This is a genomic window from Nocardioides gansuensis, from assembly GCF_003076135.1.
Taxonomy (GTDB): domain Bacteria; phylum Actinomycetota; class Actinomycetes; order Propionibacteriales; family Nocardioidaceae; genus Nocardioides; species Nocardioides gansuensis.
On record NZ_QDGZ01000002.1, the window covers coordinates 225,011 to 340,353 of the forward strand.

Genomic DNA, 115,343 nt, shown 5'->3' on the forward strand with positions numbered 1-115,343 from the left:
GCCGCCGCGCAGTGGGCAATCGTTCGCGACCGCATGGAGGAGGTGATGGGCCGATGAGGGTCATCCGTATCGATCGAGACGAGTTCGTGGCGAAGGTTCAGGCGAACCGCGACAACCACCGAGCGGTCTTCGAGGCAGCACTTGAGGGCTATCGCGACCGGTGGATCCAGGAACTGGAGCGACGCCTCCGCGACGTCCGGCGCGGCCGGGAGATCAATCAGTACATCGGCCTGCCGGAGCCCGAAGACCACACCGACGACTACGACCGCATCCTGATGATGGCCCGGATGCAGATTGACAACGTCATCGAGCTGACGGAGGACGAGTTCGGGATGTACGTCATGGATCAGTGGTCGTGGAAGCCTCACTTCGCGAGCACCACGTCGCGCTACGTCCGGGGACGCTCATGAGCCCGCGTGCCGGTAGCAGCGGCATCCTGCGATGGGCCAACGGCAGTCACGTCGATGAGGGCCTCTGGATCGGCGGCGATCTCGAGATCAGCGACCCGGAGCTCGCAGCCATCCAGCTCGAAGAACTCGAAGCAGCCGGCATCACGGACATCGTCGATCTCAGGCTCGAGTGGAACGACGCAGACTGGGTGACGGTGGCCAAGCCGTCGATCCGGTATCGGTGGTTCGGGGTCGACGACGCTGGGCAGCGGATGCCTGATGAGTGGTTCGACATCAGCACGTCGTACGTGCTCACACAACTGAACAGCGGAGGGCGCGTGCTCGTGCACTGCCACATGGGCATCAACCGCGGGCCCTCGATGGGTTTCGCCGTGATGCTGGTCCAGGGATGGGACCCGATCGAGGCCCTGGACCGGATCAGGGAGCGGCGCGAGATCGCCTACGTCGGTTACGCCGAGGACGCGCTCGACTGGTGGCTCCGCAAGAACGGCGCGACTCGGACGGAGTTGGCGCTCGGCAGGCAGCGGATCCGGCAGTGGCGGCGCAACAACTTCCTCGACGTCGCCGCGGTTATCCGCAAGGTCCGGACCTGTGGAGGCGCACCGTGAGAGCAGGGAGTTGCGTCGGGGGGACGTGGTCCCATGGGGTTACGCGAACGAGGGGGAGTCGATGACGGACAACGCGTTTTGGGGGACCTGGCTGTGGACGCTCCAGCAGCTCAACCGGGGCATTGAGCAGGCCATCACCGGGATGTCGACGATCACGATGGACTGGGTCACCGAGGAAGAGGTTCCGCATGCACTGACGTGGACCAACGTCGAGCGACGGGAGATCGCAATCCTGCAGGGCGTGGCCGAGGGATGGTTCGAAGCCCATGGGCCCGGGGAGGCGACTCTGCGGCTGCTGGGGCTGAACTTCCACGAGGTGGCCCGAGTGCTGTTCTCCGTCGCCAAGCCGAGAGTCCGGGAAGCGGCCGGCGGTGCAGAGGAGTTCACCGATGACCTCCACTGGGCCTGGATGGTCCTCGAGGACCAGCGCATCGAGGCCTTGCTCGTCGACTGGTATCCAGAGGCGATCCCGGCGCTTCAGAGGGTGGGCGCCACGCTCGTTACCGAGTACGACGGCTGGTTCCCCGCGGGCCAGGCCCTGCTCGTGCGAGGCCTCCGGCACCTGCCTGAGGACGTGCGTGACGAGGTAGCCGACATGTTCCGTGCCACCTTCGATGACGAGACGTACGACGAGCTGTGCGCCATCGTCGACAGGTACCTCGAGCTCCGGGCGCCGGACGACCTGGACGAGATGCTCGATCTGGCTCGGCAGGTGGTGCAGCTGTGGACTCGCCTCGGGATCATCGACACTCCTGAGCCAGAGGCTCCGGAAGATGACGCCATCCACCCCGTGATGCTGTCGTTGCTGCAACTCGACGCCGAGCAGCCGGGTTCCATCCGGCCGAAGGTCGCGGCGCGGCTCTGCGGCCATGACCCCCATCTGCTTCTCGAGCTGATCGGCTGGAACGAGGAGCAGGGGATCGCCTGGCGGGCGGCTCGGGACGAGGCCCGCGCGGCAGGCGAGTACGAGGAGGCGGAGGTGTGCGAGGGCGAGCGCGAGCACGCTCAGCGCACCACGAAGGTGCTGAGGAAGGCCCTCCGCCGGGTCCTCCTTAAGGAAGCGCCGGAGGGCATCGCGTCATGATGCTGCCGCCCAGCGACGATCACGAGGCTTCGTCGTACGACCAACCGCGAGGGACCTGTCCCGTGTGCGGGGATCATCAGGTCCGGCATCTTGTCATCGGTTACCTGGCCGGCCCTCCGGCCGCGGCCAGTCCCGACTGGGTGAGCTGGGTCGGATGTGTCCATCCCGGCTACAACAGATGTTGCGACGCGTGCGGTCATACGTGGACGGCGTCCGCCCACGGCGAAGGATGAGTGAGGGCGCGCCTCGCAGACCATCAGGCGATAGCTGTGTCACCCAGGTTCAGCCTGTACGGCGAGGGCGACGTCCATGACCAGCCCAGTCCTTCTGATCGACGATCTGAGCGGTGCGCTGCGGGAGGTCGATCGGCGCGAGTTCATCGTCGCGACGGTTGAAGACCTTGTCGTTCAGCTCCCGGGCTGCCTTTGCATCATCACCAGCGGCCTTCTCGGCCTGGACGATGTCGAGTTGGGCAACCTCGTCGTACGGCGCCGCGGCGTAGGCCACCTGAGCCGCCCAGAGCGCGAGGTCGTGGTCGCCTGCGGTGAGAGCGTGGGTGGTGACAACGTGCCCTACGTCGACGATGGCGCTGGTCATGATGTGGTCCCAGCGGTCGCCGTCGAGGAGCCAGTTCCAGTGACCCTCGCGGAGCTCGGTGAACGGCTCGCCGATGACCAGTCGCAGTGCCGCGATCAGATCTTCGATGCCGCTGACACCGCGACTCTGTCCACGGGCCCTGAGACGTCGGAACAGGTCGAGGTCGCACAGCACGCCGTCGAGCCTGTAGAGGGCCGGTGAGTCCGGGTCTGGCCCAGGTTGTGCCTTTGGCAGGTAGGGCTTCCCTGTGCGGGGATCGTTGCCCAGCCATCGACGCAGTTGGCTCATGTCGACGCGAACGCGCTCCGGGCGGATCCCGAACGCGTCAGCCACGTCGTGTCCGGAGACCCCGCGGGGATGGAGTGCGAGGTAGGCCAGCAGTTCGACGTAGAACGGCCGCCGGTGCGCAGTTGCCTTCGTGTCGCCCGTCGTGCGGGCGCCGACCGGCCCGAGGAGGGTCAGCTTCGCTGCGGACAGCGTTGGCGACTCCCAGCGAGCGAGGTCCTCGTCGAGCGTCGGGTCCGCGGCGTCGACGGCGGGGCGGGCCTCGGGCGCCGCCCGCGGCGCGAGCACCTCGACGTCTTCGGTGGTCGTCGCGGCGGCGTCTGCGTACACGACCGCGTCGAGCGGGAGTAGGGATTCCTCTCCGGCCGCGCCGACCTCCGGCCGCGGTTCGGTGAGCCGTTCCGATAGTGCACCCGCCAAGTCGGTGACCGCAGTGTCGCCGTCGGGTTGCGGGACGGGAACGAGCTGCTCATCCAGAGTGAGGTCGAGGAGCAGAGCGCAAGCGCGGGCCTCATCGGCGCTCAACTCTGCCGGTTGGACGTCGACCCCGAGGCTCGGCGCTCGGAGGCGCGCACGTCATCGGTCAGTTCCAGTTGAGTGCCCGAGGGTCGAGGCTCGCCCTGGAGATCGAGGAGCACCGCCGACGAACGACCAGGGATCCGTTCGATCACGTCAGCGAGCGCATCGAGATCCGAGGTAGGACGGTCCGCCGAGGCGATGATCACCACGTGGAAGTCGTCGGGATCGAACGGCTCGGTGATCGAAGACAGGTCGCGGGCCAGCTCGCCGATGAATCCGGTGTCTCCAGCAGGGTGGGTGCGCACGCGGCCGAGGTTGAAGGACGAGAGGTCGGACCCGAGACCGAGGACCTCCACCGTCGTCACGACCGACCACGGGTTGACGGCCAGTTCAGCCGCCACGTGGCGTGCGAAGGAGGCCTTCCGATCGCTGGCTCCGGTGACCGTAAGCGTGCGGAGCTCCTCCAGGTTGAGGAACAGGAAGGAGCCGTCGTCGTCTTGGCCGACGCTCACCAGGAGTGGATACGGCGGGAACGAGTCCTCGGGGTGCTCGGGCACCGAGGCCAGATCGATCCGCCATTCGGTGCCTGCCCCGGACCATGGCTCCGGCAGTTGGGCTGGCTCGCCGAGCGCGAGGGAGATCTCGTCCGCTGAGAGCGTTGCCGTGACCAGGCGCAGCGGTGGCAGAGATCGCAGTGCGGAGTCGAGGGCGTAGATCCGGGGCGCGATCGCGGATGCGGTGGCCCGTGCCGTCTTCTCGACTGGAACGAGCTCGGCGGGCGGGGGAGGGATGACCGTTCCGGGACGCCGATGGCGCAGTTGCGTTCGTCGCTGTGAGCGGAGTGCGATCCAGAGCGCGCCGCCGAGGACCGCTCCCGCCCCGGCGAGTCCGGGAACGAGCCAGCTCGGAACGACGCTGTCGTCCGAACTCTGGCCAGACTCGTCGGAATCAGGGTCCACTTCGCCGACCGGTTCAGTAGGCGTGACGTCGGTCGGAGGTGGGGTCGTATCGGGTACCTCTTCCGGCGGCTTCGCGTGCTTGGGTTCCCGTGAGTCCGGCGGCGGCTTCTGCCCGGGGATGGTCAGCTTCCAACCGGGCAGGATCAGGTCGGGATCGGTGAGATGGTCACCGGTGGGCTGGACGGTGTCCCGGGAGGCCTCGTAGATGGCGGGGTAGGCGTCTGCGTCGCCGAGCTCGTCCTCTGCGATCTCCGAGAGGGTGTCGCCGGGCCGCACGACGTAGGCGTCCGCCGGAGCGGTCTCGGCGACCGGCACTCGCAGGATGGTGCCCGGCAGGAGGAAGTCGGGACGCCCGTCGAGGACGGCCTCGTTAAGCGCCACGAGCTCGACGTACCGCGTGCCGTCACCGAGTCGTTCTTCGGCGATCTTCCAGAGGCTGTCGCCGCGCTTGACCGTGTACTGCTCGACCTCTGGCTCCTTCTCCTTCTCCTTCTCATGCTCGACCGTTGGCGCAAGGGCAGTGGCGGATGCAGGCTCCACCGTGAGTCGGGAGTGGTCGGGCAGGGGTGCGGCCGTCGCAGCGGCCTCGGCCCTCGGCTGGGGCAGGAACGGGGTCGCCGTCGGCAAGGCGACGAACAGCAAGGCGGCTGCGGCGACGAGTCGATCTGCCGCGACTTGCGGCACACCCAGTCCCGGCAACCGTGGGCTGCGGATGCCCCGAACCTGGGACACGATGGATGCGATGACCTGGCAGGTGAACACTGCCCACGCGATCCAGCCGACTGCGGCGATCAGTTCGACCACCAGCGTGCCGTCGTCCGGTGCGGTGAGTCGCGACCACGCGAACTTCGCAAGGTCCGGAACCGCGTCGATCGCGACCAGGACAGTCGGTACGCCGAGCACGAAAGCGACAAGGGCCAGCGTGGCTGCCAGGCCACGCAGGTGGGAGTTGAGGGTGCTCATCGCTGGTTACCTCCGAGGGTGCGGATGAGACGAGCCGTCGCGGTGCCCGACACGTCCAGCCGGTGGATGCCGATCAAGCCCAGGAACTGCGGGTTGTACGAGTCGTGCACGGTGACCGTGATCGTGTCGCCGTTGGTGATCTCGACGGTGCCGGTGACGCCCGCGGAGTCGAGGTAGCGCTGAGCCGCGGCACGCGCCGCAGCTGGGCTGATGGTGAGTTCGCGCCCTTGGATGGCCGCGCTGCCCTCGACCTCTTCGCCGCCGGCGCGAGCCGCTTGGGCTGCCACATCGTGGGCTCGCTCGTGGGCGTGCACCTGGCCGCCGAGGTCGACGGCCAGTCCGACGAGGAACATCATCACGAAGCTGGCCAGGGCCAGCCACACGGTGATCGAGCCGCGCTCGTCGCGCCGCCGGGTCATCGTTCCCGCCAGGTGTCGATCGGGCTGGACATGGTCGCCTGCATCACCCGCGAGCCGGGGACGCCCGGGACCGCCAGGTCGGAGAGGTTCAGGCGGCAGGAGACGGTGACCTCGACCGAGCCGGGCACACCGGGCTGCTTGTTGAAGTCGTTGGTGTCGACGGTGACGTCGACGTCGGAGCAGCCGATCTTCTGGTTCGAGATGCTCGCTACGGCAGCCGCGCGAGCGTCGGCGCGTGCCCCCTGCGCGTCCCGCGCCAGGGAGGCCGACCTGGCGCCGTCCGCGGCAGCCGACTGCAGCGCCTCGTGGGTGGTCGCCGTGCGGCCGCCGAAGATGATCAGGCCGACAAACAGCGCGAACGCAGGTACCCCGATCGCCGCCTCAATCGCCGCCGACCCGCGCTCGTCTCTCCGCTTCACGGTGTTCCCGCCGCGTTCGGAGCAGTCAGCCGCTCAACGGGGACCGACGCGCTCTGGGTGATCCGGACGTTCCATCCGGGGATCACGCTCAGGCTGAAGCCCGTGACCGTGACCGTCGCGGTCGTGGTTGTGCGATTGGCGGTGGTCGAGGTCCCGGTGATCACGTCGTCGCCACCAGCTTCAGCGAGGAAGTCGTTGGCCGCTCCGACGCCGTCGGCCTCGCGGCCGTGTTCAGCGCCGGCCGCTCGTGCGCCCTCCTGCGCCGCGGCGATGGCCACCGTCCGCGCGTGATAGAAGAGCGCGGCCTGCATCCCAAGGAACATGACCGCGAAGAGAGCGGGCAGCAGGATGACGAGCTCGATCGAGACCGAGCCCCGGTCGTCGCGCCGCCGGCGGCGGCTACTTGATGTTGCCGGCCTGACTTTTGACATAGGTCGTCACGGCCGCGACCACGATCCCGACGATGGCGATCACGGCGACGGCCCAGAGGACGTGCTCCGTGGTCACCGAGCCACACTCGTCCCGCCGGGCGGCTCGCAGGTCGTCGTAAGCGGTCAGGACCGCCAGTTGAAGCAGGATCAGGACTTTCAACATGAGTTCCTCCTTGGATCTGTCCTTCCGTGTCACGCGGTCGTGAACATGCGAAGCAATGAGGGGGCAACGAGCAGGGCCATGAAGATGACGCCCAGCAGCGAGCCGGGGATGGTCATCCGCTCGCCGACGGCGTTCGCCTGGGCGATCTCTTCGTTGAGCATCGCCGTGCGCATGGCGGCGGACCGGGCACGCAGGGTGGCGTACACGCTCGCTCCCTCCTCGCCGGAGAGCCGCATGATGTCGGCGAAGTCGTCGAGCTCGGGCAGTCCGAGCTCCTCTGCCAAGGTGTGCAATGCGTCCCAAGGCGGGAGGCCCGACCACCGCGACCGCGTCAGCTCCTCCGAGAGCCGGGTGAAGACCCAGGAGTCGCCGACCTCCGCCGCCGCTTCCATGGCCTGTCGGACACCGATGCCGTTGTGCCTCTCGAGTGCGACCAGGTCGATGTAGGCGCCGAGGGCGCGGGCGAACTCGACGCGCGCCTTCCGCGCCTCGTCGAGCGCGTTGTAGTTCGGGATGAAGAACATGACGGCCGCGAGGCCGATCGACGCGAGCGCCGGGATCTGAAGTGGAAGGCCGAGGCCGAGAGAGTTGAAGAGCAGGGTGAGCCCAGGCGGGATGAGGAGCCCGAGGCCGGCGAAAGTCAGCTTCTCGCCGTAGAACTGCGCGACGGATATCCGGAGCAGGGCAAGCTCGCGGGTCGGCGTCCGTACCCACACTCCCGGAGGCAGCACCCGCATGCCCCACAGCCCGAGCCGTTCCTTGCCAGTCCGCGCCGCCGCAGCATTGGTGTTTGCGCGGTTGCGCGTCGAGGAGACCCTTTCCAACGCGTCCGCGAGGTCCGGCTCCGCGGGCAGGAGTCGCGCGACGACCAGAGCGAGTCCGAGGCCGATGAGGCCGCCGGACAGGACCGCCAATTGGAGACCCGTGATCATGGCGTCGCCACCGCATCGGGTCGGGCTTCGAGGAAGCGCGGCAGCGGCTTTCCGGTGGCCATGCGCCGCATCCAGATCAGGGTGCCGACGTATGCCGAGAGAAGCACGACGAGGATCACCTGGCCGATGGCGGTCGCGTACGGCTCGACGTACTGGCCAGAGAGCGCAAGAACGACCAGCACGCTGGCGCTGATGAGTGTCACCCATCGAGCGGTCGCGCGAGGCTTGGCTCGATCGGCCTCCACCTGACGGCGGGCCCGTACGTCGGCCGCGACCGACTCCGCGAGACCTTCGAGAACGCTCGCGAGCCCGGCGCCGCGGCGGCGTGCTCCGAGGATGAGGTTCGCGGCGATCAGGTCGCCTGTCGCATCGTCGAGTTCGTCCGCGAAGGCCCTGAGCGCCGTCTCGGTGTCCCATCGTGCGCGAAGGCGACCGACGAGCCGGCTGACCTCAGGACTGATCGGCGCTGGAGTGGAGCGCAGCGTTGCGACCAGCGCCTGCTCGAGGCCGATCCCGACGGTGAGGACGCCCGAGAGTGACCGCGTCCATTCCTCCATCGCTTCCAGCCGGCTGATCTGGGTGGCGGCAGGCGGAGCGCCCAGCAGGGCGGGCAGTCCGATGACCGCCACCGGCGCAATGACCAGCGCAAGTACCCACCCGGTGATGACCCAGCCGAGAATGCCCAGCCCGACACCGACCAGAAGAAGCATCCGCGTGCGCGAGGTCACGGCGACGCGGCGGCCTCGGGCCATTCGCCTCTGGCGAGGAGGTTCGGCTGTCTGTCGCAGGCCGAGGACGATCCCGAGGATGCCGATGGCGATCAGTCCACCTGCGAGAGCGGGAAGCACGGGAGTCACGGCTGGCCTCCGTACGGCTGGGTCGAGAGGTACGCCGCGAGGTCGAAGCCGTGGTGGGCCAGTGCGCGGTACTCGTCCGGAAGCACGTCCGGTACGGCGACACCTGATGCATCGGCACGAAAGACATGCGTGGTGGCGTACCCGACCTCCTTCTCACCTGGAGCGAGGGCGATGATCTCGGCGACCCTCCTCGTCCGCTGGGCGCCGCCGGGAACGGACCTGGTCTCCATGCTCAGCTGGACGATGAGATCCACCGTGGCCGCGAGCTTGCTTGTGGCGAGCCCCTGGGTGACGTGAGGACCGGCCTCCATCGCGCACGTGACGAGCTTGCGGACGGCCGAGACGGCGTCAGCCGCGTGGGTCGTCGAGATGGAGCCGGTGCCGGACTCCATCGCCTTGATCATCGCCCAGATCTCCTTGCCTCGGACCTCCCCGACGATCTGGCGCGAGAGGTTGAACCGGAAGGAGTCGACGAGGGCCTCGTCGAGCGTGAACTCGCCGGCCTGGCGGCCATCGGGCCCGCGCTCTCCGGACCCCGGCCGTGCCTCCCAGGCGTGGACGACCTTGTGGCGGCCGAGCTCGTGGAGGTGGAGCTCGTACTCGGTCTCGAACGTGCCGATCGCCTCCATGGCGTCGATCTCGGCGCAGAGCGCGCGGACCAGGGTTGTCTTGCCCGCTCCCTGGGCGCCGGCCACGACGATCGAGCGTCGTGCTCGGACGGCGGCTCGCAGGAACGATGCCGCGGTCGGCGTCATCATCTCTCTGGCGACGAGGTCGTCGAGGGTGACCTGCATCAGCCGGTGCCGTCGGATCACGACCGATGGACGGGGCGTGACCCAGGCCGCGGCGGCCAGGCGGGATCCGCCGTCCAACCGCAGATGCAGCCGCGGCTGGGCCTCGGAGAAGGAGCGAGCGTTGACCTCGCTGCGCGAGGCGAGGAAGACCAGGAAGTCGATGAGCTCCTGGTCGGAGTCCGCGACGGGTGGGCCGTCGATCAGGGTGCCGTCGACCAGTTCGAGGAGGACGTTGTCGTGGCCGACGATCACGATGTTCTCGATGTCATCGTTGTCGACCAGCGGCTGCAGTCGACCCAGGCGGAAGAGCGAGTCGAAGACAGCCTGCGCCGTGGCCTGCTGGCGCGCGGGGCTCCATGCCCTGCGGCCGGCGTCGACATCGTCCGCCATCGCGGACTCGATGAGGTCCAGCACGATCGAACGGCCGAGCTCCTGCTGAGCTGCCTTATCGAGGCGGCTTCGGTCTGAGGCGACGGCCTGGCTCAGCTGCTCGGACGCTCGAGCTCGCAGTTCCGACACGACGGACCAGTCGACATCGGGGCCCGACGGCGGAGGAGCGGTGACCGGAGCGCCCAGCTTGGCGGCTGCCGGCGTCGACCCGTTGGTCGGCTGGCTGAACAGCGGCAGGCGGGACAGGTCGCCGTACTCGCTCAGGTAGCGGGAGGCCTCAGTCATCGCTTGGCCTCCTCGACGATGGCGAACCGACCACGTGCGACGTGCGCCTGGACCGACTGAGCGGCTGCCTGGAGCCCCCGGATGTAGGGGCCCGTCTCGAAGTGGCGGGGCGGGTGCGCGCCGCGGTGGTAGACCGCGGCCGCCGCCGGATCGTCGGGGAGGTCGGCCACCACGGGCATGCCGAGCACCTTGGAGACCTCGCTGTCTCGATAGGGCTGACCTTCGCCGATCAGGAGCAGGCCCGGGTGCCTCCATCCGGTCCCGGGTTCGCGGACGGTCTCGGCCCATGAGCGTGCCGCGGAGATCGCCGGCAGGTTGGCGCGAGTGACCAGCAGGGTTGCGTCAGCTGAGTCCAGGAGTTGCTGCGGCGACCCCGTCAGCCCGAGTCTGCCCGCATCGGCGATGACGTCCTGCCCGCTTGCTTCGAGTTCGCGCAAGGCCGAGCCGAGTGGTTCCCACACGTCGCGTAGTGCCGCCGCCTGAGCGTGTGTCCGCGTTCCCGCGATGAGGGAGACGTTCGGGCTCAGTCGCCGGACGACGTCCCGTAGCGCATCCGCCGTGCTGAGCGGCGAGAGCGCGAGCTCGACGAGTCCGGCGTCGTACGGCGTCGTGCCCTTCATGAACCCGGCGAGGATGGCGGAGCCACCTGTCGGGTCGGCCTCGAGGAGAAGCACGGGACGCGGCCAGCAGAACGCGAGACCCACGGCCGTCGTGGTGACGCCGGGCGAGCCGGATGCAGAGGTCAGGCAGATGACGGCCATCATTCGGCTCCGGAGTCCAGCACCAGGGCGACGTTCCCGGTGGCGGCTCGCGCGGCAAGGACGCCGGCGTCGGCATGGGGCACCAGAACGTTGACAACCGTGTTCCCGGTCGTCTCGTCCAAGTACGTGTCGACGACCTCGGCGACCGTGAACTGCGGGGAGTTGGCGGGTGCCTCTCCGTTGTCGCCCGGCGTGACGATGATGCGGACCGTGTCGCCGCCGTACAGAGGCATTCCGGGGACCTGCGCGGGTGTCAGGGAGATCCCGACGATCGACTGACCCTGCGGAGGTAGCGGCTCGTCGGCCGTCGACTCGATGGTGAGCAGGCCGCCAGCCGCGATGTCGAGCGCTGCTCGCTGCCCGACGACATCGTCGAACGCCGAAGCGGGCAACGGCGACAGCGCCGGGTCGGCGCTGATCCGGATCCGCTGGATGTCCTCGGCCCCGATCACCTCACCGCGGTGGATCGTGTCGCGGGCGGCGAGCACCTCCTGCGTGTTCGTCGTCGCGCTCCAGGCCCACGCGCCGAGCAGGCATCCGAGCGCCGTCACGATGACCGCGGCCACGACCAGCGCAGGGCGTCTCCGCAGCTTGGGCGGCGGAGTGATGGTGGAAGCGGTCTCCGGCGTGGCCGGGCGTGGGCCGGTCCTCCGGTCCTCTCGGGCAGTTGTGGACACTTCGTCGTACCTCCCGCGCAGCTCGTCAGTTCACGAGCACCTGCGCCTCGCCGATCCGGATCTGTGTCGAGCGGTTGAGGCCGTCGAGCCGGATCGTTCCCGTCTGGCCGGCGCCCGACCACGTGATGACCCAGCTCGACGTCGCCGTGACGGTGTAGGCGTCGTCGGCCTCGTGCGCGCTCGACTTCGTGTAGGTGTGGCCGCAGTCGGGGGAGTCCTTCCTCCCGTACGACGGCTTGTACGGCGTGCCCGCCGTGTCGCAGACGACCTCGGTGCCGTCTCCCATGTCCCAGGTGATGTGGAGGACCTTCGCGGTGGCCGTGACTGTGATGCCGCCGGCGGAGGCGCTCTCAGTGATGGGCCCGACGGTGTGGGCGTTCGGATCCTTGGCCCACATCCAGACGGGCATCCCGACCAGGCCTACGCTGTCCGGACCCGGCTCCGGCGCAATGCCGATGTTGATGGCGGACAGATGCATCTCCTCGATCGCGATCTGCGCTACCTCGCGGGGAGTTGGTCCGGTGCCGGAGTTCGCCGGCGGGTCCTGGGACCAGATCGTGATGAGCAGACCCGTCTGCGGCTGGTCGCAGTAATACACAGCGCCGTCGCCGGGCTCATGACCCTGCCAGCTCGGGTCGCCTGCAGGCGGCGGAGGCTCGACCGGGCTGATGTAGCAGTGGTACGTGTTCGACCAGTAGGCGCCGTCCTTCGTGCAGGGAACCGGTCCGGGCGGTGGCTTCGTGACGCCCTGGCTCGTGCCATCCCAGTAGCAGGCGGCTCCGCTTCCGGTGTCCTGTGGTCCGTCGTCGCCCGGCTCACCTGGCGTACCCCGCGTGCCCGGCACCTCGATCCAGATGAGGCACTCGCCCGTCGCGGGGTCGGTCTGCGAGCACACGGTGTCCGCATACGACGGAGTCTGGGCGAGGACGGAGAGGCCGGCGGCGGTCAGCGCAGTCAGGAGGAGGCGAGTCAGGATGCCGCGCATGGCGTCTGCTTGAGGTCCTGGCCCGTCGCCACGCGCCAGCCGCCGGTCGGGTCGGCGGCGTACTTGTAGTTCGCGACGGTGTAGCGCGTCCACCCGGTGTCCGGGCGGTCGGGGGAGACGATCGACTTGCCGCGCTTGTCGAGCACGTCGACCTTACTGACGTCCCAGCAGACGTCGATGACGACCGTCGGGACCTTGCCGGCCTTCGGGTCGGAGTTGTCGAGGTTGACCGACTGAACCTTCAGCTCGTTGATGGCTGTTGTGCCGGTCTGTCGCTGGCCCTCGTCGCGTGATCGGTTGATGAGGGTGGTGACGGCGTTGAGCTGCGCGCTCGTCGCGACGGACTTCAGCTTCCTGAGGTCGGCCGCGGAATCGCTGCGGAGCTGGTCGACCACCGTGAAATAGCTGCGGACCGCGTCGGTGGCCCCGGCGGTCGCGGCGTCGGACGGAGTGCTCGGTGAGGAATTCGTCGCTGATGGGCTTGGCGACGTCGACGACGGCTCGGCGGTCGCCGGGGGATCAGGATCGCTGCCGCCACAGGCGGAGACCGCGGCCAACATCAGTGTGCCGGTCGCCCAGGAGATCAGCCCGAGTCGAATCTTCATGGCGCTCGCTCGCATCCTCTCGCCGTTCGGCTCGAGGCGCAGACGACACCCCGCTGGCGGTGCGTGCATCGTCTGGACCTCATCGTAAGCCCGTTTCTCGGTCTCGGCCCGTGCGTTCTTTGCCTTCCGGGCCACCGCTCAGGTGCTCCCTGCCTCCCAACCCTCCCGACCCACTGCACCTCTCCTTGTCCTTCTCCACCTCCTCATTGCCACCCGCCACCTCTCGCCCTTCGCTCATCCCGACCTTCGCCCTTTCGGCTCTGCCTCGTTCACCCCAGCCCTTCTCGCCTTCACACGATTTGCAGATCGAGGGGTCTGTGGATGGAGAGGCGCACCTGAGGGCTGTGGAAGGGAAACGGTGGTGACGGTCTCGCTGCGTCGTATGTCCGCGGGCAGCGGCTACCAGTACCTGCTGCGCAGCGTCGCCGCGGGCGACGGCAGCAGGTCCCTGTCGACGCCACTCACCCGGTACTACTCCGAGGTCGGTACGCCGCCAGGCCGCTGGCTCGGCTCTGGAGTCCGGACCTTCGGGAGCGGTCAGCTGGCCGCGGGGATGCAGGTGACCGAGGAGCAGCTCGCGCTGCTGATCGGCATGGGGCGGGACCCGATCACGGGGGAGCAGCTCGGGCGTGCGTATCCGACGTACAAGCGCCTGGCGGACCGCATCGACGAGCGAGTGGCGGCTCTCGATCCGGAGATGACGCAGGAGGACTGCGCGGCCGAAACGAGTCGGATCGAAGCCGAGGAGACCGCTGCCGGCATGCGCCAGGCAGTGGCGGGCTTCGATCTCACCTTCAGCGTCCCCAAGTCGGTGTCGGTGCTATGGGCAGTCGCCGATGCGGCCACCCAGGAGCGGATCGCAGAAGCACATCACGCGGCTGTCGCCGACGTCATCGCCTTCTTCGAGCGAGAGGTGGCCGCGACGCGGGCCGGAATCTCCGACAGCGACGGCGCCGTGGCCCAGGTCAGCGTGGCAGGGGTCGCCGCCGTCGCCTACGACCACTTCGACTCCCGCGCCGGAGACCCACAGCTCCACACGCACGTGGTGGTATCCAACAAGGTGCTGACCGTGATGGACGGACGGTGGCGCAGCCTCGACGGCCGCCCGGTGTTCTCCTCCGTCACGGGACTGTCAGCGCACTACAACGCCCTGCTGGCCGACCGACTCAGCCGAGACATCGGCGTCGAGTGGGAGCTCCGCCAACGCAGTGCCGACCGCAACCCGCAATGGGAGATCGCCGGCATCAGCGATGAGCTCATCGCCGAGTTCTCGAGCCGGACCCGCGAGATCGAGCTCAAGAAGGACGAGCTCATCGCCGAGTACGTAGCACGGCACGGTCGGATGCCGTCGGCCAGGACCATCGTGGAGCTGCGCGCCCATGCGACCCTGGCGACTCGGCCACCAAAGGAGCTCCGGTCGCTCGTTGACCTGACAGCCGAGTGGCGACGCCGCGCATCCGAGCGACTGGGCGCGGATGCAACCGCGTGGGCAGCAACGCTCCTTGGTGCTGGTGGGGCACCGCTCACCGTCGACGACGTTCCCTTGGCAGCGATCGAGGCGATCGCCGCTGACGTCGTGGCTGTGGTCGAGGTCAAGAGGGCAGTGTGGACCCACTGGAACCTCATGGCCGAGGCGTCGAAGCAGACGATGGACCGACGGTTCGCGACTACCGCGGACCGCGAGGCCGTCGTCGCCATGGTGGTCGACGCAGCTCAGCGTCAGTCGGTGTCGCTGACTCCGCCGGAGCTCGCGAGCAGTCCGATCAGCTTCCAGCGAGAGGACGGCACCAGCCTCTTCCGGCCGCGGCACTCGGCCAAGTACTCCTCGACCGCGATCATCGATGCAGAAGCACGTCTCCTGGACCGCTCGGAAGCCACGACCGCGCCGACCGTGCGGGGCAGCACGCTGGCGCGGGTGGTGAGGCATTCGAGGGGTCGCCTCAGCACCCAACAGCGGACCGCACTCGAGAGCATCACCTCGTCCGGGCGGAAGCTGGACCTGCTTGTTGGCCCCGCGGGCGCCGGCAAGACGACGACGATGCGCGCCCTTCGCTCCGCGTGGGTCGACGAGCATGGGCAGGGGAGTGTCATCGGGCTGGCGCCATCGGCGACAGCTGCACAGGCGCTGGCCGACGACCTGGGGGTCGCCTGTGACAACACGGCGAAGTGGCTGCATGAGTACGACCAAGGGCGCACGGATCTGCGCGCCGGGCAACTGGTGATCATCGACGAGGCCACACTAGCGGGAACGGCCACGCTCGACCGGATCAGCGGCATCGCAGAGGCCGCAGGAGCCAAGGTCCTGCTCGTCGGTGATCCGTATCAACTTCAGGCCGTCGAGGCCGGGGGCGCCTTCGCGCTCCTGGTCGATCGCCGCACCGATGCCCCGGAGCTGACCGACATCCATCGCTTCGTGAACGAGTGGGAGAAGCACGCTTCCCTCGCCCTTCGCCGGGGTGAGGTCGACGTCATCTCGACGTACGTCCGCCAGAAGCGAATCCGCGAGGGACTGACCGACGAGATGCTCGATCGGGCCTACGAGGCGTGGCGTGCAGACTGCAGCGCCGGGAAGGCCAGCATCCTCGTGACCGAGTCGTCGCATGCCGTACGAACCCTGAACGAGCGGGCCCGCGCCGAACGGCTGCTGCTCGATGGCGCCGTCGACGGTCGCGAGATCCCGCTGGCCGCCGGCAACCGTGCCTCGGTCGGAGACGTGGTCATCACCCGGCGCAACGAGCGCGGCCTGCGGACCTCTCGTGGTGGCTGGGTCAAGAACGGTGACCGCTGGCGGGTGGTCGACATCCGCCGCGACGGCTCGATGCTCGTCGACCGGCTCGATCAACGGCGTCGAGGCAAGACGGTGCTGCCGGCTGAGTACGTCGCCGAGTACGTAGACCTCGGTTACGCCGTCACCGCCCATCGCGCCCAGGGCATCACCGTCGACACGTCCCACGTCGTGGTCACACCGTCGACGACAAGGGAGAACCTCTACGTCTCCATGAGCCGCGGTCGCGAGTCGAACATCGCCTACGTCGCACTCGACCAGCCCGACGACAGCCACACGACACCCGAGCCCGATGACGTCACCGCCCGAACCGTGCTCTTCGGGGTGCTTCGGCACAGCGGCGCCAGCATCTCCGCGCACCAGACGATGGCGGCAGAGTATGCCATCCATGGCGGCATCGACCGCCTCGCCGCCGAGCTCGAGACGATCGCGGCAGACGCCCAGCGCGACCGGTTCGTCGAACTCCTGCGGCGGTCCGGTCTCACGCCTGAACAACACGAAGCGGTCGTCCAGTCGAGCGCCTTCGGGCCGCTCACCGCGTCCCTCCGCCGGACGGAGGCCTACCACCACGACCTCGAGAAGCTGGTTCCGCGCGTGGTTGGGCAGCACGCGCTCGGCGACGCTGACGACATCGCCGCGGTGCTTCGCTGCCGAGTCGAGCAGGCGACCGCGTCCCCGCCCCGAGGCTGCCGACTCCGTCCGCGCCTGATCGCAGGCCTCATTCCGGAGCCGCTGGGGGAGATGTCCGCCGAGGACCGCCAGGCGATCGGCGAACGGACCAAACTCATCGAGGCACGGGCCATCGCACTCGCGACGGCAGCTGTGGACGCCGGCGCATCCTGGGCTCGCCGAATGGGAAGGCCGCCGACCGATCCGAAGCACCAGACGCCCTGGATGCTCGCCGTGGCCACGCTCGCGGCATACCGCGATCGCTACAAGATCGAATCTGATCTGCCCGTCGGGGGCGGAGCCGCGCACGACGCACAGCGGGCCGACCGGCGGCGGGCCCAGTGGGCTGCCCGAGAGGCACAACGCCTGGCAGCCGAGACCAGAACCGACCGCGGGCTCGCGACACCTGCGCATGCCATTTCAGTCCCATAGGTCTGCTCAGTGGTCTCGTTTCCACAACCGGAGATCAGGCCCGGTGGCTCGGCGGCGGCTGGCCTATGACGGATGTGGTCCATCACTCCACTGGAGGTCCCGATGCTCATCCTGCTTGCGATACCGGTCGTCCTGGCGGTCGCCTTCCTGCACCGATGGATCCAGGCGATCGCGCCCTCGAACATGCTTGTACGGCACGTGCGTCGGAGCCGGCCCAAGGTGCGACGTGCGATCGGACTGGCGATGCTTTCATTGGCGCTGATCGCGCTGGCCCATGCGCTTGAACGCATCATCGAAGCAGGTTCTGCGGAATGGCTGAACCTGCTCGTCTTCCTGCTTCTCTGGGACGCCATCAAGATGGGTGTCCTCGTCGTCAGCGACTGTCTGCGGTCACTTGCTCGGTGGGGTCAGGTCCGAGTGTTGGCTCGCTGACGGAACTCAGCCCGAAGCAGTACGAGTGAGGAAGCGGGTGGCGCAGTCCTCGAGCCGGTCAGTCTGTCGGTGTTGCTGTCGCCGTCCGTCGCTTGCGCCCGTACCTCTTCCTGAGCGCGGAGAGCTCAATCCGCAGTGCGTTGCGCGCCACCTTGTCGAGGTTGAGCGGCGGATCCAGTTGCTGCAGCACCTCGGTCTCGACGTCACCCAGGGTGTCGGCGGCGTTGACAGGCACGGCGATGAGACGAAGGTGCTCGTGCATCCAGGCCGTCAGCCCCGGCTCGTCGATCTCCTGGTCTCCTCGTGACTCGGCGAGGACCGACCCGAGGCTGAGTCGGAACGTCGAGAACTCGTGTCGCCCGCCGAGATGCATTGTCTTGATACGACCCCACAGCGTGTTCTTCGACTTCCGGCCGCCCGACCGCGTGGCGCCAGCCAGGCCGGCGTAGATGAGGCCGGGTTCGACTGGGTGACGAAGGCCGGTTTCTAGATCCGCCGCACCCTCCACATCCACCCACCAGCTATACAGCCCGGGGGAGCGGAACAGCGTGGCGCCCGTCGCCAAGAACTCTTCGGGGGAGATCGCCTTGTCCGCTCGCAGGAGTCGGGCGATCAGGTCATCCAGGTCGGGCCGAGGAGCTGACGGTGCCGGGGCGATCGCCCGGTCGCCGTACCACGCGAGTCGCGGCCCGAGACCCAACCCAGCGAGAGGCTCGACGACCGTTGCACCGCCCGATCGCAGCCCTTCACGGATCGCGTCCACGTAAGCCGAGCCCGCATGGACCTCGATGCTCAGCCCGTCGATCGATCCGAGAGCCTCGCGCAGCGCTTCGACGACACGTCCGCCCCATTCGCGTCGGTACTGCTGGGACGTCGCACCCAATCGGAGGTCGTAAGGCTCGAGCTCTTCGTCGGGCGCGACGAGGTCGTGCTGCGCCGACAGGATGAACCACGGGACTCCGGCGTTTTCGGCGTACTCCCTTCCCTTGCGGAAGAGCGGCGACACGTAGAGGTCCTTCGCCGGCGCTGCGGTCGGAAGTTTCCGCTTCACGCACCCGATCAGGATGACGTCTGCCGAGGTCGAGTTGTCGGGACCGGCGACGGTGCGGGGGAGCGGCCTATGTGTTGGCGACGGCCGGGCAGCTCCACTCCGAAGGAACGTCACGGACTCTCCGACCCGCACGTCGACGGTCGAGAACCCCGGCCAGCCGCTACGCGCACCCTTCCAGAACGCAGAGTGGGTGTACGCGGAGGGCGGGAGCCCGCCGACGAGGGCGTCCAGGTCCTCCCAGCTCAGAGTGACCGAGTCGGTGACGGGGGCGAGCAGGGCTCGCAGGAGGCTCCAATCGGCCATGAGACAAAGTCTGTCGGAGTTGTCCGACAGAACCCCAGAAAACCGGCAAGAACCTCCACTAGGCTCGGCCATACCCAGCAAGAACCGGTTTCGCCCACTGGAAGGCCACGTCGCCATGTCCGAGCCTTGGCTGTCTGCCGACGACATCGCCGCCCACCTCGGCGTCACGAAGGACACGGTCTATTCGTGGATCTCCGACAAGGCGATGCCGGCCCACAAGGTGGGGCGCCTCTGGAAGTTCCAGGCGAGCGAGGTCGATGCCTGGGTTCGGAGCGGGGGCGCGGCGGTCGCCGACGACGCAACCCCTTCTGGCTGAAGCACTCTGTCCGACGGTTCTGTCGGACGGTCCCGATATCCTGATCGACTTTGTTCAAGGCAGAGAGGAGGCACACATCATGACCGCAGCCGCGCGCTATGCGCTGTCGTTCACCAGTGGTGCCCTTCTCGTGCGTGAAGCCTTGGTGGCCGCGCCCCTCTACCTGCGAGTGCAGGATTGGGCGAAGGTCCGTGAACTGATCGAGGAGGACAATCTCCTCCAAGCCCGCACGCGCTCGTCTGGCTTCCGGCTCGCCCGTGAGGTCGCTCAGCGACTCTCGGTGCTCACAGATGCCGAACTCGAACTGCTTATCGACGCCACGCCGACCGAGCGCGGCTACCTGATGTGGGCCGCTGCCTGCCGCCGTTACGACCTCATCGGCGAGTTCGCTGAGGAGGTTGTACGCGAGCGGTACCTCGTGCTGGCCCAGACGCTCGACCACGACGACTTCGACAGTTTCATCCGGGTCAAGGCGCTCTGGCATGAAGAAGTGGCCAACCTCAAGGACACCACCTTGCGCAAGCTCCGATCCACCGTCTTCCGCATGCTCGTCGAGGCGGGCCTGATCTCCGACGACGGCCGCATCAATCAGGCCGTCCTCTCCGCACGGCTCAGGGATGCCCTGTCCGACGACCTCCGCTTCTTTCCGACGGGCGGCACCGCATGACGAATGCCGCCGATCTCCACAAGCAGGAGGAGCACCTGTTCGCTGTCCTTGGCGGGAGGCGCTTCCTTCAGATGGAGGGCCTGAGCAATGAGGTCCCGTTCTTCATCTACCCGTACCCACCCGAGGCGTCCCTCGCCGTGGCGCAGGCCAAGAAGCGCATCAAGAGCAAGCTCTCGACGAAGCACGGCATCACCGTGCGCGAGGTCAACCTCTACGACCTGGCCGTCGAGATCCTCAAGGAGCGCGGCGTCTGGGAGCGGGTCCTGCAGGCCGAACCAGAGCAGGACAAGGACGACTTTCGCGAGATGCTCCAAGGGATGCTGGACCCCCAGCTCCACATCGCGCCGGCGATCCGCGCCAAGATCGAGGACGGCGAGTTCGACATCTTCTTCCTCACCGGCATCGGTGAGGTCTTCCCGTACATCCGGTCCCACAACGTGCTCAACAACCTTCAGAGCGTCGTGACCGGCAAGCCCATGCTCATGTTCTTCCCCGGCCGCTACGAGCAGTCCGACACCCTCGGGTCGTCACTCGTGCTCTTCGGGCGCTTAAAGGACGACCAGTACTACCGAGCCAAGAACATCTTGGAACAGGAAGCGTGACCCGATGCAGCTGAACGAAATCTTCGCCAAGGACGTCCAGCGCCCAATCGAGGGCGTCATCAAGGCGGACGACGTCGCACACCTGGGCACCGAGGTTGAGGAGTACGTCCTCACCAACGAGGCCGCCAAGGGCCTCGAGCTTCTTCTTGAGGCTTACACGAACTACACCAACGCCAACGGTGTCTGGATCTCGGGCTTCTTCGGCTCCGGTAAGTCGCACCTGCTCAAGATGCTCGCGCATCTCCTCGGGGACGTCGAGGGTCAGGAGTTCGACCGTGCACAAGTCTCCGAGAGCTTCCGGTCCAAGGCGACGGGCGCATTCCTGCCCGCCCTACTGACCAAGGCTGAGCGCATCCCAGCCAAGAGCCTTCTGTTCAACATCGACCAGAAGGCAACGCTCATCACCAAGGACCAGACCGATGCCTTGCTCAAGGTCTTCGTGAAGGTCTTCGACGAGAGCCGGGGCTACTACGGCAACCAGGGTCATGTCGCGCGCTTCGAGCGGGATCTCGATACGCGGGGTCAGTACGACGCGTTCAAGGAGGCGTTCGAGCGCATCGCCGGCATCCCGTGGTCGCAGGGTCGGGAGCAGAGTGCCCTCGAGGGCGCGAACATCGACGCCGCGTTCGCTGAGGTCAACGGTGAGGCGACCACCGGCATCATCAAGCAGTACCAGGCGTCGTACGCCGTCTCGATCGAAGACTTCGCGGACGAGGTCAAGGCGTGGCTCGACAAGCAGCCCGACGGCTACCGCCTCAACTTCTACGTCGACGAGGTCGGCCAGTTCATCGGCTCCAACACCCACCTGATGCTCAACCTCCAGACCATTGCCGAGAGCCTCAACACCAAGTGCGCCGGGCGCGCCTGGGTGATGGTCACCTCGCAGGAGGACATGGACAAGGTCGTCGGCGACCGCACCCGGCAGCAAGGGAACGACTTCTCCAAGATCCAGGCGCGCTTCAAGACGCGCGTGAAGCTCACCAGCGCGGACGTCGAGGAAGTCATCCGCAAGCGCCTGCTGGAGAAGAACGGCACCGGCGAGACTGCACTCCAGGCGATCTACGCCGTCGAGTCGGCCAACTTCAAGACGCTGTTCGACTTTGTCGACGGCGCGAAGACCTACCGCAACTACACCGACGAGGCACACTTCGTCGGCACCTACCCGTTCGTCAGCTACCAGTTCCCACTGTTTCAGGCGGCGATCGAGGGCATCTCTGACCACAACGTCTTCGAGGGACGCAACAGCTCGGTCGGCGAGCGGTCGATGCTCGGTGTCGTCCAGCAGGTTGCCAAGGACATCGGCGACGTCGAGGTCGGCACGTTGGCCACCTTCGACCACATGTTCGCGGGCATTCGGGCCTCCCTGAAGTCGGCCGCGCAGCGCTCCATCGACGTCGCCGAGCGCAACCTCGACAACCAGCTCGCCATCCGCCTGCTCAAGGCGCTCTTCCTCGTGAAGTATGTCGAGAGCTTTAAAGCCACGCCCCGCAACCTCACCGTGCTCGTCTACGACCGCTTCGGTCTCGACCTGCCCGCCCTCGCGGAGGACGTCAAGGAGGCGCTGACACTGCTGGAGACCCAGACCTACGTCCAGCGCAACGGCAACGTCTACGAATACCTCACCAACGAAGAGCAGGTCATCGAGGAGGAAATCAAGAACGTCGACATCGACTCCTCAGAGGTAAGCGCTCAGCTCTTCAAGATCCTGTCCGGCGATGTCATCAAGACCAACAAGATCCGCTACGCCAAGAACGGCCAGGACTTCCCGTTCGGGTTCAAGCTCGACGATCAGGTCCACGGCCCCCAGCGAGAACTCTCGGTCCACTTCATCACTCCGGAGTACCCGTACACGCCAGACGAGACCCGGATGCACAGTGCTGGCAAGGACGAACTCCGCGTCATCCTCCAACCCGATGATCGAGTTCTCACAGACCTGCGGCTGTTGCTTAAGACCGACAAGTACACCAAGCGCAAGCAGACGACCTCGCTGTCCGCGATCGAGGAACAGATCCTCCGGTCCAAGGCCAGCCAGAATCGTGATCGGGAAAAGGAGATCGTTCAACGGCTTCGGAGTGCCGTCGGTAATGCGTCGCTCGTGCACAACGCTGCTGATGTGCCAGCAACGTCGACTGACGCCATCGGGCGAGTCATTGAGGGCTTCCAAGCGCTGGTCGATCGGACCTATACCCAGCTCAAGTTGCTCGGAGGGATGACCTACAGCGAGCAGCAGGTCTCGGAGGCAGTCAACCCGGAGGGCCCCTACGCCGATCCGCTCCACAAGATCCACCAAGCATCGGAGGACGTGCTCTCGACCATCCTGCGGAAGCATGGACAAGGGGAGCAGGTGACGGTCAAGGCGATCATCGACACCTTCCAGGCGAAGCCATATGGATGGGACCTCGGATCTATCGAGGTAATCGTGGCCGCATTGATTGGCAGGTCCAAGATCACCCTGACGATGGACGGCAATGTCCTCAAGCGCAGCGAACTGCCGAACGCCCTGCGAAACACGCAGAAGCACGGCCACCAGGTCATCGCCCCGCAGAAGACCTACGACGAGCGCAAGGTCGCCGCATTCCGCAAGTTCGTCACCGACTTCTTCGACGAAGGTAACGCCCCGAGGGACCCGCTGGAGCTAGCCCGCCACGGGGCCGACAAGCTCCAGGGCAAGCTCGACGAACTCAAGGCCACCGTTCGCGGGTCCCGCTACCCGTTCGTGGAGCAGCTCAACGGCCCCATCGGTCTCTTGGAGCACACGGTCGGCAAGTCCGACGATTGGTATCTCACGGAGTTCAGCCTCGGTGACGACCTGCTCGAAGCCAAGGACAACGTCATCGACCCTATTCAGTCGTTCATCAACGGTGCTCAGCGGTCGATCTACGACGACGCCTCCACGCTGCTCGCCACGCACGGCAGCAACCTGAGTTACCTGCCGCCCGGCAGTGACGAGACCGTCAAGAACGCGCTCGCAGACCCCAACGCCTTCCGAGGCAACAAGATGGCCCAGCTCAAGACGGCCGCCGACGAGCTGCGCAACCAGATCGACGGCATCGTCGCTGCGAAGCGCTCGGCGGTCACTACGGCCATAGAGGGTCGCAAAGCTGAGCTCCTTGCGAGCGTCTACTACGCGAAGGCCAGCCCCGAAGCGCAGGATCGCGTCACGCAGCGTGTTGATGCCACGCTCGCCCGAGTGACGAGCGAGACCCAGGTCGCGCTCATCCTCCAGATCGGATCGACCTTCGAGTCGAGCGACTACCCGGCCTTGCTCGACCTCCTCGCAGCCTCCCAGCAGGGCAGCGGCGCCGGTGGGGGCCAACAGAAGCAGACCGTCTCGGTCAAGACGATCCCTGTGCCCGGCGCATCAGGCGTCATCGAAACCGAAGACGACGTCGAGAAGTATCTCGCCGCACTGCGCAGCGCCCTCATACAGACCCTGAGTGCCGGAAAGCGAATCACCCTCTGATGGAAACTGCACCACTGAAGAATTTCGCGACGTGGGCGCGCGCTGCGCTCATCCGCGAGGTCAACGCGCGCATCGCTGCGGTCCTCGCACCTGGCTCCTCGGAGCGAGTCGAGCAGACGAGGGCCGTCGCCGACTTGGAGAAGGCAGTGACCGCCTCTGGGGGCGGCGACAAGGGCCGCGCTGCCGTCGCGGACAAGGTCGCCTACACCTGGTTCAACCGGATCATCGCCCTGCGCTTCATGGACGCCAACGGCTACACCGCAATCGGGGTTGTCTCCCCACAGGCGGGCGTCGAGGTCGGCCAGCCCGAGGTTCTTGCCGAAGCCAAGCGCGGAGTGATCGACGCCGAGGTCGTCAGCGACGCAACCCGAAAGACCGTGGTTGGGCTGCTCGACGGCACGCGGACCAGCGTTGACGCCCAAGGTGAGGCGTACGCACTCTTGCTCGCGGACTACTGCCGCTACTGGAACAAGGCCATGCCATTCATGTTCGAGCGGGAAGGTGATTTTACCGAGTTGCTCATCCCGGCAAACCTCCTCGCCGACGTCTCGGTTCTCAACCGCTCCGTCAAGGTGCTGACTGAGGACGTGTGCAAGGACGTCGAGGTGATCGGCTGGCTCTACCAGTTCTACATCTCCGAGCGGAAAGACGAGGTATTCGCAGGGTTCAAGAAGAACAAGAAGGCGGGTGCCGACGAGATCCCCGCCGCCACCCAGCTCTTCACTCCGCACTGGATCGTCCGTTACCTCGTCGAGAACTCCCTCGGCCGCCTATGGATGCTCAACCGCCCGAACTCGGACTTGGCCAGCCAGATGGACTACTACGTCGCCCCGGTAGACGACGAGACTGACTTCCTCAGGATCAGCAAGCCCGAAGAGCTGAAGGTCATCGACCCGGCCTGCGGATCGGGCCACATGCTCACCTACGCCTTCGACGTGCTTTACGCGATCTACGAGGAGGAGGGCTACGGCCCTGCCGAGATTCCCGGACTGATCCTTACCCACAACCTCTACGGCACCGAGATCGACCCGCGGGCAGGTGCGCTAGCGGCATTCGCGCTGACGATGAAGGCCCGTGGCAAGCAGCGGACCTTCTTCAACAGGCAGGTCGAGCCGAACATCTGCGTGATCGAGCCGATCTCGTTCAGCCCGGACGAGCTGGCCTTCCTTGTCACCAAGGACGGCGACAAACACGCAGAGGAAGCGTTCTGGAACCAGTTCGCCGAGGCAGATACTCTCGGGTCTCTCATCAGTCCTGAGCCGGACATGACCGTTCGACTATCGCGCCACCTTCAAACGCTGGACGCCGACGGCGACTTGCTCTTGTCGGAGGAGACGCTCCCGAAAGCCGCGCGCGCCGCGAGGCAAGCGGAGTACCTGCGTCAGCGGTACGGAGTGGTGGTTACCAACCCGCCGTACATGGGCAGTGGGAATATGTCAGAGCGTCTGGCCTCGTACCTCAATGAGCAGTTCCCATACGGCAAGTCGGACTTGATGACGGCCTTCATGCTTAGATCGTCAGCTCTGACCGCCGACGCGGGGTTCTGGGCAATGATCGACCTACCCGCTTGGATGGTGCTCAAGTCTTACGAGAAGCTTCGGCGACAGCTGTTCCGCAACGAGTTTCTTGTCTGCTTGGCGCAGTTTGGTCGCGGAGTCTGGGGATCGGACTTCGGATCTGTTGGGTTCATCTTCCAGAAGGCGTCCCCGAAGGGTCGGCACGGCTCGTACCGGAAGCTGTTCGAGCGGCATGTAGATGTCCGAAGCAACGCGGAGATCGAGGCGCTGTTCCTGGACCGTGACTACAACGCGTTCACAGTCGATCAAGACGATTTTGCTGTCATCCCTGGATCGCCGCTCGTCTACTGGCTCTCAGACTCGATGCGCCGTGCGTTCTCAGTGGGTGTGCCGCTCAGTGCAGTCGCGGAGCCGCGACAGGGGCTGCTCACCGGAGATAGCGAGGTCTTCGTTCGTCAATGGTGGGAGGCATCCGCCAACCGAACCTCGTTTTTCAGCGGTTCGCGGGACGCCGCCAAAGCATCTCGCGCTCGCTGGTTCCCGTACAACAAGGGCGGGGAGTTCCGGAAGTGGTACGGAAATCACGAGCACCTCGTCAACTGGGAGGATGACGGACGCGTGGTTCGGACCTTTGGTTCAGAGGACGGAGGAAAGGTTCGCTCACGGCCCCAGAACGTTGACTACTACTTCAGGTCGTCGGTGTCTTGGTCGAATGTAAGTTCGGGATCGCCAGCCTTTCGCGTGTATCCGCCAGGGTTCATCGCCGCTGGAAGTACCGGGGATGGCGTCTATCCGCAGTCCGAGGAGTTGTCGACGAGCCTGCTGGGGATACTGAACTCGTCAGTGACGCATGAATTGTTGGCCGCGATTGCCCCGACCATCACGTTCAACGTGGGCACGATCGCCAATCTCCCGATTATCCAGCCGGGACCGGAAAGTGACATTGGCGATGTCGTCCGAGAACTGGTCGATATCGCTCGCGCGGACTGGGATCAAGCGGAAACGTCTTGGGGCTTCGACCGCAACCCGTTGGTTGCCAGTGGCTCGACTTCTCTTGAAGAGGCGGTGCGAAATCACCACACGTCGAGCGACGAGACGGCAGAGCGCGTGCGGGACCTTGAAATGCGGAACAACGAGTCGGTCGCCAAACTGTACGGGTTGACGGGCGAAGTTGAAACCTCTGTGGAACTCTCCCGTGTCTCTCTGAGTTGCAACGCTCAGTTTCGCTTTGGCGACGGACTTTCGAGTTCCGAGTACCAGAAGCGGTTCAGGGCTCTGGCCGTACAAGACCTCGTCTCGTATGCCGTGGGCTGCATGTTTGGCCGGTTCAGCCTCGACGAGCCGGGGTTGATCCTTGCCGACCAGGGTGCGACGTTGCAGGACTACCTCGCGAAGGTTCCGTCGCCAACGTTTGCACCCGATGCCGACAACGTCATCCCGATCGTTGACGGTGACTGGTTCGAGGACGACATCGTGGAGCGGTTCCGTCAGTTCCTCCGTGCCGCGTTCGGCGAGCAGCACTTCGAGGAGAACATACGGTTCGTCACTGAGTCCCTTGGCGTGAAGAATCTTCGCGACTACTTCGTGAAGTCCTTCTACAAGGACCACGTGCAGCGGTACAAGAAGCGCCCGATCTACTGGCTCTTCTCCAGCTCGAAGGGCTCCTTCAACGCGCTCATCTACATGCACCGCTACACCCCATCAACGGCCTCCACGGTCCTCAACGAGTACCTCCGCGAGTTCCAGGCCAAGCTCAAGGCCAGCCTTGAGCACGCTGAGCGCTCCAATAACGCGAAGGAAGCCGACCGCCTGCGCAAGATCCTGCTGGAGCTCGACGAGTTCGAGCACGATGTCCTCTATCCGCTGGCCTCTCAGAACATCGCGATCGACCTCGACGACGGGGTGAAGTTCAACTACCCGAAGTTCGGCAGTGCCCTCAAGAAGATCGTGGGTTTGGAGGCGCCTGTATGAGCGAAGTCTCCGCTGTCCGTCCGCACCTGGAGCGCCGATTCGCGGACCAACGGGTCGTGTTCTGGCACGACCCTCATGGCCAGTACGCCGCCGACCTCGATGGCCTCGACTTGCCGGGGGTCACGACCCTGCGTGTCGCCAATGACGAGTACGGCATCAAGCACAAGTTGCTCCACCAGCAGCCTGACGACAAGTTCCTCGTCTACCGCACCGGTCAGCCGCCCGCGGGCACACGCAACTGGCTCCTCGATCTCGAGCTGGCCTACGGCGTATTCACCGCCGACCGAAGCTCGCTTGTGTCGGAGGACCTCGGGCTGAGCGCAGACGGCATCGACGAAGTCGTGCAGGCTCACGAGAAGTTCTTCAACGCGAGCAAACGCGTCCAGAGCCTTAAGGCACTGCTGACACCGGACGATGACGCAGCCCGGCTTCGAGCCAAGATGTCTGCCGTTGTGCTCGGTCAGAAGGAGCACAGTCTTCTTGAGATCACCCGGACACTGCTCGTCGAAAACGCCAAGGGCGGGCGCACCAAGTACGACGCGCTGGTCGACTACGGCCTCGGCGACTTCTACTGGCGGGGCGTGGCCTCGATCTATGGCTACGAGGCAACCTCGCCGAGCATTGACGACTTCATTCTCTGGATCTTCCGCAAGGCCATCGATGGCTTTAGATCAGACCGCCCCGGCGGACTCCAGAACATCCAGCTGGACTTTGCGAGCTTCCGCAACGACCGGCGCAGCCAGCAGGCACTCGCGACGCTGGCGAGGCGCGCGTCCGCCGACCTCAACTACAAGGCAAGTATCGAGGAAGCCGGATTCCGCGAGTTGGTGCCCGTCGACCTGTTCGAGGAGACCGATCGCAAGATCATCGCGGACCTCGCGCGCGCTGTAACGGAGCAGACGGTCACCGCCCGTGAGGTAGCTGAAGTGGTCCGTGCCCGACAGAGCAGCGTGTGGATCGACGGCTATCGCCAGCTCTACACGGCAATCGCAGCCGCAGCAGAGCTGTTGTCGGAGTTGAGCACGATCGACTTCACGTTCTCGACGTTCGACGAGGCGTTGGAGCGCTACCGCAGCGAGTGGTTTCGCATCGACCAGCTCTACCGCCAGTTCACCTATGCCCGCCGAACCTTCGAGGGACCGCACCCACTCGACCCGCTTCGCGAGCAGGTCGAGAAGCGATACACCAACAAGTTCGTGTACGAGCTGGGCAACGCCTGGCAGAAGCAGGTGGACGAGGCCGAGTCCTGGCGCTCCGCCACTGTCAGGTCGCAGAGATCGTTCTATGGCGACTACGTCGAGCAGCTGGTCCGCGAGGACAAGAAGGCGGTCGTCATCGTCTCCGACGCGCTCCGCTACGAGGTCGCCGAGGAGTTGGGCTCGCGCATCCGGCAGGAGGACCGATTCGACGCAGAACTCGAGGCTGTTCTGGGGGTCCTGCCCAGTTACACGCAGTTGGGGATGGCGGCGCTCTTGCCGCACCGGACGCTCAAGCACTCGCCGGACGGCAAGACTGTCCTCGCTGACGACCAGCCGACCAACGGGACCGCATTCCGCAAGAAGATCCTGGAAACGGTCGGCGGGACGGCGATCCAGGCCGAGGACTTCAAGGCGCTGAGCCCGGAGGAGCGGCGTGAGCTCTTCAGGAACAACCGCGTCTTGTACGTCTACCACGACGTCATCGACGCCACCGGTGACAAGCAGGGCACCGAGCGCCGCGTGTTTGAGGCAGCTGAGCAGGCGCTGAGCGAGCTGGTCGACCTGGTGAAGAAGGCGGCGAACGCCAACGCCACCAACATCTTCGTCACCGCCGACCATGGCTTCCTGTTCCAAGACGACGAGCTGCCCCAGCAGTTCTTCCTCTCTGAGGCGCCCCACGGAGACAAGATCCTGGTCAAGAACAAGCGCTACGTGCTTGGGCACGGGCTCAAGGTCGATTTCGCGTTCACCACGTTCAGTGGAATCCAGCTCGAACTCGACAGCGACATCGAAGTGCAGATCCCCAAGTCGATCCACCGGCTCCGCTTGCCCGGCGGGGGTACACGCTTCGTGCACGGGGGAGCGACCTTGCAGGAGGTCGTCGTACCGGTGCTCGCGGTCAACAAGAAGCGCAAGAGCGACACCCGGTTGGTCAATGTCAAGGTGCTGCCCGACGCCGACAAGATCACCACCGGGCAGCTTGTTGTGAAGTTGTTTCAGTCCGAACCGGTCAGCGACAAGGTTCAGGCGCGCGTGCTGCGAGCTGGCCTCTACGTTGGGGAGACCCTGATCTCCAACGATCCTCAGCCGGAGCTGACCTTTGACTCCGCTTCGGGCGAGCAGCGCGACCGGTACCAGAGCATCCAGCTCCTGCTGAACAAGGATGCAAACGACTACAACAACCGCGCCGTCGAGTTCCGGCTCGAGGAGCGCATCCCCAACACGAACCAGTGGCGCGTCTATGAGAAGGCGATCTACACCCTCAAGCGCTCCTTCACCTCGGACTTCGATTTCTAGGGCGGGCTGACATGACTGAAGACACAGACCTCCACGTGATCGATGACGACTTCCCCATCGACCTGGCGGCGGAGGCGACCGAGGACCAGACGCCTGAACAGTCCGAGCTCGACAAGAAGATCAATCAGCACTTCGCCGGCGTCGTGGTTCGCAAGGATCTGGTCAAGGCGGTCAAGGGCAACGCGATCGTCCCGTCGTACGTCCTGGAGTACCTCCTCGGTCAGTACGCCGCGTCCGACGACGAGGCCACGATCCAGGCCGGCATCGGCTCGGTGCGCCAGATCCTGGCCGACCACTACGTCCACCGGAACCAGTCCGAGCTCGTGAAGTCGACCATCCGCGAGCGCGGTCGCTACAAGATCATCGACAAGGTCACGGTCACCCTCAACGACAAGGAAGACCGATACGAGGCCGAATTTTCCAACCTCGGAATCAAGGGCGTCATCGTCGAGGCGGCCACCGTCAACGCCCATCCCAAGCTGCTCGTCGGCGGCGTCTGGTGCATCTGCGACATCGACTACTTCCACTTCGACGATGCCCGTGTCGTTCCGTGGCAACTCGGCTCACTCAAGCCGATCCAGCTGTCCACCTTCGACTTCGACAGCTACACAACTGCGAGGCGCGAGTTCACCACCGATGAGTGGATCGACCTGCTGATCCAGTCCATCGGCTTCAACCCTGAGCTGTTCGGTCGGCGCGCCAAGCTCATCCAGCTCGTGCGGCTGATCCCCTTCGTCGAACGCAACTACAACCTGGTCGAGCTCGGCCCCAAGGGAACGGGCAAGTCGCACATCTTCTCGGAGTTCTCTCCGCACGGCATGCTGATCTCCGGCGGAGAGGTCACCGTCCCCAAGCTCTTCGTCAACAACTCCAACGGCCGTATCGGCCTGGTCGGCTATTGGGATGTCGTGGCCTTCGACGAGTTCGCGGGCAAGAAGAAGCGCGCGGACAAGGCGCTCGTGGACATCATGAAGAACTACATGGCGAACAAGTCGTTCTCGCGCGGTGTCGAGACCTTGGGCGCCGAGGCATCGATGGTCTTCGTAGGCAACACCTCCCACAACGTGCCACACATGCTCAAGCACTCCGACCTGTTCGATGAGTTGCCCGAGAGCTACCACGACTCGGCGTACCTCGACCGCCTGCACTTCTACATCCCGGGCTGGGAAGTCGACACCATCCGCGGCGAGATGTTCTCGGACGGGTATGGGTTCGTCGTCGACTACATCGCAGAAGTGCTCAAGTCGATGCGGAACGCCGACTACTCCGACCGCTACCAGGAGCACTTCACGCTCGGCTCCGACATCTCCACGCGTGACCGCGATGGCATCCACAAGACGTTCTCGGGCCTGATGAAGATCATCTACCCGCACGCTGAGGCCACGAAGGACGAGATCGAGGAGATCCTCCGGTTTGCCGTCGAGGGGCGCAAGCGGGTCAAGGACCAGATCCTGCGCATCGACACCACGATGGCCGACGTGAGGTTCGGCTACCTCGACAAGGGCGGCGAGTGGCACGCAGTCACGACCTTGGAGGAAGACGAGTACCCCGCCTACTACCACCAGAGCCGTCCCGACCATGGCGAGGGCGACACGACGGGCGCCAGCGCACCTGACGGGGGAGAGGAAGCGGTTTCGGCGCCCGGCGAGGACGCCGCCAGCCCCGAGCCACTCTTCGAGGGCCATCGCGAGTTCCAGGAGAACCAGCGCGGCGTCTCCTACGAAACGCTCCTGTTGCCGTACCTCGCCGGGGCCTCCGAGATCACCATCGTCGATCCGTACATCCGCCAGTTCCACCAAGCACGCAACCTGATGGAGCTGATCGAGGCGCTGGCCCTCGTGAAGGATCCAGCAGATGAGTTGAAGGTCTTCCTCGTGACGAGCGAGAACACCGACGGCCCCGAGAAGCTGCAGAAGCAGATGGAGTTTCTGCTTCGCGTCAAGCAGGCCGCTGCGGTCGCCGGAATCACGCTCGACGTGAAGTTCGACGGCACGATCCACGACCGCTCGATCGTCGCCAACTCCGGCTGGCGGATCAATCTCGGGCGGGGTCTCGACATCTTCCAGTACGTCCCGAACGACGCGTTCGACCTCGCGGTGAAGCTCCAGCAGTATCGCCAGGTCAAGGCCTTCGGCGTGACCTACATCCGCGAGGAAGAGAGCGCCTGATGACCACGGACGCGCAGGCGATCGACTCGGAGGAGGAAGGCCCGAAGGGTGTGTTCTTTGTCGGCGGCATCGTCAAGGAGGTCCTCACCACTGCCGAGCCGCCTGGCGTTCGTGATCATCTGAGTTCTCTTCTGCAGGTGAAGAACCTGGTTGTTCTTCTCGGTTCTGGCGCTTCCTTCCACCTAGGGTCGCCACAGACGCGGAATCTCACCAACCAGCAGGTTCTCGAACTCATCAAGGACGCCGGCGGTGAGCCCACCACCGCCGACGGCACACTTCTCGCCACCACCAACCCCACCGACAGCGGAGACCTGGAGCAGTTGCTCAACGGGCTCCAACTGGCTGCATCGCTTGCGACTCAAGCAGGACAGGATTCGGTGATCCTCGGATCAGGATCTGCCGCTACGTCCTATCCAAAGGAGCAGGTCGAGGGCCTTCGGCAGCGGGTCAACCGGGCGCTCGCCGAGGCATGTCGCCTGCCGAAGAATGGCAAGCAACTGGACCCGCCGTTCGATGCTGATCCGCTCCACGCCCACCGGATGTTCTTCTCACGGATCCTACGTAGCCGTCGCTCCAACCTGCCGCGCCCACGGGTCTTCACCACCAACTACGACCTGGTTATCGAGAGTTCTCTCGACGAGTTGGGCTATCCGTACATCGACGGCTTCAGCGGCACGGTGGATCGGCGCCTCAACCTCGCGTTCTACGGTCTCGATTTTCACCGAGTCGAGACGACGACGCAGTCGGTCATCGCTCGCGCTGAGGGTGCGATCTACCTACACAAAGTTCACGGCAGTCTCAACTGGAGGGCGTCAACTGATCCCGATCGGTTGACGGGACTCGAGTCCCTGGAGGTGAAGCAAAGCGACACTGCCGCCGAGAATGACGAGCTGGTGCTCATCTACCCGACGTCGTCGAAGGAGGGTGACACCCTCGCCTACCCGTACTCGGATCTCCTACGACTGCTGGGCGATGCGGTGCAGCAGGAGGACACGGCTGTGCTCGTTGCCGGCTACGGATTCGCTGATCCGCACATCAACCGGCTTCTGCTTCGCAGCCTCGCCACGAATTCTGCTCTCAACATGTTGGTCGCGGATCCCTTCGCCGTCCTCGAAGACGCAGACCTGGCAACGCTGACTGCGGACGCTCAGCAACGCCAGCTCATCGAACTTGGCGTCACGCCGAAGAAGACGGCAATCGCAGCGCTCGCCTCCGCCAGCGACTCTCGGATCGCGGTACTCACTGGCGAGCACGGCAAGTTCACAGAACTCGCCCGCCTCATTCCGGGATCGTCCCTTCAAGGGGAAGCCCCTACTGCCGTCGCGAGCCTGATAGAGGCGCTTGAACAGGCCGCGCGTGGAATTGCTCCGCCGATCCCGGGAAGCGCGCTGCTATGACCGAGGCTAGTGTGATTGGGCGAGTGATCGACGTCCGCAGCACGACGATCAGGGTCGCGCTCGACGTTGGGTCGAAAGGGTTCACCAAGGTTGGACCGGACGGTCTCCAGACTGTTGGTGTCGTCAACTCGTACATCACGGTGCCTGCTGGCGCACACCGCGTCGTCGGCATCGTCAGCGGTGTGTACATCAGCGGTCGGCAGGAGCAGAAGGGGCGAGGCGAGCTTCTCAGTCAGGACGACACAGCTACCTACGAACTGGAAGCCACTGTTGTGGGTCGGTTCGAGGGTGACACCTTCAAGTCGGGTCTGACCGGATACCCACCGCTCCATGCGCCCGTGCAGGCGGCCACGCCAGGGGAAGTGAAGAACATCTTTCTCCCCAAGGGCGGGCCGTCGCTTCGGATCGGCACATCGGCGGTGGCCTCGGAGCAGGCGGTTCATCTCGACGCGAACCTGCTGCTCGGCCACCATTGCGCGGTCGTCGGGTCAACGGGGTCAGGCAAGTCATGCACCGTGACCGCCCTCGTCGATGGGTTGCTTGATCATGAGATCTCCAACGGGCACATCGTCATCTTCGATATCAATGGCGAGTACGCCCAGTCGTTTGCAGTCTCCACGACGCGTGGCAAGAAGACTCGACCGCTCATCCTGGGCCCGAAGCCTGGCCCGGACTCCGGGCTCTTCTTGCCGCACTGGTTCATGAACAACGAGGAGCACATGAACCTCCTCAGGGCCAGTGAGGGCGTCCAGGCTCCTGTCCTTCAGCGCTCCATCGCTGACGCGCGAGTGGCAGGTGCATCCACGAACATCGAGTTGCTTCGGCTCCAGAACCTGCTCAGCTCCATGGGAATCATCGAGGGGGCGTTCGCAAACACCAAGAGTGGGTCGGACACCGCATTCGCCCAATTGGACGGGATGAAAGCGCTGGTTGACGGGCAGGCCAGTCAGACGAGCACCTGCGCCGCTCAGTGGACGCAGATCAAGAAGATCCTCGACACAGGGATTCCGCAAGCCGGTGTTGCCAACGCGGCGTGGACCCCGCTGACAGCGCCTCAACGCGACGTGCTTGCCCGGATGTTCGTGGCGATCCGTCGAGAGGTCTCGACCGCCTTCGGAGCGCTGGGCATGGGTAGTGCCCAAGCTGCACCCGACTTTGATGCGCCAGTCTTCTACTCGCTGCAGGAGCTGTGTGACTTCTTCCTCCCCAATCGCATCCAGATGGAGCAGGCGAACGACAGCAAGATCGCTGGCTACGTCGCGACGCTCCAGATGCGGCTCAGCCGGCTTCTCGCGGACGGCCGCTATGACTTCATCACGAGGATCGAGAAGCACACTGACCCGCTGGGCAGTTACCTGAAGGCACTCATGGGGGTTGACCCGACGGGTGGGGACCCGGCGTCAGATTGGCCGGCGGCAACCCAGTATCAGGCGCAGAGTGCGTCGCACGGCGACGGCCCGTCGGTGACGATCTTTGATCTCAGCCTCGTTGCGAACGATGTCCTGGAGAACGTCACGGCCTTGCTCGGCCGGCTCCTCTTCGATTTCGCTGTTCGGAGTCAGCCCCGTGCCGAGCACCCTGTACTACTCGTCTTGGAGGAGGCGCACCGCTTCATCCCGACGCGGCAGGACCCTGTCGGCGGTGCGAGTCGCTCGGCGGCCGTCTTCGAGCGCATTGCGAAGGAGGGGCGCAAGTTCGGCCTCTCGCTGCTGCTAGCAAGTCAGCGGCCGAGCGAGCTCAGCGAAACGGTGGTAGCCCAATGTGGGACTGTCATCGCACACCGCCTCACCCATGAGGCCGACCAGAGTCTTCTCCGCCACGCGACCGCGCTCAGCTCACGTGCGCTCCTTGATCAGTTGCCCAGCCTGGCACAGCAGCACGCTCTTGTGACGGGCGTCAGCACCGGCGTGCCTGTCGCAGTTCGTGTGCGCGACGTCGAGGACCCGCCGAAGAGCGACGATCCGAACTTCATCGAAACTTGGAGTGACGCAGGCAAACTGGCCGATCTGCCGACCCATATCGACCGGGTAGTCGAGGACTGGCAGGGAGACCTTCCCACTCCGTGATGCCCGAACCGCCTCGGCTGGACGGGGGCTGTTTGCAGCGGCGCATCTTCGGGGCGAACTTCGGCGAGCTCCTCGTCGGCGCGGGTCACGGGTGGCATGACGCCACACTGTGCAACCCGGACCGCTCCTCCTGAGGATGGATTTGTGGGGTGCACCGTACGCACAAGGACAAGAAACGGCGCCCGACGCTGGAAGACATTCAAAGACGTTTTCGCAGGTCAGGCGCCGTTTCAGGCATCTAGCCGCAGGTCACGATAACCCCGAATCAGATGTCGTCGATGGGAAGGAACTGGCTTCCCGGCTGCCAGAACGGACGGTGCCACGTGGCTGTGGTGTTGAAAGCTCCGCGGGGGAGGTTGGCCGGAGCCGGTGTCCGTGAGGTTCCTTCGGCAGAAGCGATGCTTGCTCGTTAGGTCTCCCCTAGCGTTTCCCACGGGTGAAGCGTGAAGGAGGGGGCAGGGTGACTACGTTCAAGAGAATCCTGTGCCTGGCCAACTCCAAGAAGCATGGAGGGACCTGCTTCGCGGGCATCGAGATCCATTCGTCATCGGCGGGGGACTGGATACGTCCCGTCAGCGCGCGTACTGGTCACGAAGTGAACGTCGCTGAACAGACGCTGCCCGACGGCTCGCAACCGCAAGTGCTCGATGTGGTGCTCGTTGGCCTTCGGCACGCGGTCCCCAATGGCTATCAAAGCGAGAACTGGCTCCTCGATCCTGCTCATACGTGGAGACGTGTCGACCGCTGGAACTACGCCCAGGTTGAAGGCGTCATCAACCATCCACCGTCGTTGTGGACGAATGAGTCGTCTTCTACTGGGGGAGTCCATGACCGCGTGGCCGAGAAGGACCTTGCGAGGCACCGGCGTTCCATCGGCTTGATCCGCCCCGAGGGCGCGCAGATCGTAGTCGCGACCAATCGTTGGAGTGGGGCGAACGAAGTACGCGCTCGGTTCACGTACAACGGGGTCCAGTACGAACTGAAGGTCACTGACCCGATCTACCACGACCACTTTCTCGCTCGTGGTGTCGGCCGTTACCCGCTGAGCGATCGAGCGCTTATGACCGTGAGCCTCGCCGAGCCCTACACCGCGCCCCAGCCAGGCGCGCAGGCATACTCGTACAAGATCGTCGCTGCCGTCATCGAGCCAAGTGGGTCACCAGGGGGTGCGTGATGAAGGAACCGGGCACCGTCTTCACCATCGGGCACTCGACCCACGAGATTGAAACCTTCCTCGCGCTCTTGAGCACGCACCGGATCTCGGCAGTCGCCGACGTTCGCTCGACCCCTGCGAGCCGCTTCAACCCGCAGTTCAATCGTGATGCCCTCAAGTCCTTCCTGAGCAAGGCCGGCATCGCGTATGTGTTCCTCGGCAAGGAACTCGGCGCGCGCTCGGACGACCCGAGCTGCTATGTCGACGGCAAGGTGCAGTACGACAGGCTCTCGCAGGCGCCCGGGTATCGCGCCGGTATCGAGCGGCTGAAGTCGGGCAGCGCCGACCATGCGATCGCGATCATGTGCTCTGAGCGCGAGCCGCTGGACTGCCACCGCACGGTGCTTGTCTCGGAGACTCTTGTCGCCGAGGGAGTCAACGTCGTGCACATCCTCGGCGATGGAACGCTCGAGTCCCATGACCAGACGCGGCGTCGCCTTCGAGAACTCCATGGACTCGCGGAAGACGACCTCTTCCACACGGAGGAGGAGTTGGTGGCGCAAGCACTGAGTCGGCAAGAGGACCGGATCGCCTACGTCGATGATGGCGGACGAGAGGCAGTAGGGGACTGAGATTGCGACTCTTCACTATCGGCTTCACGAAGAAGTCGGCACGAACGTTCTTCGGGTTGCTCCAGGAGTCGGGAGCCTCAGAGCTGATCGACGTACGCCTCAACAACGTCTCGCAGCTCGCCGGCTTCGCCAAGCGCGACGACCTGGAGTTCTTCCTCGGGGAGATCTGCGACATGAAGTATCGCCACCTCACTTCGCTGGCCCCAACGCAGCCGATGCTCGACACGTTCAAGAAGCGCGGCGGCGACTGGCGACTCTACGAAGCCGACTTCCTCCAGCTCATGCAGGAGCGCCGGATCGAGGAGAATCTCGATCCGGCTGACATCGACAACACGGTCCTGCTCTGCAGCGAGGAGAAGCCGCACAACTGCCATCGACGGCTTGTGGCTGAGTATCTCCAGGATCGTTGGGGCGACGTAGAGATCGTCCATCTCGGCTAAGTGCTCGGCGCTGCTTCCATTTAGACCCCATCTGTCGGACGGTGCATCTAGCGTCGTCCCGATGGCTGACTACGAACTTATCGATTCGGACTCCGCGGCGATCGCACTAGCGGAGCTCCTCAACGGAAACGATCGCGTCCGTCCCACGGCCGTGGTCACAATCGCAGCTGGCCAGGACGCGCCGTACATCGACGTGCAGCAGGTAGCTCAGGAACTCGACGGCCTGGCGGACGTCTACCTCATCGCCACGGGACCCCACACCTGGACCTTCTCGCACCACATGGGCGAGGGAACGCAGGTCTACGGAGGTGCCGGGCGCGTTTACCCGGTCGGCCACGAATGGGTCCAGCACCTCTCCAAATCGCCCCTCCGATTCGCTTGGGGACGCAGCGAAGGTCCCAAGACCACGGAGCGGCTCATCAAGGACGGCCTGGACATGGCCGCGGCCGCCGGCCTCCTCGGCAAGAGCGTGCCCTCCACTCGTAGCCAGCGTCGCGAGGGCACCGTCAAGCGGGCGGACAATGAACGGGCATGGGTCGACTTCGGCGGAGGTACCTTCGATATGGGTACCGTCCCGCCGCAGCTCGCTGAGCCCGAGCTCCCGATCGAGCGGGTCCTTCGGCCAGGCATGAAGGTCTCTGGGATCCTCGACCTGGACTCCCGCTGGTTCGACATTCGAGCGAGTCGGCTGGCCCCCGCCGAGGCGCTGGCGGACTACCAAATCGGCGACGTGGTCCTCGCCCAGGTTGAGGAAGTGTCTAGTGAGACGGCGCTCGTTCGACTATTGCCGGGTGTTTCCGTCCGGCTCAACCGAGTCGACGTCACGCCGGAGGATGAGGCCGACCTTCGCACGCTCCTGACGCCCGGCGAGGTCATCGCTGCGCGTGTCCTCGGGAAGACGCCGTGGTGGTTGACCCTCCTGGGCGTGGATGAGGACCCCAGACCCGCCGCGAGCATCTACCCGGGCGGACCACCGTGGGTGGTGCAAGGCGAGGACGTCGCCGATGATGAGGAAGAGATCGACGCGGTTCCCGCTCCCTTGGCACCGCCAGTCGTCGTGCCTCCCGCCTCGTCGGTGGCCGCCGACGGTCAGGCGGATCAGGCTGCACCAAGCAGCGGCATCTCACCGGCGCAGTTGCCGGGCGCTCGAGGGCCCATCACACCTGCGCCCGCCGCGGCCCCGTTGGCCCCGGGACCGGCGGTCCGGGATCTGTCCCTCAAAGTCACGCAACTACAGTCGCAAGTCCGCTCGCTCGAGTCGCAGTTGGCGCCGCTCCGCGACGAACTCTTGGCAACACGCTACGAACGCGACCAACTCGCGGCGCTGAAGAACGCCGCGGAACGTCGTGCGGATCGCTTTGAGTCCGAGCTCAAGAAGTCCCGGTCGGCTCTACGCAAGACGGCAGGCGCGCAGGCCACGGTGGCACCGGCATTCGCTGATCCTGAGCGTGGTTTCCGGTACCTCGTCGAGACTGCATGGGCCCGACGCATCCCGGTGGGGGAGCAGCTCGCCAGGGCGTTACCCGAGTTCATCATCGGCGAGCAGTTCCTCTCCAGCGTCGAAGAGCTCCAGGGCGTCACCGCTGAGAAGGTGGCGGACGTCGCGATGGAACTAGTCACGGGGCTCGCTGAGAGCAGCTCGGGGCGGGACATGCACCGACTCCGCATTGGACCCGGAGGGGATGACCCCGTTCGACAGCGGGATGACGGCGCAGTTTGTTGGCGGCTCGCGCTCCAGGTCAACACCCCGTCGGCGCGACGGCTTCACGCCTGGCGCCTACCGAACGGCCTGTGGGATCTCTCGAGTGTCCGGAAGCACGACGACTTCGAGCCGTAGTCGCTGCGCAAGCCAGCTTCTCTTCAGGGCGCGGTTTGGGCGCGCTTTCAAGCGCGGACGGTCGCAAACCGGGACTGGCGACGCCCGAGCGCGCTGCCGACAAAGCCGCAGGTCAGCGGCTAGTTTGCTCTGATGAACGCAGCCGTTGGCAAAGACGTGTGCTCACGCTCAAGCCGTTTCGTGTCTTCCCGATGACTTCTCATGTGGAGTGCGTCGCGCAATTGGTGAAAGCCGACTCTGATGACCTGCGGCGGACCGATTGCGCTGAAGCCCGCCCAGCGGCCTTGCGTCAAGGCGCTGGCTGAAGTTGTTTTCAGCATCACCGTGACCATCGAACCCGTCCAGTACCGGGTGACTCGGCCGACGGCGTGACAGACGTTGTCGAACTCGGACAACCAGTTCCTGTCGACGACCTCCCGTAGGGTTCAATGTGTCAAGCCCGAGCGGGCTTGGCGAGGGCGAAATTGCACAGGTAGCGCTGCCGCTCGCCCTCTCGGTAGTGCGAGGTAGCCAGGTAGAGGCCCTCATCGATGGCGACGAGCTCGTCGTGGAACCGGCGGACGTGGCCAGGGTTGTTCGCGCTGTCGTGGTCGAGGAACACCACTTCTCGGTCGCTGAACAGCGACTGCGCGACGCGGGCGGTGAACTGGAAGCGCTTGACCTCCAGCGGCCCGACCCCCAGCCGGTTGAAGCCCGTGACGGCGTTGTGTTTGTTGTGCTCGAAGACCTTGCCGCGCCAGAGGCGGAGGTCTTGGACGAGGTCATCGCGGCTGGCCAGGTGAACGAGGCGTACGAGCGGGTGCTGGCGTCGGACGTGCGGTACCGGTTCGTGATCGACGTGAGCACGCTGGGCTGAACCTCGCCCCGAGTCCGCGTCGCGGCCGTCCCTCAGACGCCGTACGTCGACACCACCTGGTCCCAGTCGTAGCGGGCGCTGGTGGCCTGGCCGATCGTGGCCGTGCCACCGAGGGCGATGACGTAGTTGGCCAGGCCCTGCAGGAGAGTGAGCCACAGGCTGTGGGCAGCCGTGAACACGATGTCGCTCAGGCCATAGTCCATGGCGCCCGTGGTGCGGTCGGCGCCGCGGGTGCCGAACGTGAAGGTGCCGTCTTCGTTGGCGACGTAGCCGAACCACCTGTTGCCCGAGACTGGGTGGCCCATGTCCAGCGGCGTCCAGATCGTCGAGAAGGTCCAGTGGTCGCCGGTGGCCTCACTGGTGAGCACCGACCCGTCGTCGGGGTTGGCCCACTCCGCGCCCGAGCGCATGTCGATGTGGATGACCGCTCCGGCGGGGGAGCCGGAGCTCCAGAGGCCGGCCTCCTCCTCGTCGTACGGCTCGAAGAACGCCATCCTCTGGTCGATCGTGGAGTTGAAGTCACGCCGCCAGCGGTCGAGGAGCTGCGTGGCGGACATCGAGGGCGGCAGCGAGACCTGCACGGGGTACCAGTCGAGGTTGACCGCGCCGTAGGCGTCGTGGATGCGGTGCACCGAGCCGTCGGGCGTGAACTTGGTGAGTCGCGAGACCAGTGAGGACGACGGGGTCAGCCTCATCAGCGGGACCCACGGGTTCAGTGCAGGCGGTGGCGGGGCCGGCAGCACCGAGAACCCCCTCGCGAGGCGGGACGGTCGACGCCGGCCGCGGTTCACCGACAGGGCACCCGCCACGGTCCCCGCGGGGAAGTGCAGCACCTGGACTCCCGCCCAGTCGGTCGGCGCCAGCTCCTCGTACTTGGCCAGGAAGGTGCCCAGCCACTCGCGGTAGCGCGTGCCGGTCCCCGGGTCCACGATGTCGACGGTCGTGCCCGTGGGCGAGCCGTCGCCGGTGATGCCGACCATCACCCGGGCATGCACGGCCCAGGCGCCCGGGGCCAGGGCCTCGTCGCCGACCACCAGGAGCGGGCCGTGGTCGCGCAGGAGCTCCTCCCACCGGGCGACCGTGAAGCTCGCCGCCGGCTCCGCGCTCAGCGACAGCGCGCCCTTAAGCCGCTGCACCTGGTCGGAGAAGAGTCCGGTGTTGTTCTCGTAGGCGTCCCGGTAGAGGGTCGGCGCACCGACGCGGGCGCCGAGGTCGTCGAGGTAGCTGGGGAGAGAGAGGGACTGGCCCCGGCGCCACTGCTCCATCATCAGCGTGGCGAACGCCCAGCACGCCATCGACTTGTCCTGCTTGAGCACCGCGATGAGCCCGGGCACCGTGTAGTCCACGGCCCTGTTGAAGGCCCGCACCCGGGGGGCCCGTGGCGAGCGCCTAGTCGGACGCGCCGTCGCGTAGGGCGACTCCCGCCACGAGAGGGCGGGGGTGGTGGGCGCGGGCGGTGTGTGGGCAGGCGGTGCCGCCGGCGGCGGGGGCGGTACGACGCCGCGCGAGGGGGCCGGGACCGCGGGCCGGGCCGGCGGCTGGGGCACGCGGCGGCGCTTCGTGGTGCCGTTGCGTTGTGCGGCAGCCAGCCGGGCGAGGTCGGACTCGAGGGCGGAGAAGCGGGATGGCATGACGATCTCCCGTTAGGAGGTGGTGAGGTGGGCAAGGGTCAGCGGGAGTCCGTCGGCCGCGCCCACGCATGAGCGCAGGTCCGACCAGGACTGTTCAAGGGGAGCCGCCTCGGCGGAGCACGGGTCCATCACGTTCACCCGGGTGTCGGTGCCGTCGCTCGTCGCGCTGCTCACGACGACCGCGTGCTCACCCGGCGGAGAGGCGGCGAGCCACAGCGGCCCGTGGGCCTCGAGGGCGTCGAACACGGCTCCCGCGGTCGCGGCGGTGGTGACGGTGAGCCCCCATGCGGCGAGGTCCGCGGCGCTGCGGGCCTGCCGCCCGTCCGCGTACGGCGTCCAGGGGCCGGCGCCGGCGGGCAGCTCGTCGGACGCCGGATCGAGCCGGTCGCGCCACGCGACCAGGGACGCGGCGGCCGCCGCGCCGCAGGTGAGCCCGGGACGGACCTTCGCGATACGGACGTCGTGCGTGACCCGTCGTACCGGCGGAAGGGACGGAGAGACGGGAGGGCGTGTCGCGAGCCTCGCCGCCACCTCGCCGACGTCGAGGAGGTCATCCTGGCGGCGGAGCGTGCCGACGCGGTCCGCTCGGGCGCGGGCAGCCTCGGCTGTGTCGACCTCGGCGGCGATCACCTGGTCCAGCTCGTCGAGCCTGCGCTCGAGGGCCAGCGGGCCGAGGTCGTAGGTCGTCGCCGTGCTCATCTGCTTGCCGAGCCGGTCGAAGACAGCGTGGCTCTGGGCCGCGGACTTCGCGTCGCCGTGGTCCAGGACCGCGTCCTCGGCTGGTGCCGAGGCCGCCGGCGCCGGCGCGGGCTCGGGTACGGGCGGCGAGGCCGGATCGGGCCGGTGGGAGGCCAGGATCGTCATCAGGTCTTCCTTGAACGACTCGTCCTCCTTCGCCGGTGGCCGGGCGACCTTGGTCGGGGCACTCGGCGTCGCGCTCGGAGGCGGTGGTGCGGCGGACGGTGGCGCGCGGTCGCTGGGGGAGTCGGGGGGAAGAGAGCTTCAGCCGGAGATGCGGGACTCGCCGGAGCGTATCTGCTGCTGGTGGCGCGGACGCGCATGGTCTGGAGGTAGTCGTCGATCGCCGCGCTGTCATCGTCGCGCCCGATGGCCGCGACGTAACCGTCGGGTCGGATCAACACCCGACCTGGCAGGCCGTCATCCGGGCCCGCGAGCAAGTGGTTGCCGTCCCGCAGCGCCTCGTTGATTCTGCGGCCGTCCCGCATGCGGATGTTCGGCATCCGCTCGCCCGGCTCCGGCAGGCCCCGCACTCGACCCGGGCGCGTGATTGGACTGTCGGGGTAGGCGATCGCCAGCTGCGCCATCCGATTCGCCAGGTGCCGCCGGATCTTCGGCAGGCGCAGCAGCGGCATCCTGGCCCGCCGCAGCGCGCGCTTGATCCGCGACGGTTCGGTCGCGAAGCGCACCATGTTGTCGGTGAAGGCCATCACCTTCTGGGTCGCCGGGTACCGCTCTGCGCCATAGCTGTCGAGGAGCGAGTCTGGTGCCTGTTCGAGGACCACGTGTGCCACCTTCCAGCCCAAGTTGGCGGCGTCGTTGATGCCCAGGTTCATGCCCTGCGCGCCGGTCGGCGCGTGGATGTGGGCGGCGTCGCCGGCCAAGAACACGCGGCCGCGTCGGTAGACGTCGGTCGAGCGGATCTGGCAGCGGAAGCAGTGGAGCGTCTGAGGGTCGCGGACGACGATCTCGCCCGGGCCGCGAGCGTCGACGAGCCGCTGGATCTCCGCCAGTGTGGGCGGTGCACCCCCGCGGTCCCCGGGCACTGGAGCGGAGACGCGCCAGAGGCGCCCGTCGATCGGGATCAGGCCGAGCGCCTGCCCCCCGGCACCCCAATAGACGTGCACGTTGTCGCTGCTCTCGACACCGTCGAGTTCGGCATCAGCGAGTAGCCAGTCGAACGGATAGGGCTGCCCCACGAACGGGACGTCCAGGATGTGGCGCACCTTGCTGTGCGACCCGTCGCAGCCGGCGAGGAATGCGGTCGTGACCTGCTCCTTGAGGCCCTCAGCGTCCCGCAATGTGGTGGTCACGGCGCCGGCATCCTGAACGAAGCCCAGCAGCTCCACCCCGGACTCGACCTTCCCGCCGAGCTCGGCAAGCCGCGACCGGAGCACCCCCTCCGTTCGGTGCTGCGGCAGGTGCAGCATGAACGCGTAGTCCGAGTCTGCGTAGGTCATGTCGATGCCGACCTGTCGCCGGCCGTCGAAGTAGACGCTGACCCCCGTGGTCCGGTGCCCGTTCGCCAGCAGTTCGCCGGCCAGGCCCATCATGTCAAGGGTCTCCAGGGTGCGGGGTTGGATGCCGATCGCCCGGCTGAGCTTCGGCAGCCCGGGATCCTTGTCGATGACGCGCGTACGCACGCCACGTGAGATCAGCTGGATCGCGAGCGTCAGGCCGGTGGGCCCGGCCCCTACGACCAGCACGTCGAGGTCTGTGGTCTCCATGCACCGACTCTGCGCCGGGGCGAGATCCGAGGGGTCCGTGGGACTACGTAACATCACCACGCAGGTCGGTCATCAGCCCCGCTTCGTGCGCCCACACGGTGAGCTGTCCGCGGGTGTTGAAGCCGAGCTTGGCGAGCACTCGGCTGACGTGCGTCTCGACCGTCCGTACCGACAGGACAGTTGCTCGGCGATCTGGCGATTCGTCAGCCCCCGGGCCGCCAGGGTTGCGATCTCGCGCTCACGCTCCGTGAGCCTTGGCGAGGTGCCGACGTGCCAGGGGTCCTCGGGCCGTGGGTCGAGGCCGGCGGCGATCAGCTCGCTGATCCCCATGGTGCGGCCCTCGGCCTGCAACCGAATGGCTGCCGAGCCAACCTCGGCGAGAACTGGCGCCAGCCAGCCCTCGAGCAGAGTCCGGATGAACTGCGGCCGATTGGTCTGGTCGGCCTGCTCGTGGGCCGAGGCGGCGCCCGCCAGCCGGAGCGCTGTCCGCGGCCGACTTCGCCGCGCGGCAAGACCGGCCAGGATGCTCAACGCGATCGGAATCCCGAATCGGTCCCCCACGTCGACAACGGCCGGAACCGCATGTGCGAGAGCTGCCTCCGCTCCGCTTAGGTCGCCCATGTCCATCCTCACCGCCCCGAGGAGATACCCGGCACGGGCCGACGTGACGGGCTGGCCCAATTCAGCACACCGCTGCGCGCATGCCTCCAGCCGATCCCGCGCAAGCTCCAAGTCCCCGGCGAAGTGAGCCAGGGCGCCGCCGAGCCACAGCGCAATCGCCAAGCCCACGGCGTCCCCCGAGGCCTCGTGAAGTGCGAGCGACTGCTCGACGTCGTCGCGGGCGCCAGCCGGGTCACCGATGACGCCCCGGACACGGCCCCTGGCCAACAACGCGTCGGCCTCCCTGCTGCGGTCCCCTGTGGCGCGAGCCGCCGAGAGGGCCTCATCAAGGAGCGGCAGCGCGACGCCGCGATCGCCCTGGTCGGTCGCGAGCCAGGCCTCGCCGATGAGCGCGTCTGTGAAGTCGGGTTCGCCAACCGTCGCGTGCTGCCGTAGGTCGGCCAGGCGTCGACGCCCCTCGGTGAAATAGCCGCGGATGGTCCAGAAGCCGGTCAGCCGATTGGCCATCCGCAGTGCCACGCCAGGGTCCGACTCGGAGTAGTGATCGAGGGCCGCCCGGAGGTTGTCGTGCTCGCGCTCAACGGTGTTCAGATCCGCACGGTCGGGCGTGGCCGGCGGCCGCGGCATGGGCTCGACACGCCGGAAGAACGCGTGAGCGTGCGCGTCACGGGTTGCCCGCAGCTCCTCGCCTGCGGCAAGTTGCTCGGCTGCGAACTCACGCACGGTTTCCAACATCGCGAATCGCGGAACCCCCCCAGCGTCCGCACGGCGCAGCAGGCTGTGATCGACCAGTTCGGCCACCGCATCGAGAACCGACCCGTCTGAGCCGACGGCTGCACACACCTCAGTGAGCGCGTCGAGATCGATGCCCCCACGAAAGACCGAGCAGACGGCGAACAGTCGCTGCGCCTGATCGCTCAACAGCTCGTGGCTCCACGCGATCGTGGCTCGAAGCGTGCGCTGGCGGTCTGGCACGTCACGGTTGTTGCTCACCAGAAGGGCAAGCGAGTCGCCGAGCCGCTCGAGAATCGCCTCGGGAGGTAGCACACGAACCCGGGCTGCAGCCAACTCGATCGCCAGCGGCAGTCCGTCGAGTCGCTCGGCGATTCCCTCGAGCGTGGATGAGTTCGCCTCCGTCAACACGAATCCGGGATCCGAGGCGGCGGCCCGGGCTGCGAAGAGTTGCGGCGCCTCCGACAACGGCGGCACCGGCAGTTCCTGCTCCCAGGAGACATGAAGGGGCGCGCGACTCGTCGCCACGACCCGCACCCTCTCGGTCGCAGCGAGGAGGTCGGCGACGAACCCGCTCGCCTCAAGTACCTGCTCCATGTTGTCGAGCACCAACAGCAGGTCCCGACCCACCAGGTTGGCCACGATGTGATCGAGCAAAGGGGTTCCGCGAGAGTCCTGGAGCCCGAGCCCCCCGGCGATCTCGACCGGCACCAGCGCGGGGTCCCGGACGGCCGCCAGCGGCACGAAACTCGCGCCATCCGCGAATTCCGCTGCCGACCTGCGCGCCAACTCAATCGCGAGGCGAGTCTTGCCCACGCCACCCGGACCGGTCAGCGTGAGCAGCCGCGACCCGGCCAGCAGGCTTCGCGCCTGTGCCAATTCGGTTTCGCGTCCGACGAAGCTCGTCGGGGGTTGCGGCAACACGCCTCATCGTTACACCCCCGCCGTCGGTGCGACTGCGAATCGGGACGGCCCCGACAAGATTCCCCGTCGTCGACTGCGGTGTTTCACGAGTGAACTCAATTGCTACACACACTGTGTGCTGCCTGCGTCGCCGAACCGGGAGCCGCGCGTGCTGAGAGGTACGTCATTGCGCCGCCTGCCGGCGCGTCGCCAAAGCATCCGGATCTGCTTGTTATGTACGTGATCTCGAAGGAGTGACGCTCAGGAGCTGGCGATCGAGCGCCACTCCTCGAGCTTCGTCGCAATCAACTCGGCGCGGCGCTGTTGGTCACTGCTATCCAGGATGGTCAGGTCCTCGGGGTCGGCACGCAGGTAGACCCCGGACGTGCGCGCCCTTATGGTGGGGTCGGCGTCTGCACGGGTGGTCCAGTAGCCGGCGGCCCGGTCGATGGACTCGAGCCTGATCTCCCCGGTGCCCTCGAGCTGGGGCGCGTCGGGGTGTCGGGGACGTTCGCCGTTCCAGTAGTAGAAGATCCCGGAGGGATCACTCATCTCCTTCGATGCCTCACTCCAGTAGCGCGCCGACAGCGTGCCGTCCTCCTGCCAGCTTCGGCCGTTCACCTCCAACCCGCCATGACGATTCCGCGAGATCCGCAGCAGGCTCACGGCCGAGGGCTCAAGCTCGGTGCGCACGGTCAGGGAGTGCTGCCACCACTCTCCCTCGATGCGCGCGAGCCTGCCCTCGTTCTCGATCGCATGGCGGAGCTTCTGGTTGATCGACTTGATCTCCGTCGAGGTGGTCTTGGCGTACCGCACGCACGTCAGGCCGAGCAGGTCGCTGGGGAGCTTCGCGCCGTTGGCATGGAGGATGAACGTCCGTCGCATGCCGAGTGCGCCACCGAACAGACCCGCCTCGAAGACCACATTGTCGCGCGGGGACGCCTGGCCCAGCGCGTCGGCATGGGAGGTCCAATCGTCCTGGGCGAAGACGAACGCGGCGAAGTCAACCTCGCGGGTGAGTTCGACAAGCCGCTCCAGCGTGGAGGTGCCGGGATTGAACGTCGTGGTCCACGGCTCGACGTCGGCCACCGGCTCGAGGCCGCGGGTCAGCGACTCGAGCAGCTTCGCCTGCTGGCCGGACGAGCCGAGAAAGACGCGTGGCTTCATCGTGAACTCCTGACGAGGCGACGTGCGACGTACGCCGTGGCAGGCATCCTAGTAGCGGGACCGAAGGCCTACTTGACGCTCGCCTCGGATGTGTCCGGTTTGGTCAAAGGAGCCGGGCTTGACCACGGTCACGGTGTGGGCAAGAGACACCGCGGAGCGGTGGGAAGTCCTCTTCCGAGCTCCCTCGCGGCGCGGGTCGTAGGCGCACGCTACTGCCGCGTCGTTCGCTGCTCGGGTCGACGCCGGGTGAATCGGGCGGGAAGCCTCGGCCACCTCGCCCGAGCCCCCGACCTCTGAACATCCGAGCCGTCGGTGGCCGGGTCTAGTGTCGGGACATGGTGACTTGGCAACTCACGATCGACTCGAACGATCCGGCACGGATGGCTCGGTTCTGGGCGCCCCTGTTGGGTTATGTGCCCGAGCCGCCGCCCGACGGCTTCGATTCCTGGCTGGCCTACTACCAGTCCGTCGTGCCCGAGGAGAATCTCGGCGGCGACCCCGACGACTACATCGATCGGCTCGTCGACCCAGCTGGTGAAGGGCCGAAGATCTGGTTCCAGCCGGTGCCGGAGAAGAAGACAGTCAAGACCCGGTTCCACTTCGACATCTACGTCGCCGACCGCTCCGCCCCGATGGAGGAGATTGTCGCGACAGTCGATGCCAAGGTGGCCGCGCTGGTCGACCTCGGCGCCACCATCGATCATCCGAACCGGGTCGACACCGACACCCTGCAGCGGTACTCCGTCGTGATGCACGATCCGGAAGGAAACGAGTTCTGCGTGGCGTGAGGCCCTGGTGTGGAAGAAGCCCACCGTTCTGCCGCGATCCGCACTACTGGTGCGTCTTACCGCTGCCTTGCGCGCTCGTGCCTGAGTACGCCGCAACTGTCCGGGTGTACCGGGCAAGAGGGCGGTGACGCGATGCGCCGCCCTCTGACCTTCCGTCTGAGCCGCTGTCAGGGGGCGACCGGGTAGTGGCTTGCGATGGCGATCCGGTTCCAGGTGTTGATGACGATGGTGAGCAGGATGACGGCTGCAATCTGCTTCTCTTCCAGAACGCCCTCGATGTCGACCTTCGGGGCCGGGGCGGTATGCTCGTCGCCGATCCGGGTGATTCGTTCGGCCAGGGCGAGGGCGGCCTGCTCCTGCGGGGTGAAGTACTCCGACTCCCACCAGGCCGCGACGAGGGCGAGGCGGTCGGTGGTCTCGCCCTTCTCGAGCGCGTCGCGCGTGTGCATGCGCAGGCAGAAGGCGCAACCGTTGAGCTGCGAGGCGCGCACCTTGACCAGCTCGACGAGCAGCGGGTCGAGGCCTGCGGTCACCGCGGCCTCCTCGGCGGCCTTGTCTGCGGCGAGCTGGGCCTCGTAGGCAGCCGGGAAGAGCTTGGTGAGGTTGACGTGCGGCAGCATGATGACTTCCTGTCCTCGATGGCCCGGCGGTTCGCGGGCGTTCTCTGAGATGACGACGCGGCGCCCCGAGGTGTGAGGTCGTGACCTCACATTCGGGCCGTGCGCCTCGTCACCATGGCGTGAGCAGCGAAGGAGCCCCGATGGACGAGCTTGACACCGTGATGGCGGAGCGGCGCCGGCTGATCGCCCTCGCCTACCGCCTGCTCGGCACCCTCGAGGAGGCCGAGGACGCGGTGCAGGAGACCTACCTCCGCTGGTACCGCCTCGCGGGGAAGGAGCGCGCGGCGATCGGCAACCCACAGGGCTGGCTGACCCGGGTCGCGAGCAGGATCTGCCTCGACGTGCTGAAGTCGGCGCGCGCCCGGCGGGAGCAGTACGTCGGCGAGTGGCTGCCCGAGCCGGTGCCGGCGGGTCTCCTCGGCGACGGCGCGACCCCCGACCCGGCCGATCGAGTGACCCTCGACGACACAATCAGCACCGCCCTACTCGTGCTCCTCGACACGATGACGCCCGCCGAGCGGGTGGCATTCGTGCTGCACGACGTGTTCGCACTGCCCTTCCCCGAGATCGCCGAGATCGTCGGCCGCTCCCCGGCGGCGGTACGGCAACTCGCGACCGCCGCCCGGCGACGGATCGCCGACCACCGCAGCATCGTCGCCCCGCCCGCCGAGCACGATGCGGTAGTCCGCGCGTTCCTCGCGGCCGCCGGCGGCGCAAACCTCGACGCGCTCACCAGGCTGCTGGACCCGTCGGTCACGCTCCGCTCCGACGGTGGCGGCGTGGTGAGCGCGGCCCGAAACCCCGTAGTCGGACCCATGCGAGTCGCACGGTTCCTACTCGGCGTCCTCACCAAGAGGCCGACCTGGGCGGTCTCGGAGCGGGTCACCGCCGACGGACTCGGGTTCACCCTGACCGAACGCGGCGAGGTGCGAGCAGTTGTCAACCTGCGAGTCGCCGGCGGACTGGTCACCGACGTGTGGATGGTGGTCAACCCCGGCAAGCTCACCGGCTGGCGCTAGATCGTCTCGGTCGGCCGTTCATCGGCGCCATGGCCAGATGACGATGCCCCTCCACTGCCGTGCGGCGGTGCGTCATACCGGCGCGTCCTACCGCCGCGTGTCGGCTACGCTGATGCGACTGACTCTTTCGAAGTTGGGCACGTCGGGCGAACCCGAGGAAGCCATGGCCGAACTTGAGTGGGCGGGCCGTAGGGGTACCCACTGCAAAGTTCAACGTTCCGCCAAGATGCCCAGGCCGGGTACGCGAACGCCTACGGTCGGCTGAGTGACGTCTGATGACCACGCCGAACGGCCACAGCTCTTGGGTTCGTCAACCGATTGATCTATCACACCGCGCCCGAAGAGGCGTTTCTGCCGGTGAGACCGGGCGCAACGGTTCTCTACGGTCTGAACGGCGCTGCCACCGAGCCCAGGTCGCGCGGCCGGGCGCCGGAGGCGACGACCAGTCCGTCGAACTCGGTCCGCTCTCGGTCGTCGACGACGACAGTCCGGCCGGGGAGATCGACTCGGCTCGCCCGTGCCCCCAGGCGCCAGACGACGTCCGGGACCTCATCCGTGATGTCCAGGTGCCGCCGTTCGGTCGTTCCCGTCATGAATCCCTTGGACAGGGGGAAGCGGTCAAAGGGACGGCGGCGCTCGCCACCACCTACCTCGAAGTCGTCAGCACCCACGGGACCAGGCTCTCGCCCCAGTGCGGACGGCCACCGAGCTCGGAGTCGACTGATTGATGGGCGGCACCTGGATCGAGGCGACCCTCGCCCTTCTGCAGGGCACATCCATCGGAAACCTGCCCTTCCCCGGCGAACCCGTGGGGCACCCCACCTGACTCGCCGGAGACCCCCGACGGCATCGCCGTTGACTGCCGGCTGCGCCGGCGTCGACCTTCTGGCATACCGCGCCACCGATGCCGACCATCTCGACCTCGTCCGTGCCGCCCGCGCAGCCGCGAGCGGCCGCCTGGTCGTCGCCGGCTCCATCACCGGCAACGACCAGATCCAGGCACTTGCCGCAGTTGGGCGGACGCCATCACCATCGGATCCGCCGCGTTCGACGGCTCGCTGCAGCTGCACGCCGGCGCCCTCCGCGCCCAGCTCGCTCCGGTGGTGGCCCTGTAGCGAGCCGGGTCGGTTCGGTCCCTCCCAGAAAGCAGTCAGAAGGCCTTGTCGGGGCATTCTTGGCCCTATTAGGAAAGGCTTTGCTCGGGTCCCTGGCGCCAGCGGGGTCGGTCCTTAGCAGAGCCTTTCCTTCGTTGCGGGCCGCCTGCTATGAAAACTAGAATTTCGGCATGACGCAAGCCACACTTTCTGTTGCTGGTCCTGCCGAGGTAGGACATGTCCATGCCGACGTCTCCGGCGGGTGGCTTCGCGCCTCCGTGTTTGGTGCGATGGATGGTCTGGTGACAAACATCGCGCTGGTCTCAGGCGTCGGGGCGGCTGGCGCCAACCCCCGTTTCATCGTGCTCACCGGCATGGCCGGACTCGTCGCCGGGGCATTTTCAATGGCGATGGGTGAATACGCCTCCGTAAAGACCCAAAATGAGCAGGTCGACCGGGAATGGGCGCGCGAGGTCGAGGAAATCCGGAACAACCCGGAAATGGAAGAGCTCGAGCTCGCCCACATGTTCGCCGAAATGGGGATGGGCGAACAGACCGCACTCGCGGCGGCTCGTGACATTCATGCGGACCCCGAACAGGCGGCGCTCGTCCACGTCACTCACGAGTTGGGGCTGGACCCGGAGGACAAGCCGTCGCCCAAGGTGGCCGCGATCTCGTCCTTCCTCACCTTCTCCTTGGGCGCCCTCGTGCCCCTGATCCCGTTCCTGCTCGGATTCGCCTCGCTCGCGGCCGGGCTGATCGTCGGCGCGATCGGACTCTTCATCGCCGGTGCGATCGCCTCGCTCGCCACCAGCCAGGCCTGGTGGTGGAGCGCCACCCGTCAGCTCCTCTTCGGCGCACTGGCCGCCGGAGCGACATACCTGGTCGGCCTCCTCATCGGCGTGAACGTGAGCTGACGACGAATCGTCGAGAATAGGCCACGCCGGAGGGGCCCCGCGGACAACCGTGGGGCCCCTCTCGGCATGGTGGGTCAGCTCGGCGGCAGGAACGGCTGGACCAGTCGTGCGCGCTTGGCCGGCTTGGCGGTGCGATCCTCATAGTTGTCCGAGGCATCCAGCGTCTTGGCGATGAGCCTGGAGGCGACGAACCGGATGGGCTCGGGCTCCCAGTTGCGGGTGTGGTAGCCCACCCACGGCAGGGACGTCAGGTCGGTGCTGTGGCCCAGGACCAGGTCGCGCATGGTGCGGCCGGAGATGTTGGCAGCGACGACGCCGTGCCCCCCGAACGCCCCCACGAAGCCGAGTCCGGTCTTGCGGTCGAACGTCGTCCTCATGCACCAGTCCCGGGGAACGGCCAGGGAACCGCCCCAGTGGTGGGTGATTCGGGCCTCCGAGGCGGCTGGGAACGCCTGGCGCAGCGTGTCGCAGAGCCGCTGGAAGACGCCGGCGTCCCGCTCGTTGCTGGGGGAGATGGGGTCGGTCAGCCGGTACGGTGCGCCGCGTCCGCCCAGCGCGATCCGGCCGTCGATCGTCCGCTGGGCGTAGTAGTAGAGGTGCCTCATGTCCGCGATCCCGAGGCCATCGCGCCAGCCGAGCTCGTCCCAGATCTCCTGCGAGAGGGGTTCGGTCGCGATCATGAGGGAATAGAGCGGCAGGAACCCGCGGCGCTGGCCCCGCTCGCGAATGGTGAAGGACTCCGTGGCCCGGATGACGACATCGGCCGAGACCCGGCCGCCGCGGCACTGCACCACCTTCGGGCTCACGCGTTCTGCCGGGCTCTGCTCGTAGATCTTGACACCGAGCCGCTCGCAGGCGTCGGCGAGGCCACGAGCGAGCCGCGCGGGATCGACCCGAGCGCAGTGCGGCGTGAAGCACCCTGCGAGGACACCGGCAGCGCCCGGGACGAAGTCGGCGCACTCCTCGGCCGTCAGAAACCGGATGTCCTCGGGGCGCAGCCCGAAGCCGTGCTTTGCCTCCACCTTGGCCCGAACACGCTGTGCTTGTGGCTCGGTGGTGGCCAGGGTCAGCGCGCCCTCCTTGTTGTAGCCGCAGTCGATATGCTCCGCCGAGATCACCCGGCCGATCTCGTCGACCCCGTGGTGGGTCTCGCGCTCGGCGCGCAGGACGCTGTCCCAACCACTGACCCGGGCGTAGCGCGACCCGCTGCCGGCGATGCCGGCCGAGACGAATCCGCCGTTGCGACCGGCGGCACCGAAGCCCGCGATCTCGGCCTCGATCACGGTGACCCGCAGGGAGGGGTCCGCGGCCTTGAGGTAGTAGGCCGTCCACAACCCGCCGAAGCCGGCACCGACGATCGCGACATCACACGTGTGGTCACCCGAGAGCTTCTCTCTCGGCGTGAGATCGCGGACGACCCCCTCGAGCCACAGGCTCCGCGCCCACGGGTTCTCGGGTGCTGGTGGAACCCTGTCGCCGAGTCCTCCGGCGCTGGATCGCCCGGGACTCCCCGGGGCGTGGGTGTCGAGCCGGCGGGACTGGAACTGCATGGTCGTGCTCCTCATGAGTGTGGTGGGGGGTTCAGCGGCCGGCCCGGAAGGGTGGAGCCGACCTTTCGGTCAGCGGTCCCAGAAGTGGCAGGTGGTGGAGTGGTCGTCTCCGGGCCAGGCGAGTGGGGGCGTGGTGGTGTGGCAGAGGTCTTGGGCCAGTGGGCAGCGGGGGTGGAACCGGCAGCCGGGTGGGGGGTCGATGGGGCTGGGTGGTTCGCCCTTGAGGCGTGTGACGAGGTCGGCTTCGGTGTGGTGGGCGGGGTCGTGTTGTTCCTCGGCCAGGGACGCAGCGAGTAGGACCCGGGTGTAGGGGTGGCGGGGGTTGGTGAACAGTTCCTCGCGGGGGGCTTCCTCGACGATCTGGCCGAGGTACATCACCGCGACCCGGTCGCACAGGTAGCGCACCACGCGCAGGTCGTGGGAGATCAGCACCAGGGTGAGGTCGAGCTGGTCCTTGAGGGCGACCAACAGGTTGAGGATCTGGGCTCGGATCGAGGCGTCGAGCGCAGAGGTCGGCTCGTCGCAGATCAGGAACTTCGGCTTCAACAGCAGCGCCCGGGCGATGACGAGCCGTTGCAACTGGCCGCCGGAGCACTCACGCGGGAAGCGCTCGAGCATGTCCTCCTCGAGACCGACCTTCGCCAGCATCTCGGCGATCCGCGCGGCCCGTTCGGCCTGGTCCTTCATGCCGTGGTGCCGCAGCGGGGCGTGCAGGCTGGTGCCCAGCCGCATCTTGGGGTCGAACGCGCCGTAGGGGTCCTGGAAGACGAACTGCATCGTGCGGCGCAGTGCCTTGAGGTCGCGGGCCTTGAGTCCGGTGATCTGCTGGCCGTCGAGGGTGATGTGGCCGGAGTCCGCAGTCACGGCCTGCAGGATGGTGCGGGCCAGCGTGGACTTTCCGCACCCGGACTCGCCCACGAGTCCGAGCACCTCGCCCTTGCCGACTTCCAGGGACACCCCGTCGACGGAGTGCACTCGCTTGCCGCGACCGGCGGGGAAGTGCTTGACCACCCGGTCCAGGGTCAGCAACGGCTGGTAGGTCGCTGGCCGCTTCCCGGGGGCGGCGACCTCGGCGGTGTGGATGGTGACCGGTGTGCTCATCGTGCCTCCGCGTGCTCGGGTGCCGCGTGGCAGCGGCTGTGGTGGTCGTGGTCGCCGCAGATGTGCAGGGTGGGTTCTGCGCCGCTGCACTGGGCGGTGATCCCGAGTTCGGCGGCCTTGGGGCAGCGGGGCAGGAACCGACAGCCGTGCTGCATCGCCCTGGCCTGGGCCACGCTCCCGGGGATGGAGTACAGCTGGCCGCGTTCGGCCTCGAGCAGCGAGGCCTTGAGCAGCGCCTCGGTGTAGGGGTGCTGGGGGTTGGTGAAGATCTCCTGGGTCGTCCCGTTCTCCACGATCCGGCCTGCATACATCACCGCGACGCGGTCGGCCATCGAGGACACGATGCCCAAGTCGTGAGTGATCAGCAGGATCGACAGGCCGAGGGTGTCGCGCTTGGTCTTGAGCAGGTCCAGGATCTGTGCCTGCACGGTGACGTCGAGTGCGGTGGTCGGCTCGTCGGCGATCACCAGTTCGGGGTCCGCGCTGAGTGCCGCGGCGATCATCACCCGCTGGGCCATGCCGCCGGAGAGCTGGTAGGCGAACGAGGAGGCCCGGCGGGCGGGCTCGGGGATACCGACATCGCGCAGCATCTCCACCACCCGCGCCCTGGCTTCGCGGCGGCCGACCTTGCGGTGCCGGCGCAACGCCTCCGAGACCTGGCCACCAACACGTGCGGTGGGGTCCAGCATCACCTTCGGCTGCTGGAACAGCATGGCCACCTTGTTGCCCCGGACCTCGTTGAGGCGCTTCGGGGCCATCGCCAGCACGTCCTCGCCGTCCAGCAGGGCGGTCCCGCCGCTCACCTCCGCCCCCGGCGGCAGGAGACCCATCATGGTCAACGCGGTCAGGCTCTTGCCCGACCCCGACTCACCCACCAGCGCCACGATCTCACCGCGCCCCACGGTCAGGTCCATGCCGTCGATGGCGGGACCCCCGCCGATCTCGGGGAACTCGACGCGGAGATCGCGGATCTCCAACAGGGGTGCGGCGACGTGCCTCGGCATCCCGACATCGACGATCGGCTCCACCATCTCGCTCATGCCGTTCTCCCTTCAAGGATTCGTTCGGTCGGGCTCGTCGCAGGGGATTGGACGGTCACAGGGCCTCTCCCTCGTCGAGCGCCGAGCCGTGAACGGGCGTGGGCGCGCCGGGCGCACCGCTGGCAACGGAGCGGCGGCGACGCGACTTCTTCTTCTTGTCCAGGCCTTGTCCGATCAGGGTCACGCTCAGGGCGGCGAGGAAGATCGCTGCGCCGGGAAGGATCCCGACCCAAGGGGCGCGCTCCATGTAGGGCTGGGCGTCCAAGAGCATGGCGCCCCAGTCCGAGTCCGGTGGCTGCACGCCCAGGCCGAGGTAGGACAAGGCACCCACGGTGATCAGCTTGTGCCCGAACCGCAGGAAGCTCATCGCCGCCACCGGGGGGAGCGCGTTGGGGATCACGTGGCGGAACAGGATGAACCACTTCGGGGAGCCAAGGACCTCCGCGGCCTCGACGTAGTCCTTGGCGTTGATCTCCAGTGCCAGGCCGCGCATCAGGCGGGCGAAAGGAGTCCAGCCGGCGATGGTGAGTGCGGCGATCAAGGTGCCGTAGCCGGTCCCGAACAGGGCGATCAGGAACAGCGCGACCACGACGTCGGGGAAACACACCAGGACGTCCACCGCGCGCATCACCAGCTCGTCTACCCAGCCACCACGGCGGGCCGCGAGGGCACCGAGGATCACCCCGGACACCGCGCAGATGGCCAGCGTGATCCCGGCGATGGTCACCGAGAAGCGCCCTCCCCACATCAGCCTGGAGAGCACGTCGCGACCCATGTGGTCGGTGCCCAGCCAGTGCTCGGCCGAGGGTCCGGCCAGCCTGTTGCCCAGGTCCTGGATGGCTGGGTCGTGCGGCGCGATCCACGGCGTGAGCACGAGGACCAGGAGGAACAGCGCGAGCATGGCGACCCCGAGCGCGAAGGTCCAGTGCCTGCCACCGATGCCGCGCACGAGGGACTCGAAGATGTTCGGCCGATGGGAGGGTGGACCGACACGGCGCCAGGGCTCGCGTGTCGTGGGCGGAGGGGCTGTCAGACTAGGCATTGGTCACCTTGATCGCTGGGTTGAGGACGCTGTAGAGCAGGTCGGTGACCGTGTTGATCAGGACCGCGAGGGTGAGGATCAACATCAGCCCGCCCTGGATGACTGGTACGTCGTTGTTCACGACGGCGGTGTAGAGCAGGCGGCCCATCCCCGGGACGTTGAAGATCACCTCGATCACCACGGCGCCGCCCAGCAGTCCCGCGAACCAGAACGAGAACAGCGTCATCACCGGCAGCATGCTGTTGCGCAGCCCGTGCCGCAGCAGGGTCACGGGGAAGGACAGTCCGCGGCTGCGGGCCGCGGTGATGTACGGCGCGGCCAGCACTTCGCTCATCGCCGCCCGGGTCACCTGGGTGAAGTAGCCCAACGGCCGCAGTGAGAGCGCGACCGCCGGCAAGACGATGAACGCTGGACCGGTCCAGCCCCCTGAAGGCAGCCAGCCCAGGTAGCGGGCGAAGACCAGCACGAGCACCGGACCCACCCAGTACTCCGGTGCGGAGACGGCGCTCTGGGAGATGAAGGTGATCGCGTTGTCGAGCCGCCCACCACGCCTCGTCGCCGCGGCGATGCCCAGCGGCAGCGCGAAGACGAGCGCCAGCAGCAAGGCCGCCAGGGCCAGGGTGATGGAGACGGACAACGCCGGCGTGACCAGCTCGCCCACCGGGGTCCGGCTCGTGTAGGAGAACCCAAAGTCGCCGGTCACGGCTTGCTTCAACCAGTCGAAGTACTGCACGAAGATGGGCCGATCCAGGCCGAGCTCCCGAGTCAGTGCCTCCACCTGTGCCGGCTCCAGACCCGGGTCGTTCACGCGAGCCTGCAGGATCTTTCGGGCGGGGTCGCCCTCCCCGGCGTAGGGGATCAAGAACGCCAGCACCGAGATCACCAGCAGCGTGACCGACAGGACCAACGACCTGCGCAACAAGAACATCAACATCGAGGACACCTCCGGAGTGGCCGTGGTCGGCTACGTGAGCCGTTGGGGACCGAGGGCCGGCTCGGCTGGACGCAGGCGAGCCGGCCCTCTGCGAGCTCGGGTCAGCCGAGTGACAGACCCGCCGTGAGCACGTAGGCGTCGAGGGGGTGCGGCTGGAAGCCCTTGACCCCCGCCTGGGTGCCCCAGACCGCGTTCTCGTGCTGGAGCCAGATGCTGGCCGCCTCGCCGTTCAGCTTTGCCGCGATCTCCCGGTACGCCTCGGCGCGGGCTGCCTCGTCCTCGAGGGCCACGGCCTCCTTGATCATCCGGTCGGTCTCAGGGTCGCAGTACTGAGCCATGTTGTAACTGCCCTTGCAGGTCCAGTCGGAGAGCAGGTAGCCGCCGGGGTCGGCCATGTCAGTCAGGTAGCCCCGCGACACCAGCGTGGCGTCGTAGTCGCCCTCGAGCCAGCTGGGCTCCAGTGCGGCAGCCTCGCCGGACTTGATCTCGACCTTGACCCCGAGCTCGGCCAGCTGGGCCTGGATGACGGTGGCGACGTCGGGAAGCTCTGGCCGATCGATGTAGGCCTGGAGCTCGAACGTCAGCTCTTCAGGGTCGACGCCGGCCTGGTCGAGCAGCGAGCGCGCCTCGTCCAGGTTGGCCGAAATGGCCTCGGCGCCCTCGGGTGCCCATCCGCTGTCCGGACGGAAGGGGCCGACGGCCGGCGTGCCGGCGCCCTCGTACACGCCATCGACGATCGGCTGGGTGTCGATGGCCTTCTGGATCGCCTGCCGCACCAGCGGGTCGTCGAACGGCGGGCGGGAGTTGTTGAGCAGCATCACGGTCGTTCGCGGAAGCCCGATCTGGGGGATCTCGAGGTTGGTGTCCCCCTCGAGCGAGCTCAGGTTGGCGACGGGCACGCTCTTGGCGATCTGGACCTCGCCGGCCTGGAGCTGGGTGGCCCGGGTGCCACCGTCGACCACGAACCGCACTTCGGCAGTGTCGAGGGCGACGTCGCCGCCCCAGTAGTTCTCGTTGGCCTTGAGTGCCAGCGACTGCTGCGGCACCTCCTCGGTCACCGTGAACGGCCCGGTGCAGGTCCCCTGGATGTCGATCTGGGCGCCCTCGAAGGCCTTGGGGGCCAGGATTCCGGTGTTCGGGCTGGCGAGCCGGAGCGGGAGCAGGGCGTCCGGCTCGGGGGTGCTGATCTGCACCGTCGACTCGTCGGTCGCCGTCACCTTCGAGATGATGTCGGGATTGAACGACCGCGCGGGGGTCTTCACCTCGAGCAGGTGGTTCAGGGAACCTGCGACGGCTTCAGCGTCCATCGGCGTGCCGTCCTGGAAGGTCACGCCCTCGCGGAGGGTGATCTCCCACGTCGTCGGCTCGACCTGGTTCCACTCGGTCGCGAGCATCGGCTCGAGCTCACCGTCGTACCCGATGCCCAGGAGCGTCTCCAAGCAGCCCGCTCGGCGCAGCCGGTGCGCGTCATCGGTCTCAGGAGCCCACGCAGCAGCGGGCGCGAGCTGCTCGGCATAGACAAGGTGGCCGCCGCCCCCTGCCGCGGCAGCACCGCCGGTGCCGGTGTTCATGCCGCACGCGCTCAGTGTCGTGGCGAGGAGGGCGACACCGGTCGCCCATAGGATTCGAGTCATGTCCTGTGATTCCTTTGCACCATGCCGGAGTTCCGGGGTGAGTCGGGGGGTTGTGTGCGCGGGTGGTCGCGGCCGGGGGCACGGCTAACAGGCCATCCAGATCGACCGGCGATCCGCGAGGCGTCACGCTAGGGTCGGTTCTGTCGGGGCGTCCAGACCGATCGGCACACTTCCAGACGATCTGGCTTCGGTGACGCAGGTCACTTGCCTAACGAATCCGATTGCCGGGGCTCTAGGCAGCCAATCGTCTGACGGGGGCGGGGGTGGTGCGGGCCGGTTTTCCCGATTCCGCCCCTGTCGACTGCCGATGCGGCTCCTTCGGGTTCGCGCTTCCGCGATGCATGACCGGGTGGCTCTGGGCCGAGGGGCCGTCTCAGACAGAAAGCTCCATGGTGTGGGTGTTGCGAGTCAGCGTGCTGCTATTTGGCAGTCTGATCATCAGATCGTCGCAATTCTGCCGCTGAAGATGGACTCACGCGTAAGGGCGCTCCTAGCCTCTCGGTGTCCGAGGCGCCCCGTCATGTGGGCGTACGTGCCTCGGCGCGCCCACCCCAAGAGGAGACGTAACAGATGGCTGAGATTCCCACCCGCAGCAGCTCCGCCCTGGAGCGGCTCGACGCGCTCGACATGGAGCTCCCGTCCGTCGCAGAGAGCACGAAGTACGCGTGAACCATCGGAAGGTCGACTCGAGCATCTACGTCGCGGGTCAGCTGCCCTACAAGGGCGGGGAGCTGCTGGGCCACGGCATCCTCGGTCGGGACGTCGACCTCGAGACTGCTCGCGAGCTTGCCCGCCAGGCGGTGGTGAACTGCTTGGCTGTCGCCGCGGAGGCGGTCGGGGGGCTGGACGACGTTCGGATCGTGCAGATGCTGGTCTTCGTCGCCAGCACACCCGAGTTCGGTCAGCAGTCGATGGTGGCCGACGCGGCCAGCGAGCTGCTCATCGACGTGCTGGGCGAGAACGGTCGGCACGCGCGCACCGCCATCGGCGTGGCGAGCCTGCCGCGCAACAGCCCCGTCGAGATCCAGATGATCTGCACGGCTGCGTAGGACACCACCGACTCCGTCGACCTCCCCCTTCGACCGATCCCTTCGACACCGAGGAGTGCACGTGCACCGGCTCCAACACGTTCTCGACCGCCTGGCCGACCGGGTGGACACGCCCTTCCCGATCGTCCTGGCGGACGTCATGCAGTGCAACATCGACCGCATGCAGGCCTTCGCTGCCGAGCGTGGCCTGGACGTGCGTCCGCACGTGAAGACCCACAAGTGCATCGAGATCGGCCGACGCCAGCTCGAGGCGGGTGCGGTGGGCATCACCGCGGGCAACGTCGGCGAGGCCGAGGTGTTCGCCGGCGCCGGGTTCGACGACATCTTCCTGGCCTACCCGGTGTGGCCCTCGGGCACCAAGGGTGGGCGGATCCGCGAGCTGGCGCGGACCACGAGCCTGCGGGTCGGCGTCGACAACGCCGCGGCTATCGATGCCCTGGTCGACGCGATGGGGGACGAGCCCGAGCGGCTCCAGGTCGTGGTCGAGATCGACTGCGGTGCCCGCCGCTCCGGCGCCCCGCCGGAGGCCGCGGGTGAGCTGGCGCGGGCCGTGCGCAACCGCGGGCTGGTGCCGATCGGGGTCTACACCTACCCCGGCCACGGCAGTGCCGGTCCGGGTTCGCGGGAACCGGCCGCGCAGGACCAGGAGGCCGCGCTGACCACCGCAGTACGCAGCCTGAAGAGCGTGGGGATCACCCCGCAGGTGGTCTCCGCCGGCTCCACCCCCACGTACGCGTACTCCACCGGCAGCGTGATCACCGAGATCCGACCCGGGGAGTACGTGTTCTGCGACCTGAACAACACCCGGCTCGGCGCGTGCGAGGAGGACCAGATCGCGTTGTTCGTGGCCGCGACCGTGGTCAGCGACTGGGTGCCGGATCAGGCAATCCTCGACGTCGGCACCAAGGCGATGGGCCGCGAGGGCACCCCAGAGATCGGCTACGGCGGAGTCGCCGGGAGCAAGGCCGTGTTGTGGAAGCTCAACGAGTACCACGGGTTCCTCGCGGTGCCCGGCGGCGAAGGGCGCCCGACCGTGGGCACCGTGGTCCCGGTGGTGCCCAACCACGTGTGCCCGGTGGTGGCCAGCTTCGAGGAGCTGCTAGTGACCGACTCCGAGGGCACGACGCTGGAGCGGTGGGAGGTCGCCGCCCGGGGCCGCCTCGGCTGAGCTGCTCACGACCGCCCTCTTGACCCCCTCAACCCCCGAACCCCACCTAGGAGAACCTGAGATGAAACTCGAGAAGGCCACGGCGCTGGTCACCGGCGCGACCAGCGGGATCGGCGAGGCGGTGAGCTCGCACTTCCGCCGCGAGGGCGCGCGGCTGCTGCTGACCGGTCGCCGCGAGCAGCTCGACACCGCCCGGCCCGAGGACGTGTACGTCCCCGGAGACCTCAACGACGAGGCCTTCGTCGCCTCCCTGGCCAAGGAGGCCGCGGAGTCCTTCGGCACCGTCGACGTGGTCGTGCTCAACCACGGCCTGCAGGCCAACGCCCCGCTGACCGAGATGTCCTACGAGGACGCCAAGAACGTGCTGCACAGCAACCTGCTCAGCTCGTTCCTGGTGATGAAGCACTTCGCCCCGCTGATGCCGGCGAGCGGGGGGTCGATCGTCCTCATCGGCTCGCGGCTCGGCATGGTCGGCATGCCGGACCAGGTGCTCTACTCCGCGGCCAAGGGCGGCCTGATCATGCTCGCCAAGGGCGCCGCGATCGAGTGGGCCCCGCGCAACATCCGGGTCAACGTCGCCGCGCCCGGCCTGACCGCCACCCCGGTCATCGAGTCGAACATCCAGCGCCGGCCCGACCCCGACGCCTACCGCCGCCAACGCGAGTCCCAGATCCCGCTGCAGCGCCTCGCCACCCCCGAGGAGGTCGCCGACGCCGTGCTCTTCCTGGCCTCCCCGGAGTCCTCCTACATCACCGGAGCCGTCCTCCCCATCGACGGCGGCTACACCGCCTTCTAGACCGCCCGACGGCTGTCCTGCCCGACGAGACGTTGCAGCTCAGCCCGCCCTACATCGTCACCAACCAGGAAGTCGGCGACTTCGTCGCCGCCATCGAACAGTCCGTCGCCGAGGAGGCACACCGATGAGCATCATCACCAACAACGACGCCCTCGTCGGCGCGGACCCCACCGCCGTCGCACACGCGGATCGCGTCACCGCTGGTCTCGGTCTGCCGATCGACGGCATCGAGGTCGCCGACCCGGCCACTGGCGAGCCCATCGCCCACATCGAGGACATCGACCTCGAGGGGGCCCTGCAGGCTGTCGCGACGGCGTACGAGGCTGGTCGCTCCTGGGCTCGCACGGCCCCGCGCCAGCGCGCCGACGTGCTGCACGAGTGGCACGCGCTGCTCGTCGCGTACGCCGAGGACCTCGCCCATCTCATCAGCCGGGAGATGGGCAAGCCCCTGGCCGAGGCACGTGGTGAGGTCAAGTACGGCACCGACTTCGTGCGCTGGTACGCCGAGGAGGCGGTGCGTCCGGCCGGCAACTTCCGCGAGGCCCCCGATGGTGGCGCGAGCATCATCACCCGCCGCGCCCCCGTTGGTCTTGCGGTGCTCATCACGCCGTGGAACTTCCCACTCGCGATGGCCACCCGCAAGATCGCGCCCGCACTGGCCGCCGGCTGCGCGGCAGTGATCAAGCCCGCCAACCTCACGCCGCTGACCACGATCTTCGCCGTGGAGCTCGCCCGCCAGGCGGGCGTGCCCGCCGAGCTGGTGCAGGTGGTGACCACCGCCAACGCCTCGCAGTTCAGCGAGGCCGTGCTGCGGGACGAGCGCGTGCGCAAGGTGTCCTTCACCGGCTCCACCGAGGTCGGCCGCACGCTGCTGCGACTCGCCTCCGACTCGGTGCTGCGCACCTCCATGGAGCTGGGTGGCAACGCTCCGCTGATCGTCTTCGACGACGCGGACCTGGACCGGGCGATCGAGGGCACGCTGGCGGCGAAGCTACGCAACGGCGGTCAGTCCTGCATCGGGGCCAACCGGATCTACGTGCAGAACGGCATCGCCGACGCCTTCGCCGAGGGACTGGCCCAACGCATGGGTGGCGTCGCAGTGGGAGCGGGTCTGGGCACGGGCACCGCGTTGGGGCCGCTCATCGACGACCGGGCCGTTCGCCGGATGCGCGCGCTCACCGACGACGCCGTGACGCGGGGCGCCGAGCTGCTCACCGGCGGCACCGAGCTGGGGTCGGTCGGTCACTTCTTCGCTCCGACGGTCCTCGACCGGGTGCCGGCGGATGCCGCGGTGGCCTGCACCGAGATCTTCGGGCCGATCGCCGCGATCCAGCGCTTCGACTCCGAGGCCGAGGTCGTCGCCCGCGCGAACGCCACCGAGTTCGGCCTCGCCGGATACGTGTTCAGCGAGAGCATCGACCGGGCACTCAACGTCGCCGACCGGCTCGAGACCGGCCTGGTCGGCATCAACCAGGGAGTGCCGTCCAACGCTGCGGCTCCGTTCGGGGGCGTCAAGCAGTCCGGCCTAGGCCGCGAGGGCAGCGCCGAGGGCCTGGAGGAGTATCAGTCGGTGCGCTTCTACAACATCGCGCGGCGCGAGACGCACTGAGGCATGCGCGCCACCACCATCCACGCCCCGGGGGACATCCGCCTCAGCGACGTACCCGATCCCGTGTTGTCGGCCCCCACGGACGCGATCGTGAGGGTGGTCGCGGGGGCGATCTGCGGCTCGGACCTCTGGCCCTACCGGGGCCAGAAGGCCATCACCCCGGGGGCGACCATCGGCCACGAGTGCGTCGGCGTGGTCGAGGAGACCGGGGAAGGGGTGCGGGACTTCCGCCCCGGCGATTTCGTCATCGTGCCGTTCGTGCACTGCGACAACACCTGCGCCCACTGCCGGGCCGGCGTCCAGTCCGCTTGTGTCAACGCCGCCTCCACGCGCAGCGGTCAGGGGGAGTACGCCGTGGTCACGCAGGCGGACGGCAGCCTGGTGAAGACCCACGGCGTGCCGGCCGCCGACCTGCTGCCGTCGCTGCTGACGCTCACCGACGTGATGGCCACGGGCTGGCACGCCGCGGTGTCTGCGGGCGTGCGTCCGGGCAGCACTGTTGTTGTAGTCGGCGACGGCGCGGTGGGTCTGTGCGGGGTGATCGCCGCGGCACGCCTGGGTGCGGAGCAGGTCGTGGCGCTCTCGCGCCACGAGCCGCGCCAGCAGCTGGCCCGCGCATTCGGCGCCACCCACGTGGTCGCCGACCGCGGCGACGGCGCCATCGCCACCGTCGAGGAGATCACCGACGGGATCGGCGCGGACGCGGTCCTGGAATGCGTCGGCACGATCGAGGCGTTGACCACCGCCCGCCGTGCCGCCCGTCCCGGGGCAACCGTCGGGTACGTCGGGGCGGGCCACGGGGTCGAGCTGCCGGTCCGGCCGATGTTCGAGAAGAACGTCGGACTTGCGGGCGGGATGGCACCGGTGCGCCGGTACCTCCCCGACCTCCTCGACCTCGTCCTCGACGGCGCCATCGACCCCGGGCGGGTCTTCGACCTGACCCTCCCGCTCGACCAGGTGGCCGAGGGCTACCGCGCCATGCACGAACGCCGTGCCATCAAGGTCCTGCTGCAGCCCTGAGCCGATCCACCTCCAGCACCGCTGGGACGAGCGGAGGCCAGCGGCACCGCTGGGCTCACCCGCTCGGCAGCACGAGCGATCGCTCGGGCGTCTGGTTGAGCACCAGCATCGTGCGCACGCTGCCGATCCCGGGGATCCGGGTGCGCAGTTCTTCGGTGACGAAGCGCTGCAGGTGCTCGACGTCGCGCAGTCTCACGAGCAGGAGGAGGTCGATGTCGCCGGCCAGGTCTGCGGCGTACTCGACCTCGTCCATCGCCTCGATCAGCGGCACCATGGACGACCAAGTCTTCCAGTTGTCCGGGGTGGACCGGATCAGCACCACGGCGCTGACGCCGAGCCCCACTCGCTTGGGGTGGACAGTGACCGTGAGCGCGTCGATGATGCCCTCCTCGCGGAGGCGGGCCAGGCGGGCGTAGGCCGTCGCGCGCGAGACGCCGGCCGCATCGCTCAGGGTGCCGATCGGCGCGCGGGCGTCCACCTGTAGGGCTCGCAGCAGGGCGAGGTCGATCTCGTCGATCGGACGAGGTGTCGGTGCGGACGGCTGGTTCTCCATGTGGCGACCACCTTGGGGTTCAGTGTTGGACGATCTTGTGCTTTTGGTGCGGGATTGCGCTAGATCGTATCGATCAACTGACATGAGAAGCCAGTTTGACTCGGCTGGGCGCCTGAGCCTAGACCGTGGATCACGTGCTTTCTAACCTGTGGGAACCGAGATCGCGCCTTTTGAGGAGCTGGCTGTGACCGCACGATCGACCGAACGCCTGGTGTCGCCGCATGGAGCGCATTCGACGGTTGCGCACAGGAACCCCCGATGACCGCAGCCGCGATTGAACCGGCCCGCCCCGCCGATGACCAGCTCGCGGTGCTGCGCGACGTGCAGGACCGGGTCCTGTGGCTGTCCACGGCACTCGTCCACCACGCGAACCGCGTCCGTGCCAATCCATCGGGAGTGAAGGTCGGTGGCCATCAGTCGTCGTCGGCGTCGATGGTCTCGATCATGACGACGCTGTGGTTCCGTCACCTGCGAGCCGAGGACCGGGTTTCCGTCAAGCCGCACGCGGCTCCTGTGCTGCATGCAGTGAACTACCTGCTGGGGGAGTTGGACGCCTCCTACCTCGAACGGTTGCGTGACTTCGGTGGCCTCCAGAGCTACCCAAGTCGAGTGAAGGATCCGGACCCAGTGGACTACTCGACGGGGTCCGTCGGGATCGGGGCGACGGCGCCGATCTGGGGTGCCATGGCCCGGCGCTACGTCGGCACGGCCGGCTCGGGCCGCCACTACTCGCTCGTCGGTGACGCCGAGCTCGACGAGGGAGCGGTCTGGGAGGCCGTCCTCGATCCCAACGTGGGCGAGCTGGGGGAGATCGTCTGGGTCGTCGACCTCAACCGGCAGTCCCTGGATCGTGTGGTGCCTGACATCGCCGCCGACAAGCTCAACGCGCTGTTCGCCGCCGCCGGGTGGCAGGTGATCACCGTCAAGTACGGCCGACGGCTGCAGCAGCTTTTCGCTCGTCCGGGGGGCGCTGAGCTTCGCGCACGGATCGACGCGATGAGCAATCCGGAGTACCAGCGACTCCTGCGCTGCGACGGAGCGGAACTTCGCCGTCGGATTCCCGGTTCAGGAGCCGACGGCCAACGGATCCGCGGCTTGCTGGCCGAGCTGGACGACCACGAGCTCCTCGACGCCATCGGCAACCTCGGCGGGCACGACCTGGGTGCCCTCGACGAGGCCTTCACGACGATCGACGACACCAGGCCGACCGTGATCTTCGCCTACACCGTCAAGGGATTCGGGCTGCCGACCAGGGGGCACCCGCAGAATCACTCCGCCCTCCTGACCGATGCCCAGATGCGACAGCTGGCCGAGCAGCTCCGCGCAGATCTCGAGGACCCGTGGCGCGGCTTCGAGGACGACGCCCCCGCGGCGACGCTGTGCCGGCAGACTGCCGCCAAGCTCCGTCGCCCTCCGACCCCTGAGATCCCACCCCTCTCGGTGCCGACAGACACCGGCAGGACGCCGGGCGGCATCGCCACGACCCAGGCCGCGCTGGGACGAACACTGCTCGACCTCACCCGTCAGGCGCCCGAGATCGCTCGGAGGATCGTCACCGTCAGTCCCGACGTCAGCTCCTCAACCAACCTCGGCGGCTGGGTCAACAAGGTCGGCGTGTGGTCGGTCCGTGAGCGCCAGGACTGGTTCGCCGACGACGGCGAGACAATCCTGCACTGGAGAGAGATACCGACCGGGCAGCACATCGAGCTGGGAATCGCCGAGGTGAACCTCGTCGGACTGCTGGGCGAGCTCGGCGCCACCTGGAGCCGCTGGGGCGAGCCGCTCCTACCGATCGGCGTCGTGTACGACCCCTTCGTCGAACGAGCCCTGGAACCCTGGTCGTTCGGGATGTACGCAGGAGGGCAGTCGATCCTCGTCGGCACGCCGTCCGGAGTGTCGCTCGCACCCGAAGGTGGCGCCCACCAGTCGATCAAGACCCCCTCCATCGGGCTGGAGCAGCCCGGATGCATCACCTACGAGCCGGCCTTCGCGATCGACACCGAGTGGGCCCTGCTGACCAGCCTGGCGCGACTCGGGCGGCCCGACGGCTGCTCGGCGTACCTGAGGCTCTCCACCAGACCGGTGGACCAGTCGCTGGCCGACGTCCCCCGCGACCCCACCGCCCGAGAGCGGCGGCGACGACAAGTCGTCGCAGGCGCGTACCGGATCCGTCGCCATCCATCACCTGCCGTGACCATCGCCGCAATGGGAGCGGTGGTGCCCGAAGCGCTCGCAGCAGCCGACCGTCTTGCGGCACAGGACGTCGCGGCCGAGGTCGTGTGCGTGACCAGCCCTGACCTGCTCTACCGGGCGCTGCGCGCCCGCCAGGGCCACGAGACGGCGGAGACGTGGGTGCTCGACCAGGTGTTCCCCGCAGACAAGGCGGCACCGATGGTCACCGTGCTCGACGGCCACCCCCACACCCTCTCGTTCCTGGCGACCGTCAACCGGGTGAAGCACTCCGCGCTCGGGGTCACCGAGTTCGGGCAGTCGGGAGCGCTGGACGACATCTACCGCCTCCACGGCATCGACGCCGACTCGATCACCGCCGCCTCGCTGGACCTCGTCGATTGAAGGTGAGCACCATGCCTCCCACATGCCTCCTCCTCGACCTCGACGGGACCCTGGTCGACTCCGCCCCCGGCATCACTGCCAGTGTCACCGCCGCGCTCACGGAGATCGGCCATCCGGTGCCCTCAGCGGACGCACTGCGCAGCTTCGTGGGACCGCCGATGCGGGAGACCTTCCGCAAGGTCGTGGGACTTGACCAGGCGACGGCCGAGCGAGCCCTCTTGCTGTACAGGCGCCGCTACGCCGAGACGGGCGCCCTCAACAGCAGCGTCTATGCCGGTGTGCCAGAGCTCTTGGATGCCGTGGCGGCATCCGGACTGCCGATGGCGGTGGCCACCTCGAAGGTCGAGGACCAGGCTGTTCGTGTCGCTGAGCACCACGGTCTCGCCTCACGTCTGGTGACCGTGTGCGGTACGTCCGACGCGGAACGTCGTGCCACCAAGCGCGATGTGATCCGAGAGTGCCTGCGCCGCATGCGGGAGCAGGGAGTCGACGTCTCCACGCCCCTGATGGTCGGAGACCGCAGCTACGACGTGCAGAGCGCTGCCGATGAGGGAGTTCCTGCGGTCCACGTGCTGTGGGGTTATGGGAGACCCGACGAGTCGGTAGGAGCGGTCGCGACCGCCGCCTCGCCCGAGGCTCTGGCAAGCCTGCTGGAGCGGTCGAGCCAAGGTCGCCTCCCCGCCGTAGCCCCCGCTTCCTGAACTGGAAGCCCCCGACCTCGAAGGAATCGTCCTCCATGGACGCTATCGACCAGAAGATCGTCGCCGCGCTGACCCGCAACGCCCGCGTCTCCTACGCGGAGTTGGCCAGCAACGTCCTGTTGTCCCGCAACGCGGTGCGCCAGCGCATCGAGCGGCTGGAGCGCCAGGGCCACATCTCCGGCTACACCATCGTCCGGGGTGGGGCCGAGACCGGCGAGCTCGTCTCGGCGTTCGTACTCGTCTACCGCCAGGACCGCATGCGCGGGGGCGACGTCCTGGCCGCGCTCACGCGCATCCCCGAGGTCGTCATCTGCGAGATCCTCAGCGGTGACTTCGACATCATGGTGCGACTGGAGGCGGCCTCGCTCGAGCGGATCCGCGGCATCTGGGAGGACATCGCACAGATGTCCGGGGTTCGCGACACGGTCACGGCGCTCACCCTGTCCTCGGTCGTCAACGGGCGGCGAAGGGAGGCGACGCCCTAGATCCGAAGCGTTTCAGACGAACTGAGCGTCCGCGTGCATGCCAGACGACGGCGGTCGCTGGCGCCCTCAGAATAAGGGGCCGAACGACGTGCGTGTGCAGCAAGCGCGAGGACGGGGCGGGCCCGGCCGCACCATGCGCGATCTGCTCCTGGGCCACAGCACCGACCTGACGTCGCTCCCGTGGGTGGGGCACCACACGCGAAACTGGGAGCCCGAGCCCATCCGGTTCATCGCCTCCAGACTCATCGCCAAGACGCTCGACGCCTCTGACGCCTACGAGGAGCGCACCCGCAACCCGGCCAAGCGCGCGCGATTGGTCCAGCCGTTCCTGCCACCGAGCTGACCGATCCCACCCCTCGGCCTGTTCCTCGGGCCGGTCTGGTGAGCTTCTGGGTCCTGAGTACCTGGGAGCGCCGCCGAGTGATGAGTGGGCACCGCAGCGGAGGATGGCCTTAGGCCAGACGATGGTTGGAACGCGATCGCGAAGGCACTCCTCATCAACCGCAACCGTCGGGTCGCGCGGGGGTGGTTGATGCAGACGACTTTTGGTTGGGTCATGTCTTCGTAGGCGAAGCGGATGCCTTCGCGTCCCATGCTGCCGTACTTGAATCCGCCGAAGGGCATGGCGTCGAAGCGGTAGTCGGAGGAGTCGTTGATCATGACGCCGCCGGCTTCGAGCTGTCGGGCGGCGGCGAGGGCGCGGTCCAGGCGTGTGGTGAAGATGCCGGCGTGGAGGCTGTAGTCAATGGCGTTGGCCTGGTCGATGGCGTCCTCGAAGGACTCGACCGGGTGGAGGACGACGACCGGGGCGAAGGCCTCCTCCTGCCAGATCGTGCTGGTGGTGGGGACGTTCTCGAGGACGGCGGGTGTGTAGAGGGAGCCGTCGACGTCGTTGCCGCAGAGCAGGGTGGCGCCCTGTTCGATGGCGGCGTCGACCTTGGCCTGGGTGGCGAGCGCGGCCTGCTGGGTGATCATCGGGCCCACGTCGGTGCGTTCGTCGAGCGGATCCCCGACTCGCAGCAGCTTCGTGCGGGCGACGAACGCGTCGCGGAAGCGTTCGTAGACCTGGTGGGCGATGAGGATCCGTTGGGTGCCGATGCAGTTCTGGCCCGCTGCCCAGAACGCGCCGGAGACGCAGGAGGCGACTGCTTCGTCGAGATCGGCGTCGTCCATGACGATGACCGGGGCGTTGCCTCCGAGGTCCATGGCGAGCTTCTTCAAGCCGGCCGTGCGGGCAATGGCCTCGCCGGTGGCGAATCCGCCGGTGAAGGACACCATGCGCACGTCGGGGGCGGCCACGATGGCGGCGGCGATGTCGGCATCGCCGTTGACGACGGTGACGACCTCCTCGGGCAGGCCGGCCTCGACGAGGGTGTCGACCAGCCGGAGCGCCGAGAGCGGGGTCAGCACCGAGGGTTTGAGGACGACCGCGTTGCCGCCGGCGATGGCGGGTCCGAGCTTGTGGGCGACCAGGTTGAGCGGGTCGTTGAACGGGGTGATGGCGGCGATGATGCCCAGCGGTTCGCGGGTGAACCAGCCCTGCCGGTCCTCGGAACCGTGGTAGGAGTCGAAGGGGACGACCTCGCCGGCGTTGCGCCGCGCCTCGGCCGCGGACAAGGAGAGCGTGTTGACGGCGCGGGCGACCTCCTTGCGGGCCTGGATGGTGGTCTTCCCGGCCTCGCTGACGATCAGCAGGGCGAAGGCCTCGGCCCGCTGCTCGACCAGGCGCGCGGCGTGATCGAGGATGGCGGCCCTGGATGCCCGGGACAGCGCTGCGGCCGTACGGCGCCCGCGCCTGGCGCGCTCCAGGATGCTGTCGATGGCGTCGGCCCCCGCGGTGGCGACCGAGGCGATGACCTCGCCCGTGTACGGGTTGCGCACCGACCCCGAATCGGTCCCGGCCGCCACGTCGCACCTGGTCTCGACGTCGGGCGGCGTGATGATCTCAGTCACCGAGGACCTCCTGAAGAAACGCGCGACGCTCAGTCGAAGCCGTGGCAGGCAAACTTGCGGATGGTCTCGGTCACTTCCCAGCGACCTGTCCAGTCCTTGGGCTGGACGATCACGTCGCCGCCGGTGATCTCGAAGCGCCTGCCGGTCGCGTGACAAGTGATGTTCGCGCGCCCGCTCAGGATGTAGCACACCTCGGTGTCCAGGCGAGGGGTCACCTCCCAGCCACCCGGCTGGCACTCCCAGATGCTCGTCTTGACGACGGGCTCGGTGTCGAACGACAGCTTGAACGTCTGGGGGTCCCCGGAGTCGTAGCCGGGACGGTGTCCGTTGGGCTTCAGCTCCCCGAGGGTCGTGGCTGCGGGCACGTGCACGAACGACAGCATGAATGGTCTCCTGAGTAGGCTTGCAATATGCGCAGAGCCTATGAAATTGAATGGCTGGCCGGTAGGCGCGCTGGAGAAAGAGAAAGGTCCTCGACGATATCAGCGACGATCTGAGGTCTCTGCCCGAACATTCCGGACAAGGGTACGGCCCGGTGATGTCGAGTGTCGCCCACACTGCGGGAAGCCGAAACTGGCAATCTCCGCCTCGCCAGCATCGGACGGCGGAGGCTGTCGCTGCGGGGCCCACTGGGGAGGACTGCGGTCGCGTTCACCGAGATGGCCGCGATCGCGGTCGGTCCGCGAAAGAGTCACACCACCGCGGCTCCGTCCTCGAGGGCGCCCACACGACGCGCCCGCGGTCGGCGAGCTGCGGGAAGCCGACGGCCCGGATGCGGGCGCCGTGGATCGTGGTGCCGAACTCGGGCAGCTCGGTGAGGGGGCGGGCCGAAGCCGGGCCGCCGAGCATGTTCTCGGCTGCCAGCGCTGCCTGTCGGCGGGTGCTGGCCCAGTGCTCCATGCGCACCGACTCCCCGCCGAGCAGCGGATGCGGAGCCCGGAAGACGTCGCCGGCGCCCACGACCCGGTCACTGCCCACCGCGTGCAGGGTGGCGCGGCAGTCCAGACCGTCCGCGAGGCGCAGCCCGCTGCCGTCCAGCCACTCCACGTTCGGCTGGGTGCCGGTTGCCATGACCACCAGGTCCGCAGGCAGGCGGGTGCCGTCGTCGAGGGTTACCCCCCGCACCAGACGCCCGGACGTCTCCAGGTCGCGCACCCGGGTCCGTGGCCGGACGTCGATGCCGGCCGCCCGGTGCAGGGTGAGCAGGTGCTCGGCCACGGCTCGGCCGAGTGTGCGACCCGTCGGCACGTCCGAGGGGTCCACGATGGTCGTGTGGTGGCCATGCTCGACGGCGGTGGCGGCGACCTCGGCGCCGATCAGGCCACCGCCGACGACGACCACCCGGCGAGCCGGCGCTCGCAGCGGGCCCGGAGCCTGGTGGCGTCCTCGAGGGTCCGCAGCACCAAGGCGCCCCGGGCCCGGGCCACCGAGCCCACGTCGCGCGGTCGGCCCCTGAAGCGACGACCAGTCCGTCGAACTCGATCCGTTCCCGTCCTCGACCACGACCGCCCTCCCGGCGAGGTCGACGCCGGTCGCCCGTGCACCCAGCCGCCGGACCACGTCCGGGACCTCGCCCGCGACGTCGAGCTCCCGCCGCTGCGTCTCCCCCGTCAGGAACCCCTTGGACAGGGGATAGCGGTCATAGGGACGGTGGCGCTCATCGCCCAGCACGACCAGGGATCCGTCGAACCCCAGCCCACGCAGGCACGCCGCCGCGTGGTGGCCCGCGAGCGAGCCGCCCACGATGACGATCGTCTCATGTCGTCGTCACACGCTGGGCGGCCTCGGAGATGCCGGCCGAGATGCCGGCCAGCTGCTCGGGTCGCAGCAGCGCGTCGAGGGCCTCCTCGGTCAGCACTCCGGTGGCCAGCACGAGCTGCCGGATGTCGCCGGCCCCGGCCAGTGCCGTCTCGGCGATCTCCGCAGCCGCGGCGTAGCCGAGATAGGGCGTGAGGGCGGTGACCACGCCGACGCTGCGTGAGGTGACGGCCTCCAGATGCTCGACGTCGACCGCGATCCCCTCGATGCACAGGGTCGCCAGCCGCTCGAACGCGCTGGTCATCCAGTCGATGTTCTGCAGCAGCACGTGGGCGATGACGGGCTCGAACGCGTTGAGCTGGAGCTGCCCGCCCTCGGCGGCCATGGTCACGGTGACGTCGTTGCCCACGACGGCGAAGGCGACCTGGTTGACCATCTCGGGAATCACCGGGTTGACCTTGCCCGGCATGATGCTGGACCCGGCCTGACGGGGCGGCAGACGGAGCTCCCCGAGGCCGGCCTGGGGGCCCGAGGACAACAGCCTGAGGTCGTTGCAGATCTTCGAGACCTTGACGGCCGTCCGCTTCAGGACACCCGAGAGCTGCACGAACACGCCGGTGTCCGAGGTCGCCTCGATCAGGTTGGTCGCCGGCACCAGGGGCAGCCCGGTGATCTGCCTCAGGTGGCGGCAGGCGGCCTCCCGGTACGCCGGGTCGGCGGTGATCCCGGTGCCGATCGCGGTGGCGCCGAGGTTGATCTCGCACAGCAACGCCCGGGAGTCCTGGATCCGGGCCTCTTCCTCGGCAAGCGTCGCCTCCCACGCCGCGAACTCCTGGCCGACGGTCATCGGCACCGCGTCCTGGAGCTGGGTCCGCCCGACCTTCGGGACCGACCAGAACTCGGCCGACTTCCGGTGGCACGTCTGAGCCAGACGCCTCACGGCGACGGACACCTCGGAGAGGGCAGCCAGCAGCGCCAGTCGGACGGCGGTCGGGTAGACGTCGTTGGTGCTCTGGCTGCGGTTGACGTGGTCGAGGGGGTGGATCTCTTCGTACGTCCCGGCCGGCAGCCCGAGCAGCTCGAGCGCGCGATTGGCCACCACCTCGTTGGCGTTCATGTTCGTGGACGTGCCGGCGCCGCCCTGGATGACGTCGACCACGAACTGGTCGTCGAGCAGCCCGTCGCGCACGTCCTGGCAGGCGCGGTCGATCGCATCCGCCCGCCGGCTGTCGATCAGCCCCAGCTCGCGATTAGCCCTGACCGCTGCCTGCTTCACCGCGCCCAGGGCGGCGACGAGACCACGGTGGGTCGAGATCGGGGTCGCGCTGATCGGGAAGTTCTCCAGTGCCCGTGCCGTGTGCACCCCCCAGTAGGCGCCCGCCGGGATCTCGCACTCGCCGAGGAAGTCTCGCTCGAGCCGGGCTGTCTCCTCGGTCACCACTGGACGAGGTTGCAGCCAGTGTGGTCGGTGGGTTCGACCTGGACGGTGGCGTGGGTGATGCGGTGTCGGTCGCGGAGGACCTCGCGCGCCTGGTCGAGGACGGCGTGCGTGTCGGCGTCCGGGCGGACCTGGAGGTGGACGCTGACGGCGTCCATCCCGGAGGTGATGGTCCATACGTGGAGGTCGTGCGCCTCGACGACGTGGTCGATCGACTGGAGGTCGGCGGCGACGTGGTCGACGTCGATGTGGGCGGGGGCGGACTCGACCAGGATCCGCAGCGCGTCGCGGCCGAGCTTGTAGGCGCGGGGCAGGATGAACAGCCCGATGCCGACCGCTATCAGGGAGTCGACCCAGTACCACGAGGTGGCGGCGATGATCGTGGCGCCGATCAGCACGCCGACCGAACCGACGGCGTCGGCGGTCACCTCGAGGTAGGCGCCGCGCAGGTTGAGGCTCTCCTTGGCGCCGGCGGCGAGCAGCCGAAAGGCGATCAGGTTGACGACCAGGCCGATGATCGCGACCACGATCATCGGGGTGGAGGCGACCTCGTGGTCGGCACCTAGCCGCTGGATCGCCTCGTAGACGACGTAGACGGCGACGGCGAAGAGCAGCACGGTGTTGGCCAGGGCGGCGAGGATCTCCAGCCGGTACCAGCCGTAGGTGCGGTGCACTGCGGCGGTGCCGGCGGTGGCCAGGCTGATCGCCGCCAGCGACATGCCCAGCCCGCCGGCGTCCGAGAGCATGTGCCCGGCGTCGGAGAGCAGGGCCAGCGACCCGGAGGCGATGCCGACGGCGAACTCGACGGCGACGAACGCGACGGTGATCAGGAACGCCCAGGTCAGCGGCCGCCTGTAGCGCGCGCCGGCGTTGACGGCGTCCAGCGCGTTCAGCCCGTGACCGTGCCCTTGTCCGTGCCCATGTCCGTGCCCGTGTTCGTGGCCATGTCCAGGCCCGTGGTCATCCTGCCGGTGGTCGTGCTGATCGTGGTGAGTACTCATAGGGGGTGACCTGTCTGGGCGCAGCGGGAGTGTGAGCGGAGAGTTCGAGCGGCGAGCTCGAGGAAGGCGGCGCCCGGCCGAGACGGCCTGACTGGGGCCGTCGCTCTCAGGTCGCGCGGGGGTGGTTGATGCAGACGACTTTTGGTTGGGTCATGTCTTCGTAGGCGAAGCGGATGCCTTCGCGTCCCATGCTGCCGTACTTGAATCCGCCGAAGGGCATGGCGTCGAAGCGGTAGTCGGAGGAGTCGTTGATCATGACGCCGCCGGCTTCGAGCTGTCGGGCGGCGGCGAGGGCGCGGTCCAGGCGTGTGGTGAAGATGCCGGCGTGGAGGCTGTAGTCAATGGCGTTGGCCTGGTCGATGGCGTCCTCGAAGGACTCGACCGGGTGGAGGACGACGACCGGGGCGAAGGCCTCCTCCTGCCAGATCGTGCTGGTGGTGGGGACGTTCTCGAGGACGGCGGGTGTGTAGAGGGAGCCGTCGACGTCGTTGCCGCAGAGCAGGGTGGCGCCCTGTTCGATGGCGGCGTCGACCTTGGCCTGGGTGGCGAGCGCGGCCTGCTGGGTGATCATCGGGCCCACGTCGGTGCGTTCGTCGAGCGGATCCCCGACTCGCAGCAGCTTCGTGCGGGCGACGAACGCGTCGCGGAAGCGTTCGTAGACCTGGTGGGCGATGAGGATCCGTTGGGTGCCGATGCAGTTCTGGCCCGCTGCCCAGAACGCGCCGGAGACGCAGGAGGCGACTGCTTCGTCGAGATCGGCGTCGTCCATGACGATGACCGGGGCGTTGCCTCCGAGGTCCATGGCGAGCTTCTTCAAGCCGGCCGTGCGGGCAATGGCCTCGCCGGTGGCGAATCCGCCGGTGAAGGACACCATGCGCACGTCGGGGGCGGCCACGATGGCGGCGGCGATGTCGGCATCGCCGTTGACGACGGTGACGACCTCCTCGGGCAGGCCGGCCTCGACGAGGGTGTCGACCAGCCGGAGCGCCGAGAGCGGGGTCAGCACCGAGGGTTTGAGGACGACCGCGTTGCCGCCGGCGATGGCGGGTCCGAGCTTGTGGGCGACCAGGTTGAGCGGGTCGTTGAACGGGGTGATGGCGGCGATGATGCCCAGCGGTTCGCGGGTGAACCAGCCCTGCCGGTCCTCGGAACCGTGGTAGGAGTCGAAGGGGACGACCTCGCCGGCGTTGCGCCGCGCCTCGGCCGCGGACAAGGAGAGCGTGTTGACGGCGCGGGCGACCTCCTTGCGGGCCTGGATGGTGGTCTTCCCGGCCTCGCTGACGATCAGCAGGGCGAAGGCCTCGGCCCGCTGCTCGACCAGGCGCGCGGCGTGATCGAGGATGGCGGCCCTGGATGCCCGGGACAGCGCTGCGGCCGTACGGCGCCCGCGCCTGGCGCGCTCCAGGATGCTGTCGATGGCGTCGGCCCCCGCGGTGGCGACCGAGGCGATGACCTCGCCCGTGTACGGGTTGCGCACCGACCCCGCGGTCCCGAGCTCGACGACGGGTTCGGTGATGGTGTCAGTCACGGAGAGCCTCCTGAAGAACGCGGTGCGCGGGGGCGCCGCTGCCGCTGGCGTGGTGCCGTTCATGGATCGCGATGATGTCCGAAAGCAGGGCATAGGCGGTCTCGAGGCGGCCGGCGCCCGGTCCGGAAACGGTGACCGTGCCGAGGATGTCGGTGTCGAAGGCCACCGCATTCATCGCTCCGGGAATTCCGGCGAGTGGATGATGGGCGGGAAGGGCTTGCGGCGCCACCCTGGCGTCCACGGTTCCATCCGCGCGTCGCTTCGCCGACCCGACGAGCTTCCAGTGCAGACCCTTCGACGCGGCGTCCTGCACCTCTGTGGACGTGAGAGCAGAGATCCCCTCGCACGACACGTCCTCGCGGCTCAGTTCCGCACCGAGGACCTCGCTGGCCAGGATCATGACCTTGAGCTGCACGTCATGACCCTCGAGATCGGCGGTGGGATCGGCTTCGGCGTATCCGCGTTCCTGGGCTTCCGCGGTGGCCGCCTGCAGGTCGAGTCCGTCTGCGAGCCTGCCGAGGATGTAGTTCGAAGTGCCGTTCAGGATGCCTTGGACCCCCTCGATCTGCAGTCCGCCGAACAAGCGCTGGGCCGTCCGCAGGATGGGCGTGCCGCTGACCACGGAGCCCTCGAACTCGAAGCTGACGCCGTGCTCGGCGGCCAGAGCCTTGAGCTCCTGGCCAGCGAGGGCGACCGGTCCCTTGTTCGTGGTGCACACGTGCTTGCCGGACTCGAGCGCCCACCGCACGTGGGAGACGGCGGGCTCCCCGTCGATGGGGTTCGTGTAAGTCGCTTCGGCCACGATGTCCGATGGCACGTGGCGGATCACCCACTCGTTGCGCGGGTCGGCACTACCACCTGTCAGGCCGGCGAAGCTCATTGCGTGGGGTTCCGTGGCGAGGAGCGGCACGAGGTCGATCCCGTTGTTGTCGACCAAGGATCCCGCCCGAAGGTCCGTGATCGCCACGACGCGGAGCGCGAACCCCATCTCATGAGCAAGGTCGTCGCCGCGCTGGACGATGAGCTCGGCGAGTCCGCGGTTGACACCGCCGAAGCCGATGAGTGCGAGGTCGTATCGCTCCATGTGATCACTCCTTGGCAGAGCCGCACCCTTCGCGGCGGGATTGCTGAGATCCTCACCCTTCAGCCCGTCACCTGCTCCATGCCGCAACGGCCAAAGAGCCTGCCGATGTGCCTCTCAATGCGACGATTTGCCCACTCGGCGAGGACCGCGTGGCTCCGCACGAAATGACAATGGCCCCGGGGAGTCCCGGGGCCATCGCGCGATCGAATACGAGTAGTTCGATCAGTTTACGACTCAGATGTCGTAGATCAGCTCGACCTGGCTGCCCGCAGTCCGGGTAGGCGGGTGCCCGTCTGCGGTCGGTTGACCGACAGACACGGCCTGCTCGAGGGCGCGCTTTGGGCGCGCTTTGAATCGCGAACGGTCGCAGAGGGGCGCCGACGCATCGAGCGTCTCAGGCGGTGAATCCGCAGGTCAGCGGCCACTTTCCTCGGATGAACGCAGTTGTCGGCAAAGGATCGCACTGACGCTCAGCACCATCTGCGTCTTCCCGATGACTTCCCATGTGGAGTGCGTTGCGCATCTCGTGAAGAGGTGAGCACGTACGGCACCCTCCTCGGCTGGCTGCCGCGTCGTATGCGGCTGCAAAGACGCAACCTCTCGGCCAGCCGTCGGCCCAGCTGTCGACCGAGTGCCGATGGGCGGGCGAGTCCTATCACTGGCTGAGGCGACAAGCGTCATGGACGTTGGCCCGGCGACTCGTGTTTGGCTGGTTACGGTTTGTTCCAGCCGGTTCTTGATGATTGGGCGATGGCGTCCGGGATGGTGCTGCCGCGGAACCCGATGCGGTCGATGATGGGGCGGGCGAGTCCTGGTGCTTTCGCGACGATGGTGTGCGACTTGGGTACGACGACCATGGGCTTGCGGCGTTCGATGCCGGTCACGATGCCTTTGACGACCGACTTGATGTCGATGAACTTGAAGATGCCTGTCTGGTTGCCACCCCAGAGGGTGTTCCCGGCGGGGTCGGCGACTACGTGGTCCATCAGTGGGGTCTTGAAGAAGGTGGGGTGGACGCTGCCGACGGTGACACCGAGGTGGCGAATCTCGAGTCGGATGCTGTTGCACATCGCCCAGACTCCGGCCTTGCTCGCTGTGTAGGACGCCTGAAGCGGCGAGTGGCAGAATGCGGCCATCGAGGAGATGGCCAGAAGGTGTCCGCGCTGTTCCTGGACGTGCGGCAGGGCTGCGCGGAAGGTCCGCCAGACCCCCTTGAGGTTGATGTCGATGACTCGGTCGAAAGCCTCGGGGTCGAGCTTGGCCATCGGTGCCATGGTGTCGATGCCGGCGTTGGCGATGACGACGTCGAGACGGCCGAAGTGTTCGGTAGCGCCGTCCAGGGCGGCTTGGAGGGTGTCGATGTGGCGGACGTCTGCTGCCCAGCCTCGAGCCACGTTTTGTCCGCCGAGTTGTACGGCTTGCTGGCTGACGGCGTGGGCGTCGAGGTCGAGGAGGGCGAGGTTGGCGCCTCGTTCGCGCAGTGCCTGGGCGACGGCTGAACCGAGTCCGCCGGTTGAACCCGTGATGGCGACGGTCCGGCCGGCGAGGTTGTACCTGGTCACGTCGGCGGCCTTACTTGTCGAGCTCGCGGACGAGACCGTGGATGCGGGCGTTGCGGTCGATCGCTGCGTCGGTGAGCACGTTGAGGGCGCCTCGTGCGGCCGAGATCGGGACCCACCTTCGCGGGCAGGTGATGCGGGGGCTTCGCGACTCCAGTCCCTTGACGACGGCCTGGGCGATGCGTGCGGGAGCTACCGGCTGTCGCAGGCCCTTGGGGTAGGCCAAGCGGATGATCTCTTCAGTGACGGGGTTGCCGAAGGAGGCCTCGATGATCGGGGTAGCGACCCAGCCCGGGTAGAGCACCCCCGCGGTGGCGCCGGTGCCGGCCAGCTCGGACCGCAGCGCGCGGCCGAACATCTCCACCCCGGCTTTGGACATGGCGTAGGGGGCGTTCAGCATGCCGTTGAAGTAGGCGTAGATGGAAGCGGTGACAAGGACGTGGCCGTTGCTCTCGGAGATGGCGGGGAGGCTGGCGCGGACGGTGCGCCAGACTCCAAGGAGGTCGACCTCTATGATCCGCTCGAACTCCTCTTCCTTCGTCGCCCGGATGGTCGTCGGGGTGGTTGCGGCGATGCCGGCGTTCGCGAAGGTCACGTCGAGCGCACCGAAGCGGGTCAGGGTCCGGGCGACGGCGTCGTCCATGCTGGCTCGGTCGGTGACGTCACCGGCGATCGCGAGGGACTGATCAGGCCCGAGCTCGTTCGACAACGCCTCGAGGTGTGCGGGGTTGAGGTCGACAAGGGTGACGTTGGCTCCGGCCTTGACCAGGGCGCGTGCGCAAGCGGCGCCGATGCCACCGGTGGCACCGGTGATGAGGATGGTCTTGCCGGGGAGAGCAAACTGCGGGTTGGCCATGGTGATTTCCTCGTTCGTTTCGGTCGGTCGGTGTGGCGGTGTCAGCTGGCGGCCGGGACGTGGCGGCTCAGGAACTCGATCTGGTCGGCGACGACTCTCTCGAACGCCTCGCCGACGTAGATGTCGAAGTGCCCCTCGGGGTAGAGGCGAATCTCGCGCTCGGGCGCCTTGGTGGCGTGTCTTTGGGCTGCGGACGCGGGCGCCACGGAGTCGGTCTCGCAGATGGCGAACAGGATCGGGCAGGTGATCCTCGGGGTCGCTCGTCCGGGGGTGTGCAGGCCGATGGCGAGTCCGACCCGGGCTGCGACCTGGTTCTCGAAGCTGGAGGCACCCGGCACGAGCGCGAGGTAGCCGGGCATCGCGTCGGGCGCGGTCATCAGGGCCGTGGAGCCGGGCGGACCGGAGGTCGGGATCATCACCGGCGACCGGCCGAGGAGGTGGCCGATGGTGTCGCGGACCGCGCGAGCGGTGACCCTCGCGCTCGTCCTTAGGGGCACGGCTTGCAGGGCGGCGAGACCGTCGGTGAACGGGCACTGCGCGATGGCCGCGGCGATGCGCGCGTCGTTGGCCGCGGTGAGGATCGCGTGTCCGCCGCCGAACGACGTCCCCCAGACCACGACTCGCTCGGGGTCGAGTTCCGGGATGGAGCGGGCAAACCGCACGGCGGCAGCCCAGTCGGCGATCTGGCTCTTGATGTCCAGCAGTTGGCGCGGCTCGCCGGTGCTGGCGCCGAAGTGTCGGTAGTCGAAGACCAGACACGCGTACCCCTCGGCCACGAAACGCTCGGCGAACGCGTCCAGACGCATCTCCTTCACCCCTCCGAGCCCGTGGGCCATCACGATGACTGGGGCCGGCCCCATGGAGGCCGGGCGGTAGAGCCAGGCCGCGCAGGTCTCTTTCCCCGAGCTGAAGGTCACGTCGATGCGCTCAGCGCGTGGCGGCTTGCGGTCCTGAGGTGTCATGTGACGCACATTACTGGAAGTACTACCAAGAATGGAAGACACTTCTAACAATGGATGTGGGTTACGCTTTGGACATGGACACGAGCGCCGGCACCCGTACGCAACGACGCGCCGCCGCGACTCGGCAGAGCATCGTCCAGGCCGCGAAGGACATCCTGGCCACTCACGGCTCCGCGGCCCTCACGATCGAGGCAGTCGCGGACCGAGCCGACGTGGCAGTGCAGACGATCTACAACCGGGTCGGGGGCAGGTCAGCCCTCCTCGTTGCTGTTGCCGAGTTGGCGATGCTCGAGAACCGCGAGTACATGGACACGGCCTACGCCACCCCGGGCACCATCGAAGAGCGCCTCCTGCTGACCGCGAGCTCCTACACGCGGTTCGCGCTAGAGCGACCCCACGAGTTTCGACTCCTCGTGGAACCTCCGGACCACCCTGAAGCACTCACGCGCATCGCCGAGCTCATCCAGGAACAGAACAACAAGCTGGCAGCCACGATCCGGGACGGCATCGCCGAAGGGGTGCTCAGCGTCGACGAGGATCCCGAGGTCCTGGCCACGGCACTGTGGGCGATGTGGAACGGGATCCTCAGCCTCGGCTGGCGAGCCGACCCCCTTCGGCCCGACCGCGAACGCCTGCAGCAACTCCTCGACGCGGCCGCCGGGACGATGCTCGTCGGCCTCCGCGCCCGCACCTGACCATCACAGATCCAGCCCTTGGAAACAGCTTCCGTGCCGACGCTGAGCCAAGCGCCCGCGTTGCCGCGGACGAGCTACGCGGGTGTCTGCCCGACCGGATCACGATCTACCGCCGTCCTACTTGCGAAGTCTGTCGCGGTGACCAGGAGGTTGCGGAACAGGTTCGCCGCACGGGATCCACGAGGTCGGTCACCCCTCGGCATCGACGAAGCCGACTGCGCGAGCTGGGATGGTGAAGAGCAGACAACGTCTGCTTCTTCCGCTCGTGGCTCGTCGCTTTGTGCGCATCACTGTGGGCGGACTGCCCCGCCAAGATCAGGTCGCCGACTCTGATCGCGCTTGAGACCCTGGACCCAAATTCGGCGAGGGCTCGGAAAGGGCGCGCTTTGATTCGCAGTGGCACGCAGCAGCGTGCCTACGGGATCAGGCCCCGACAGAGCAACATCGCAGGTCAGCGTACGGTTTCGGGCCATCGCCGCAGCCTGTAGCAATCATGCACGCTTACTCTCAGCGTCCCCAGTGCGTTCCCGATGACCAGCCATGTGGAGTGTGTCGCGCTTCTTGAGAATCGCGGCTCTGACCTGCGGCTGAGGGATTCGCGCTGAGGTCGTCGGTCTCCGACAAACCGCCGTAGGGCATGGGCGCGCTTTGCGGGCGATTCGCACGCCCGCGATCGCGGAGGGCGTAGGTCACTCCGTCGACGTCGACGTACGAGGTGGGGGCGGTGCGGTAGGTGTGCGTGATGTCTCTCCACGTGTTCGGGGGTGCCTGGTGGATATGGTATGATGATCGTACGTCAATGTTACGGGCGTCTACCACGCCCAACAGGAGGAGTCGATCGAGATGAAGGCCTTCGTCGTCACGAAGTACGCCAAGGAGGGGGCCGTGCGTGCCGAGGAGTGTCCCGAGCCGACGCCCCAACGCGGGGAGGTGCTCGTGCACGTCGAGGCGGCGAGTGTGAACCCGCTGGACTCCAAGCTCGCCGCGGGCGAGTTCAAGGCGCTCCTCCCGTACAAGCCCTCTTTCGTGCTCGGACACGATGTCGCCGGCGTCGTGATGGGCGTCGGCCCCGGCGTCACCGGCTTTGCCCCGGGTGACCGCGTCTTCGCGCGGGCGGGGGACTTCCAGATCGGCACGTTCGCCGAGCAGGTCGCCGTCCGCGAGTCCGACCTCGCCCTGGTGCCGGCCTCGCTCTCCTTCGAGGACGCCGCCTCCCTGCCACTGGTCGCGCTGACGGCGTGGCAGGCGCTCGTGGAGAAGGGTCAGGTGACAGCGGGCCAGAAGGTGCTGATCCACGCCGGCTCCGGTGGTGTCGGCACGATCGCGATCCAGCTGGCCAAGCATCTCGGCGCCACGGTCGCGACCACCACGAGCACCGCCAACGTCGAGTGGGTCCGCGAGCTCGGCGCGGACGTGGTGGTCGACTACCGGACCGAGCGCTTCGAGGACGTCCTCAGCGAGTACGACCTGGTGCTGGACCCGCTCGGGCCCGACCACGTCCTGAGGTCGCTGTCGGTGCTCCGCCCAGGTGGCCTCGCGATCGGCATCCAGGGTCCTCCGGACCCGGCGTTCGCGCGACGCATCGGCGCGAACCCGGTCGTGCGTCTCGTGATGCGACTGCTCAGTCGGAAAGTGCGCAAGGCCGCCCGACACCGGGGCGTGTCGTACTCGTTCCTGCTGATGCGGGCCGACGGAAGCCAGCTCGCCGAGATCGCCTCCTTGGTCGAGGAGGGCACGATCCGTCCCGTCGTCGACCGGGTGCTCCCCTTCGACGAGACGCTCGAGGCCCTGCGCCTGGTCGACGGCGGACGAGTCAAGGGCAAGGTCGTCGTGACGATGTCCTGACCGCGACCCCCAGCGAGACGAGGGCGCCCCCCGATCCTTGGATCGAGGGGCGCCGTTGCGCGGCGTGACCGGTCAGGCGGACTGGGGGAGGAAGGTGGCGTAGCGCTCGCCGCCGGGCAGGTGGAGGCCGGAGCGGACATTGCGCGCGGTGTCGTCGGCCAGGACCTCGTCGACACCGGACTCCAGTCCGTCCAGCACCTGGCGCACGATGTCGCCCGGGGACGCCTTCGGGGCCTCGACTCCGGAGGCCATGTCGGTGTCGACGTAGCCCATGTGGACCCCGAGCACCTGCACGCCCCGGGGGGCGAGCTCGAGCCGCAGCGAGTCGGTCGCGGACCACAGCGCGGCCTTCGAGGCGCTGTAGCTACCGCCGAGGGCGAACCACGAGAGGGCGGAGGCCACGTTCACGATGGCCCCCGACCGCTCGGCGACCCGGTCAGCGAAGGCGGCCGCGACCGCGACGGGGCCGAAGAAGTTGACCTCCATCTCCTGACGCAATGAGGCCGGGTCGGGCGAATGGAGCGACGCGACGAGCGCGATGCCGGCGTTGTTGACGACGATGCTCACGTCCTTCGCCGTCGATGCGACGCGGGCCACGGACTCCGGATCGGTGACGTCGAGCCGGAGCGGTACGACGCGCGGATCCGAGGCGTCGACACTGTCCGCGTCGCGCGCTGCGGCGTAGACCTTGGCCACGCCTCGGCCGAGCAGCTGCGCTACGAACTCCGCTCCGATGCCGCGGTTGGCTCCAGTGACCAGCACGGTCTGGTCGGTCAACATCGTCATGCGTCCTCCTCAGGCGGGCCGCAGCGACCCGATCGGCTTTGTATGACGATCATATGCCAATGGTCCGGCGCGACGTCGCCGGGCCTCGAGGGGGTCGCGTCAGGTCAGGAGCGCGAGGACGTTGTCGATCCCGCGTGCGAGCACCTCGCGGGACCGCGTGTCGTCGACCAGGCTTCGCGCCATCTGCATCGTGCCGATCATGAGGGCGTAGGCGCTCATCACCTGGAGGCGCAGGCTCTCGCCATGGAGCTCGGACTCACCCTCGAGTCGGCTGGCCATCGCCTCCACGAGGGCCGTGAGGCCGTCGTCGTAGGCGACGCGCACGGCCGGTCCGCCGCGGACGATCTCGTCGATCAGGGCTGCGGACGGGCAGCCCAGGTCCACGGCGTCACGATGCTCCACCGACAGGTAGCGGCGGACCATCACCTCGATGCCTGGGCGGCCCGGAGGGATCTGGTCGTAGGCCGCGAGCTGGGTGCGAAGCTCGCTGCCGATCACCTCGGCGACGAGGGCCTCCTTGGAGGCGAAGTGTGCGTAGAACGCGCCGTTCGTCAGTCCGGCGTCCTTCATCAGCACGGCGACGCCCGACCCATCGATCCCGTCGCTCTTGAGGCGACGTCCCGCGGACTCGACGATGCGCCTTCGCGTCTCGGCCTTGTGGCCCTCGCTGTATCTCACCATGGTCCGACCCTTCGTCGCGCTGCGCGGGGCAGTGGACCCAACGTAGCCATGACGATCATACGACCAACAGTCACGCGCCCGGTAGTGCGTGGCCCGTCCTGCAGGCCGCGCCTCGTGTGGGCCCCGCTTCCCGGTGGGCCACAGGCGGGCGTAGGTGTTTGAGTGTCGTGGTTGCCTTGGCGTGACCGAGTGAGCGTTGGGCAGTGACGACTTCGCAGCCGGCCGCGATGAGGCCGAGGCGCAAAGGGTGGCTGAGGTCGTGAAGCTTGCTTCCGGCGCAGAAGCGGCGTTGAGGGCATGCGGCACCAGCCGGATCGAGGTTTTGGGGTGCACTGGGTAGGCACGACAACGAAACCGACGTTTCCGCAGGTCAGCCGCCGTTTTTGGCGACTACTGACAGGGGTCGCAAACCCCTGAATCAGATGTCGTAGTTCTGACCGCACTTGTGCCTTGACCTGCGCAAACGCCGAGATTGAGGGGCCAGGGGCCGCGCTGGGGCCGCACATGGCCGCGGCGCACGCACGCCGGCGCCGGCGGGTCGACCCGAGTTCGACCCTTTCGCGGCGCTGGTCGATGACTGGTCATGACGCCGACCGTGCGTGCTCAGACGTCATCATCGTCGTCCTCGTCGGGTTCAACGTCACCCGCGAGTTCTTCGTCGTTCGGTTGCGTGTCGTCCGGATCGGGCTCCGGCGTCTGGTGGCCGAACACCGCGTCGACCGCTCGCCGGGTGCGCTCGGCACTGTCCTCGACGAGGTGGTTGTAGGTGCGCAGGGTGAAGCCGGGGTCGGCGTGAGCGAGGTACTCGCTGAGGGCCTTGATCGGCTCCACCTTCATGGAGCGCTGTGCTGGCGTAGAAGTGCCGCAGGGCGTGGCTGCCGTTTTCGGGCGTTACCGGGATCCTTGCCCGCTTCAACGCCGGCTTCCAGATGAACGTGTTGAGGTAGTTCCGTGCCAGCGCCTTCTTCTCGCGGCTGTAGAGAAGCAGCGAGAAGGTCGTGGGCTTTCCGTCCGTCCTGTCCCAGGGGAGCGTCACCTCGATCGGTGGGTAGGCGGTCATGTGCGCGTTGATCGCCTTCAAGACCGCATCGGGCAGCGGAACGTCCGGCCTCGTGCCGCGTCCGCCGTCGAATCGCAGGGCTCAGGCCTGCCGCGCCTCGCGGTCCCGCGTCGCCGCCAGGGTCCCGAGCAGGGCGAGGCCATCGGCGCTCGGGGTACCCGGCTCCGCGGAGTAGACAATGAGCTCCTGTCCGGGCGCCGAACGGACGTCGAAGGCCTGGATGCTGAGGGTCAGCTCGCCGACCTCGGGGTGCCGGAGCCGCTTGCTCTCCAGGCGTTTGGCCCGCGCTTCGTGCCGCTGCCAGAGCGTCACGAATGCCGGGCTGTGGCGGGTCAGCTGTGCGATGACCTCCCGGATCCGCGGATCGTTCGGGGTGCGGCCGGCGAGCAGCCGGAAGCCTGCGACCGTTGCGCGGGCGACCTGGTCCCAGTCGGGATAGAAGGTCGGCGCGTCCGGGTCGAGGAAGACGCGCAGCATCAGGTTCCGCTCCCGATGGAAGCCCTGGAAGAGGGCGTCGGCGAGAGGGTTGCAGGCGAGTACGTCGTAGGCCCGCCCGACCACGATCGCCGGATGCGCCGACCAGTTGTCGAGGAGGCGGAGCAGCTCGGGTGCGACGCGATCGTGTGCGGCCGTCTGTCGCTCGCCCGGTGTCAGGCCGGCCACCCGGTAGAGGTGGAGGCGAGCGTCGTCGTCGAGGCGGAGCACGTCGCTCAACGCGTCGAGCACCTGCGGGGAGGGGCTGCGCTCGCGGCCCTGCTCGAGGCGGGTGTAGTAGTCGACGCTGACGCCGGCCAGCATCGCGACCTCCTCGCGGCGCAGGCCCGGCACCCGGCGTACACCGTGGGTGGGCACGCCCACCTCCTGCGGGGTCACCTGGGCGCGGCGCGCCCTCAGGTACTCACCGAGTGGAGTGGACATGACCCGATCGTAGGCCGGTGCCGGAGGCCGAACATGGGGGTGTTGCCCCCAGGCTGGGGGAGGAGCCGGTCTCGACTCATTGCAGCCGGATCAGCCGCCTGCCAGTCGGCGGGCTGCCCTGCCGCGCTGCCGCCTGTCGCTGCGGAGGCGATGGTCGCCTACCGCGCCGCCAGCATCCCGGCCGACGCCGTCGCGCGAGCCATCGACTATGCGGTCGGACGGCCGGCCGACGTCGACGTCAACGAGATCGTCATCCGACCGACCGCACAGCGCTGACCCGCCAGCCGCGCCAGGGGGGTGCATCTCTCCCTCCCTTGCGTCTGGCGCCCGGGGCATGCTGGGAGACATGAACGCGAACAGTGTGAACAGCTCACCCAACCCCGGCCACGGCCTCCTGGCAGGCAAGGTGGCATTCATCTCCGGAGCGGGCCGCGGCATCGGTGCCGCAGCTGCCCGGCTCTTCGCCGAGGAGGGCGCCCAGGTCCTCCTCACTGCTCGCACCGAGGAGCAGTTGAGCGCGGTCGCGGAGGAGGTCCGCGGTGGCGGCGGGACGGCGGAGTACGTCGTCTGCGACCTCGCCGACCCGGCCGCCGTACGCTCTGCGGTCCAGCACACCGTCGACACCTTCGGGCGGCTGGACGTGGCGTTCAACAACGGTGCGACCATCACTCCGCCGAACGCCCTCGACGAAGTGCCGGAGGAGGAGTTCGACACCCTCTACGCCGTCAATCTCAAGAGCGTGTGGGTGGCCATCGCTGCTGAGGTCGCTGCCATCCGCCAGAGTGTCGGGACGGGTGCCATCGTCAACAACTCGAGCGTCGGGAGCCTGCGAGGCAATCCGGTCCTGCCGGCGTACGGCGCCATGAAACGCGCCGTTAACAGCCTGACCGAGACTGCCGCGGTCACCTACGGCCCTGAGGGCATCCGCGTCAACGCGATCGCCCCCGGTAACACCGACACCGAGATGATCCAGTCGTGGGAGACCCATACGCCCGGCCTCTCCGAGCGGCTCGCGGCGAACACGCCGTTGCGCCGAGGCGCCGAGCCGCGTGAGATCGCCGAAGCCGCCGCCTGGCTGCTGAGCGATCGCTCATCCTTCGTGACCGGGACGGTGCTTCCGGTCGACGGGGGTGCCCGGGCCTAGCACCCCCGCCTGCGACAGCCGGCTCACTTCGACTCGATGTGACCCTCCGCGGCCGGGTTGTCGCGAAGCTCGGCCACGACCGCCGCCACTCCGAGTCGTCGCCGACGATGGCCTGGCGCAGGCACGCGGCGGTGACGCGCTGCATGAGCGCGACCCGAGCCGGGCTCTCGTCGGTGGTCTCGGCGACCTCGTGCCCCACGATGCCGCCAAGCGAGTGCTCGCCACCGTGCACGGTGAGCGGGTCGGTGGCGCCCGGGCTCAGCAGGTAGACCTCGGGTTCCGATCCGTCCTGACCCCGGGCATTTCTCCAGCCCCTCTGGCCGTAGCGCAGCCAGGTCGTCGTTCGCCAGAGAAACCCAGGGGCGTTCCGGGCTTCGAGCGTCCGGGCTCGCGGGCCGCTGGGTCGCGTGGGCCGCACTGGGGCCGTAGACGAACGAAAAACGACCCCTGACGCTGGAAGACGTTGAAAGGTGTCTTCGCAGGTCAGGGGCCGTTTTCAGGCACTCAGCCCGTGGGCGTCACCCACGCGTGACTAGATGTCGTAGATCAACTCGAACTGGCTCCCGCAGTCTGGGTGGCCCGTTGTGCTCTTTGCTGTCGCTTGTGAGCCTCGGAGCCGGTTTCTTCGATGGCGCGGTTTGGGCGCGCTTTGAATTGCGGAGGGTCGCAGATGGGGAGCAGACGCCATCGACGTCCCAAGCGGCAAAGCCGCAGGCCAGCGGCTAGTTTGGTCTCATGAACGCAGCTGCCGGCAACGGATCGCGCCCACGCTCAGAATCATCGGCGTCTTCCCGATGACGCACCACGTGGAGTGCGTGGCGCTGCTGTCGCGCTAGTCGAGCTCTTCCCGGCCGACCGGTACCGGCCAGGGATGGCCCTTCTCCGCCGCCGCCAGCAGGGCAGGGTCAGCGGCTGCGCCGCGGTCAGCCACGACGGTCAGGGCGCCTGCCGCCACGACGTGGCCGGTGCGCAGCGAGGCCGCGGGATCGAGCCCGCGGCGCCGTGCGGCGAGGTAGCCCGCGGCGAAGGCGTCACCGGCCCCCACGGGCTCGACCACCTCGACCTCGAGGGCCTCGGCGGACGTCAGGGCCGCGCCGGAGAACGCGTGTGCGGCGCGCCCGGAGTCCTTGACGACGAGCTCCGGGCCGGGCACCAGGTCCCGGAGGGCGTCGAGGCTGGGCGTCCCCCACAGGGCGGCCGCCTCGTCGAGCCCGACGAACACGAGGTCGGCCAGCTGCGCCAGCGCGAGCAGCACCGGCCCCGCCACGTCAGCCGGCCACAGGGCGGGCCGATGGTTCACGTCGAACGACGTGGTCACGCCCGGGAGCTCGAGCAGGAGCTCCTCCACCAGGTGGTGGCAGGCGGCGGAGAGTGCGGGGGTGATCCCGCTCAGGTGCACGTGGGTGATCCCGTCCCGCGCTCCTGGTGGCAGCGCGGCGAACGCCGAGGCCGCCGACCCGCTCCGGTAGTAGTGCACGGCCGTCGCGGTGGTGCCCGGGTCCTTGAGGTAGAGGCCCGTCGGCTGGTCCGGGTCGCAGACCAACGACGACACGTCGACGCCCTCGGCGGCCAGCCCGCCGCGCAGGCGGCGGCCGAGCGGGTCATCGCCGACCGCGCCCGCGAACCGGGCGGGCACGCCCAGCCGCGACAGGTGCACCGCGACGTTGGCCTCCGCGCCCGCCTCCGAGACGACGAGGTGGTCGGCCGACTCGAGTGGAGTGCCGCCGGGCGGGCTGAGCGCCACCAGGGCCTCGCCCACACAGAGCACGACGCCATGGGGCGCGAGCGGGCTGTTCATGGCAGGTGCTCCAGGGCCGCCGCGACCGCCTTCAGGGCCAGGCCCTGGCCCCACAGCTGGGGCAGGTCGTCGCGGATCACCGAGTAGCCGAACGGCACCAGCTGCAGCACGGTGCCCGCGCTGGTGCGGGTCAGGGCGCCGTCCGGGTCGACGTAGGCCAGCGCACCGCGCACCGCGCGCCAGCCGGCCTCGGTCACCGCCGCGTCGAGGTCGGGGACCACCACCGACGCGCGGAGCATCGCCGCCCCGATGCCCGCCGCCGCCGACGTCTCGAGGATGCCCCTGGTCTCGGGCTGGTCGTCGACGAGCACGCTCCACACACCGTGCTCCGGCTGGAGCCCGGTCAGTGCGCGCAGCTGTCGGCCGAGGACGTCGCGGACCGCCTCCACCTGGCCGCGCTCGGCGAGCCCGGAGGCGGCTGCGAGCTCGAGGAACTCCACCGAGGCCAGGGCGCACCAGGCGTTGGCCCTGCCCCAGCGACACGGGATCGTCACGCCGCCGTGCGACCCGTGGGCGTACAGCCCGGTCCCGGGGTCCTGGAGCACCTCCGCGTGGGCCAGCAGCTGGCGCCCGCACTCCGCGAGCAGCTCGGGGCGCCCGGCCTGCACGCCGAGGCGGGCGAGGAACAGCCCGGCCATGTAGACGGTGTCCGCCCACACCCCGCCCGGCCAGTGCTCGATCGCGCCGTTGGGGGCCCGGGTGACCGTGCCTGCGAGCCAGTGCTCCAGGTCGTCGGCGAGCGAGAGCCAGACAGGGTCGGACGGCGCCACCATGAGCGCGGCCGTGGCGGGCGCGACGTGGTTGACGTGCTCGATCGCGATGCCGGCGCGGCGGCGCTCCTCGAGCCAGCCGAGCACGCGGGGCGGCGGCTCCACCTCCCGGGCGGCCGCGACGCGGAGGATGCCCTGCAGCAGCACCGCCTCGCCCCAGAACCAGTCGGCCACCAGGTCCCAGCCGCGACGCTCGAGGCGCTCGGCCAGGTCGACGAGAACCGGCCGAGTCAGCCTCGCCAGCGGCTCACGAGGTGGGGTCGCCAGCCGGGCGTTGGCCAGGTCGAGGCCGCTCATCCGCCGACCCCGCTCGCGGGCACGATCCGTCGCCCCTTCTCCAGGTCCAGCTCGAGCGACTCCCCGGCCCAGCTCGCGCGCAGCACCGCCTCGCCGAACGCCACCGTCACGGCCGGGTTGGCCAGGTGCGGCGGCTCCTCGATCCGGCCGTCGGCGTCCAGGTCCTGGTCCGCGCCGTCGACGAGGAGAGGCGTCGTCCAGCCCATCTCCAGCACCTCGCCGTGGAGGGAGCGCCAGCGGACCCACGGCTCGCCGTACTCGTCGTGACCGAAGTCGGGCTCCTCCAGTCGCGAGACGAAGTCGGCGAGGGCGCCGTGCTCGCGGGCGGAGCCGACCGCGACGACGTAGTGGTGCCCGGACGCGCGCGGCCGCCACTCCTGGCGTGCGTTGGGGCCCGTGCTGAGCATCTCGAAGCCGCCGTCGGTGGCCACGGCGACGTAGCCCTCGGCGACGCGGCCGACGAGCCAGCACCCGCGGGCCCGGTGCTCATCGAGGTGGTCGACGGGGAACCACAGGTGCGTCCGGTCGACCGGGTCGCCCTCGGGTATCCGGTGCAGGGCCAGGAGGACGTCGCGGTGCTGGCGCGCGCGGGGCAGGACCCGGTGCCCGGCCCAGGCGTTCGGGCGGGCGGTGGAGCCGTGCTGGAACGCTGCCGGATGAGTGGCGAAGACCTGCGTCTCGGGACCGAGGGTCACGCCCCAGACGTGCTCCTGGAGGCCTGGCAGGCCGGCGCGGTAGTCCTGCACCGAGGCGAGCATGACGTCGGGCGTGCGGTGGATGCGCAGGTCCGACCCGTAGTGCCGGTCGAGCAGGTCGTGGTCGCGGCGGAGGCGGCCGCGGTAGACCTGCCGCCCGTCCCAGACCCGCTCGGTCTGGTTGGCGACGGCGCGCACCAGTGCAGGCAGCTCATACGTCGTGGACGTCGCCAGCAGGGCGGCCGGGAGCACCGCGGCATTGAGGCTCCCGGTGCCCCACAGCAGCCACATGATCGGTGCGGTCTCCTCGAACCGGGACGACCGCAGGGTGGTGGTGTAGCTCCGGCCGTGGGCGGCGCCGTGCACGCCCCGCCACGAGTTGGAGGCCAGCGTCAGCAGCGTCTTGTCGAGCAGGGCTTCGGCCGCCATCCGGAGGTCGGGGTCCCCGGCGTGGTCGACCAGGCTCACCAGGGCCAGGGCGTCGATCGCGAGGTAGGCGTTGGAGTCGAACTCGCTGAACCCGCCGGTGAGCTTGCGGCGGATCCACTCCGACGCGTGCTCCCGTGCATGGGCGGCGTGCTCGGTGCCGGTCCAGCCGGCGTTGCTGAAGGTCTCCTCGGCGAACGTCTCGCCGGCCAGCAGTTCGGCGGTGTGCCACACCATCTGGTGGTTCTCGGTGAAGTAGCACATGGCGTCCAGCCCGGGCTGGTCGATCCAGTACTTGAAGCCCAGCAGCGCCTGGCGGACCCTGTCCCGGAGCCCGTCGGGCCAGCGGGACGCGGGCACCCGGTGCCACAGGTCGAGCAGCCCGACCGCCTCGAAGTCCGCACAGTCGGCGCGGTGCTCCACCATGTGCAGCGCCGGCGCGAGGTCGGCCTCCATCGCTGCGTCGGCGCCCGACCCGTCCGGATCGAGCGCGAAGCGGGCCAGCGCCCGCGCTGTGCACGGGACCCCCGCGGCGGCGTGCTCGAGGAACTCCCTGCGCCACTGGGCCGGCCCGTCGCCCTCGGGGACCGGCCGGTAGGCGCCCGGGAGCGTCGCGACCGGCATCCGGCGCGCCACGGGCGCACGCGGGTCGTCGACCGAGAAGGCCAGCGTCGTCTCCCCGGACGCCAGCATGGAGGCGGCGGCCTCCGGCTGCTCCGTGTCGTCCTCCCCGGTGGGCTCCGCCGGCGCGACGGCGGCGAGGTCCAGGATCGCCTCGCCGTCGACTAGACGCAGCGGCACCGGCGCCCGGTCCCCGACGGCGACCTGCAGCGCCGCGCCCGCGGGCCCGGTGACCCGCACCTGCCCGGTCGTCGCAGCCCACGGCGAGACCCCGACGGCCGAGAGCAGGCGTTCTGCGACCGCCGCGGTGTGCTCGTCGGCGCCCGGCGACGGGATGACGACCCGCACCGGGAGGCCGTGCACGCGGACGCCCACGAAGTGCCGCACCTCGCGCAGCGCGAGCTGCCAGGTGGCGAGGAAGAGCCGGGTCGTGCCCGACTGGAACCGCCGCTCGACGCGGTGCCGCAACGGCTCCATGTAGGAGAACTCGCTCGTGTGCAGGACCAGGTCGTCGTCGCACCACATCGCGACCGGGCCCGTGGAGATCACCTCGAGGGTGCGCCGGCCGGCCTGGTCGAGCTCGATCACCGTGGCGGCGACGGCGTGCCGGTATTCCGGGGTGTAGGAGAAGTGAGACCAGTCGACGTAGCCGTCCCACCCGACGTGCTCGCGGCGCCAGACGCCCGCGTCCGTGCCGTCGCCGCCGGGTGCCTGCCAGCGGATCGGCCCGCCCTCGACCACCGCTGGCAGCGGCTGGTCGAGGACCATCGGCCGGGCCTCGTGGATCCGCGTCTTGAGGGGAGCGACGTCCGGGCCGTTCGTCAGGGACCAACGGCCCGATACGCCCCAGGGGCTGCCCTCCGCCGACAGCAGCGTGCCCAGGTCCTCGCACGGGTGCGCCCAGGAGGGGCCCACCAGCCAGTCACGGACCAGACCGGTCCGATCGAGCTGGTGGACGGTGCGGTCGTGGCTCATTTGAGTCCTGTCTGGGCGACGCCGGTGACGATCTGCCGCTGGAGGAGCAGGAAGATGATGATGACCGGCAGGATCGAGAGCACGGACATCGCCAGCACGAGGTTGAACGGCACGACGAGCTGGCTGTTGAACTGCGCCAGCGCGACGGGCAGCGTGTAGAGCGACTCCCGCTGGGCCACGATCAGCGGCCACAGGAAGTCGTTCCACCGCCAGATCACCGAGAAGATCGCCAGCACCGCGAGGGCCGGGAGGCTGAGCGGGATGATGATCTTGCGGAAGATCCGGAACTCGCCGGCGCCGTCGATGCGGGCCGCCTCGATCAGCTCGTCGGGGATCGAGAGCATGTATTGCCGCAGCAGGAAGACGCCGGTCGGTGTCGCTGCAGGCGGGATGATCAGGCCCCAGTAGCTGTTGACCATGCCGAGGTTGGCGACGACCTGGTAGACCGGCAGCAGGATCACCTGGATCGGGATCATGATCGTGGACAGGGTGATCAGGAAGAGCGTGTCGCGGCCCCGGAAGTTGTACTTCGAGAGCGCGTAGGCGGCCATGGAGTTGATCAGCAGCGTCAGGGCTGTCGCGGCCACCGTGACGACGACGCTGTTCATGAAGTACTGCCCGAAGGAGAACTCGCCGAGCGCCTGGGTGTAGTTGTCCGGTGCGAACGACTCGGGCAGTGGCGACGGTGGTCGCTGGGCCAGCTCGCGCTGCGTCTTGAAGGACGACAGCGCCGCCCATACGACGGGGGCCAGGATGGCGAGTGCGCCAGCCGCCAGGATCGTGCCGCGTACGACGGAGCCCGTCGCCGGCGCACGGCGCCCCGTGGTCGAGTGCCAGCCGCTCGGGCGGGCAGCGGTCTGGGTGCTCACATCGCCTCCCGGCGTCGGCCCACGAGGTAGTTCAGCATCGTCACGCCGAACACCACCACGAAGAAGATGACCCCGGCCGCGCTGGCCAGGCCGTACTGGATGGGGGACTGGAACGCGTTCTCGTAGATGTACTGCACCATCAGCGTCGTGGCGCCGACCGGCCCGCCACCGGTGAGGGTCCAGATGTAGTCGAACGCCTGGAAGCCGTTGATGGCGGCGAGGATCACCACCACCATCGTGGTCGGGCGCAGCAGTGGGAGGGTGATCTGGCGGACCTGCTTCCACACGGTGGCGCCGTCCAGCTTCGCGGCCTCGTAGAGGTTCGGGTCGATGCTCTGCAGGCCCGCGAGCAGGATCATCGTGAAGAAGCCCAGGTTGACCCACACCCCGACCAGGATGATCACGATCATCGCGAGGGCGGGGTCGAGCAGCCAGCCGGGTGCGGGCAGCCCGACCCCTCGCAGCAGCTCGTTCACCACGCCGTTCTGCCGGGTCAGCACCCAGCTCCAGATCAGGCCCACGACGACGGGTGAGATGACCACCGGGACGAAGTACGCCGCGCGCAGGGCGCCCTTGCCGCGCTGTTGAGCGTTGAGCAGGATGGCCAGCGCGAGTGAGGCGGCGGTGACCAGGACCACGAACGCGATGGTGTAGACCACCGTGTTGCGGGCCGTCTCCCAGTACGCCGGGTCGGAGAGGATCCGCTCGTAGTTCTCCGTCCCGACGTACTCGAACGTCCGTCCGTTGCTGCTGTCGTAGAGGCTGATGTTGAAGCCGTTGATCGCCGGCCAGATCGTGAACAGCCCGAAGACCAGCATGTTGGGCAGGACGAAGAGGTACGGCGCCAGGCGCGGCGCCGAACCTCTCCGCCTGCGTGCCATCGCCACCGGGGTCCCTCGGCTCTCGTCCGTGGCCCTCAGCGGGCGGCGAGCTCGTCGAGGGTGGCGTGGAGGCTCGAGACCGTGGTCCCGACGTCCTGCTGGCCGGCGACGGTCTTGTCGAACTCCTCGATCAGGACGGTGGCGGCCTCGTCGAAACCGGGGTGCGCGGCCGTGGCGTAGGCATCCTCCGGGGTCTCCGCGACGTCGGCCAGGAAGACGCTCATGTCCTCGCCGCGGTTCGGGTACTCGATGCCGGACTCGACCAGGTCGTTGCGGGTCGGCAGCCAGGAGGCCAGCTGGTCGAGCTTCTCCTGGTTCTCCGTACGGTTCATCCACTCGACGAAGTAGGCAGCCAGCTCCGGCTCCGGGCCGTCCTCGAAGGCGACCATGTACTTGCCGCCGGGGAAGCCGCCGCAGTTCTCACCGCACGGGTTGGGCACGGCTGCCCACTCGAACTCGGCCGCCTCCGCGAAGAGCCCGACCTGCCAGTTGCCGGAGAGGTAGAGCGGCACCTCCTCGGCGAGGAAGATCTCGTTGGCGCCGGCGTATCGGGAGCCCTGCTCCAGCCAGAAGTCCTTGGACGCCGCACCCGACTGCATCAGCTCGTCGAGCAGGCCCAGGGCCTCGGCGGCCTTCGCGTCGTCGAGGGCGACCTCACCGTCTGCGTTGAAGAACCCGGTGCCGAACTGGTTCAGCACGGTGCTGATGCGGTGACCCGACTTGTCGATCGCGAAGGCGAACTCCATGTCGTTGGCCTGCTGGACCTTCTCCAGGTCGGCGATCATCGACTCCCAGTCCCACGGGTCCTCCGCGGTCGGCAGCTCGACCCCCGCCTTCTCGAAGGCCTCGACGTTCACCAGAGGACCGTTCATCGTCTGGTCGCTCGGCACGGCGAGCATCCCGCCGTCGGCGCCGAGCGCACCGGCGGCGATGCCCTCGATGAACTGGTCGGGGTAGTCCTCGCCGAAGTAGCCGGTCATGTCGATCAGGACGTCCTCGTAGGGGCGCCAGTTGGCGACCCGGGCGACGTCGGGGGAGTTGCCGCCGGAGATGCGCGACTGCAGCGTCTGCTCCAGGCCGTCGAACGGCACGATCGACAGCTCGACCGTCGCGCCGGTCTCCTCCTCGAAGTCGGCGATCAGCTCGCGGGTGGCCTCCTCGTCGGGGCCGTCGGTGAAGTACACGTACTCGAGCGTCTTCCCCTCGAACTCGGCCGGGTCGATGGTCCCGTCGCCGGCCGGGGCCGCCGGCTCCTCCTCGGTGGTGCCCGGGGAGCAGGCCACCAGTGCGGCGGAGAGACACAGGGCCGTGGCGGCCGTGAACGTGCGGAGCGTGCGTCTCGTCATTGCGATCCTCCAGGTGAACGGATGCCGGCCATCACGTGGTCGCACTGGCCTCGGCGCCGGATGTCTGTGATGCTAGTAACAGATTCCGTGTGAAGGAAAGAAGATCCCGTGTGACGGGAAACCGGTCAAGTTTCAGGAGAGGACAGAGATGACCGACGTGCGCTTCGCCACCCACCCGACCGAGATGGACCGCCTGACGCCCGCAGAGCTGCGTGAGAGGTTCGTCCTCGAGGAGCTCTTCGTGCCGGGGGAGGTGCGCTTCACGCTCACCCACCACGACCGGATCCTGATCGGGGGAGCGCTCCCGGACGGCGGCACGCTCGACGTCCCGGTCCCCGACGAGATCCGCGCCGAGCAGCTGACCGACCGTCGCGAGGTGGGCATCGCCTGTCTGGAGGGCTCGGGCGCCGTGCACGTCGGCGACGAGGTGCACGAGGTCGCGACCGAGGACATCGTCTACGTCGGCAAGGGCTCCGGTCCGCTCAGGGTGTCCGGTGACGCTGTCTTCTACCTGATCAGCGGCCCCGCTCACGAGGCGCTGCCGACGACCGTCGCCCGGCGCGACGAGGTGGAGACCGTGCCGCTGGGCGACCAGGAGCACGCCAACGTGCGGACCATCCGCAAGTACATCCACCAGGACGGCGTGCAGTCATGCACGCTCGCCATGGGCATCACGACCATCGAGCCCGGCAGCGTCTGGAACACGATGCCCTGCCACACCCACGACCGGCGCACCGAGATCTACCTCTACTTCGGTGTCCCGGAGGACCAGCGGGTCATCCACCTCTGTGGCCGGCCCGACAGCACGCGCAGCCTGGTCATGGCGGACAAGCAGGCGGTCATCAGCCCCGCGTGGTCGGTCCACTTCGGCGCCGGCACCGCGTCGTACAGGTTCGTGTGGTCCACGGCGGGGGAGAACCTCACCTACACCGACATGGACCCCGTCGACACCCGGGACCTGCGGTGACCTGGCTCGAGCAGCGCTTCGGCCTCGCGGGGTGCACGGCCCTCGTGACGGGCGCGCGCACCGGCATCGGCCGGGCCTCCGCGCTCGCGCTCGCCGAGGCCGGCGCCGACCTGGTGCTGTGGGGCCGTGACGCCGCCGATCTGGAGGACGTGGCCACCGAGGCCCGCGCGCTGGGTCGCCGGGTGCGCACGGTCGGGGCGGACCTGTCCGACCCGTCCGCGATCGAGGACACAGCCGCGGACGTGCTCACCGAGACCGAGGTGGACGTCCTGGTCAACAACGCCGGCACGATCCGCCGTGCGGACGCTGCGGAGACCACCTTCGAGGACTGGCGGGCGGTGCTCTCCACCAACCTCGACTCGGCGTTCCTGCTGGCGCGGGCGTTCGGAGCGCCGATGGTGGAGCGGGGGAGCGGCGCCATCGTCAACATCGCCTCCCTGCTGTCGTTCCAGGGCGGCATCCGCGTGCCCGCGTACGCCGCGAGCAAGCATGCCGTCGCCGGGCTCACCAAGGCGCTGGCCAACGAGTGGGCCGCGAGCGGCGTGACCGTCAACGCCGTCGCGCCGGGCTACGTGGTCACCGGCAACACCGAGGCGCTGCGTGCCGATCCCGAGCGCGAGCCCGCGATCCGCTCCCGGATCCCGGCCGGGCGCTGGGCCGAGGTCGAGGACATCGTCGGTGCGGTCGTGTTCCTGGCCTCGCCCGCCGCGGCGTACGTCAACGGGCACGTCCTCGTCGTCGACGGCGGATGGCTGGCGCGATGACGGCCGACGCCACGTCCGCGCATCGCCGTGCCTCCGCGGCGGGGAAGCTCACGGCCGTGGTCGAGGTGCTCGCCCACGAGGGCAGCACCAGCCGGATCGCCGAGGCGACCGGGCTGGCCACCTCCACGGTGCACCGGATCCTGCAGGAGCTCGTCGAGCTGGGCTGGGCCAGGGAGGACGGCGAGCACGGCTACCTGCTCGGCCCGAGGCTGCTGGCCCTCACCGGGCACCGCTCCGACGAGGGCACCATCGTGCGCCTGGCCCACCCGGTCCTGCGTGCACTCAACGAGCACACCGGGATCGCCGTGCACTTCGCGCTCCGCAGCGGTGACACGTGCGTCTACGTGGACAAGCTCGACGGCCTGCGGCCCTACCGGATGCGCTCGCGGGTCGGGCTGGCGATCCCCATGCACTGCACGGCGATCGGCAAGTCGGTCCTCGCGCACACGCCGGAGTCGGAGGTGCGCGCCCTGGCGGCCCGCACCGGCTTGCCCGGGATGACGCCGCACACGCTCACCGACCTGGACCGGCTGCTGGCGGAGCTGCGTGCGGTCCGGCGGCGCGAGTTCGCGGTCGACGCGGAGGAGAACGAGCTCGGCATCCGGTGTGTCGGCGCGCCCGTCTTCGACCACCGTGGCCGGCCGATCGGCGGGATCAGCGTGTCCGCTCTCGTCCACGAGATGGGGCCCAGGGACGTGCGCCGCCTGGCGCCGGTCGTGGCCGCGGCCGCAGGGGAGATCACCGCCGCGCTGGGCGGCAGGGTGCTCGACTGACTCCTCGACATCGTGTATCTTGATATCGAGAGAGATGCCACGCCGAACTTAGGCCCGCCTCACTTCCCGCGCCGGGTGCGCGGGCGGCAAGATGGGCCGGGCAACCCGAACCCCCCGAGGAGATGCGACTGATGGCCAGTCAGGACAGCTTCGGTGCGAAGAGCACCCTGGACGTGGACGGCAAGTCCTACGAGATCTTCCGTCTCGACGCAGTCACCGGGGAGGGTCTCGACGTCCAGTCGCTGCCCTTCTCCCTGAAGGTCCTGCTGGAGAACCTGCTCCGCACCGAGGACGGCGCCGACATCACGGCCGACGACATCAAGGCGCTGGCCGGCTGGGACGAGACCGCCGAGCCCGACGAGGAGATCCAGTTCACGCCAGCCCGCGTGATCATGCAGGACTTCACCGGTGTGCCCTGCGTCGTCGACCTGGCCACCATGCGCGAGGCGATGGCCGAGCTCGGTGGCGACCCGGCGAAGATCAACCCGCTCGCGCCGGCCGAGATGGTCATCGACCACTCCGTGATCGCCGACGTCTTCGGCACGCCGGAGTCGTTCGAGCGCAACGTCGAGATCGAATACGAGCGCAACCGCGAGCGCTACCAGTTCCTGCGCTGGGGCCAGGGTGCCTTCGACGACTTCAAGGTCGTCCCGCCCGGCACCGGCATCGTCCACCAGGTCAACATCGAGCACCTGGCCCGCACGGTCTTCACCCGTGAGGTCGACGGCGTCCTGCAGGCCTATCCCGACACCTGCGTCGGCACCGACTCCCACACCACGATGGTCAACGGCATCGGCGTGGTCGGCTGGGGCGTCGGCGGCATCGAGGCCGAGGCCGCGATGCTCGGCCAGCCGGTGTCGATGCTCATCCCGCGCGTGGTGGGCTTCAAGCTGAACGGCGACCTCCCCGAGGGCGCGACGGCCACCGACCTGGTGCTGACCATCACCGAGATGCTGCGCAAGCACGGGGTCGTCGGCAAGTTCGTGGAGTTCTATGGCCCCGGCGTCTCCGCGCTGCCGCTGGCCAATCGCGCCACGATCGGCAACATGAGCCCCGAGTTCGGCTCCACCATCGCGGTCTTCCCGATCGACGAGGAGACCGTGAAGTACCTCGAGCTCACCGGTCGATCCAAGGAACAGCTCGCGCTGGTCGAGGCCTACGCCAAGGAGCAGGGCCTCTGGCACGACCCGTCGGCCGAGCCGCGCTTCTCCGAGACGCTCGAGCTCGACCTGGCCACGGTCGTGCCGTCGCTGGCCGGTCCCAAGCGACCGCAGGACCGCGTGTCGCTCTCCAACGCCAAGGAGTCCTTCCGCGGTGCGCTCGTCGACTACGTCGACGAGGGTCACGTGAACACGGAGAGCGAGGGGTACGACGAGGAGGTCGAGGAGAGCTTCCCGGCCTCGGACGTGCCGTCACACTCCAGCAAGGCGTCGGCGCCGCGGAAGGACTACGTCTCCGCGGCTCCGGCCGACGGCGGCCGGGCGAGCAACCCGGCGGTGGTGGAGACGGCGGACGGCACCAAGTACGAGATCGACCACGGAGCGGTCGCGATCGCCGCGATCACGTCGTGCACCAACACCTCCAACCCGTCGGTGATGATCGGTGCCGCCCTGCTGGCCAAGAAGGCCGTCGAGAAGGGCCTGACCAGGAAGCCGTGGGTCAAGACCACGCTGGCGCCGGGCTCCAAGGTGGTCTCGGACTACTACGAGAAGTCCGGCCTCACGCCCTACCTCGACAAGCTCGGCTTCAACCTCGTCGGCTACGGCTGCACCACCTGCATCGGCAACTCCGGCCCGCTCATCCCCGAGGTGAGCAAGGCCGTCAACGACAACGACCTCGCGGTCGTGTCGGTGCTGTCGGGCAACCGCAACTTCGAGGGCCGGATCAACCCCGACGTCAAGATGAACTACCTCGCCTCCCCGCCGCTGGTGGTCGCCTATGCGCTGGCCGGCTCGATGGACGTCGACCTGTTCAACGACCCGCTGGGTCAGGACACCGACGGCAACGACGTGTTCCTGAAGGACATCTGGCCGACCGCCAAGGAGGTCGAGGACGTCATCGCAACCGCGATCACCTCCGAGATGTTCACCACCGACTACGCCGACGTCTTCGCCGGCGACGCGCAGTGGCAGTCGCTGCCCACCCCCGAGGGCAAGACCTTCGACTGGGACCCGGAGTCGACCTACGTGCGGAAGCCTCCCTACTTCGAGGGCATGCCCGACGAGCCGGCGCCCGTCACCGACATCGAGGGCGCGCGGGTGCTGCTGAAGCTGGGCGACTCGGTCACCACCGACCACATCAGCCCGGCTGGTGCCATCAAGAAGGACTCGCCCGCCGGCCGCTACCTCGCCGAGCACGGCGTGGAGCAGCGCGACTTCAACTCCTACGGCTCGCGCCGCGGCAACCACGAGGTGATGATCCGCGGCACGTTCGCGAACATCCGCCTCCGCAACCAGATCGCGCCCGGCACCGAGGGCGGCTTCACCCGCGACTTCACGGCGGCCGACTCTGCGGCCGACGCGCCCGTGACCTCGGTCTACGACGCGTCCGTCAACTACCAGGCCGCCGGCATCCCGCTGGTCGTCCTGGCGGGCAAGGAGTACGGCTCCGGCTCGTCGCGTGACTGGGCTGCCAAGGGCACCTCGCTGCTGGGCGTGAAGGCGGTCATCGCCGAGTCCTACGAGCGCATCCACCGCTCCAACCTGATCGGCATGGGCGTCATCCCGCTGCAGTTCCCGGAGGGCCAGAACACCGAGTCGCTCGGCCTCACCGGCGAGGAGACCTTCGCCATCACCGGCATCACCGAGCTCAACTCGGGGACGACGCCGAGGACCGTGAAGGTCAAGGCGGACGCCGCTGACGGGCAGAGTGTGGAGTTCGACGCCGTCGTCCGCATCGACACCCCGGGCGAGGCGAACTACTACCGCAACGGCGGCATCATGCAGTACGTCCTGCGGAACCTGCTCAAGGGCTGATGCGGGCCCCTTCATGAGGGAGTTCCTCGACCGCGCGCAGGCGGCCACCGGTGAGGGTGGCCGCCTGCCGCTCGGTGCCATGCCCGGCTGGGAGGTCTTCCCCTGGGAGGCCGAGGGCCTGCGGGCCCGTCCACTGACGGACTACGCCGTGCCGGAGCCGGACCGGTCGGCCGACCCGGGCTCGTGCAAGACCTGCCAGGTCCTCGCCGACCCCGACCGGGTGCTCGGCACGATCGGCGACTTCGTGGTGATCTGGGTGCCCACCAGCCTCGTCTTCACGGCCAACGTCGCGACCCGCGAGCACCTGCGCCTCGAGGACCTCGACCCCGCGTCGTACGCCGGGATGGGCCAGGCCCTCGGTGCGGCCTACTCGGCCGTGCGGGCACTCGACGGCGTGGGCAACGTGCATGTCAACAAGTGGGAGAACGGCAAGGGCCACTGCTCGTTCGTCCTGAACGCGCGCCCCGAGGGCGTGCTGCAGCTGCGCGGCTCCAACCTGCCGGCCTGGGCGGACATGCTGCCGCCGACCCGGCTGGAGGAGCTCCGGGAGCGGGCCGAGCAGGTGCGGGCGGCGCTGGCGGGCTGACAGCATGCTGCCATGATCGTCGCCTTCAGCATCTCGCCCACGTCCGCCGACGAGACCGGGTCGGTGACCGAGGCCGTGGCCGCGGCCGTCCGCGTCGTCCGGGAGTCGCGACTGCCCCACGAGACCAACGCGATGTTCACCAACATCGAGGGGGAGTGGGACGAGGTGATGGCCGTGGTGAAGCGGGCGGTCGACGTCGTCGCCGAGGTCTCGCCGCGGGTCGGCCTGGTGCTCAAGGCCGACATCCGGCCCGGCTACGAGGGCCAGCTCACCGCCAAGGTGGAGCGGATCGAGGAGGCGCTCGGTGGACAGTGACGTGCGCACCTACCGGACAGGGGGGGTCGAGGTCGTCCTCGACCTCACGCGCGACTGCGCGGCGTACGTCGAGGGGAGGGGCGACGGGTTGCTGCACGTCTTCGTGCCCCACGCGACGGCCGGCCTGGCGATCGTGGAGACCGGCGCCGGGTCCGACGACGACCTGCTGGCCGCGCTGGGCGACCTGCTGCCCGCGGACGACCGCTGGCAGCACCGTCACGGGTCGCGAGGCCACGGCCGCTCCCACGTGATGCCGGCGCTGGTGCCGCCGTATGCCAGCGTTCCCGTGCTCGGCGGCCGGCTCGCGCTCGGGACGTGGCAGAGCATCTGCCTCGTCGACCTCAACGTCGACAACGCCGAGCGCGGCGTCCGGTTCTCCTTCATCGCCGGCTGAGCGCGCCGCACCGGACGGGATGAGAGAAGTCTCATCGCGCTCTCATCCCTGCTCCAGCCCGGAGGCCCACGCTGTCCGCATGCAGACTCGTCAGAGCAGTGGTGGCAGCCGACGCGCCCGCCCGGCCGTGGTGGGACTCGTCGCTGCGGCGTGTGTCGCCGCGACCACCGCCCAGGCCGCTCCGGCCACCCCGGCCACCCCGGCCACCCCGGCCGCCCCGGCGGCCTTAGCGAAGTCCGGGCAGATCTCCGCGGAGCAGAGCCCGCGCATCGGTGTCCGACCGCTCCCGCGGATCGAGCTCACCGTGCAGGGCCGGGTGCCGCCGGACGACAAGGTGGCGGGGCGGATGGTCCTGCGCCGGCACGGCCGCGCCGTCTTCCGCGGCCGGATCGGCATCGAGCTGCGGGGAGAGTCGTCCCGGCGCTTCCCGAAGAAGGCCTACGGCGTCGAGCTCCGGGACCGGTCCGGCGACAACCGCGATGCCGGGCTCCTCGGGATGCCCGCGGACGACGACTGGGCGCTCTACCCGTCGTACAACGACAAGACGCTGGTGCGGAACACGCTGGCCTACGCCACCGCCCGCCGCCTGGGACGCTACGCGAGCCGGACCCGGCACGTCGAGCTGTGGCTCAACGGCCGCTACCGCGGGGTGTACGTGCTGATCGAGAAGCTCAAGCTGCACGACGATCGCGTGGACCTCGAGGAGCCGGCGCACCTGCTCGAGTGGATCTCCTGGCAGGAGACGCAGGACGAGGGCGTCGACGTCCGGCTGCCCGGCGCGGATGTCCCCCTGGTCTTCGACGACCCCGAGCGCGGCGACCTGGACCGGGAGGAGCGCCAGGAGGTACGCCGGAGCGTCAAGGCAGCCGACGCGGCGCTGTACGGGCCCGCGTTCACCGACCCGGCCACCGGCTGGCGCGGACACCTCGACGAGGCGGCCGCCGTCGACTACGTGCTGCTGAACGAGCTGTTCAAGAACCAGGACGGCTTCCACAAGAGCGTCTACCTGGCGCGCGGAGCCGCAGGGCGCTGGGTCCTCGGTCCGATCTGGGACTTCGACCTGAGCATGGGCAACTCCCGGTTCGCCCCCGCCAGCCCCGTGGCCGGTTCGACGCTGGCGGACCGCGGCTGGGCCGAGCGGCTCTACGCGGACCCGACCTTCGTGGCGGCCCTGGCTGCCCGCTGGCGGGCGCTCCGCGCCGCCGGCCTGCGCCCGTGGCTGCACGCCGAGGTGAAGCGCAGCACCCGCCAGCTGGTGCGCAGCGGCGCCGCACGCCGGAACTTCCAGCGCTGGCCGGTCCTCGGCAAGGTCGTCTGGCCCAACCCGGCCGAGGCCGCCGACCGCACCACCTACGCCAGCGAGGTGCGCGCGCTCAGGACGTGGCTCGACGCGCGGGTGGCGTGGCTCGACGAGCACGTGCACGAGCTGCGTCCGCGGTCATAGCCGGTCGGCGAAGTGGCGCTGCAGGGTGCGGTGCCAGCGGTTGGCTGGCAGCCCGGGGCGCAGCGCGGCCAGCCCCACGCAGTACTTGCTGATCGCGACGGGGCGCAGGCCGAGCCGCCACAGGATCCGGTCGGCCGGCCCGGCGGACCCCGGCGACTTCGTCTCGACGAGGACGCGGTCGTCGAGCCGGGCCGACTCCCCGGTCGGCTCCGAGAGCACCAGGTCGACGTCGCAGGTCACTCGGGCGCCGACCGCCAGGTCCACGAGGGTGACCCTCGAGTAGGTCGTCACGAGCGTCGGCTCCAGCGCGTCGGCGCCGACCACCAGGGGCACGCGGCTGAGGACGAACTCGGTGGCTGCCCGGTCCAGCCGGTCGCGCCGGTCGGGGTGGTAGGGCATCCGGTCCTTGACGGTCTCGTCGCGGCCGCCGCGGGTCTTCACCTCCAGCACGCACAGGCCTGAGTCGAGGTAGGTGCGGGTCCGCACCTTGAACCTGCGCCGCCTGCCGTGGGCGGCCGCCCGGTAGGACGTGAGGCCGGGCGTGTCGAAGTACACGGACTCGTAGCGGAAGACGCGCAGTCCGGCCATCTCGAGCGCCTGGAAGTCGTCTCGCAGGCCGTCGACGAGGGCTTCCAGCGCCCACGGCGGCACGAGGTACTTGCGCTCGGTGCGGGTCTGGAGGTCAGCCTCCGCGAGGACGGTCGAGAGCCCGACCGGCTGCAGCTCGGCGACGGCAGTCGCCGGGGACGTCCGCGGCCGGCCGTCGGTCATACTCCCGCCATCCTCACCGGAGCCAGCCCAGGGTCTGCGGTCGCCGGCTGTGCGCCGGTCCTCTGCGGGGCGGCCAGGGTGTCATCGGCCAGCCGGTAGCGGACGTCCACGACGGTGAGGTCCCGCACGAGGTCGGTCTCGGTGACCACGAAGCGCTGGACCGTGGCGTGCAGCAGCGCCTCGAGCCGGCCGCGCAGCTCCTGCTCGTCCGTCACGGCCACGTCGAGGGTGATGACCTGCTGCCGACTGCGTGCATGCAACCGGGGATGGTCGGCCGCATAGACCACGAGCACGACCAGGCCGCTCACGGTGGGACCTACCCACCAGGGGTCGGGGCGCAGCCCGGCGACCAGGCCGAGCGCGAGGGATGCGAAGTAGTAGGCGACCTCCTCCTGGGTCAGCGCCGAGGAGCGGAGGCGGATGATCGAGAGCACGCCGAAGAGGCCCAGGCCCAGGCCTGCGGCCACCGGCGCACTCGCGAGGACGAGCGTCACGGCCATCACGCCGACGTTGAGCGAGAAATAGGCCAGCAGCATGTCCCGGCGCCTGTGGCGTCGGAAGTACACCCCGAGCACCATCACCGACACCAGCACGACGTCCGCCAGCAGGATCACGACGAGCTCCATCGCCACCACCTCCGTTTCGTTCGTCCGAGGCTCGCCCGCTCCGGTGAGACGGCTGTGAAGGACCGATGAGAAGGCTCTTACCGCGCCTGCCGGATGAGCACATCGGGGAGCTGTGGGACGACTTGCGCACCAGCGGCTGGCTGGTAAGCGAGCTCGTTGCCGGCGTCGGTGGCGAGGTCGTGGGGCATGTCGGCCTGAGCCACGCCTGGCTGGATCGCCCGAAGCAGCCTTCCAGGTCGCGCTGCTCGACTCGTACCAGCCGTCGATGACGGGCCGGGTGGTCTACCCGGACGTCTGGTGGCGTCACGACGCCGCCGGGCTGCGCGACCCGGACCTCGCCCGGCTGGACGACTACTTTGCTAGAACATGTGTTCGAACCCGGCCTAGACTAGGGGCATGCCCACCTACGTCGCACCGCCCGGCTGGCCCCGCGAGGTGCGTCCGCCCGACGCGCCCGACTGGGAGGCCACAGCGGCCAACTGGCTGCTCGACCTCTGCCCGCCCGACTACCGCCGCTACAGCGGTCTCCGACGCCACGTCGTCGTCCTCGCCCGCTTCGCCGTGCTGCACGTCGAGTCGCAGCAGGCAGCGGTCCGGCGCGGGTTGAGCCAGGCCCGCGCCGACCTGCGCGAGGTGGCGGACGAGGCCGTGGTCGAGGCAGCCGTGCAGACGTTCCAGCTCGAGGACGCGCGCCTCCTCGGCGTACGCCGCGCGGTCGGGCTGGTCGAGGAGGCGCTGCGTGGCCGCCGGTACACCGCGCGGTTGTGAGCCGACGAGGCACCCGGCGTCGGTAGGGTCGCCCGGGTGCCCGATCTCGACGCTCCGTCGCCCAGCCCCGACGGCCACCGCTTCGCCGGCGTCATCCTCGTCGACCCCCGGGGCTGGATCCTGCTCCAGGAGCGCGACGAGCACCCGCGCATCGATCCCGGGAAGTGGGGCCTGGTGGGCGGGCACGTCGACGAGGGTGAGGCGTTCGACGCCGCGGCGCCGCGCGAGCTGGAGGAGGAGACCGGCATCCGCGTCGATCCGGGGGAGATCACGCTGTGGCAGGAGTTCGTGGTCGACCACCGCGAGGCCTACGGCACCTTCGACCGGATGCAGGTCTTCGTGGGCGGCACCGATCTCACCGACGCCGACATCGACTGCCGCGAGGGCCGCCAGATCGTCTTCGTCGACCCCGAGGTCGTGCGCGGCCTCCCGCTGTCGATGGCCGCGGGCCAGATCCTCCCTGCCTTCCTCGAGTCCGACACCTACGCGCACCTCCAGGGGCAGCCATGAGCCCCGCCGTGGCGGTGCACGACCTCCGCAGCTGACGTCCCGGTGACCACATAGACTCGTGCCCCATGGGCCACCTCGACTCGATCTCCTCGCCGGCCGACCTCCGTGAGCTCTCGCCCACAGAGCTCGAGGCGCTGGCCGCCGAGATCCGTGACGTGCTGATCCGGACCGTGGCCACCAACACCGGTCACCTCGGCCCCAACCTCGGCGTCGTCGAGCTCACGCTGGCGCTGCACCGGGTCTTCGACAGCCCCCGCGACAAGATCGTCTTCGACACCGGCCACCAGTCCTACGTGCACAAGCTCGTGACCGGTCGCTACGCCGCGTTCGGCACGCTTCGCCGCGAGGGCGGGGTCAGCGGCTACCCGAGCCAGGCGGAGTCCGAGCACGACCTCGTCGAGAACTCCCACGCCTCCACCGCCCTCTCCTACGCCGACGGCCTCGCCAAGGCGTTCCGGATCCGCGGCGAGGACCGCCATGTGGTCGCCGTGATCGGCGACGGCGCCCTCACCGGCGGCATGGCCTGGGAGGCGCTCAACAACATCGCCATCCAGCACGACAGCAAGCTCGTGATCGTCGTCAACGACAACGGCCGCTCCTACACGCCCACCATCGGCGGCCTGGCCACGGCGCTGACCGCCCTGCGCACCAACCCGCGCTACGAGCACGTCCTCGACATGGTCAAGCGCCGGCTCAACGCGGTGCCGGGCGTCGGCCACGCGGCGTACGACGCGCTGCACGCCGTGAAGAAGGGACTCAAGGACGCGATCGCCCCGCAGGGCCTCTTCGAGGACCTGGGACTCAAGTACGTCGGTCCCGTCGACGGCCACGACCGGGGTGCCCTCGAGCAGGCGCTGGCCAACGCCAAGGGGTTCGGCGGGCCGGTGATCGTGCACGCCATCACCCGCAAGGGCTACGGCTACGACCCAGCCGAACGGCACGAGGCCGACCAGTTCCACTCTGCCGGCCCCTTCGACGTCCAGACGGGCGCCGAGAAGCCCAAGGGCAAGATCTGGACCGACCACTTCTCCGACTCGATCGTCGAGATCGGCGCCCGGCGGCCCGACGTCGTGGCGATCACCGCGGCGATGATGCACCCGGTGGGCCTCGACGAGTTCGCCCGCCGCTTCCCCGAGCGCACCTTCGACGTCGGCATCGCCGAGCAGCACGCCGCGACCTCGGCGGCCGGACTCGCGATGGGCGGACTGCACCCCGTCTTCGCCGTCTACGCCACCTTCCTCAACCGCGCCTTCGACCAAGTGCTCATGGACGTGGCGCTGCACAAGTGCGGCGTGACGTTCGTGCTCGACCGCTCGGGCGTCACCGGCGACGACGGTGCGAGCCACAACGGCATGTGGGACATGTCGATGCTGCAGGTCGTGCCCGGGCTGCGCCTGGCCGCCCCGCGCGACGTCACCCGCCTCCGCGAGCTGCTCGACGAGGCCGTCGAGGTGTCGGACGCGCCGACGGTGGTGCGCTTCCCCAAGGGGTCGCCGCCCGAGGACATCCAGGCGATCGACACGGCGGGCGGCACCGACGTCCTCGTCCGCGAGGGCGAGAAGGACGTCCTGATCGTGGGTGTCGGGGCGATGGCGACCACGGCCGTCGCCGTCGCCCAGCGACTGGTCGACCAGGGCATCGGCGTGACCGTCGTCGACCCGCGGTGGGTCAAGCCCGTCGACCCCGCGCTGGTCGAGCTCGCCCGCAAGCACGGCCTGGTGGTGAGCGTGGAGGACAACGGCCGCGTCGGCGGAGTCGGCGCCACCCTGCTGCAGACGCTCAACGACGCCGGGGTGACCACTCCGTTCCGCCTCCACGGCATCCCGCAGGAGTTCCTCGACCACGCCAAGCGCGACGTGATCCTCACCCGCATCGGACTGGACGCCCAGACCATCGCGCGCGGGATCGTCGAGGACGTGACGGCTCTGGCTGCCGGTCGTTCTCTGGTCGATGCCGACCACACCCCGTGATGCGCACCGCCGCCGCTGGGCGGCGTTGCTGGTCGCCGCCCTCCTGCCACTGACCGGCTGCTTCGCCAGCGACTCGCCGGACGACCCCGGGGTGCCGCAGGAGCAGGCACGGGTCGACGTCGCCGGCGACATGCAGCAGGTCCTGCGGGCCCGTGCCAGGGCCCTGCGCGGGCGGGACCTCGAGCGCTTCCTCGCCACGACGACCCGGGCACGCGGGTTCACGCAGCGCGAGCGCCGCTACTTCACCAACCTCAGCCAGCTCCCGATCGGGCGCCTCTCCTATGACGTCGACCCGGAGACGGTCGTCCGGACCGAGGGCGGCTACCGCGCGGTCGTCGACATGCGGCTGCAGCTGCACGGGTACGACGCCGTCCCCGTCGTACGCCCGCAGCAGTTCCGCTTCGTGGACGACCCGGACGGGGCCGGCCTGGTCGTGGCCTCGGACCGGGACCCCCGCTGGGAGCGCCGCAGCGAGGTGTCACCCCAGCCCTGGGACACCGGGTCGATCGTCGTGCGCAGCGGGGCGGGCGTGCTGGGCATCTTCGACGAGGCCAGCGCGGCTGTCGCGGGCGACGTGATCCGGGCGGTCGAGGCGGGGATTGCCAGCGTCGCGGCCGAGGTGCCCTACGACTGGTCGCGGATGGTGGTCGTCTACGCCCTGTCCGACGCGGCGACCCTGCAGGGTCTGGGGGACGTGCCGGGCGGCGACCCCGACTCCCTGGACGCGATCGCCTTCCCCGTGCTCGCGCACCCGGGCGACGGCGTCGACCAGCTGGCGAGCACGCGCTTCATGCTGCACCCGCGGATGCTGGGCAGCGAGCCGGGCCAGCTCGCCCGGCTGATCCGGCACGAGCTCACCCACGTCGCCCTGGGCGCGCGGGACGACCTCGTGCCCACCTGGCTCAGCGAGGGCATCGCCGAGTGGGTGTCCGTCCAGCCGATCCCGCCCGAGGAGCGCCTCATCAGCGGGGCGGCGCTGGAGGCGGCGGAGCAGGGGCCGGCCGCCCTGCCCAACGACATCGAGTTCAACGGTCCCGACCAGGGCGCCCACTACGGCCTGTCCTGGTGGGCCTGCGAGACAGTGGTCGACATGTACGGCGAGGAGATGCTCTGGCGCCTCCTCGACGAGCTGGCTGCGACGAGCCCGCCCGACCAGTCCGACAAGCTGCAGCAGCTGCTCCAGATGGGCACCGGGCAGCTCGCGCGCGAGGCCGCCAACCGCATCCTCGCGACGTACCGCTGAGAGCCCCGGCACCCGCGCGACCGACTGGCGGGAAACGCCCCGAACCCCCTACGGTGCGGGACATGGACCTCTTCCGGACGAAGTCAGTCGAGCAGTCGATCGCCGAGACGGACGAGCCAGAGCACCGGTTGAAGAAGAACCTCGGGGCCCTCGACCTCACGGTCTTCGGCGTCGGCGTCATCATCGGGGCCGGCATCTTCGTCTACACCGGGCTCGTGGCGGCCACCAACGCCGGACCGGCTATCGCGCTGTCCTTCGCCATCGCCGGCGCTGCGTGCGCCCTGGCGGCCCTGTGCTACGCGGAGTTCGCCTCGACGGTGCCGGTCGCGGGCAGTGCCTACACGTTCAGCTATGCCACGTTCGGTGAGCTGGTCGCGTGGGTCATCGGCTGGGACCTGGTGCTGGAGTTCACGGTCGGCGCGTCCGCGCTGGCTGCCGGGTTCTCGGGCTACCTGCAGAACGTGCTGGCCGGGACACCGCTGGAGGTCCCGGCGTCCCTGGGCTCGGCCTCGGAGGGCATCGTCAACCTCCCGGCTGTGCTCATCTCCCTCATCGTGGCGGGCGTGCTCGTCGGAGGCATCAAGCTCTCGAGCCGGGTCAACCAGGTCGTCGTGGCGATCAAGCTCGCCGTGGTCGGGCTGGTGATCGTGATGGGCATCGGCTACATCAAGGCGGCCAACTACACGCCCTTCATCCCGCCGAGCCAGCCGACGGCGGACGGTGAGGGCTCGTTCTGGAAGACCCCGCTGATCACCAGCATCTTCGGCCTCGAGCCGGCCGTGTTCGGCGTCGCCGGCGTGATCGCCGGCGCCTCGATCGTCTTCTTCGCCTTCATCGGCTTCGACGTGGTGGCGACGACGGCCGAGGAGACCCGCAACCCCCAGCGCAACGTGCCGATCGGCATCCTCGGCTCGCTGGCGATCGTCACCGTCCTCTACATCGCGGTGTCGCTGGTCGTCACCGGCATGCAGAACTACCAGGACATCGACCCGAACGACTCGGCGCCGCTGGCCACCGCCTTCGACTCCGTCGGGGTGGAGTGGATCGGCAACGTGATCGCCGTGGGCGCCACGATCGGCCTCACCGTCGTCGTCCTGATCCTGATGATGGGCCAGACCCGGGTCGCCTTCGCGATGGCCCGCGACGGCCTGCTGCCTATCGGTCTGGCCAAGGTGCACCCGAAGTACGGCACTCCCTACCGGATCACGTTCATCACCGGCATCGGGGTCGCGGTGCTCTCCGGCTTCGTCGACTTCGAGACGCTCGGCGACCTGGTGAGCATCGGCACCCTGTTCGCGTTCGTGCTCGTCTCGGTCGGCGTGCTCATCCTGCGGCGCACCCGCCCCGACCTGCCGCGGGCGTTCCGGACGCCGGCGGTCGGCGTCGTCGCGACCGCCTCCGTGCTGCTGTGCTTCTACCTGATGCTCAACCTGATCGGGGAGACCTGGGTGCGGTTCCTGATCTGGATGGCGATCGGGCTGGTCGTCTACTTCGTCTACGGGCAGCGCAACAGCCGCCTGGCACCGGGACACGACCAGGCCGAGGTCTCGACCCCGGTCTGATCGCGCCCGTCCACCGGCGCGCGTCACTCGTCCATGGACTCGCCGATGGGGATGACGACGCCGTCGTCGATGGTGCCGATCGCCTCGGCGATCACCGTGCACCCGGCGCCGACATCACAGGAGAGCAGGTCGATCGGGGTGGTGTCGTAGGGCTTGTTCATGCCGAGCCCGACGTAGCTGTCCTCGTCGACCCAGCCGTAGAAGACCGAGAACGAGTAACCCTCGGCCATGGCGTCCTGCGAGGTGCCCGTGGTGGCGTCGAAGACGGCCGCCTCGTCGGGGTCGGACTCGCCGAGCAGGTACCTGCCGTCGGGAGAGAGTGCGAAGCCGTTCCACGCGGGCACCACGTTGCCCTCGCCCAGGGCCGGGCCGACGCGGTAGGTGGTCTCACCGGTCTCGGGGTGGTCGATCCCGTGGGCCACGAGCCCGGCCTGCACGTCGTCGACGGTGAAGCCACCGGCCTCGCCGAGCACCCGCTGCTCGTCGGTCGCGGGGTTCCAGGCCACCAGCCCACGGGCGTCGCGGACGTAGACCTCCTGCCTGTCGACCGCGTAGACGAGCGCCGGGTCCGCCTCGTCGCGGAGCCAGCCCATGCCCGGAACGGCCCCGAGGCTGCTGCGCCGGACCTCACCGGAGGACTGGTCCAGGACCGCGTAGACCGGCTGGTCGCCCTCGCGCTCCATCCAGGCGACGAGCGACGCGTCGGTCTCCAGACGGGGGTGCCGGGCGTGGGTACTGCCCACGGCGACGGGCTCGCCGCTGCCCGTGGCCGACCACACCGTGCCGTCGGGGTCGGTGAAGACGACGCCGGTGTCGGTCTGCACCATCGAGAAGACCTCCCGGCCGACGTCGAAGGTCCGGCCGTCCACGTGAACGGTCGAGCCCAGGGCGTAGACGGGGAGGTGGGCCGAGAAGGCAGCAGCGAAGGGCGGGTCGACCGCCCGGTCGTCCCCCGACGGGAGGGCCGACTGGAAGGCCGTCGGGAGGGCCACCGCGGTCAGCACAGCCGCCGCGACGCCGCCGCCGACGACCGCCGTACGACGCCGCATCAGGCGCCGGTCGCCCTCGCGCACGATCGTCGCGACGTCCAGGTCGGGCGCGCCGAGCGTGTCGGCGCGGTCGTGCATGAGGTCGTTGAGCAGCCCGGTCACGGGGTCACCACCTTGAGGTCGGCAGGGAAGAGCTCGGCGGGCAGCAGGTCGCCGTCGACGCCGTGCTCACCCAGCAGGCCGCGCAGGGTGCGGAGCCCGGCGTGCACCTGGCTCTTGACGGTGCCGACGGCGCAGCCCATGGCGTCGGCGGTCTGGGCCTCGGTGAGGTCCTCGTAGAAGCGCAGCACGATCGCGGCGCGCTGGCGGGGCGGCAGCTCCTGGAGGGCAGTCCAGAGCCAGTCGTGCCGGGTCACCTCGTCCTCGTGGCCGGCGCGGCCGGCGTCCGGCACGTGCTCCGTCGGGCGCTCGCCGAGCCACGACTTCCTCCGGAACCAGGTGATCGCCGTCGTGGTGATCGCCTTGCGGGTGTAGGCCTCCGCATTCGCGGGGTCACGCAGCCGTGGCCACGCGACGTATGTCTTGGTGAGCGCCTCCTGCAGCAGGTCCTGCGCCAGCTGGGCGTCGCCCACCATCAGGTACGCCGAGCGGTGCAGGGCTGCCGACCGGGCGGCGACGAACTCGGCGAAGGCCGCCGGATCGCGTCGTGCCATGTGTGCTCCTCGATCGAGGGGGTGTTCTCACCCCACCCGACGATCCCACCCGGCCGGAAGGTTCGGAGCGCCCGCACGCCAGCGGGGAGGGTGTCCAGCCCCGACGGACGCCCTCCCCCTGCCCCAGCGGGACCTACCCCAACCAGGCCCCGACACCACCACGCTAGGCGGCTCGCCGCCCGAGCGGCTCGGCTGAGCGGACGGACTCTGTGGTCGGAAGTGACTAGTCCCCGGCCCCGCGTGGTGCGTGCGGGACCGGGGACCAGGGATCAGGGGCTCAGTTGAACTTCCTGCCCGTCACTTCCTCGGAGATGCCCTCGCGGTCGAGGAGCTGCGTGAGGCCGCCGTTCCAGAACTGGAAGCCGGCGCCCGTGATCATGCCCAGGTCGATGTCCTCCGGAGCCCAGGCCACGCCCTCG

Annotated in this window: 102 protein-coding genes (2 of these 102 running past the window's edge); 49 read left to right on the plus strand and 53 right to left on the minus strand. The window is 68.4% G+C overall.

Annotated features, from left to right (window positions below; translation table 11 throughout):
* From DDE18_RS05340 to DDE18_RS23320, 4 genes are all read left to right on the plus strand, one after another.
* On the plus strand, positions 1–57 hold the final stretch of the coding sequence (locus DDE18_RS05340) for an EVE domain-containing protein (protein ID WP_133241166.1). It extends 438 nt beyond the left edge of the window; the window shows 57 of its 495 coding nt (coding positions 439–495); the start codon falls outside the window, past its left edge; the stop codon is at positions 55–57.
* Positions 54–410 carry a hypothetical protein gene (locus tag DDE18_RS05345; protein ID WP_116571215.1) on the plus strand — a complete coding sequence of 119 codons (357 nt, stop codon included), beginning with the start codon at positions 54–56 and terminating at the stop codon, positions 408–410. The genes DDE18_RS05340 and DDE18_RS05345 overlap by 4 nt, the downstream gene beginning before the upstream one ends.
* Positions 407–1,018, plus strand: a complete 612-nt coding sequence (locus DDE18_RS05350; protein WP_116571216.1) for a dual specificity protein phosphatase family protein — start codon at positions 407–409, stop codon at positions 1,016–1,018. Before DDE18_RS05345 ends, DDE18_RS05350 begins: the two co-directional genes overlap by 4 nt.
* A 61-nt stretch (positions 1,019–1,079) precedes the next feature.
* Positions 1,080–2,102: a hypothetical protein gene (locus tag DDE18_RS23320; protein WP_211754415.1), complete on the plus strand. Its 1,023-nt coding sequence runs from the start codon at positions 1,080–1,082 to the stop codon at positions 2,100–2,102.
* 282 nt (positions 2,103–2,384) lie between these two features.
* On the opposite strand, the gene DDE18_RS05365 is transcribed toward DDE18_RS23320, so the two are convergent.
* The 13 genes from DDE18_RS05365 to DDE18_RS05425 form a co-directional block, all read right to left on the minus strand.
* Positions 2,385–3,314, minus strand: coding sequence for an AfsR/SARP family transcriptional regulator (locus DDE18_RS05365; RefSeq protein ID WP_116571217.1), 930 nt, complete (start codon positions 3,312–3,314; stop codon positions 2,385–2,387).
* A 191-nt stretch (positions 3,315–3,505) separates the two neighbouring features.
* Positions 3,506–5,425 (minus strand): LysM peptidoglycan-binding domain-containing protein, encoded by a 1,920-nt coding sequence (locus DDE18_RS05370; protein WP_116571218.1) that lies wholly within the window; start codon positions 5,423–5,425, stop codon positions 3,506–3,508.
* A complete protein-coding gene (locus tag DDE18_RS05375; RefSeq protein ID WP_116571219.1) occupies positions 5,422–5,844 on the minus strand; it encodes a TadE/TadG family type IV pilus assembly protein in 423 nt (140 codons plus the stop codon). The genes DDE18_RS05370 and DDE18_RS05375 overlap by 4 nt, the downstream gene beginning before the upstream one ends.
* Entirely contained in the window at positions 5,841–6,263 is a 423-nt protein-coding gene (locus tag DDE18_RS05380) for a TadE/TadG family type IV pilus assembly protein (protein ID WP_116571220.1), read from the minus strand. The genes DDE18_RS05375 and DDE18_RS05380 overlap by 4 nt, the downstream gene beginning before the upstream one ends.
* Complete coding sequence (locus DDE18_RS05385; protein ID WP_116571221.1) at positions 6,260–6,694, minus strand: TadE family protein; 435 nt, start codon at positions 6,692–6,694, stop codon at positions 6,260–6,262. The genes DDE18_RS05380 and DDE18_RS05385 overlap by 4 nt, the downstream gene beginning before the upstream one ends.
* Positions 6,663–6,857 carry a hypothetical protein gene (locus tag DDE18_RS05390; protein ID WP_116571222.1) on the minus strand — a complete coding sequence of 65 codons (195 nt, stop codon included), beginning with the start codon at positions 6,855–6,857 and terminating at the stop codon, positions 6,663–6,665. Before DDE18_RS05390 ends, DDE18_RS05385 begins: the two co-directional genes overlap by 32 nt.
* A 29-nt stretch (positions 6,858–6,886) precedes the next feature.
* Positions 6,887–7,789, minus strand: a complete 903-nt coding sequence (locus tag DDE18_RS05395; protein WP_116571223.1) for a type II secretion system F family protein — start codon at positions 7,787–7,789, stop codon at positions 6,887–6,889.
* A complete protein-coding gene (locus DDE18_RS05400) occupies positions 7,786–8,646 on the minus strand; it encodes a type II secretion system F family protein (RefSeq protein ID WP_165821046.1) in 861 nt (286 codons plus the stop codon). Before DDE18_RS05400 ends, DDE18_RS05395 begins: the two co-directional genes overlap by 4 nt.
* On the minus strand, positions 8,643–10,115 hold the full coding sequence (locus DDE18_RS05405; protein ID WP_116571224.1) for a TadA family conjugal transfer-associated ATPase: 1,473 nt from the start codon (positions 10,113–10,115) through the stop codon (positions 8,643–8,645). Before DDE18_RS05405 ends, DDE18_RS05400 begins: the two co-directional genes overlap by 4 nt.
* Positions 10,108–10,326 (minus strand): hypothetical protein, encoded by a 219-nt coding sequence (locus tag DDE18_RS24215; protein WP_116571508.1) that lies wholly within the window; start codon positions 10,324–10,326, stop codon positions 10,108–10,110. Before DDE18_RS24215 ends, DDE18_RS05405 begins: the two co-directional genes overlap by 8 nt.
* Positions 10,327–10,875: 549 nt before the next feature.
* Entirely contained in the window at positions 10,876–11,442 is a 567-nt protein-coding gene (locus tag DDE18_RS05415) for an SAF domain-containing protein (RefSeq protein ID WP_245916464.1), read from the minus strand.
* A gap of 136 nt (positions 11,443–11,578) precedes the next feature.
* Positions 11,579–12,538 (minus strand): hypothetical protein, encoded by a 960-nt coding sequence (locus DDE18_RS05420; protein WP_116571225.1) that lies wholly within the window; start codon positions 12,536–12,538, stop codon positions 11,579–11,581.
* A complete protein-coding gene (locus tag DDE18_RS05425) occupies positions 12,523–13,143 on the minus strand; it encodes a hypothetical protein (protein ID WP_116571226.1) in 621 nt (206 codons plus the stop codon). Before DDE18_RS05425 ends, DDE18_RS05420 begins: the two co-directional genes overlap by 16 nt.
* A 361-nt stretch (positions 13,144–13,504) precedes the next feature.
* Between DDE18_RS05425 and mobF the strand changes: the two genes are divergently transcribed.
* On the plus strand, positions 13,505–17,029 hold the full coding sequence (gene mobF / locus DDE18_RS05430) for a MobF family relaxase (RefSeq protein ID WP_211754416.1): 3,525 nt from the start codon (positions 13,505–13,507) through the stop codon (positions 17,027–17,029).
* A gap of 102 nt (positions 17,030–17,131) precedes the next feature.
* Positions 17,132–17,461, plus strand: coding sequence for a hypothetical protein (locus DDE18_RS05435; RefSeq protein WP_133241167.1), 330 nt, complete (start codon positions 17,132–17,134; stop codon positions 17,459–17,461).
* A 58-nt stretch (positions 17,462–17,519) separates the two neighbouring features.
* On the opposite strand, the gene DDE18_RS05440 is transcribed toward DDE18_RS05435, so the two are convergent.
* Positions 17,520–18,962, minus strand: a complete 1,443-nt coding sequence (locus DDE18_RS05440; RefSeq protein ID WP_342748904.1) for a DUF6884 domain-containing protein — start codon at positions 18,960–18,962, stop codon at positions 17,520–17,522.
* Between DDE18_RS05440 and DDE18_RS05445 the strand changes: the two genes are divergently transcribed.
* The 14 genes from DDE18_RS05445 (at position 18,931) to DDE18_RS23325 (ending at position 40,395) form a co-directional block, all read left to right on the plus strand.
* Positions 18,931–19,131, plus strand: coding sequence for a helix-turn-helix domain-containing protein (locus DDE18_RS05445; protein WP_116571230.1), 201 nt, complete (start codon positions 18,931–18,933; stop codon positions 19,129–19,131). The two genes, DDE18_RS05440 and DDE18_RS05445, sit on opposite strands and share 32 nt — an antisense overlap.
* A 79-nt stretch (positions 19,132–19,210) precedes the next feature.
* Positions 19,211–19,798: a DUF1819 family protein gene (locus tag DDE18_RS05450; RefSeq protein WP_116571231.1), complete on the plus strand. Its 588-nt coding sequence runs from the start codon at positions 19,211–19,213 to the stop codon at positions 19,796–19,798.
* The gene (locus DDE18_RS05455) at positions 19,795–20,400 is read left to right on the plus strand and encodes a DUF1788 domain-containing protein (protein ID WP_116571232.1); all 606 of its coding nucleotides are present in this window, start codon (positions 19,795–19,797) and stop codon (positions 20,398–20,400) included. The genes DDE18_RS05450 and DDE18_RS05455 overlap by 4 nt, the downstream gene beginning before the upstream one ends.
* 4 nt (positions 20,401–20,404) lie before the next feature.
* Positions 20,405–23,863 carry a BREX system P-loop protein BrxC gene (gene brxC, locus DDE18_RS05460; RefSeq protein ID WP_116571233.1) on the plus strand — a complete coding sequence of 1,153 codons (3,459 nt, stop codon included), beginning with the start codon at positions 20,405–20,407 and terminating at the stop codon, positions 23,861–23,863.
* Positions 23,863–27,351, plus strand: a complete 3,489-nt coding sequence (pglX, locus tag DDE18_RS05465) for a BREX-1 system adenine-specific DNA-methyltransferase PglX (protein WP_116571234.1) — start codon at positions 23,863–23,865, stop codon at positions 27,349–27,351. Before brxC ends, pglX begins: the two co-directional genes overlap by 1 nt.
* Positions 27,348–29,846, plus strand: coding sequence for a BREX-1 system phosphatase PglZ type A (gene pglZ, locus DDE18_RS05470; RefSeq protein ID WP_116571235.1), 2,499 nt, complete (start codon positions 27,348–27,350; stop codon positions 29,844–29,846). Before pglX ends, pglZ begins: the two co-directional genes overlap by 4 nt.
* An 11-nt stretch (positions 29,847–29,857) precedes the next feature.
* A complete protein-coding gene (brxL, locus tag DDE18_RS05475; RefSeq protein WP_116571236.1) occupies positions 29,858–32,014 on the plus strand; it encodes a BREX system Lon protease-like protein BrxL in 2,157 nt (718 codons plus the stop codon).
* Positions 32,014–33,411, plus strand: coding sequence for an SIR2 family protein (locus DDE18_RS23255; RefSeq protein WP_116571237.1), 1,398 nt, complete (start codon positions 32,014–32,016; stop codon positions 33,409–33,411). Before brxL ends, DDE18_RS23255 begins: the two co-directional genes overlap by 1 nt.
* 23 nt (positions 33,412–33,434) lie before the next feature.
* Positions 33,435–35,477, plus strand: a complete 2,043-nt coding sequence (locus tag DDE18_RS05485; protein ID WP_165821047.1) for an ATP-binding protein — start codon at positions 33,435–33,437, stop codon at positions 35,475–35,477.
* Between the two features lie 460 nt (positions 35,478–35,937).
* Complete coding sequence (locus tag DDE18_RS22605; RefSeq protein WP_133241168.1) at positions 35,938–36,651, plus strand: dual OB domain-containing protein; 714 nt, start codon at positions 35,938–35,940, stop codon at positions 36,649–36,651.
* Entirely contained in the window at positions 36,651–37,262 is a 612-nt protein-coding gene (locus DDE18_RS05500) for a DUF488 domain-containing protein (RefSeq protein ID WP_116571510.1), read from the plus strand. Before DDE18_RS22605 ends, DDE18_RS05500 begins: the two co-directional genes overlap by 1 nt.
* A gap of 2 nt (positions 37,263–37,264) precedes the next feature.
* Complete coding sequence (locus DDE18_RS05505) at positions 37,265–37,702, plus strand: DUF488 domain-containing protein (RefSeq protein WP_116571241.1); 438 nt, start codon at positions 37,265–37,267, stop codon at positions 37,700–37,702.
* 61 nt (positions 37,703–37,763) lie between these two features.
* Positions 37,764–39,539: a hypothetical protein gene (locus DDE18_RS05510; RefSeq protein ID WP_116571242.1), complete on the plus strand. Its 1,776-nt coding sequence runs from the start codon at positions 37,764–37,766 to the stop codon at positions 39,537–39,539.
* Between the two features lie 430 nt (positions 39,540–39,969).
* Positions 39,970–40,395 (plus strand): hypothetical protein, encoded by a 426-nt coding sequence (locus tag DDE18_RS23325; protein ID WP_133241169.1) that lies wholly within the window; start codon positions 39,970–39,972, stop codon positions 40,393–40,395.
* Between the two features lie 32 nt (positions 40,396–40,427).
* Here DDE18_RS23325 and DDE18_RS05520 read toward each other — a convergent pair whose 3' ends face one another.
* The 5 genes from DDE18_RS05520 to DDE18_RS05540 form a co-directional block, all read right to left on the minus strand.
* Complete coding sequence (locus DDE18_RS05520; RefSeq protein WP_133241170.1) at positions 40,428–42,026, minus strand: papain-like cysteine protease family protein; 1,599 nt, start codon at positions 42,024–42,026, stop codon at positions 40,428–40,430.
* Positions 42,027–42,038: 12 nt separating this feature from the next.
* Entirely contained in the window at positions 42,039–42,890 is an 852-nt protein-coding gene (locus tag DDE18_RS05525; protein ID WP_116571245.1) for a papain-like cysteine protease family protein, read from the minus strand.
* On the minus strand, positions 42,890–44,491 hold the full coding sequence (locus DDE18_RS05530) for an FAD-dependent monooxygenase (RefSeq protein ID WP_165821048.1): 1,602 nt from the start codon (positions 44,489–44,491) through the stop codon (positions 42,890–42,892). The genes DDE18_RS05525 and DDE18_RS05530 overlap by 1 nt, the downstream gene beginning before the upstream one ends.
* 72 nt (positions 44,492–44,563) lie before the next feature.
* The gene (locus DDE18_RS05535; protein WP_116571247.1) at positions 44,564–46,768 is read right to left on the minus strand and encodes an ATP-binding protein; all 2,205 of its coding nucleotides are present in this window, start codon (positions 46,766–46,768) and stop codon (positions 44,564–44,566) included.
* Positions 46,769–47,008: 240 nt separating this feature from the next.
* Positions 47,009–47,914, minus strand: a complete 906-nt coding sequence (locus DDE18_RS05540) for a TIR domain-containing protein (protein ID WP_116571248.1) — start codon at positions 47,912–47,914, stop codon at positions 47,009–47,011.
* Between the two features lie 335 nt (positions 47,915–48,249).
* Between DDE18_RS05540 and DDE18_RS05545 the strand changes: the two genes are divergently transcribed.
* Positions 48,250–48,702 carry a VOC family protein gene (locus tag DDE18_RS05545; RefSeq protein WP_116571249.1) on the plus strand — a complete coding sequence of 151 codons (453 nt, stop codon included), beginning with the start codon at positions 48,250–48,252 and terminating at the stop codon, positions 48,700–48,702.
* A 167-nt stretch (positions 48,703–48,869) separates the two neighbouring features.
* Here the strand turns inward: DDE18_RS05545 and DDE18_RS05550 are convergent, their stop codons facing one another.
* A complete protein-coding gene (locus tag DDE18_RS05550; RefSeq protein WP_116571250.1) occupies positions 48,870–49,322 on the minus strand; it encodes a carboxymuconolactone decarboxylase family protein in 453 nt (150 codons plus the stop codon).
* Between the two features lie 140 nt (positions 49,323–49,462).
* On the opposite strand from DDE18_RS05550, the gene sigJ reads away from it, so the two are divergent.
* Entirely contained in the window at positions 49,463–50,341 is an 879-nt protein-coding gene (gene sigJ / locus DDE18_RS05555; protein ID WP_116571251.1) for an RNA polymerase sigma factor SigJ, read from the plus strand.
* Positions 50,342–50,721: 380 nt separating this feature from the next.
* Here the strand turns inward: sigJ and DDE18_RS05560 are convergent, their stop codons facing one another.
* Positions 50,722–51,012, minus strand: a complete 291-nt coding sequence (locus DDE18_RS05560; protein WP_116571252.1) for an FAD/NAD(P)-binding oxidoreductase — start codon at positions 51,010–51,012, stop codon at positions 50,722–50,724.
* A 614-nt stretch (positions 51,013–51,626) separates the two neighbouring features.
* On the opposite strand from DDE18_RS05560, the gene DDE18_RS05565 reads away from it, so the two are divergent.
* The gene (locus tag DDE18_RS05565; RefSeq protein WP_116571253.1) at positions 51,627–52,352 is read left to right on the plus strand and encodes a VIT1/CCC1 transporter family protein; all 726 of its coding nucleotides are present in this window, start codon (positions 51,627–51,629) and stop codon (positions 52,350–52,352) included.
* A gap of 74 nt (positions 52,353–52,426) precedes the next feature.
* Here DDE18_RS05565 and DDE18_RS05570 read toward each other — a convergent pair whose 3' ends face one another.
* The 6 genes from DDE18_RS05570 to DDE18_RS05595 form a co-directional block, all read right to left on the minus strand.
* Positions 52,427–53,902, minus strand: a complete 1,476-nt coding sequence (locus tag DDE18_RS05570) for an NAD(P)/FAD-dependent oxidoreductase (RefSeq protein ID WP_165821049.1) — start codon at positions 53,900–53,902, stop codon at positions 52,427–52,429.
* A 69-nt stretch (positions 53,903–53,971) separates the two neighbouring features.
* Positions 53,972–55,003 carry an ABC transporter ATP-binding protein gene (locus tag DDE18_RS05575; RefSeq protein ID WP_116571255.1) on the minus strand — a complete coding sequence of 344 codons (1,032 nt, stop codon included), beginning with the start codon at positions 55,001–55,003 and terminating at the stop codon, positions 53,972–53,974.
* The gene (locus tag DDE18_RS05580) at positions 55,000–56,043 is read right to left on the minus strand and encodes an ABC transporter ATP-binding protein (RefSeq protein WP_211754419.1); all 1,044 of its coding nucleotides are present in this window, start codon (positions 56,041–56,043) and stop codon (positions 55,000–55,002) included. Before DDE18_RS05580 ends, DDE18_RS05575 begins: the two co-directional genes overlap by 4 nt.
* A gap of 55 nt (positions 56,044–56,098) precedes the next feature.
* A complete protein-coding gene (locus DDE18_RS05585; protein WP_245916465.1) occupies positions 56,099–56,992 on the minus strand; it encodes an ABC transporter permease in 894 nt (297 codons plus the stop codon).
* A gap of 85 nt (positions 56,993–57,077) precedes the next feature.
* Complete coding sequence (locus DDE18_RS05590; protein ID WP_116571257.1) at positions 57,078–58,019, minus strand: ABC transporter permease; 942 nt, start codon at positions 58,017–58,019, stop codon at positions 57,078–57,080.
* A gap of 101 nt (positions 58,020–58,120) precedes the next feature.
* Entirely contained in the window at positions 58,121–59,653 is a 1,533-nt protein-coding gene (locus tag DDE18_RS05595; RefSeq protein ID WP_116571258.1) for an ABC transporter substrate-binding protein, read from the minus strand.
* A gap of 665 nt (positions 59,654–60,318) precedes the next feature.
* On the opposite strand from DDE18_RS05595, the gene DDE18_RS05600 reads away from it, so the two are divergent.
* The 5 genes from DDE18_RS05600 to DDE18_RS05620 all read left to right on the plus strand — a co-directional run bounded on the left by DDE18_RS05600 (position 60,319) and on the right by DDE18_RS05620 (position 65,295).
* Positions 60,319–60,702: a RidA family protein gene (locus DDE18_RS05600; RefSeq protein WP_211754420.1), complete on the plus strand. Its 384-nt coding sequence runs from the start codon at positions 60,319–60,321 to the stop codon at positions 60,700–60,702.
* A gap of 61 nt (positions 60,703–60,763) precedes the next feature.
* Positions 60,764–61,870, plus strand: a complete 1,107-nt coding sequence (locus DDE18_RS05605) for an alanine racemase (protein WP_116571259.1) — start codon at positions 60,764–60,766, stop codon at positions 61,868–61,870.
* Between the two features lie 61 nt (positions 61,871–61,931).
* Entirely contained in the window at positions 61,932–62,666 is a 735-nt protein-coding gene (locus DDE18_RS05610; RefSeq protein WP_116571260.1) for an SDR family NAD(P)-dependent oxidoreductase, read from the plus strand.
* A gap of 124 nt (positions 62,667–62,790) precedes the next feature.
* Positions 62,791–64,275 (plus strand): NAD-dependent succinate-semialdehyde dehydrogenase, encoded by a 1,485-nt coding sequence (locus tag DDE18_RS05615; RefSeq protein WP_116571261.1) that lies wholly within the window; start codon positions 62,791–62,793, stop codon positions 64,273–64,275.
* Between the two features lie 3 nt (positions 64,276–64,278).
* Entirely contained in the window at positions 64,279–65,295 is a 1,017-nt protein-coding gene (locus DDE18_RS05620; protein ID WP_116571262.1) for a zinc-binding dehydrogenase, read from the plus strand.
* Positions 65,296–65,350: 55 nt separating this feature from the next.
* Here DDE18_RS05620 and DDE18_RS05625 read toward each other — a convergent pair whose 3' ends face one another.
* Positions 65,351–65,848, minus strand: a complete 498-nt coding sequence (locus DDE18_RS05625; protein ID WP_165821050.1) for an Lrp/AsnC family transcriptional regulator — start codon at positions 65,846–65,848, stop codon at positions 65,351–65,353.
* Positions 65,849–66,106: 258 nt separating this feature from the next.
* On the opposite strand from DDE18_RS05625, the gene DDE18_RS05630 reads away from it, so the two are divergent.
* From DDE18_RS05630 to DDE18_RS05640, 3 genes are read left to right on the plus strand one after another with little or no spacing between them, the layout of a single operon-like run.
* Positions 66,107–68,422 carry a transketolase-like TK C-terminal-containing protein gene (locus tag DDE18_RS05630; protein ID WP_116571264.1) on the plus strand — a complete coding sequence of 772 codons (2,316 nt, stop codon included), beginning with the start codon at positions 66,107–66,109 and terminating at the stop codon, positions 68,420–68,422.
* Between the two features lie 11 nt (positions 68,423–68,433).
* Entirely contained in the window at positions 68,434–69,123 is a 690-nt protein-coding gene (locus DDE18_RS05635; protein ID WP_116571512.1) for an HAD hydrolase-like protein, read from the plus strand.
* A gap of 35 nt (positions 69,124–69,158) precedes the next feature.
* Positions 69,159–69,608 carry an Lrp/AsnC family transcriptional regulator gene (locus DDE18_RS05640; protein WP_116571265.1) on the plus strand — a complete coding sequence of 150 codons (450 nt, stop codon included), beginning with the start codon at positions 69,159–69,161 and terminating at the stop codon, positions 69,606–69,608.
* A gap of 273 nt (positions 69,609–69,881) precedes the next feature.
* On the opposite strand, the gene DDE18_RS05650 is transcribed toward DDE18_RS05640, so the two are convergent.
* From DDE18_RS05650 to DDE18_RS05695, 10 genes are all read right to left on the minus strand, one after another.
* Entirely contained in the window at positions 69,882–71,561 is a 1,680-nt protein-coding gene (locus DDE18_RS05650; RefSeq protein WP_211754421.1) for an aldehyde dehydrogenase family protein, read from the minus strand.
* A 29-nt stretch (positions 71,562–71,590) separates the two neighbouring features.
* Positions 71,591–71,944, minus strand: coding sequence for a cupin domain-containing protein (locus DDE18_RS05655; protein ID WP_116571267.1), 354 nt, complete (start codon positions 71,942–71,944; stop codon positions 71,591–71,593).
* Positions 71,945–72,212: 268 nt separating this feature from the next.
* Entirely contained in the window at positions 72,213–73,304 is a 1,092-nt protein-coding gene (locus tag DDE18_RS05660; RefSeq protein WP_165821051.1) for an FAD-dependent oxidoreductase, read from the minus strand.
* A gap of 13 nt (positions 73,305–73,317) precedes the next feature.
* A complete protein-coding gene (locus DDE18_RS05665) occupies positions 73,318–74,757 on the minus strand; it encodes an aspartate ammonia-lyase (RefSeq protein ID WP_211754422.1) in 1,440 nt (479 codons plus the stop codon).
* Entirely contained in the window at positions 74,754–75,758 is a 1,005-nt protein-coding gene (locus DDE18_RS05670; RefSeq protein ID WP_116571270.1) for a cation diffusion facilitator family transporter, read from the minus strand. Before DDE18_RS05670 ends, DDE18_RS05665 begins: the two co-directional genes overlap by 4 nt.
* A 106-nt stretch (positions 75,759–75,864) precedes the next feature.
* Positions 75,865–77,286: an aldehyde dehydrogenase family protein gene (locus tag DDE18_RS05675; protein ID WP_211754423.1), complete on the minus strand. Its 1,422-nt coding sequence runs from the start codon at positions 77,284–77,286 to the stop codon at positions 75,865–75,867.
* On the minus strand, positions 77,279–78,370 hold the full coding sequence (locus tag DDE18_RS05680; protein WP_116571272.1) for a homoserine dehydrogenase: 1,092 nt from the start codon (positions 78,368–78,370) through the stop codon (positions 77,279–77,281). The genes DDE18_RS05675 and DDE18_RS05680 overlap by 8 nt, the downstream gene beginning before the upstream one ends.
* Before the next feature lie 713 nt (positions 78,371–79,083).
* On the minus strand, positions 79,084–79,932 hold the full coding sequence (locus tag DDE18_RS05685; protein WP_116571273.1) for an SDR family NAD(P)-dependent oxidoreductase: 849 nt from the start codon (positions 79,930–79,932) through the stop codon (positions 79,084–79,086).
* A gap of 10 nt (positions 79,933–79,942) precedes the next feature.
* Positions 79,943–80,785 carry an SDR family NAD(P)-dependent oxidoreductase gene (locus DDE18_RS05690; protein ID WP_116571274.1) on the minus strand — a complete coding sequence of 281 codons (843 nt, stop codon included), beginning with the start codon at positions 80,783–80,785 and terminating at the stop codon, positions 79,943–79,945.
* A 41-nt stretch (positions 80,786–80,826) separates the two neighbouring features.
* Positions 80,827–81,747, minus strand: a complete 921-nt coding sequence (locus DDE18_RS05695; RefSeq protein ID WP_116571275.1) for an alpha/beta hydrolase — start codon at positions 81,745–81,747, stop codon at positions 80,827–80,829.
* A gap of 74 nt (positions 81,748–81,821) precedes the next feature.
* Here DDE18_RS05695 and DDE18_RS05700 point away from each other — a divergent pair, with 74 nt between their 5' ends.
* The 3 genes from DDE18_RS05700 (at position 81,822) to DDE18_RS05710 (ending at position 84,287) form a co-directional block, all read left to right on the plus strand.
* A complete protein-coding gene (locus DDE18_RS05700) occupies positions 81,822–82,442 on the plus strand; it encodes a TetR/AcrR family transcriptional regulator (RefSeq protein WP_116571276.1) in 621 nt (206 codons plus the stop codon).
* A gap of 86 nt (positions 82,443–82,528) precedes the next feature.
* A complete protein-coding gene (locus tag DDE18_RS24220) occupies positions 82,529–82,678 on the plus strand; it encodes a metallopeptidase family protein (protein WP_425437547.1) in 150 nt (49 codons plus the stop codon).
* A gap of 607 nt (positions 82,679–83,285) precedes the next feature.
* On the plus strand, positions 83,286–84,287 hold the full coding sequence (locus tag DDE18_RS05710; protein WP_116571277.1) for an NADP-dependent oxidoreductase: 1,002 nt from the start codon (positions 83,286–83,288) through the stop codon (positions 84,285–84,287).
* A 72-nt stretch (positions 84,288–84,359) separates the two neighbouring features.
* On the opposite strand, the gene DDE18_RS05715 is transcribed toward DDE18_RS05710, so the two are convergent.
* From DDE18_RS05715 to DDE18_RS05735, 4 genes are all read right to left on the minus strand, one after another.
* On the minus strand, positions 84,360–85,073 hold the full coding sequence (locus DDE18_RS05715; RefSeq protein WP_116571278.1) for an SDR family oxidoreductase: 714 nt from the start codon (positions 85,071–85,073) through the stop codon (positions 84,360–84,362).
* Positions 85,074–85,172: 99 nt separating this feature from the next.
* Entirely contained in the window at positions 85,173–85,754 is a 582-nt protein-coding gene (locus DDE18_RS05720; RefSeq protein ID WP_116571514.1) for a TetR/AcrR family transcriptional regulator, read from the minus strand.
* A gap of 603 nt (positions 85,755–86,357) precedes the next feature.
* Positions 86,358–86,591: a hypothetical protein gene (locus DDE18_RS05730; RefSeq protein WP_133241172.1), complete on the minus strand. Its 234-nt coding sequence runs from the start codon at positions 86,589–86,591 to the stop codon at positions 86,358–86,360.
* A 304-nt stretch (positions 86,592–86,895) separates the two neighbouring features.
* Positions 86,896–87,732 carry a helix-turn-helix domain-containing protein gene (locus DDE18_RS05735; protein ID WP_116571280.1) on the minus strand — a complete coding sequence of 279 codons (837 nt, stop codon included), beginning with the start codon at positions 87,730–87,732 and terminating at the stop codon, positions 86,896–86,898.
* 150 nt (positions 87,733–87,882) lie between these two features.
* Here DDE18_RS05735 and DDE18_RS23940 point away from each other — a divergent pair, with 150 nt between their 5' ends.
* Together DDE18_RS23940 and DDE18_RS05745 are read left to right on the plus strand one after the other, a co-directional pair.
* Positions 87,883–88,008: a hypothetical protein gene (locus DDE18_RS23940; protein WP_281258346.1), complete on the plus strand. Its 126-nt coding sequence runs from the start codon at positions 87,883–87,885 to the stop codon at positions 88,006–88,008.
* Positions 88,009–88,078: 70 nt separating this feature from the next.
* A complete protein-coding gene (locus DDE18_RS05745; RefSeq protein ID WP_116571281.1) occupies positions 88,079–88,876 on the plus strand; it encodes an SDR family NAD(P)-dependent oxidoreductase in 798 nt (265 codons plus the stop codon).
* 832 nt (positions 88,877–89,708) lie between these two features.
* On the opposite strand, the gene DDE18_RS05750 is transcribed toward DDE18_RS05745, so the two are convergent.
* The 6 genes from DDE18_RS05750 to DDE18_RS05775 are packed head-to-tail and all read right to left on the minus strand — an operon-like array spanning position 89,709 to position 97,554.
* A complete protein-coding gene (locus tag DDE18_RS05750) occupies positions 89,709–90,674 on the minus strand; it encodes a sugar kinase (RefSeq protein WP_116571282.1) in 966 nt (321 codons plus the stop codon).
* Positions 90,671–91,741, minus strand: a complete 1,071-nt coding sequence (locus DDE18_RS05755) for a glycoside hydrolase family 88 protein (protein ID WP_116571283.1) — start codon at positions 91,739–91,741, stop codon at positions 90,671–90,673. The genes DDE18_RS05750 and DDE18_RS05755 overlap by 4 nt, the downstream gene beginning before the upstream one ends.
* Entirely contained in the window at positions 91,738–94,458 is a 2,721-nt protein-coding gene (locus tag DDE18_RS05760; RefSeq protein WP_116571284.1) for a hypothetical protein, read from the minus strand. The genes DDE18_RS05755 and DDE18_RS05760 overlap by 4 nt, the downstream gene beginning before the upstream one ends.
* Positions 94,455–95,327, minus strand: a complete 873-nt coding sequence (locus tag DDE18_RS05765; RefSeq protein ID WP_116571285.1) for a carbohydrate ABC transporter permease — start codon at positions 95,325–95,327, stop codon at positions 94,455–94,457. The genes DDE18_RS05760 and DDE18_RS05765 overlap by 4 nt, the downstream gene beginning before the upstream one ends.
* Complete coding sequence (locus DDE18_RS05770; RefSeq protein WP_116571286.1) at positions 95,324–96,208, minus strand: carbohydrate ABC transporter permease; 885 nt, start codon at positions 96,206–96,208, stop codon at positions 95,324–95,326. The genes DDE18_RS05765 and DDE18_RS05770 overlap by 4 nt, the downstream gene beginning before the upstream one ends.
* Before the next feature lie 35 nt (positions 96,209–96,243).
* On the minus strand, positions 96,244–97,554 hold the full coding sequence (locus DDE18_RS05775; protein ID WP_116571287.1) for an ABC transporter substrate-binding protein: 1,311 nt from the start codon (positions 97,552–97,554) through the stop codon (positions 96,244–96,246).
* Between the two features lie 148 nt (positions 97,555–97,702).
* Here DDE18_RS05775 and kduI point away from each other — a divergent pair, with 148 nt between their 5' ends.
* The 8 genes from kduI (at position 97,703) to DDE18_RS05820 (ending at position 105,772) form a co-directional block, all read left to right on the plus strand.
* On the plus strand, positions 97,703–98,521 hold the full coding sequence (gene kduI / locus DDE18_RS05780) for a 5-dehydro-4-deoxy-D-glucuronate isomerase (protein ID WP_116571288.1): 819 nt from the start codon (positions 97,703–97,705) through the stop codon (positions 98,519–98,521).
* Positions 98,518–99,285 (plus strand): SDR family oxidoreductase, encoded by a 768-nt coding sequence (locus tag DDE18_RS05785; RefSeq protein WP_116571289.1) that lies wholly within the window; start codon positions 98,518–98,520, stop codon positions 99,283–99,285. The genes kduI and DDE18_RS05785 overlap by 4 nt, the downstream gene beginning before the upstream one ends.
* Complete coding sequence (locus tag DDE18_RS05790; protein ID WP_165821052.1) at positions 99,282–100,058, plus strand: IclR family transcriptional regulator; 777 nt, start codon at positions 99,282–99,284, stop codon at positions 100,056–100,058. The genes DDE18_RS05785 and DDE18_RS05790 overlap by 4 nt, the downstream gene beginning before the upstream one ends.
* 131 nt (positions 100,059–100,189) lie before the next feature.
* Positions 100,190–103,033, plus strand: a complete 2,844-nt coding sequence (locus tag DDE18_RS05795; protein ID WP_116571291.1) for an aconitate hydratase — start codon at positions 100,190–100,192, stop codon at positions 103,031–103,033.
* 13 nt (positions 103,034–103,046) lie between these two features.
* Complete coding sequence (locus DDE18_RS05800) at positions 103,047–103,619, plus strand: hypothetical protein (RefSeq protein WP_116571292.1); 573 nt, start codon at positions 103,047–103,049, stop codon at positions 103,617–103,619.
* Between the two features lie 12 nt (positions 103,620–103,631).
* Entirely contained in the window at positions 103,632–103,934 is a 303-nt protein-coding gene (locus DDE18_RS05805) for a thiamine-binding protein (RefSeq protein WP_116571293.1), read from the plus strand.
* Entirely contained in the window at positions 103,924–104,328 is a 405-nt protein-coding gene (locus DDE18_RS05810; RefSeq protein ID WP_116571294.1) for a YjbQ family protein, read from the plus strand. The genes DDE18_RS05805 and DDE18_RS05810 overlap by 11 nt, the downstream gene beginning before the upstream one ends.
* Positions 104,329–104,407: 79 nt before the next feature.
* The gene (locus DDE18_RS05820; protein WP_165821053.1) at positions 104,408–105,772 is read left to right on the plus strand and encodes a CotH kinase family protein; all 1,365 of its coding nucleotides are present in this window, start codon (positions 104,408–104,410) and stop codon (positions 105,770–105,772) included.
* On the opposite strand, the gene DDE18_RS05825 is transcribed toward DDE18_RS05820, so the two are convergent.
* Together DDE18_RS05825 and DDE18_RS05830 are read right to left on the minus strand one after the other, a co-directional pair.
* A complete protein-coding gene (locus tag DDE18_RS05825) occupies positions 105,767–106,543 on the minus strand; it encodes a polyphosphate polymerase domain-containing protein (protein WP_116571296.1) in 777 nt (258 codons plus the stop codon). The genes DDE18_RS05820 and DDE18_RS05825 overlap by 6 nt on opposite strands.
* Positions 106,540–107,169: a DUF4956 domain-containing protein gene (locus DDE18_RS05830; RefSeq protein ID WP_116571515.1), complete on the minus strand. Its 630-nt coding sequence runs from the start codon at positions 107,167–107,169 to the stop codon at positions 106,540–106,542. The genes DDE18_RS05825 and DDE18_RS05830 overlap by 4 nt, the downstream gene beginning before the upstream one ends.
* Positions 107,170–107,565: 396 nt before the next feature.
* On the opposite strand from DDE18_RS05830, the gene DDE18_RS05835 reads away from it, so the two are divergent.
* The 5 genes from DDE18_RS05835 (at position 107,566) to DDE18_RS05855 (ending at position 113,222) form a co-directional block, all read left to right on the plus strand.
* A complete protein-coding gene (locus DDE18_RS05835; protein WP_116571297.1) occupies positions 107,566–107,937 on the plus strand; it encodes a hypothetical protein in 372 nt (123 codons plus the stop codon).
* A 36-nt stretch (positions 107,938–107,973) separates the two neighbouring features.
* Positions 107,974–108,447 carry an NUDIX domain-containing protein gene (locus DDE18_RS05840; protein WP_116571298.1) on the plus strand — a complete coding sequence of 158 codons (474 nt, stop codon included), beginning with the start codon at positions 107,974–107,976 and terminating at the stop codon, positions 108,445–108,447.
* Positions 108,448–108,512: 65 nt separating this feature from the next.
* Positions 108,513–110,417 (plus strand): 1-deoxy-D-xylulose-5-phosphate synthase, encoded by a 1,905-nt coding sequence (gene dxs, locus DDE18_RS05845; RefSeq protein WP_116571299.1) that lies wholly within the window; start codon positions 108,513–108,515, stop codon positions 110,415–110,417.
* Complete coding sequence (locus DDE18_RS05850; protein WP_116571300.1) at positions 110,398–111,660, plus strand: hypothetical protein; 1,263 nt, start codon at positions 110,398–110,400, stop codon at positions 111,658–111,660. Before dxs ends, DDE18_RS05850 begins: the two co-directional genes overlap by 20 nt.
* A 62-nt stretch (positions 111,661–111,722) precedes the next feature.
* A complete protein-coding gene (locus DDE18_RS05855; protein WP_116571301.1) occupies positions 111,723–113,222 on the plus strand; it encodes an amino acid permease in 1,500 nt (499 codons plus the stop codon).
* Between the two features lie 23 nt (positions 113,223–113,245).
* On the opposite strand, the gene DDE18_RS05860 is transcribed toward DDE18_RS05855, so the two are convergent.
* The 3 genes from DDE18_RS05860 to DDE18_RS05870 form a co-directional block, all read right to left on the minus strand.
* Entirely contained in the window at positions 113,246–114,373 is a 1,128-nt protein-coding gene (locus tag DDE18_RS05860; protein ID WP_116571302.1) for a hypothetical protein, read from the minus strand.
* A complete protein-coding gene (locus tag DDE18_RS05865; protein ID WP_116571303.1) occupies positions 114,370–114,924 on the minus strand; it encodes a SigE family RNA polymerase sigma factor in 555 nt (184 codons plus the stop codon). The genes DDE18_RS05860 and DDE18_RS05865 overlap by 4 nt, the downstream gene beginning before the upstream one ends.
* 277 nt (positions 114,925–115,201) lie before the next feature.
* Positions 115,202–115,343, minus strand: partial view of a 3-hydroxyacyl-CoA dehydrogenase NAD-binding domain-containing protein gene (locus DDE18_RS05870; protein ID WP_116571304.1) — the end only. 1,940 nt of this gene lie beyond the right edge of the window; 142 of the gene's 2,082 nt are visible here — the last part of the coding sequence; its start codon lies off the right edge, out of view; its stop codon occupies positions 115,202–115,204.

Bases quoted from the DNA above. Each gene is read 5' to 3' on its own strand.
- DDE18_RS23940 (WP_281258346.1), top strand. From the start codon at position 87,883: ATGGTCGCCTACCGCGCCGCCAGCATCCCGGCCGACGCCGTCGCGCGA.
- DDE18_RS05700 (WP_116571276.1), top strand. From the start codon at position 81,822: ATGGACACGAGCGCCGGCACCCGTACGCAACGACGCGCCGCCGCGACT.
- DDE18_RS05550 (WP_116571250.1), bottom strand. From the start codon at position 49,322: ATGCTGCCGCACGTCAACCTCACCAAGCTCTTCCCGGCTGCCTACGAG.
- DDE18_RS05590 (WP_116571257.1), bottom strand. From the start codon at position 58,019: ATGTTGATGTTCTTGTTGCGCAGGTCGTTGGTCCTGTCGGTCACGCTG.
- DDE18_RS05670 (WP_116571270.1), bottom strand. From the start codon at position 75,758: ATGAGTACTCACCACGATCAGCACGACCACCGGCAGGATGACCACGGG.
- DDE18_RS05445 (WP_116571230.1), top strand. From the start codon at position 18,931: ATGTCCGAGCCTTGGCTGTCTGCCGACGACATCGCCGCCCACCTCGGC.
- DDE18_RS05730 (WP_133241172.1), bottom strand. From the start codon at position 86,591: ATGAAGGTGGAGCCGATCAAGGCCCTCAGCGAGTACCTCGCTCACGCC.
- DDE18_RS05805 (WP_116571293.1), top strand. From the start codon at position 103,632: ATGATCGTCGCCTTCAGCATCTCGCCCACGTCCGCCGACGAGACCGGG.
- DDE18_RS05370 (WP_116571218.1), bottom strand. From the start codon at position 5,425: ATGAGCACCCTCAACTCCCACCTGCGTGGCCTGGCAGCCACGCTGGCC.
- DDE18_RS23320 (WP_211754415.1), top strand. From the start codon at position 1,080: ATGACGGACAACGCGTTTTGGGGGACCTGGCTGTGGACGCTCCAGCAG.
- DDE18_RS05735 (WP_116571280.1), bottom strand. From the start codon at position 87,732: ATGTCCACTCCACTCGGTGAGTACCTGAGGGCGCGCCGCGCCCAGGTG.
- DDE18_RS05865 (WP_116571303.1), bottom strand. From the start codon at position 114,924: ATGGCACGACGCGATCCGGCGGCCTTCGCCGAGTTCGTCGCCGCCCGG.
- DDE18_RS05440 (WP_342748904.1), bottom strand. From the start codon at position 18,962: ATGTCGTCGGCAGACAGCCAAGGCTCGGACATGGCGACGTGGCCTTCC.
- DDE18_RS05520 (WP_133241170.1), bottom strand. From the start codon at position 42,026: ATGCCATCCCGCTTCTCCGCCCTCGAGTCCGACCTCGCCCGGCTGGCT.
- DDE18_RS05710 (WP_116571277.1), top strand. From the start codon at position 83,286: ATGAAGGCCTTCGTCGTCACGAAGTACGCCAAGGAGGGGGCCGTGCGT.
- DDE18_RS05570 (WP_165821049.1), bottom strand. From the start codon at position 53,902: ATGCAGTTCCAGTCCCGCCGGCTCGACACCCACGCCCCGGGGAGTCCC.
- DDE18_RS05855 (WP_116571301.1), top strand. From the start codon at position 111,723: ATGGACCTCTTCCGGACGAAGTCAGTCGAGCAGTCGATCGCCGAGACG.
- DDE18_RS05375 (WP_116571219.1), bottom strand. From the start codon at position 5,844: ATGACCCGGCGGCGCGACGAGCGCGGCTCGATCACCGTGTGGCTGGCC.
- DDE18_RS05575 (WP_116571255.1), bottom strand. From the start codon at position 55,003: ATGAGCACACCGGTCACCATCCACACCGCCGAGGTCGCCGCCCCCGGG.
- DDE18_RS05635 (WP_116571512.1), top strand. From the start codon at position 68,434: ATGCCTCCCACATGCCTCCTCCTCGACCTCGACGGGACCCTGGTCGAC.
- DDE18_RS05695 (WP_116571275.1), bottom strand. From the start codon at position 81,747: ATGACACCTCAGGACCGCAAGCCGCCACGCGCTGAGCGCATCGACGTG.
- sigJ (WP_116571251.1), top strand. From the start codon at position 49,463: ATGGACGAGCTTGACACCGTGATGGCGGAGCGGCGCCGGCTGATCGCC.
- DDE18_RS05750 (WP_116571282.1), bottom strand. From the start codon at position 90,674: ATGAACAGCCCGCTCGCGCCCCATGGCGTCGTGCTCTGTGTGGGCGAG.
- pglX (WP_116571234.1), top strand. From the start codon at position 23,863: ATGGAAACTGCACCACTGAAGAATTTCGCGACGTGGGCGCGCGCTGCG.
- DDE18_RS05435 (WP_133241167.1), top strand. From the start codon at position 17,132: ATGCTCATCCTGCTTGCGATACCGGTCGTCCTGGCGGTCGCCTTCCTG.
- DDE18_RS05350 (WP_116571216.1), top strand. From the start codon at position 407: ATGAGCCCGCGTGCCGGTAGCAGCGGCATCCTGCGATGGGCCAACGGC.
- DDE18_RS05655 (WP_116571267.1), bottom strand. From the start codon at position 71,944: ATGCTGTCGTTCGTGCACGTGCCCGCAGCCACGACCCTCGGGGAGCTG.
- DDE18_RS05500 (WP_116571510.1), top strand. From the start codon at position 36,651: ATGAAGGAACCGGGCACCGTCTTCACCATCGGGCACTCGACCCACGAG.
- DDE18_RS05510 (WP_116571242.1), top strand. From the start codon at position 37,764: ATGGCTGACTACGAACTTATCGATTCGGACTCCGCGGCGATCGCACTA.
- dxs (WP_116571299.1), top strand. From the start codon at position 108,513: ATGGGCCACCTCGACTCGATCTCCTCGCCGGCCGACCTCCGTGAGCTC.
- DDE18_RS05455 (WP_116571232.1), top strand. From the start codon at position 19,795: ATGACGAATGCCGCCGATCTCCACAAGCAGGAGGAGCACCTGTTCGCT.
- DDE18_RS05620 (WP_116571262.1), top strand. From the start codon at position 64,279: ATGCGCGCCACCACCATCCACGCCCCGGGGGACATCCGCCTCAGCGAC.
- DDE18_RS05615 (WP_116571261.1), top strand. From the start codon at position 62,791: ATGAGCATCATCACCAACAACGACGCCCTCGTCGGCGCGGACCCCACC.
- DDE18_RS05395 (WP_116571223.1), bottom strand. From the start codon at position 7,789: ATGATCACGGGTCTCCAATTGGCGGTCCTGTCCGGCGGCCTCATCGGC.
- DDE18_RS05450 (WP_116571231.1), top strand. From the start codon at position 19,211: ATGACCGCAGCCGCGCGCTATGCGCTGTCGTTCACCAGTGGTGCCCTT.
- DDE18_RS05745 (WP_116571281.1), top strand. From the start codon at position 88,079: ATGAACGCGAACAGTGTGAACAGCTCACCCAACCCCGGCCACGGCCTC.
- DDE18_RS05715 (WP_116571278.1), bottom strand. From the start codon at position 85,073: ATGACGATGTTGACCGACCAGACCGTGCTGGTCACTGGAGCCAACCGC.
- DDE18_RS05390 (WP_116571222.1), bottom strand. From the start codon at position 6,857: ATGTTGAAAGTCCTGATCCTGCTTCAACTGGCGGTCCTGACCGCTTAC.
- DDE18_RS05770 (WP_116571286.1), bottom strand. From the start codon at position 96,208: ATGGCACGCAGGCGGAGAGGTTCGGCGCCGCGCCTGGCGCCGTACCTC.
- DDE18_RS05525 (WP_116571245.1), bottom strand. From the start codon at position 42,890: ATGACGATCCTGGCCTCCCACCGGCCCGATCCGGCCTCGCCGCCCGTA.
- DDE18_RS05830 (WP_116571515.1), bottom strand. From the start codon at position 107,169: ATGGAGCTCGTCGTGATCCTGCTGGCGGACGTCGTGCTGGTGTCGGTG.
- DDE18_RS05530 (WP_165821048.1), bottom strand. From the start codon at position 44,491: ATGGAGACCACAGACCTCGACGTGCTGGTCGTAGGGGCCGGGCCCACC.
- DDE18_RS05820 (WP_165821053.1), top strand. From the start codon at position 104,408: ATGCAGACTCGTCAGAGCAGTGGTGGCAGCCGACGCGCCCGCCCGGCC.
- DDE18_RS05850 (WP_116571300.1), top strand. From the start codon at position 110,398: ATGCCGACCACACCCCGTGATGCGCACCGCCGCCGCTGGGCGGCGTTG.
- DDE18_RS05420 (WP_116571225.1), bottom strand. From the start codon at position 12,538: ATGCGCGGCATCCTGACTCGCCTCCTCCTGACTGCGCTGACCGCCGCC.
- brxL (WP_116571236.1), top strand. From the start codon at position 29,858: ATGACTGAAGACACAGACCTCCACGTGATCGATGACGACTTCCCCATC.
- DDE18_RS05800 (WP_116571292.1), top strand. From the start codon at position 103,047: ATGAGGGAGTTCCTCGACCGCGCGCAGGCGGCCACCGGTGAGGGTGGC.
- DDE18_RS05610 (WP_116571260.1), top strand. From the start codon at position 61,932: ATGAAACTCGAGAAGGCCACGGCGCTGGTCACCGGCGCGACCAGCGGG.
- DDE18_RS05345 (WP_116571215.1), top strand. From the start codon at position 54: ATGAGGGTCATCCGTATCGATCGAGACGAGTTCGTGGCGAAGGTTCAG.
- DDE18_RS05690 (WP_116571274.1), bottom strand. From the start codon at position 80,785: ATGGCCAACCCGCAGTTTGCTCTCCCCGGCAAGACCATCCTCATCACC.
- DDE18_RS05640 (WP_116571265.1), top strand. From the start codon at position 69,159: ATGGACGCTATCGACCAGAAGATCGTCGCCGCGCTGACCCGCAACGCC.
- DDE18_RS05790 (WP_165821052.1), top strand. From the start codon at position 99,282: ATGACGGCCGACGCCACGTCCGCGCATCGCCGTGCCTCCGCGGCGGGG.
- DDE18_RS05825 (WP_116571296.1), bottom strand. From the start codon at position 106,543: ATGACCGACGGCCGGCCGCGGACGTCCCCGGCGACTGCCGTCGCCGAG.
- DDE18_RS05545 (WP_116571249.1), top strand. From the start codon at position 48,250: ATGGTGACTTGGCAACTCACGATCGACTCGAACGATCCGGCACGGATG.
- DDE18_RS05425 (WP_116571226.1), bottom strand. From the start codon at position 13,143: ATGAAGATTCGACTCGGGCTGATCTCCTGGGCGACCGGCACACTGATG.
- kduI (WP_116571288.1), top strand. From the start codon at position 97,703: ATGACCGACGTGCGCTTCGCCACCCACCCGACCGAGATGGACCGCCTG.
- DDE18_RS05595 (WP_116571258.1), bottom strand. From the start codon at position 59,653: ATGACTCGAATCCTATGGGCGACCGGTGTCGCCCTCCTCGCCACGACA.
- DDE18_RS05385 (WP_116571221.1), bottom strand. From the start codon at position 6,694: ATGTCAAAAGTCAGGCCGGCAACATCAAGTAGCCGCCGCCGGCGGCGC.
- DDE18_RS05680 (WP_116571272.1), bottom strand. From the start codon at position 78,370: ATGGAGCGATACGACCTCGCACTCATCGGCTTCGGCGGTGTCAACCGC.
- DDE18_RS05720 (WP_116571514.1), bottom strand. From the start codon at position 85,754: ATGGTGAGATACAGCGAGGGCCACAAGGCCGAGACGCGAAGGCGCATC.
- DDE18_RS05565 (WP_116571253.1), top strand. From the start codon at position 51,627: ATGACGCAAGCCACACTTTCTGTTGCTGGTCCTGCCGAGGTAGGACAT.
- DDE18_RS05625 (WP_165821050.1), bottom strand. From the start codon at position 65,848: ATGGAGAACCAGCCGTCCGCACCGACACCTCGTCCGATCGACGAGATC.
- DDE18_RS05405 (WP_116571224.1), bottom strand. From the start codon at position 10,115: ATGACTGAGGCCTCCCGCTACCTGAGCGAGTACGGCGACCTGTCCCGC.
- DDE18_RS23255 (WP_116571237.1), top strand. From the start codon at position 32,014: ATGACCACGGACGCGCAGGCGATCGACTCGGAGGAGGAAGGCCCGAAG.
- DDE18_RS05755 (WP_116571283.1), bottom strand. From the start codon at position 91,741: ATGAGCGGCCTCGACCTGGCCAACGCCCGGCTGGCGACCCCACCTCGT.
- DDE18_RS05540 (WP_116571248.1), bottom strand. From the start codon at position 47,914: ATGAAGCCACGCGTCTTTCTCGGCTCGTCCGGCCAGCAGGCGAAGCTG.
- DDE18_RS05835 (WP_116571297.1), top strand. From the start codon at position 107,566: ATGCCCACCTACGTCGCACCGCCCGGCTGGCCCCGCGAGGTGCGTCCG.
- DDE18_RS05775 (WP_116571287.1), bottom strand. From the start codon at position 97,554: ATGACGAGACGCACGCTCCGCACGTTCACGGCCGCCACGGCCCTGTGT.
- brxC (WP_116571233.1), top strand. From the start codon at position 20,405: ATGCAGCTGAACGAAATCTTCGCCAAGGACGTCCAGCGCCCAATCGAG.
- DDE18_RS05760 (WP_116571284.1), bottom strand. From the start codon at position 94,458: ATGAGCCACGACCGCACCGTCCACCAGCTCGATCGGACCGGTCTGGTC.
- DDE18_RS05580 (WP_211754419.1), bottom strand. From the start codon at position 56,043: ATGAGCGAGATGGTGGAGCCGATCGTCGATGTCGGGATGCCGAGGCAC.
- DDE18_RS05795 (WP_116571291.1), top strand. From the start codon at position 100,190: ATGGCCAGTCAGGACAGCTTCGGTGCGAAGAGCACCCTGGACGTGGAC.
- pglZ (WP_116571235.1), top strand. From the start codon at position 27,348: ATGAGCGAAGTCTCCGCTGTCCGTCCGCACCTGGAGCGCCGATTCGCG.
- DDE18_RS05630 (WP_116571264.1), top strand. From the start codon at position 66,107: ATGACCGCAGCCGCGATTGAACCGGCCCGCCCCGCCGATGACCAGCTC.